Source organism: Lentzea sp. CC55, from assembly GCF_021056325.1.
Taxonomy (GTDB): Bacteria; Actinomycetota; Actinomycetes; order Mycobacteriales; family Pseudonocardiaceae; genus Lentzea; species Lentzea jiangxiensis.
Genome location: NZ_JAJCXE010000056.1, coordinates 343327 through 454797, shown reverse-complemented (window position 1 = coordinate 454797; position 111471 = coordinate 343327). Strand labels below are relative to the sequence as shown.

Sequence of the window (111471 nt, the reverse complement as noted above, 5' to 3'; positions counted from 1 at the left end):
GTCACGCCGAGAGCGATCAGCACGATGGCGCCGATGAACGCGATGGGCAGCAGGATCCTGACGGTGCCGCGGGTCAGGTCGACCCAGAAGTTGCCGAGCCGGTCCGTCTGGTGCCGCACGAATCCGCGGACCAGCGCGACGGCGACGGCCAGGCCGACCGCCGCGGACACGAAGTTCTGCACGGTCAGGCCGATCATCTGGACCGCGTGGCCCATCACGACCTCCGGCACGTACGACTGCCAGTTGGTGTTGGCCACGAAGCTGATCGCCGTGTTGAACGCCGTGCCGGGACCGACGTTGCCCCGGTCGAAGTCGAACGGCAGCAACGACTGCAGCCGCTGGACCACGTAGAGGAACACGATGCCGGCGAACGAGAAGCCGAGCACGCCGTACGCGTAGGTGCTCCACTTCTGCTCGGCGTCGGGGTTGATCCGCGCGAACCGGTAGACGGCTCGTTCGAGTGCCAAGTGGCCTTTCGCGGTGTAGACGCGGGCCATGTGGTCGCCGAGGGGCCGGTACGCGACCGCGAGGGCCGCGAAGAGGATGCCGACCTGCAGGAGGCCGGCGACGAGAGGTGACATCAGAACTTCTCCGGCCTGACGAGTGCGACGACCAGGTAGACGAGCAGCACGAGCGCGATCACGCCGCCGGCGGCGTTCGCGACGAGTCCGGTGCTCACAACCTCTCCAGTCCACGCACAGTCAGGCCCAGCACGACGAAACTCCCGATCAGCAGCAACGCGTAGGCCAGGTCGGCCATGACGCCGCTCCCTTCAACGACTTGGTGTTCTTGAGGACGCTCGGCAGCGTGCATGACGAAATGCCTGATCAGGGGGTGCCTGACAACGTCCTTACGGGGGCGGGCCCGGCCTTTACGCGTTCTTGAGGCCGGAGAGACGCCGGTCTCATCCGTCAGGGCCCATCGCGGTCACGATGTGTGAAGCCGGCCTGGTAGCGGACGGCGACGTGGGCAAGACGGCGTTCTGGCCGGGAAGGGGGCCACGAGGGGTCCGGGCGGACGTCGCCGGAGGGCTTCTCCCTCGACAGCTCCCACCACGAGCGGTCCCTCTCGTGGGCCACCCGGGACCCCGAGTCGTTGCCGAACGTGATAACGCCTGGTCAGTTCCGGACGACTTACCGACCACAGCGTCCGATCGGCGTAACGAGGAGGTCGCCATGGCGACCACGTTCTGGGCTTGGGTCGTGTCCGCGCTCGTCATCGTGCTGCTCGCGGTGGTGGTCCCCCGCAGTCTCGGCGCGCAGAACGTGCTCCGGGACGGCCGCGGCCGCTACAGCCTGTCGCGCCTGCAGGTGATGATGTGGACGGTCGTGCTGCTGTCGCTGGTCAGCGGGATGGCGTTCGGGCGGTTCGCGGCCGGGCAGGTCGACGTGGCCGGGTTCCAGATCCCCGAGCAGGTCCTCGTGCTGCTCGGCATCTCGCTCGGCTCCGGCGTCGTCGCGGGCGCCATCAAGGTCGTGAAGAGCAGCAGCAGGCCGGACTCGGTCGCGGCCCACCCGATGGGCCACGAGACCGGGCGGTTCTGGGAGATGCTGACCGTCGAGGAGGGCGGGTCGGCGGGCAGGTCGGTCGACCTCGCGAAGTTCCAGAACCTCGTCATCACGGTCCTGCTGGTGCTGACGTACGTGGCGCAGGCCGTCGCGGCGCTCAGGGCCGTCGACAACCCGGCGGGCATCGCCGGGCTGCCCGCGTTCTCCAGCGCGTTCCTCGTGCTGCTCGCCGTGAGCCACGCCGCCTACCTGCTGGGCAAGATCCCGTCGCCCGCCGGGACCCCCGAGGGCGGCACGATGGCCGCGCGGCTCGCCTCCGCTCCGAGGGAGGCGGACATGGCGAACGCCGTTCCCGGCGTGCGGCCCGCGCCATCGGCGTGAACCCGGCCGCGCGGCTGGTCACCGCACGGACGTGCAGGTGCTGGCCCAAGGACTCCGCGACGCGGTGGGCGGCCTCCGGCGTGCGCCTGTCGTGCAGGTCGACGTGGCTCGCGCCGTCGACTCCGTGGATCTCCTCGGGACCGTTCGCTTTCGGACAGGTCTCCGCGGTCATCCACGCGGCGATCCGTCCGACGCCGCTCCGCGTCAGCGCCTCCGCCGAGCGCGGGTGCTCATCGAGGCGTCGCGGGCGGACTCAGCGGACGTCCTTTGTGGACCTTGACGTTTTCACACGACACGAACGTCGTGCGCCGGAAGGCCGTTCCACCACCGTGCGTAGCGGCGGTACACCTGCGGTTCCCTGTCCCCGAGGAGTTTCTTCAGCGCCGCCGCCTCTTCGGCGAGGCCGGTCCAGTCGTCGTCGCTGAGCGCGTGGAACGAGGTCGCTTCGATTCCGCCGTCCTCGGTGGGACGCCAGACGCCGGCGACCCGGCCGTCGACGAGGAGAGTGGGCAGGGTGTCGCCGTTGTTGCGGATGACCACTTTCCGGTAGGGCTCCGGGATCATCCGGGTCCGGTCGGCGTAGGCGAGCAGCGTGCTGTCCCACATCGCCATCAGCCTGGGCGGCGCCGGGGTGTCCTCGTCCGGGACCGTCCGGTCGGGAACGTCGTAATGGCCACCGGACTCGGTGAGGTCGAGCAGTGCCAGCGCTTCGCGGATCGTCGTGCGGGGCAGCATGGTGAACTGGTTCATGTCGGGCACGGTCGCCGGTCCGAAGCCGGTGAGGTAGCGGCGCAGCATCTCGGCCACGCACTCCAGCCGTTCCCGCGCCTGCGTCGTCACGGACCGGTAGGCGGGTCGCAAGCCGAACGACCACGGTCCGCCCGTCGGCGCGTGGACGAGGCCCCCGTAGGTCCGCAGCGCCCACCAGACGCCCGGTTCGCCGACGTCGCCGGCGTGGGAGTGCAGCAGTTCCTCGATCTCGGCCTTCTGCCGCGGGGTCCTCGCGAACTCCAGCAGGTGCCCGAGCAGCGCGTCGGTCTGCTCGACCGTGATGTCCATGCCCTTGAAGCGCTTGTCGTACAGCCGGGAGGCGCGCAACGCGGGCAGCATCGCGTGGTGGAACACCTCGTGGTCGGCGGCGGTGACGGCGTGCAGGGTGATCCGCATCAGCGACGCCTTGCGGACCGCCCCGTTCGTGAACGCCTCGTCCAGGCCCGCCGGGTCGAAGTCCTCGACCCGGTTCCACAGCGCGAGGTACGGCGACGCGGGTTCCTGCGCCTGGATCGCCACGACCCGGTCCACGGCCGTCAGCACGTCCACGGGTTCACGCCTGAGCAGCATCTGCCGGTCGAGGGTGGCGCGGTTGAGCTGACGGGCCGTGTAGGTCATGACCGCCAATCCTGGCTCACCGGAGCTTCGAGGGCCACCAGATCCGGCCACCGATGTCCACCGACAGCGCCGGCACGAGCAACGACCGCACCAGCAGCGTGTCCAGCAGCACGCCGAACGCCACGATGAACGCGATCTGCGTCAGGAACAGGATCGGCAGCACGGCCAGCGCCGCGAACGTCGCCGCGAGCACCACACCGGCCGATGTGATCACGCCACCGGTGAGGCTGAGGCCCCTGATCGTGCCCTCGACCGTGCCGAGCCGCCGGGTCTCCTCGCGGACTCGGGTCATCAGGAAGATGTTGTAGTCGATGCCCAGCGCCACCAGGAACACGAACCCGAACAGCGGCACCACCGGGTCCGAGCCCGGGAAGCCGAGGACGTGGTTGAACACCAGCGCCGACACGCCCATGGTCGCCGCGAACGACAGCACCACCGTCGCGATCAGCAGCAACGGCGCCAGCAAGGACCGGAGCAGCACGGCGAGGATCAGGAAGATCACCACGAGCACGATGGGGATGATCAGCGTCCGGTCGTGCTCGGACGTCGTCCTGGTGTCGAGCAGCGTCGCCGTCGGCCCGCCGACCTTCGCCTCGCCCGTCCCGTGCACGGCGTCGCGGATCCGTTGCACGGTCGCGACCGCCGCGTCGGAGTCGGGCGCGTCCGCGAGCGTGGCCTGGATGCTGACGAGCCCGTCGGCGGTTCCGGCCGGCCGGACCTCGGCGACACCGTCCACCTCGGACTTCCGCAGGACCTCGGCGGCCTCCGCCTCCCGCGCGATGATGATCGTCGGCGACCCGGTGCCGCCGGGGAAGTGCCGCGACAGCACCTCCTGGCCCGCGACGGACTCGACCTCGGTGAGGAACACGTCGGACTGCGCCGTGCCGGACGCCTTGAGCTGCGGCAGGAACGCCGCGCCGACGAGCAGCACGAGCGTCGAGACGACCCAGATCGCCCGGGGCTTGCCGCGCACGAAGTTCGCCGTGCGCCCCCAGAGCCCGCCCGTCTCGGGGTGCTCGGAGCCGAACTTCGGCGCGAACGGCCAGAAGGCGGCCCGTCCGAGCAACGCCAGCACGGCGGGCAGGAACGTCATGGTCGTGATCAGCGCGGCACCGATGCCGATGGCCGCCACCGGTCCGAGGCCCTTGTTCGAGTCGAGGTCGCTGAACAGCAGGCACAGCACGCCGAGGATGACGGTGCCGGCGGACGCGGCGATGGGCTCGATCGTGCCGCGCCAGGCCGCCTTGATGGCGGCGACCCTGTCCTCGCTGTCGCGCAGCTCCTCGCGGAACCTCGACACGAGCAACAGGGCGTAGTCCGTCGCGGCGCCGACCACCAGGATCGACAGGATGCCCTGGCTCTGGCCGTTCAGCGCCAGCACGTCGTTCTTGGCGAGCAGGTAGACCACGAAACTGGCCAGCCCCAGCGCGAACACCGCCGACACCAGCACCACGACCGGCAGGATGGGACTGCGGTAGACGACCAGCAGGATCAGCGCGACCACCGCGGCCGCGACGACCAGCAGCAACCCGTCGATCCCGCCGAAGGCCTCCACGAGGTCCGCGACCTGCGCCGCCGGCCCGGTGACCAGCACCGTCAGCCCCTCGGGCGCACCTCGCGCGCCGTCGCGGAGCTGGGAGACCGAGTCCTTGACGTCCTTGGCCGGATCGAGCAGCACCACGAGCTGCGCGGCCTCGTCGTCGTCGGGCGCCGGGATCACCGGCGACGCCGGGAAGCCCTTGGCCTGCTCGGCGAGGTACTTCCTGTCGTCCTCGGTCAGTCCGCCGGAGCGTTCCACCACGACGATCGCCGGGATGGCCTCCTCGCGCTGGAACTTCTTCTGCAGCTCGGCGACCTGGGTGGACTCGGCGGAGTTGGGCAGGAACGCACTGCTGTCGTTCTCGGCCACCTCCGACAACTTGCCCGCGTACGGGCCGGTGAAGCCGCCCAGGGCCAGCCAGACCACGAGCAGGACGCCGGCGAGGACTCGCATCAGATGTTCCTTCGATCGTCGAACGTTTCGATGGTCGAAACAGTAAGCTGTCCCCGTGAGCGATGCAACCGACTACGACCTGAGCATGATGTTGCGCACGCTGGTGATGGAGTCGAACCGGTTCCTCGAGATCTTCAGCGCCGCTCACGAGTTGCATCCCACCGACATGACAGCGCTGAACCTCATCATGACCACTCCGATGACACCCGGCACGCTGGCGAGGGCGCTGAACCTCAGCGCCTCGGCCACGACGTCCGTCCTCGACCGCCTGGAAAGGGCGGGCCACGTCGTCCGCGACCGCGATCCCGGCGACCGCCGCCGCGTCGAACTGCGGGTGCTCGACACGGCGACGGCGCTGGCGGCCACGTTCTTCCAGCCGCTGGCGCGGGAGTACGCGTCGGCCTGGGCGGGGATGAGCCCGGACGAGCGGGGGGTGGTGGCGAAGTTCCTCGCCTCGACGATCGAGGCGACCTCGCGGGTGCGGGAAGAGGTCAGCGGGACGGGCTGAGCCGCGGCTTCGACCCGCGCTCCCGGCGTTCCGCGGCCGGCTCCCGCACGGGAGGGCGTCCACCACGAGGACACTTTCGCTCCAGCCAGCGGCGGGTGACCGGACCGACGCCGGCCCGGTCACCCTCGACGTCCTGTGCCCCGGCTACCGCTGACCCGGCAGCCGCCGCCCGCACACCAGCAGCAACAGGTTCTGCGCCTCGTCCCTGACCGGCCGCCCCTGTCCGAACGCCCACTCCAGGTCCGTGGCCTCCAGCCGCTTGTCCCGCAGGTCCGCGCCGAAGTACTCGACGTGGGCGGGTTTCATGCCGTCGAGGACCATCCGCAACCGCTCGTGGGGCACCTTGCGGTCCAGGCCGAGCGCCACCGTGATGTCCAGTCCGTGGATCACGTCGTGCGACAGCGCGCCCACCGCGCCTCCGCCGGGCGGCGTCCACGGGTGGTCGACGTTGGCCTTCAGCGTTCGCAGCAGGTCGCCGGTGGACAGTGCCGCCGCGTCCTGGCGGGCCATGCGGTCGGAGGCGTGGTTGAAGCGGCCCGCCGACTTGAGCAGCTCCCACAGCACGCGCCTGCCCGGCGAGCGGTACGGCAGCGTCGTGTGGGCGACGACGTGCTTGACGGTCCAGCCCTCGCAGAGGCTGGGGGCGTTCCACTGGTCCTCGGTCAGGCCGCTGAGGAGTTCGGCCTGTTCACGTCGTTCGGCCGCCACCTCGGCCCGGATGTCCTGCGTCATGGTCGTGTGTACGGATCGTCCGGCCCGGACTCATCGGTCCGCGTAGGGTCGGTGCGTGATCGACGCGCTGGAGCCGTTCCGGATCGAGCTGACCGGCTACTGCTACCGCATGCTCGGCTCGGGCTTCGAGGCCGAGGACGCCGTGCAGGAAACACTCGTGCGCGCATGGAAGGCGTACGACAGCTACGACCCGTCACGCGCGTCGCTGCGCACGTGGCTCTACCGCATCGCCACGAACATCTGCATCGACATGCAACGGTCGGCTCAGCGGCGTGCTCTGGCCGTCGACCTCGGGCCGTCGGGCGGGGAGATCGGCGCTCCCCTGCCCGAACGCCTCTTCGTGCAGCCGGTGCCGGACGCGGTGGTGCTGCCCGAGGACCTGGCGATCCGCCGCGAGACCGTGCGGCTGGCCTTCGTGGCGGCCCTGCAGCACCTGCCGGCCCGGCAGCGCGCGGTGCTGATCCTGCGTGACGTGCTGGCCTGGCAGGCCGCCGAGGTCGCCGCCCTGCTGGACATCTCCGTCGCCGCGGTCAACAGCGCGTTGCAGCGGGCTCGGGCGTCCCTGCGCGACGTCGACCCCGGAGAGCCGCTGGACCCGGCGGATCCTGTGCAGAAGTCGCTGCTCAGCCGGTACTGCGAGGCGTTCGAGCGGCACGACGTGCGGACGTTGGTCGCGTTGCTGCACGAGGACGCCACGATGTCGATGCCGCCGTTCAGCTGGTGGCTGCGCGGGCGTGAGGCGATCTCCCTGGCGTTGAGCGATCCGAACGCCTCGTGCGACGGCGCTTGGCTGGTGCCCGTCGAAGCGAACGGGTCGCCCGCCTACTGGCAGATGCGGCCGGGGATGGAGCAGCCGTTCGGGCTGGTGTTCCTCGACGTGCGGGGCGGGCTGGTGACGGCGACGACGACGTACCTGAACGTCGGCGAGTTGCTGCCGTTGTTCGGCGCACCGATGAGTTCCGGACGGCCGTCCCGTACCACCGTGGACGACTAGGAGGCGTTAATGGGAATCCAGCCCATCATCATCACCCCGGACCTGCCGGCCGTGCAGGCGTTCTACGAGCAGGTCTTCGGCGCGACCGAGGTCTTCCGGTACCCGGAGCAGGGCGAGGTGTTCTACAAGGCCCTGCGGATCGACGAGTCCGAGCTCGGCCTCGTCGCGGAGGACGCCGATCTCTCGGCGACGCCGCGGATCGCGCTGGACATCGCCGTGACCGACGTGGACGCGGTGCTGCCGCTGGTCGAACCCGCGGGCGGGCGGGTGCGGGGACCGGCGAACGACATGCCGTGGGGCCGCCGGGTCGCGCACGTGTTCGACCCCGACGGAAACCCCGTGAACCTCACGCAGCAGCTCTAGAGTGGCCGGATGATCCGGATCGTGCCGTCGGACGAGGTGCCCTGGGAGGACGTCGACGCGGTCTTCGACGGGTCCGAGCCCTCGAAGTGCCGGTGCCGGCGGCACGAGGTCAAGGCCGGCCGGGTCGCGGTGCCGCTACGCGGAGCCGCCCGACACGTGGGGTGAGACCGTCTGGCTCCTCGACCGGCGCCCCGTGCGGGGACGGGGACGGCACCACGCCCGGTGTGGCTCGTCCGACGTGTCGAGGCGCCGACGGAGGCGTGAACGAAGTCCATGGTGGACAGTTCGTGTCTCCGCGCCGCCGCTATCGGTCGATTCCGCGCCGGAGCCGGTGTCGCTCCCCCGGTTCGAGGAGGTCCAGTACGCGCTGCCGGTCCGGAGCACCCGCCGCCCGCGCGCGGCGCGTCCGGCCGAGCCGCCACCCCGCGACCGCCCAGCACCCGCCCCACAGCAGGAAGAACGGCGACCACAGCACCAAGTCCCATCGTGCCAGCATGCGGGCCAGCTCGGCGTGCTCGGCCGGTGGCCGGCGAAGGCCGGTCAGCGTCAGGGTGTCACCGACGATCCCCCAGCCGGCGAAGCCGATCGACCGCGTGATCATGAAGACGGCCAGGGTCCAGCAGATCAGCCGCAGCAGGCGCGGCACCGGCCCGCCGCGGACGGTGGCCAGCGCGACCACGACACCGACGACCGCCGCGCCGGCCAGCACCCAATGGCTGGCCACGAAGAAGGGGTCGCGGGCCAGCAGCCGTTCGCGCAGGTGGGGTGGCAACGGATCCTTGTCCGCCAAAGCGTTGGCGCCCAACGCTTGTGCCAGCTTCATCGAGCCGTAGGCAGCCGCGCACGCCGCCGCGCCGTACCCGGCCCATCGCCCGCGGTCAGGCCGCGACACGGTTCGTCGCCTTCACGTAGGACCGCAGCATCTCCACGCACAGCGCGCCCACCGCGAGCCCCAGGAGGCCGTGGTACCACCGCCAGCCCACCCCCAGCCCGATGAACCCGTCCAGCACCATGATCCCGGCGCCACCCAGGACGGCCAGCGCCATTCCGGTCAGCACCACCAGCATCAGCGGCCGCGGCACCGTGCGCAGCCCCCACTCCGTCACGGTGGCGAGGGCGATCACCGCACCCACCAGGCCCGACGCGGTCGCGAACCACTGGGCGAGCGCGGGATCGAGCAAGTAGGCCTCGGTCTCGGCCTCCGACACGGGTGGGCCACCGGGAAAACCGAGCCGGGACTGCGCGGCGAACACCGCCTTGCCCGCGGCGTAGCCGAGGAACAGCACCGCCAGGGTGTACGCCGGCCAGCGACGCCTGGGACGGGAATCGATCATGGCCTCACGATAGTTTCCCCATCATGAGCACCACGCGGCTTCGGGCGGGTGCCTTCTCAGCTGAGCGGGAGATCATCCGCAGTCCGCTCGCGCGATGCCGTCGCGGTGAACGCTCGGACCAAGCGGGAGACCCGCGCGGGAGCGCTGTTCGGCACAAGCCACCGAAGAGCCGCGCGCCGAGAGAGCCAGTCCAGCGGTCCGTAGCGGGGGCTGCGCAGCCACCGCGCGCTGAGCGCGAGCAGGACCGCGTGGCTGCCGATGACGTCCCGGCGACCGCGCCGCAAGACAGCCGGCCCACCGGACCGACCCGTGTGCGGGGCGAAGACGATGCCCGGGACGACCGAGTGCGGGACGCAGTTCGGCAGCGCGACACGATCCGCCGGGGCGATCGGCCGCGAGGGAACCGAGTCGCCCCAGGACCTGGGAGGCCATCGCTACGCCATCCACCGGATCCCTGGGGCGGGTTTCCCGGTTCCGCCGGCTGGCACGCCGCTGCGAACGCGAAGCCACCCACTTCCTCGGATTCGCCAGCCGGCTTGCGCGGTGATCTGCCACCGCCGCGGCATCGAGCTGGGTTCCCCCACCCACAACGACGCCGGATGAGATGTGGTCAGACAGCCCCGGCCAGATCACGGCGCTCCGGTCGCGCGGCCGGGCGGATCCGGCCCCAGGGCTTGAACACCGACAGGAAGTAGGCGAACAGCAGCAACGTCGGCGCCACCACGACCGGGTGCGCCAGGCCGGACGGCAGCACCGCGGACGGGTCGCCCGCCAGCATCCGCTCGCCGATCCGCGCCGCCTCCGCCACGCCCGGCCGCAGCGCGAAGGCGATCAGCAGCGACATGCCGACGTTCAGGAACAGCTTGAGAGCGACCCACCAGTACCGCACGAGCCCGTACTTGCTGCCCAGACCGAGGACGACGCCGGAGGTCATGCACACGGCGCTGGCCCCGAACATCGGCCAGATCGCGAAGAGGTCCACGGCCCCGACGGCGATGCCCGCCACCGCGGTGTCCTCAGTGGACAGCGCGACGACGACGAGGATCCCGAACGCGAGGTCGATGCCGAGCCACGCCGCCGCCGACAGGACGTGCACGAGCAGCACCGCCTTGCGGGCCCGGCCACTGAGCTTGCGGGGGGAAGTCATCGCGGTGCGCTCCTTCTCTCGTGGTGTCGCGTCCTACTCTCGCCACCACGAGCGTCCGCATCATCCGCTCACGCAAGGATCCCGCGTACGTCAGTCTGCGTACGGGCCTCAGCCGCCCGGCGTCACGATCCCGCGCTCGTAGGCGAACACGACGGCGTGGGTGCGGTCGCGCAGGCCCAGCTTGGTCAGCACGCGCGAGACGTGCGTCTTCACCGTGGTCTCCCCCAGGAACAGCGTGGCGGCGATCTCCGCGTTCGACGCGCCCTTGGCGAGCTCCACCAGCACCTCGAACTCGCGGTCGGTGAGCTCCGGCGGACGGGTGCGCTCCCGCGCGGAGGTGCTGAAGCGCGCGATGACCCGGCGCGTCACCTCGGGCGACAGGAGGGCGTCGCCGCGGGCGACGACGCGGACGGACTCCACCAGGTCCTCGGGTGAGGCGTTCTTGAGCAGGAAGCCGCTCGCGCCCGCCTGCAGCGCCTCGAAGAGGTAGTCCTCGCGGTCGAACGTCGTCAGGATGACCACGCGGGTGCCGTCCCCCGCGGAAAGGATCCGGCGGGTGGCCTCCAGGCCGTCCATGCGCGGCATCTGGACGTCCATCAGCACGACGTCCGGCTTCAGCTCCGCGACCAGTTCGACGGCCTGGGCGCCGTCACCCGCCTCGCCGACCACCTCGATGCCGGGCTCGGTGCCGAGGATGACCCGGAAGCCGGCTCGGACCAGGTCCTGGTCGTCGGCCAGCACGACTCGCAAGCTCACGCCTTCTCCTCCGAAACCGTCGGCAGCGACGCACGGACCAGATAGCCGGCGTCGCGCCGTGGTCCTGCTTCCAGCGAACCGCCGTGCACCGCCAGACGTTCGCGCATGCCGACGAGCCCGAAGCCTGATCCGGACGGGGCGGAACGGCCGCGCCCGTCGTCGGTGATCTCGACCTCCAGGGCGCTGTCGAGGAACCGCATCCGGACGTCGACGTGCTGGGCGTCGGCGTGCTTCACCACGTTCGTCAGTGCTTCCTGCACGACCCGATACGCCGACAAGGCGACACCGGGCGGCACGTCCCGAGGTGTTCCGTAGATCCCGTGCGAGACGTCGAGGCCGGTTGCGCGGGCGTTCTCGAACAGCTCCGGCAGGTCGTCGAGTCCCGGAGCGGCCTTCAGGTCGGATTCGGCGTCGGCGCGCAGAACGCCCAACAGGCCGCGCAGCTCGCTGATCGCGGTCCGGGCGGTCTGTTCGACGGTCTGCAGCGCGTCGCGGGCCAGGGCCGGGTCGGAGTCCAGGACGCGGCGGGCGGCGCCCGCCTGGATGCCCATCACGGACACGTGGTGCGCCACGACGTCGTGGAGGTCGCGGGCGATGCGCATGCGTTCGGCCGCGATGGCGCCCTGGGTGTTCCGCTCCTGCGAACGCCGCAGCTCCTCCTGCTGGAACTCCAGCTGGGCCAGGCGACGGGCTCCCAGCCACGCCATCTCGCCGACGACGTAGGCGAACAGGAAGAAGAAGACGTTGAACTCGAGTCCGTAGAGGACGGACGCGAGCACGGGGTCGATCGGCCCCGCCGCGTTCTCGAAGTCGCCCCTCGGCCCGAGCAGCGCGCGGACGAGGTTGAACCCCAGCCACAGGAACATCGAGACGATGACGCCGATGCGCGACCACCGCGCCACGACGCGGTTCCCCTCCCACGCGCCGACGGTGAAGATCGCGAGGAAGAGGATCGCGGACGGCACCAGGTTGTCGCCGACGCGGTTCATCTGCGCCGCGATGAAGATCACGGACACCACGACCATCACCGCGAGCGGGTACCGGCGGCGCACCACCAGCGGTACGGACAGCGCGACCATCCACACGAGCTGCACGGCGAGGCTTGGCGGGTTCCTGAACGTGAAGGCGCCCATGCTGTTGACCAGCGTCGTGACCTCGATCGCGCACAGCAGCACGATCACGGCGATGCCGATGTCACGCCGTCGTTGCGCGGGCGTCGGTCCGGGCCGCCGCCACTCGTTCCAGTCGGGCTCTTCCACGGGCTCAACGTACCTGCCGCCGGAGCCCGTTGATCTACGCTCTGCGGATGGACCTCAGTGTGACGGTGCTCGGCTGCGCGACGCCCTACCCGAGCGTGGACAACCCCTGCTCCGGCTACCTCGTGTCGCACGGCGGCACGCGCCTGTGGGTGGACGCGGGCACCGGCACGCTCGGCCCGCTGCAACGGCACACGCGCCTGCAGGACCTCGACGCGATCTGGATCTCGCACCTGCACGCCGACCACAGCGCGGACCTGCTCACCGCCTACTACGCCCTGTTGTTCGCGGACGTCGAGCGCGACCCGGTGCCGCTGTACGGGCCGCCCGGCATCGCGGACCGCCTCGCCGCGTTCCTCACCAACGGGCCGGAGCGCAGCCCGGTCGAGTCGGCGTTCTCGATCACCGAACTGCACGACGGCCACCAGGTCACCGTCGGCTCAGCCACCCTCACGACGGCCGCCGTCGAGCACGGCATCCCGGCGTTCGGCCTGCGCGTCGAGGCGGGCGGCAGGTCGCTCACCTACTCCGGCGACACCGCGCGCTGTGCGAGCCTCGTCGAACTGGCGCGCGGCACCGACGTGCTGCTGTGTGAGAGCGAAAGCGCGGAACAGACCGCGGACATGGCCCACCACACGCCGGAACACGCGGGTCAGACGGCATCCGAAGCCGGTGCGGGCCGCTTGGTCGTCACGCACGTGGGCCGCTTCCTGACCCCGCGGGAAGCGGTCACCCGTGCCTCGTCGCGGTACTCGGGCGAGGTGGTCTACGCCGAGCCCGGCACGACGTTCACAGCTGGTTGATGCGGACCAGGTTGCCGGCCGGGTCGCGGAACGAGCAGTCCCGCACGCCCCACGGCTGGTCCTCGGGCTCCTGCAGCACCTCGCCGGCACCGGACGACTCGACCCACGCCCGCGCGCGGTCGAACGTGCCCTGCAGGTCCTTCGAGGCGAGCGAGATGGCCGTGTAGACGCCCTTGGCCATGAGGACGGCGATCGTGCGGCGCTCCTCGTCGCTCACGCCGGGGTCGGCGGCGGGCGGGTGCAGGACGATGCCGGTCTCGGGCTGGCCGGGCGGACCGACGGTGATCCAGCGCATGGTGCCCTGGCCGACGTCCTGGCGGACCTCGAAGCCGAGGGCGTCGCGGAAGAAGCCGAGGGACTTCTCGGGGTCGTCTGCCGGCAGGAACGCCGAGGCGATGATGACTGACATGGCGGTCAACCTATTCCGCGGGCCCGGCGGCCGCTTCTCGATTCCTGATCGGACGCATCACGGCCTTGGCCAGGCAGTTCGGGATGCCCTGGCCGTCGGTCGCGGCGACCTTGCGGTACTGGCTGGGTGACATGCCCACGAGTTCGGAGAACCTCGTGCTGAACGTGCCGAGCGAGGTGCAGCCGACCTCGAAGCAGACGTCGGTGACGGACATGTCGCCGCGGCGCAGCAACGTCATGGCGCGCTCGATGCGGCGGGTCATGAGGTAGCTGTACGGCGACTCGCCGAACGCGGCGCGGAACGCGCGCGAGAGGTGGCCCGCCGACAGGTGGACGCCGCGCGCGAGCGCCGCCACGTCGAGCGGCTGGCGGTACTCGCGGTCGATCCTGTCGCGGACCTTGCGGAGCAGGACCAACTCCTGCAGGCGCGGGTCTGGGGCGGTCACGTTCGACAGCCTAAGGCCCGCGCCTGACAGGTCGCTGACGTTCAGGGGCTAGCAGGCGCCCTGGTCGCGCCAGACGCCCCACTCACCGGTGGTGCCGGGCTCCTCGCCCTGCGTCCACCACTGGGCCCGCCACTTGCGGCCCTTGTGCGACACCTCGTTGCCCCCGTTGTAGACCTTCGCCCTGTCCCACGCCGGCAGCGAGCAGACCGGCGGGTTCGTGGTCGTGGTGGTGGTCGTGGTCGTCGTCGTGGTGGACGTGGTCGTGGAGGTCGGCGGGGTACCGCCACCGATGCGCGGGTAGTCCGCCGAGATCGCGTACGACTGGCCGCCGAACGTGAACACGAAGTTCGACGGCGTCGAGATCGGCAGCTGGTAGCTGACGGTCAGCTCGATCGACGCGCCCGGCGCGAGCGACTGCCACGACGGCAGCGCGAGCTCCACCTTCTGGAAGTCGCCCTTCAGGCCGCCGACGTTCGGCCCGGTGTGTCCCTTCGAGACGACCTTCAGCCCGAAGCCGGACTGGTCGGCCATGCTGCCGGGGGCGCTGGTGCCGTAGTCGAACGAGATCTTCGTGCCGCCGGGGATCGTGACGTTCGACCGGTTGGTGAACTTGATCTTCGGCGTGATCGGGTAGTTGTTGTCGCCCAGCGCGTAGCCGTGGATGTCGACGTCCACGGCCAGCGACTGCGTCTGCTGCGTGGTGGCCTTCAGCGCGCCGTAGGGCGCGGCGCCGTTCAGGCCGGTGTTGATGGTCGACAGCAGGGTGTCACCGATGAAGTACTCGTTCTTGGCGGAGTCGAACCGGTAGTCACCGGCGAGCTCCCAGATCATGATGCCGCCGAGACCCTTGTCCCGCACGTACTTCGCCTTCTCCGCGATCGACTGCTCGGTCTCGGTGGAGAGGAACACCTTCTTGTCGTTGTTCCACAGCCACGGCGACTTCAGCGTCGAGTCGTAGTACGGCGTGTAGGTGCCGGTGAGGCGGTCGGTCGGGTCGTTGACCGGGTCGAGACCGTACTGCGGACCGTACGAGCCGGCGATCTTGGCTTCGAGGTTCTTGGTGTGCCACAACGGGTTCACGCCGGACGGGACCTCGGCGCCACCGGCGGTGACGTCGTGCCAGATGTTGTCGATGCCGGACGCGCCGTTGCCGCACGGCGTGGTCGAGCCGACCGCGGACCCGGTGCCGGGCGGGCACTGCGACTGGTTCGGCAACGCCGCCTTGCCCCACAACCCGTTCGTGCCACCGGTGACGCCCTGCCAGCCGCGCGAGTAGAACGGCACACCGATGTTGATGCGTCCGGCCTGCATGGCGCCGCGGTAGTAGTGGTACGCCCAGTCGGTGTTGAGGTACCCCATGCCCTCGTACTGCGGGGCCGTGTAGACGCCACCGGCCGAGAGCTCGCCGTCCTTGCCGTCGTCGTAGAGAGCGGCGTTCGGGCCGACGAAGTGGTTCCACGAGCCGTGCAGGTCGTAGCTCATGACGTTGAGGTAGTCGAGGTACTTGACGACCTGGTACGCCTCCTGGCCGCGCAGCAGCCAGCCGGAGGCGGGCACGGCGGCGGTCAGCAGGTAGTGCTTGCCGTCGGCGGCACCGGCGCGGTCGAGCTTCTCGCGCAGGGTCTTCATGATCGCCTGGTAGCCGGCCCACAGCGTGCCGCGGTTGGCGTTGGAGATCCAGAAGTCGTCGGGGTTGCCGGCGTGGTTGTTCGACGTCGCGTACTCGTAGTCGATGTCAGCGCCGTTGAAGCCGTACTGGCGCAGGAAGGCCACGACGCTGTCCGCGAACGTGTCTATCGCCGCCTGGTTCTGGCCGAGCTTGTAGAAACCGCCCGAAGCGTTGCGGGTGCCGTCGGCGTTGAAGAAACCGCCGGTCTCCGCCCAGCCGCCGACCGAGATCAGCGTCTTGACGTCCGGGTGCTGCTTCTTGAACTTCGTCAGCTGGTTGAAGTGCCCCTTGTAGGGCAGCGACGGGTCCATCTCCGAGCCCGCGACGCCCGGCCACTCCATGCCGATCGACGAGTTGGCCGGGCTGTTCGCGCCGACCGAGATCTTGTTCTGCGCGTCGATGTGCGCGAAGGCGTAGTTGAGGTGCGTGACCTTGTTCCAGGGGATGTCCTTCGCGAGGTACCCCGGCTGACCGTTCTTGCCGGTGCGCCAGCTCGTGAAGTACCCGATGACCCTCCGGGACTTGTCCCCCATGGTCTCGCGCCCGGCGGTGTCGTAGACCGTGCAGTACGGCGACTCGACACCCGGCGTCTTGTACAGCCCGTCCGGCCGGCAGTCCTCGTGGGCTGCGGCTGCGGTCGGCGCGGTGGTCACAGCTATCACGGTCCCGGCTAGCAGGGCTAGCACCGGAACCACTCTGGCGAGCAGTCGCAAGGGAAAGGACCTCCTGGCTAGGGCGGCGGCCACTGCCGGAACCGTAAAATGGTCCAGACCTTTAGGTCAATACTCGATCACTGACATTCCGTGTCAGTGAATCGGTTTAGCGTCCGATTCCATGAGCGAGAACGATTTCGACTTCCTCCACGGCCGGTGGCACGTGGCCAACCGCAAGATCGCCGACATCCCGGGCCGCGGCACCGAGTGGGTCGAGTTCGCCGCGACGGCCGAGGCGAGACCGCTGCTCGGCGGCGCCGCGATCATCGACAGCTTCTTCGCCGGCGACTGGGAGGGCATGACGCTGCGCCAGCACGACCCAGCTCGCGACGTGTGGCGCGTCTGGTGGGCTTCCACCCGTGCCCCCGGCCGGTTGGACCCGCCGCTGGAGGGGCGGTTCGCCGGGGAGCACGGGGTGTTCTTCGGGGACGACGTCGTCGGCGGGCATCCGGTGAGGCTGCGGTTCGACTGGACGGCGGGGTCGGAGCCCGTTTGGCAGCAGGCGTTCTCGTACGACGGCGGGGAGACCTGGGAGACGAACTGGGTCATGCGGTTCACGCGCGCTTGGTGAAAGCGCTCCTCGGCTGCCCGGTCAGCCGATCTGCGTCAACGCGAGGCCGCCCGCCATCAGCACGGCGCACGCCAGGCCGTGCACGACGGGGTTGCGCACCAGCAGCGCCACGAACTCCCGCAGGAACGCGCTCGGCACGAAGTACCAGGCCGTGGGCGCGCCGATGACCTGCAGCCGCAGGCCCTGGTTGCGGGAGAGCACGGCGGTGCGGAACACGTGGTAGTTGTTCGTGACCGCGACGACCCTGCCGTTGAGACCCCGCTCGGCGAGCAACGCCTTGCTGTAGCGGAGGTTCTCCTCGGTCGTGGTCGCCCGGTCCTCCAGCACCACGTCGCCCGCGGGCACCTCGCGCTCGAGCAGGTACTCGCGCATGGCGAAAGCCTCGGACACGTCCTCGTCCGCGCCCCGCCCGCCCGACACGACGATCAAGGGCGACCGCCCCGCCTCGCGGTCGCGCCGGTACAGCCGCAACGCGCGGTCGAGCCGGTTCGCGAGCAGGGGCGGCACCCGGGATCCGACCAGGCCGGCGCCGAGGACGACGATGCCGTCGAAGCCGTGGCGGCGGCCCGTCCGGCCGTAGATCACGGAGTACAGCAGCAGGCTCACGAACAGGAACGCGATGTACGCCGACACCAGGAACAAGCCGATGGCGGAGCCGCGGATCCAGTCGTTGGGCTGGGAGATCCCCCAGAAGAAGTAGAGCATCTCGCCGATCAGGGCGAGGCCCGCGAGCAACGACAGCAGGTTGCCCAGCGAACGGCCCTCGCGGCGCAGCATCACGACGCCGTTGGCCAGCAACGCGAGCGGGAGCAGCAACAGGCCGAGGACCGCCAGGACGAAGCCGAGCAGCAACGGCAGGCTCACCGCCGGGTTGTCCTGCCCGGCACCCGCGAGCCACAGCAGCAGCATCAGCAGCGCGATGCCGAGCCAGACCGCGTTGCTCAGGCGTCGGCGGTCGCGCGCCACCCCGACTAGGAAGAACGAGGCGGGGATGAGGAAGAGCAGGCCGGCGAGCACCGGCCAAGGATAGTGCCGGTGATCACTCGTCGCTCTCGGGTGCCGGAACGGGCTTCGGACGCGGCCTCAAGCGGACCGCGCCCGAAGTCAGGTCGAGCGGACCGGCCTCCTCGTAGTCCTCACCCGTGCCCGCGTCCGTCGCCTCGCTGCGGAGCTTGCGGCCGGGGAACAACTCACCCAACTGTCCCATGTCCGCGAGGTTACTCTCAGAACAGGGCGATGAGCAGCAGGATCAGGGCGATCGCGATGACGACCATGATCCACGTGCTGCCGGCCGGCCTGCGGTAGTGGCTGCGGACCGTGGTCGTGCGGAACCAGCTGTACGGGGCGCTGCGGCGGTGCCGGCGAACCCAGGGCATCTCGTCCTCCTGACAAGTCGCTGTTGGTGCGGGGATACCCCGCCGCCGAGCCGTTCCAGTACTCCAGCCAGCCCAATCTCCGCCATCTCGCGATCACCGGTGGCGTTGCCGTGCAGGACTTCGTGCCACGGCCCCAGCTGATGCCAGGTCAACGCCCGCTCGCGCAGCTCCGCGGTCACGCCGTAGGTCTCGGCGAACGCGGCCGCGAACTCGGGCGGCGTGCAGTGCAGCGCCCACGCCAGGTCGATCGCCGCGTCACCGATGTGCAGGTCACCGAAGTCGATCACGCCCGTCAGCACGCCGTCGCGGCCCAGCACGTGCTCGGGCCCCAGGTCGCCGTGCACGACCGTGTCCGCGGGCAGGTCGTCGAGCTTCGCCAGCAGCTCCTCGCCGCCGGGCACGTCGACCTCGGCGCGGAACCGCTCCACGGGCAGCGGCCTCGGGCCGGCACCCCGCCGCACGGCCTCGGCGACGGGCGCCGCGTGCAGCGCCCGCAGGAACTCCCCGAGCTGCCTGCCCTGCACGGCGCCGGGCGACGCCACCTCCCCGCCCGGCACCAGCTCGTGGCGCACCACCACCGGGTCCTCCGACACGACCACCGGAACCGGGACGGGCAACGGCAGCAGGGACGCGAGCCACGGCATCACGACCGTCTCGCGCAGGAGCTGCGGCCCGATCTCCGTGCGGCGCGGCCGCCGCTCCACCCACCGCCCGCCGACCAGGACGGCGGTGCTGTCCCAGCCCTCACCGAGGTACGTCATGCGCCCAGTGTCACCACCAGCGCCCGCGCGTCCGAACCGACTTTCCCGACGCGCCGCTCGGCGGGGCACGCAACCTCTCCCCCGGTGTCCCGGCCACCCGCTCGATCACGGGGGCGGCCGGTCCGGCGTGGAGCGTGCAGAATCTGCGGGTGGCCGCCACCGTCTCCTCCAAGCTGCTGTCACTGCTCGGCACGTTCGACGCCGGCCACCGCCGCCAGACCCTGAGCGGCATCGCGCGGCGCAGCGGGTTGCCGGTCAGCACCACGCACCGGTTGCTGGCCGAGCTCGCCGAGTGGGGCGCGGTGCGGCGACTGGAGTCCGGTGAGTACGTCATCGGGCGGCGGATCTGGCGGCTCGGGCTCCTCGCGGCCGGCGAGGTCGACCTGAGCCGGGTCGCGGAGCCGTTCCTGCACGACCTCCACGCGGCGACGCGGGCCGTGGTGCACCTGGCCGTGCGGGAGGGCACCGAGGTGCTCTACCTCGACCGGGTGTCGGGGCACGCGTCGGTGCCGATCGTGAGCTCGACCGGCAGCCGGTTGCCGCTGCACTCGACCGGGGTCGGCAAGGTGCTGCTCGCGCACGCGCCCGCGGAGGTGCAGGACGAGGTGCTGGAGCACGGGCTGACGCGCCTCACGGCCTACACGGTCACGGAGCCCGCTCGGATGCGGGCGCAGCTGCACCGCATCCGGCGGGACGGGTACGCGCAGACGTTCGAGGAGATGACGCTCGGGGCGTGCAGCGTGGCGGTGCCGGTCGAGGTGCAGGGGCACGTCGTCGCGGCGCTCGGGATCGTGGTGCCGGACCTGCGCAACGTCCGGGTGCGGCTGGTCGCGGCCCTGCAGGTGGCGGCGCGGGGCATCGCGCGGACGTTGGAGCCGAGTTTCCACCCACCGGAAGCCGGGCTTGGATGACCCACCGCCTGCCGCTTGAATCTCCGGTCGTGGCACGCGAAGAGCACCAGCTCCTGATCGGCGGCGACAGCGTTCCGGCGTTGGACGGTCGCACCACCGACGACCTCAACCCCTTCACCGGCGAGGTCCACGCCGTGGTCGCCGCCGCCTCACCGGCCGACGTCACGCGGGCCGTCGACGCGGCCGAGAAGGCCTCCGCGGAGTGGGCGGCCACCACGCCGTCCACGCGCCGCGCGGTCCTGCTGAAGGCCGCGGACCTGCTGGAGGCGAGGACGCCCGAGATCGTCGCGCTGATGGCCGCCGAGGTCGGCGGTGTCGGCGGGTGGGCGGGGTTCAACGTGGCGCTCGCCGCCGACGTCCTGCGCGAGGCGGCCGCGGCGGTCACCCAGCCCGTCGGCGAGGTGCTGACGACGGAGACGCCCGGTCAGCTGTCGCTGGCGGTCCGGGAACCGCTGGGCGTGGTGGCGGCGTTCGCGCCGTGGAACGCGCCGGTCATCCTCAGCACGCGGGCCGTCGCCGCACCGATCGCCGCCGGGAACACCGTGGTGCTCAAGCCGAGCGAGGACGCGCCGATCGCCGCCGGGCTGCTGATCGCCGGCGTGCTGCACGAGGCCGGGCTGCCGGCGGGCGTGCTCAACGTCGTGACGAACGCGCCCGCCGACGCGGCCGCCGTCGCCGAGGCCCTGATCACCGACCCGCGGGTGCGGGCCGTGAACTTCACCGGGTCCACGGAGGTGGGCCGGATCGTCGGAACGCTTGCGGCACAACACCTCAAGCCCGCCGTGCTGGAGCTCGGCGGCAAGAACTCGCTGCTGGTGCTCGACGACGCCGACCTCGGCCACGCCGTGGACGCGGCGACGTTCGGCGCCTTCCACAACGCGGGCCAGATCTGCATGTCGACCGACCGCGTCCTGGTGCACCGGTCGGTGGCCGAGGAGTTCACCGCGAAGCTCGCCGCCAAGGTGGGGTCGCTCCCGCACGGCGATCCCGCCGACCCCGGCACGGTCATCGGCCCGGTGATCAACCCGCGGTCCGCCGAGCGCGTCGCCGCCCTGGTCGCCGACGCGGTCGAGAAGGGTGCTCGCGTCCGCACCGGTGGTGGCGGTGGCGCGACCGTGCTGGACGAGGTGACACCGCAGATGCGCATCTTCCGGGAGGAGATCTTCGGACCGGCCGTCGTCGTCGTTCCGGTCGACGGCGACGACGAGGCCGTGGCCATCGCGAACGACACCGAGCACGGGCTGACAGCGGGCATCATCACCGAGGACTCACGGCGCGGACTCTCTCTCGCGCGGCGCATCCGCACCGGGATCGTGCACGTCGGCAACCAGACCGTGGCCGACGAGCCGCAGGCGCCGTTCGGTGGCGTGAAGGCCAGCGGCTACGGCAGGTTCGGCGGCCGGTGGGGCGTCGAGGCGTTCTCGGCGACGCGCTGGGTGACCGTGGCGAGCGAGCACGGCCACTTCCCGTTCTAGACCGGAGCCCCCGAGGACGGCGGTCGTGCCCGCCAGGTCGTGGGCGCGCGGCGGGGAGGGGCGGGGCACCAGGCCGGTGATCGCGACGGCCACGCCGGGATGGGAGCTGTGCACAGCAGAGCGGCCCCCGACCACGGAGGTCGGGGGCCGCTCCCACACCCGGTCAGTGACCGGCGGCCATCTCCGCCGCCAGCCGGTCGTCACCGCTTGTCTCCTTGAGCGGCTTCTCCTTGATGAACAGCACCGCCAGCAGCGCCAGCACCGCGAACGGCACGCCCACCAGGAAGATCTCCGCCGTCGCCGTCGCGTAGATCTCGGCGATCACGGCCTTGACCTCGGGCGGCAGGACCGAGAGGTCCGGCACCGCGTGGGCGGACGCCTCGGCGCCGGGGATCGCGCCGAACTTCTCCTCGGTCAGCGACGAGACCTTGTTGGCGAGCACGGCGCCCAGCGCCGAGACGCCGATCGCGCCGCCCAGCGAGCGGAAGAACGTGAGGGTCGACGTGGTGGCGCCCAGGTCGCGGGCCGGGACGTCGTTCTGGGCGGCCAGGACGAGGTTCTGCATCAGCATGCCGACGCCGACGCCGAGCACGAACATGTGCACGGACACCATGAACACCGACGTCTTGGCGGTGATCGTGGACAGCAGCAGCATTCCGCCGACCATGACCACGGCACCGGAGACCAGGAAGGCCTTCCACCTGCCGAACTTCGTGATCAGCTGACCGGCCACCGTGGACGAGATCAGCAGGCCGAAGATCAGCGGCAGGCCCAGCAGCCCCGCCTGCGTCGGAGTCTTGCCGAGCGAGAGCTGGAAGTACTGCGAGAGGAACACCGTGCCACCGAACATCGCGACGCCGACGAGGGCGCTGGCGACGGTGGTCAGCGAGACGGTGCGGTTGCGGAAGATCGACAGCGGCACGATCGGGTCGTGGGCGGTGGCCTCGACGCGCACGGCGGCGACGAGCAGCAGCACGCCGAGCGAGACCAGACCGGCGGTCCAGCCGGACGCCCACTCGAACTTCTGGCCGGCGAGCGAGGACCAGATCAGCAGCGTCGAGACGCCGGACACGATCAGGAACGCGCCCAGGTAGTCGATCTTCGTCTCCTCCTTGCGCACGACCGGCAGGTTCAGGGTGCGCTGGAGCATGTAGATCGCGGCGAGGGTGAACGGGATGCCGATGAAGAAGCACCAGCGCCAGCCGAGCCACGAGGTGTCGACCAGCAGGCCGCCGATCAGCGGGCCCGCGACGGTGCCGACGCCGAACACCGCGCCGAACATGCCGGAGTACTTGCCGAGCTCGCGCGGCGGGATCATCGCGGCCATCACGATGGTCGCGAGCGCCGTGACGCCACCGGCGCCGAGGCCCTGCACGACGCGGCTGATGATGAGCATCTCGACGTTCTGCGAGAAGCCCGCGATCAGCGAGCCGACGACGAACAGGCTGAGCGACGCCTGGATCAGCAGCTTGCGGCTGTAGAGGTCGGCGAGCTTGCCCCACAGCGGCACGGTCGCGGTCATCGCGAGCAGCTCGGCCGTCACGATCCACGCGAAGATCGACTGCGAGCCCTTGAGCTCGGCGACGATGCGCGGCAGCGCGTTCGACACGATGGTGCTGGCGAGGATCGAGACGAACATGCCCATCATCAGGCCCCACATGGCCTGGACGACCTCGCGTCTGCCGTGCACTGATGTCACTTCTGCGTCGGTGGTCATGAGGTTCCCCCTTCGTGGTGGTGCGGCGGTACGTGAGCCAGTCCGGCGCCGAACAGGTCGAGGGCCTCGCCGACGACGTCACCGAGCGCGAGGCTGTCGTCCGCGGCCCAGCGGGTCACGGCGCAGCGGAACGCGGCGCTGCCGGCGGAGACCAGCAGGCGCGGGTACAGGTGCGACTCGGGCAGCCCCGCTCGCGCCGCCACCGCGTTCGCGAGCAACTGCTCGGACTCCGCACTGCTCGCGAACGCCCTGACCAGCAGGTCCGGCCGCTGCATCACGACGTCCTTGCGCAGCAGCCACAGGTCGCGGGCGTTGTTCAGCTCGTCGGTGATCTCCGCGAGGACCGAGCGCCGGTACGCGTCGAACGGCGTCACGTCGCCGGGGAAGGCGAGGATGCGCTCGGCCATGCGCGGGCCCACCTCGGGGTCCGCGCCGATGAGCGCCTCGTCCTTGCTCGCGAAGTAGTTGAAGAACGTGCGCACCGAGACGTCGGCCTCGGCGGCGATCTCCTCCACGGTCACGTTGTCGTAGCCCCGCTCGGCGGCGAGCCGCACGGTCGCGCGCTCGAGCGCGGTGCGCGTCTGGCGCTTCTTGCGGTCGCGCAGGCTCTCCCCCGACTGGTTCACGGGGTCAGCGTACGGATCTTTTTGCAGTCACTGCAAGTTTGCAGTGTGTGAACTAGGACTCGCCTCGACGGCTACGACCAGGGAGTGTCCGGCCGCTCCTGGAGCACGCCGTCGAGGAAGAGGTCGACCTTCTCACTGAAGAAGCAGGCCGTTCCAGCGATTTTCTGGCTCTCGGGCAGCGGCTCCCGGTAGATCCACACGAGGTCCTCGTGCAGCACGCCGTTCACGAACACCGACCAGTAGGAGGCCGTTCCCTTGTACGGGCACCGCGTCCGCGTGCCCGACGGCCTCAGCAGATCGAACCGAACGTCGCTCAACGGCAGGTAGTAGCGCGGCGGGAGGCTCGTCTCGAACAGGATCCGCGGCTGCCCCGACGCCGCCAGCGTCACGCCGTCCAGCGCCACCCGCACGTGCCGCGAGCTGCTCAGGACGTCGACCCGCTTGTACGGGTCGCGCGGGTGGACGTAGATCGGCTCGTCCTCCTCGAGCCACTCGTCCATCGCCGCGAACTCGAACCGGACGAGGTCCCGCAGCTCCGGCGAGTCCGGACGGGTCAGCGCGGCGCCTTCGGCCGTGCCACCCCGCGTGACGACGTCGTGGACCACACCGTCGCCCCTGGTCTGCCCCGTCGGCTTCAGCTCGACGCGCACCGAGGACAGGGGCAGGTAGTAGGCCGGGTGGTGCGGGACCTCCCAGACCAGCCGCGGCTCGGTCGTGTCCGCGACCAGCTCGCCACCGAAGTACGCGCGGACCCGCTTCGCGGACCGTTCCACTCGCATGTCGCCCATGCCTCATGGCAGCACGGGACGCGCCACCGTGCTAGGCGTTGCCGTCGAACAGGCTCGTCACCGAGCCGTCCTCGAAGACCTCCTGGATCACCCGCGCGATCAACGGCGCGATGCTGAGCACCGTCAGCCCCGGGAAGCGCTTGTCGTGCGGGATCGGCAACGTGTCGGTGAGGATCACCTCGCGCACCTTGCTCTCCGTGAGCCGCTCGTACGCCTCGCCGGACAGCACGCCGTGCGTGGCGACGAGGACGACGTCCTTCGCGCCCTGCTCCAGCAACTGGCGCGCGGCCGTCGTGCTCGTCATCGCCGTGTCGATCATGTCGTCGACCACGACGCACGTGCGGCCCTCCACGTCGCCGACGACTCGGTTGGCCATGACCTCGTTGGGGCGCAACGGGTCACGCGTCTTGTGGATGAACGCGATCGGGCAGCCTCCGAGCAGGTCCGCCCACTTCTCGGCGAGCCTCGTGCGTCCGGCGTCCGGGGAGACGATCGTGAGGTCCTCGCCCCGGTAGCGGGCGCCGACGTGGTCGCAGAGCAGCCACATCGCGTGCAGGTGGTCGACCGGGCCGTCGAAGAAGCCCTGGGCCTGCGCGGTGTGCAGGTCGACCGTCACGATCCGGTCCGCACCCGCCGTCTTGAACATGTCCGCGACGAGCCGCGCCGAGATGGGCTCGCGACCGGCGTACTTGCGGTCCTGGCGCGCGTACGGGTACGACGGCACGACCGCGGTGATGCGCTTGGCCGAGGCCCGCTTGAGCGCGTCGACCATCAGCAGCTGTTCCACCAGCCAGTCGTTGACGGGCGCGCTGTGGCTCTGCATGACGAACGCGTCCGCGCCGCGCACGCTCTCCTCGAAGCGGACGAAGATCTCGCCGTTCGCGAAGTCGTAGGCCGCCTGCGGGGTGATGGCCACGCCCAGGCCCTTGGCGACGGCCTCCGCGAGCTCCGGGTGCGCCCTGCCCGTGAGCAGGATGAGCTGCCGCTTGGCGACGCCGGGCTTGCCGCTGACCATGAGCACGCTCCACGTTCGTCCACCGTTGCACCCGATCGTTCAGCATCGTCGCGAAATCGCGCAAACACCGTGTCCGTCCGATGAGATTCCACGTTGCCGAGCACTTCGGGTTAACCCCATCGAGGGCACCCACAGGGGTCTCATAGCAGGTCCGGGCCCCCACGCTGGGTAGAGATCGGGGCGGCCGCATTCACCTCTTGAGGTACGTCTCGTGTGATTCCTCGATCGGTGTGCTCGAGGGGTCGTTGACCATCCCTACGCTCCTCGCATGCCGGAAACCCAGGACGCACCTGGCACACCACCGCAGGCGCCCCCCGCGAACCCGGTCGTGATGGGCACGCCCATCCACGACCAGATCGCCGATCACCTGGGAGTTCGCCAAAAGCATCGACGGCCGGACTGAGGGCCGTTATGAACGCCGCATGCGTCTCTTCGTGCTCGGCGCCGTGGCGGCGCTCGTGGTCCCGCTCGTCCCGGTGGCTCACGCCGCTTCCCCGCCGCTCGCCTGGGGTGCGTGCGCGCCCGAACGGCCCGGTTTCGAGTGCGCCGTCCTCGACGTGCCGCTCGACCACGACGACCCGGACGGCCAGAAGACCTCGGTCGCGCTGACCAGGAAGCCGGCGACGGACCGGGCGCACCGCGTCGGGTCGCTGGTGTTCAACCCCGGCGGTCCCGGCGCGTCGGGGATCGACTACGCCTGGGCGTGGGGCGAGCGCATGTCGGCCGGAGTGCGGGGGCGGTTCGACGTCGTCGGGTTCGACCCGCGCGGCGTCGGCCGGTCGAACCCGTTGCGCTGCTTCGCCTCCGAACAGGACCGTGCCGAGTTCCTGGCGCGTGGCCCGATCTTCCCCTACGAACGGGCGCAGGAGCGGCCGTTCTTCGACCGCTACCGCTCGCTCGCGTCCCGCTGCGACCAGCCGATCGCCCGGCACATGAGCACCGCCGACGTCGTGCGCGACCTCGACCTGCTGCGCCAGGCCCTCGGTGACCGCGAGCTGACCTACTTCGGCACCTCGTACGGCTCGTACATCGGCACGACCTACGCGAACATGTTCCCCCGCAACATCCGCGCGCTCGCGATCGACGGCGTGCTCGACCCCGTGCTCTGGTCGGGCGGCCGGCAGATCTCCTCGGACCGCAGGGCCACCGCCGAGGTGCTCGACGAGTTCTTCCGGCTCTGCGACGAGGCCGCGTGCGCGTTCGGCCCGGACTCGAAGAAGCGGTGGCAGGCCCTGCTCGCCTCGGTGCGCGCCCGGCCGATCGTGCTGGACGGGCAGACGTGGACCTACGACCGGGTGGTCGAGCAGGCGCTGTTCGCCGGGTTCGCCTCGGAGGCGTGGACGGACGTCGCGGCGGTGCTGGACCAGCTGTCGGACGCGGCTGCCTCATCGCTGCCCAGGGCGTCCCAGGCGCCTGAGCCGTACGACAACTTCTTCGACGCCAACCTCGGCACCATGTGCGCGGACACCGAGTACCCGCGCACGTTCGAGGCGTACCGGGCGATCTCCCGCTACGCCGAGGCCGGGTCGGAGTTCGGCCCGTACTGGTGGTGGAGCACCAGCGCGTGCGCGGACTGGCCCACGAGTCCCGACCGCTACACCGGACCGTGGCGCGCCCGCACGTCGGCGCCGGTCCTGGTGGTCGGCACCCGCTTCGACGGCTCCACCGACCTGCGCGGCGCCCGGGCCGTCGCGCGGCTGCTGCCGAACAGCCGGTTGCTGGAGTACGCGGGCTGGGGCCACATCGCCTACCGGCGCAGCCGGTGCGCGGCCGACCACCTCCACGAGTACCTGCTCTCCGGTGCGCTGCCCGCCGCCGGGACCGTGTGCCCCGCCAACCCCAACCCGTTCCTCGGCACGGGGTCCGAACACGACTTCCGGCGGTCGACGGCACCGGCGGGGAGCCGGTAGGAAGGGCACTTCCGCGGACAAGAGGGGAGCTTGTCGATGCGTTCCACCGTCCTGGCCGCCGCGGCCGCGCTCATGATCACCGGCGCGCCCGCGGTGCAGGCCACACCGGATCCCGCCGTCCCGAAGATCGCGTGGACGGCCTGCGGACCCGAACACCCCGGCTTCGAGTGCGCCTCCGTCGAGGTGCCGCTCGACCACGACGACCCGCGCGGCGCCACCACCTCGGTGGCCCTGGCGCGCAAGCCCGCGACCGACGGCGCCCGCCGGATCGGGTCGCTGTTCCTCAACCCCGGCGGTCCCGGCGGGTCCGGCGTGAACTTCGCGCTCGGTGCCGGCGACACGCTGTCGGCCAACCTGCAGGGCCGGTTCGACATCGTCGGGTTCGACCCGCGCGGCATCGGCAGGTCCGACCCGCTGCACTGCTTCGCGAGCGAGGAGGACCTCGGGAAGTTCTTCGAGGGCGTCCCCGGCTTCCCGTACCGGGCGGAGCAGGAGCGGCCGTTCTTCGACCGGTACCGCTCGCTCGGCCCCGAGTGCCGCGACGACCAGGAGATCGCGCGGCACATGAGCACCGCCGACGTGGCACGGGACATGGACCTGCTGCGCCGCGCCGTCGATGACGCCAAGATCAGCTACTTGGGGTTCTCGTACGGCTCGTTCCTGGGCGCCACCTACGCGAACCTGTTCCCGCGCAACATCCGCGCGCTCGTGATCGACGGTGTGCTGAACCCCGAGCTGTGGTCGAGCGGCCGCCAGGTCGAGTCGGACCGGATCGCCACGAAGGAGGAGTTCCGCGAGTTCCTGCGCAACTGCGACGAGGCGCGGTGCGTCTTCGGTCCGCAGTCGGAGAAGCGCTGGGACGCGTTGCTGGCCTCGGTGCGCGCCAAGCCGATCGAGCTCGGCGGCCAGGTGTTCACCTACGACGCGGTGATCAACGCCGCGATCGGCGCCATGTACTCGCCGAGCGACTGGCCGGACGCCGCCGCGTTCTTCGACCAGCTCTCGGACGCCTCGCTCGGCCTGTCGGTCACCGCGGAACCGGACTACCCGAACGGTTTCGACTCCTACAACGGCAACGTGTGCGCGGACATCGGGTTCCCGCGCTCGTTCGGCGCCTACCGGGCGATTTCCCGTTACGCCGCAGCGGGTTCGGAGTTCGGGCCGGCGTGGTGGTGGGGCAACGCGGCGTGCGCGAACTGGCCCACCAACCCGGACCGCTACACCGGGCCTTGGCGGACCCGCACGTCCGCGCCGGTCCTCGTGGTGGGCAACCACTTCGACGGCATCACGGACTTCCGCGGCGCGCAGGCGGCGAACCGCCAGCTCGCCGGAAGCCGTTTGCTGGCTTACGCGGGCTGGGGACACACGGCGTACGGGGTCAGCAAGTGCGCCACCGACCACACGAACGCCTACCTGCTGAACGGGACGTTGCCGTCGGCCGGAACCGTCTGCCCGGCGAACCCGAACCCGTTCCTGCCCTCGGTCACGTCCGCCGAGCCGCTGTTCAAGCCCACGCGGAGGTAGAGGGGATCCGGTGCGCCCGCGTCGCCGCGACGCGGGCGCGTCACCTCCGCGCCGAGTCCCGGTTCAGTTCCTGGGCCAGCTCCACCGCCGCCCGCGCGGGATCGCCCGCGAACCGGCTGCCGAACGCGTCGTGCACCCGCCATCCGGCGTGGCCGAGCGCGCGCCACCGGGCCAGGTGGGCCGCGGCGCCCTCGGGGTGCGGGCGCGTCTCGACCGCGACGGCGTCGTCCTTCTCCCCCACCACGAGGTCCACCCGCCACCGCCCCACCGGGTAGCCGGTCCGCACGGTCAGCCCGGCGGTCCTCAGCTCCCTGGCGAGGCTCGCGGTCCAGTCGTCGCCGGGCTCGGTCCCGGCGGTCTCGGTCGGCGCGATGTCCGCGTGCCGCAGGTACTCGCCGACCAGGCCGGGCGGTTCGGGCGCCGAGGTGATCACGTGCACCTTGCGGCGCGCGCGGGTCGTGAGGACGGCGAGCAGGTTGCGGTCGTTCACGAACCGCCAGCCGCCCGGCGTCCCGTCGGCGGCCAGGCTGATCACGACCTCGTCGAACTCGCTGCCCTGCACGCCGTGCACGGTGCCGACGCGCACACCACCGGTCGTGATCTCGTCGAGCGACAGCTCCCGCAGCAACGCGGCTTCCAGCGCGTCGGCCTGGGCGCGGAACGGCGTCACGACGCCGATCGACCGCACCCCCGCCGCGACCCGTTTGCGGACGCGGGCCAGGACGGCGTCCACCTCGGTGGGGTTGACGCCCTTCGCCGTGCGTTCACCGAGGACGCGTTCGGTGTCGATGCAGTCGACGTCGGCGATGGACGGGTGCGTGGTCAGCAGCGCGATCCTGCCGTCGTAGAACCTCGCCGCCGCGAACCCGATGAGGTGCGGCGCGCAGCGGTGGTGCTCGTCGAGCCAGTGCACGCCCGCGGTCGCCGCGCCCGCGTCGAACAGGCTCACCTTCGGCACGTCGAGCCGGTCGCGCAGGTCCTGCGTGCCCTCGGCGTCCACGGCCGCCCGCACGGCCTGGTCGCTCACGAACGACACGTGCCGCAGCTGCCGGGGATCGCCGCCGATGACCGCGGACCGGCCGCGCAGCAGCGCCGGAGCGGCGAGCGGCTGGTCGACGTGGCTCGCCTCGTCGATCACCACCAGGTCGAACATGCCCGGCACCGGCGGCAGGATGTCCTCGACGTCGGAGAGCGTGCCGACCCACAGCGGCAGTGCCGCCACCAGGTCCGCGCTGTCGATCCCGGCGAGGCCGCGGCGCCGGGCCGCCCGCCCCGACCGCAGCGCCTTCGCCAGCGCCGCGACAGCCCGGCGCGCGCCGTGTCCCCTGCGGCTCACGGAGAACTCCCCGAGCCACTCGGCGGTGGCCGTGCGGCTCAGCGCGTCCTGCTCGGCCAGCAACGGCCGGAGCTCACCGAACGCCGTGCCGCCACCGGCGCCGATCCGGACGGCCGCCGCGGTCTGCTCGGCCGCGTCGACCGCCGCGGACAGGTCCTCCGGCGACGCGTCTCCCGCCCCCGCCAGCCGCCGCGCCTTCCTCAGCGCCCAGCCGGTGCGCGGTCCACTGAGGAATCCTGTGCGCGGACGCAGAAGTCCGCGCAGCACGGCGAAGTCCACGCCGGCTTCGAACGCGGCGGGCGCCACGGACCGATGTGCCGGCATCAGCGCCTGGTGCTTCTTCGCCAGCGCCGCCAGCTCCTCGTCCGCGAGCGCACCGCCGACCGCGCGTTCGACCCGGGCGACCGCCGCGGCCGCCGCGCGCCGGGCACCGTCGAGCTCGGCGAGGCGTCCGGGGTCGCTCTCGGCGGTCAGCCCGTCGCTGAGCTCGCGCGCCATCTCCTGCCGCAGCTCGGAGTCGCCGAACAGCACCGGCACCGGGCCGCCCGCCCGGCGCAGCGCGGCCCCGAGCACGTCGGCGGCGTTGCGCGTGCGGCTGGCGAGGAGCACGGACCTGCCCGCCGCCACGGCGTCGAGCGCCAGCGCGGCGAGGGTGTGGGTCTTGCCGGCACCGGGAGGCCCGCCGACGACCGTGATCCGGGCGCGCCGGGCGTGCTCGACGGCGCGCATCTGGCTGTGCGACAGGGGCAACGCCGAACTGATCGGCTCGTCGTGGTCCGCCGTCGTGACACCGGCGCCGTAGAGCGCCGCGAACGCCGTGTCGTCGATGCCGCGCTTGACCGACCAGTCGTAGAGCGCCGTGCCCTGCTCGGTCTTCACGACCGGCTCGCCCGCGTGCAGCCCGGCACCCATCGCGACGACGAGTTCGTTGCCGGAGATCAGCTTCTTGGGGTCGTCGTGCACGACCGGCACGTTCTCGAAGCCGGCCAGGCGCAGCGTCTCCGCGATCCACTCCCCGGTCGGCGCGAGCGCGGCCTCCCGCTCCGCGCTCTTCGCCCAGTCGTCGATCAGTGGGAACACCCCGGCGTCACCGGCGACGTGGTAGGCGTAGCCCAGCCCGATGCCGTGGTGCAGCCGCACCGGCCGGGACACGAGCGGCAGGCAGACCCGCCGCCGCTGCTCGCCGATCTCCGCGGGCCCCGCGAGGAACGCCCAGCCCAGCCGCAGCAACCGGTCCTCCTGGTGCAGCGCGTCGAACGCCGCCAGGTGCGCGACCTCCTGCCTCGACCGCTTCGGCGCGGTCCACGGCACCGGCGTCCAGTGCGGGCCCTCCTGCACGAGCGTGATCGCCCGCCACGACGGCTCGTGGTCGCCCAGCCACAGCAGGCCGGCCGCCTTGCTGAGGTCGAGCTGGAGCTTCCGCGGCTGCTCGGCGGCACTCAGGCGGGCCAGGGTGCGCAGGACGGCGGGCACGTTCACGCCGACATCCTCGCACCCGGACCGGTAGCTTCACGGGTCGTGGAGGATCTTCCGGCGGGACTGCCCGAGCACGAGCTGCGCGACGGACTCGCCCGGTACGGCATCACCGGCAAACCCGTCCACGCCCCCGTCGGCTTCGGCGACCACCACTGGACGGTCTACGACCGGTGGTTCACCTCGGTCTCCGACCTGACGACCAAGCCGCTGTCGCGGCTGCGGCGGGCGATGGACACCGCGGCGGCCCTGGGCGAGCAGCTGCCGTTCGTGGTGGCACCGGTGCGATCGGACGACGGCGACACCGTGGTCCTGCTCAACGACCGGTACGCGCTGAGCGTTTTCCCCTACCGGGCGGGCAAAGCGGGGAACTTCGGCGATCCCGTCCACGAGGGTGTCGCCGAGCTGCTGACCGCGCTGCACCGCTGCGAGCCGCCGGAGAGCACGCCGGTCGCGCCGGTCGAGGTACCGGGCACGGTCGCGCTGGCGGCGTTGCTCGACGAGCCCGGCGAGTGGTTCTCGCAGCAGGCGCGGGAGGTGTTCGTGGCGCACGCCGACATCCTCCGCGCCGCACTGGCCGAACTGGACCGGCTCGCCGCGGAGCTGCCCGGCGAGCGGGTGGTCACGCACGGGGAACCCCACGCGGGCAACGTGATCCGGACTCCCGCGGGGCTGTGCCTGGTCGACTGGGACACCGTCGGACTGGCGCCGCCGGAACGCGACCTCTGGTTCCTCGGCGGGGGAACCGGCTTTTACGCGCTGCGCTGGGCCGTGGACGACATCGCGGGCTTTGCGGCGGAGCTCCGCGCCCCGCACGAGAAGTCACGGGACGCGGAGCTCGCGTTGCACTACTTCACCGAGACGCTGCGAAGCCTCTAGAGCGTCAGCGTCCAGGTGTCGATGCTGCCGACGTCGGCGGTGGCGGCGTCGCGGACCCGGAGCGTCCAGGTGCCGTTGCGCGTCTCCGACGACAGGTTGACCGCGTAGGTCTGGTCGATGTTGTCGGCGCTGCCACCCGCGCGGTTGTGCAGGTTGTAGACCGAACCGTCCGGCGCGACCAGGTCGACGACGAGGTCACCCCTGTAGGTGTGCTTGATGTGCACCTCGACCGAGCTGCTCGCCGACGCCGTGCCGGTGCAGCCGCTGAACACGACCGTCGACGTCACCGTGGTGTTGTCGCGGATCGCGACATCGGTGCCGTTGGTCTGCGGGGCGCAGGTGGCCGAGCCGACCGTCCACGTGAACGACGTGCTGCCCGAGCCGCCCGCCGACGCGGTGGCCGTGACGGTCACGTTGTAGGTGCCCGCGACGGTCGCGGTGCCCGAGACCACACCGGACGACGACCCGATCGACAGGCCGGTCGGCAGACCGGTCGCCGACCACGTGTACGGCGCGGTGCCGCCGGACGCGGACAGGGTGAGGTTCGCCGTGCCGCCGAGCGCGGTGCTCTGGTTGCCCGGGTTGGTCACGGAGACGCCGGGAACGCCGCCGGTGCCGGTGCGCAGCAGGCGGTTCGCCGAGTTCGCGCCGGGGTTGGTGACCTTGTTCGGGGTGGCCTGGGCGATGATCGCCGCCTGCACCTCCGCCGGGGTCTTGGCCGGGTTGTCCGCGAGGTACAGCGCCGCCGCGCCCGCCACGTGCGGGGACGCCATCGACGTGCCGCTCATCGTGGCCGAACCGGTGTTGTTGCTGTAGGACGCGGAGACGATGTCCTGACCGGGCGCGAACAGGTCGCTGCAGGTGCCGTAGGAGGAGAACGACGCGCGGGCGTCGGTGCGGGCCGTCGCCATGACGTTGATCGTCTCGGTGACCCGCTGCGGCGAGTACTTGCAGGAGTCGTCGTTGAAGTTGCCCGCCGCCACGACGTACGTGATGCCACGGGCGATCGACGCGCGCACGGCGTCGTCGAGCACGCGGCTCGGCTCGTTCGCCACACCGGTGTAGAGGCTCATGTTCGCGACGGCCGGCAGGACGGCGTTCGCGGTGACCCAGTCGACGCCCGCCGCCTCGGTCGAGACGGAGCCGCCACCGGAGCAGTTGAGCACGCGGACGGCCTTGAGCTTGACCTGCTTCGCCACGCCGTAGGTCGAACCGCCGACGGTGCCCGCGACGTGCGTGCCGTGCCCCTGGCAGTCCTTGCCGTTGCGGCCGTCGGTGAACGCGTCGAACCCGAACGTCGCCCGGCCGCCGAAGTCGGCGTGGTCGTAGTTGATGCCCGTGTCGATCACGTACGCGGTCACGTTGGAGGCACCGGTGCTGTAGCTGTACCTGCTGTCGAGCGGCAGGTCCGCCTGGTCGACGCGGTCCAGGCCCCACGACGGCGGGTTCAGCTGGTCCGCGAGCACCCGCACGGTCCGGTCCTGCTCCACGTAGGCCACCGACGGGTCCGCGGCGAGGCGCTTGGCCTGCTGCTTCGACATCGTGGCCGAGAAGCCCTTGAACGCGGCCTTGTAGGTGAAGCCCTTCTTGCCGCCGTAACGCGCTGCCAGGTCGTCGGCGCGCCCGCTGACCTCCGAGCTCGCGACGGCGTTGTCCTTGAGCACCACGATGTAGCTGTCCTGGACCGCGTTCGGCGCGCTTTCCGCGACGATCGGTCCCTCCGGCTGTGCGGCGACGGCCTGGGGGAGCGCCAGCACGGTGCCGGCGACGGCGATAGCCGCCACCCCGAGCGTGCGCAGGGTGCGTTGTCTCATCACTGCTCCTCATTCGCAGGGAACCGCGTGTGAACGCGGGCCGGCCCTCGACGGCCCAAGATGCGTTCACACGCGGTTGCGAAACAGCGTTAGTCCGTTGTCGGACGTGATGAGTCTTTAGTTGTGGCAAGCCCGGGAACAAGCGACTTTCGTCGTGTTGTCAGCCGGCCAGTGCGAAAAGGTCGTCCCGGTCGCCCGACTGCTTGAGCTGGGCGAGCGACTGCTTCTCGAGCTGGCGGATGCGCTCACGGGTGAGGCCGAGCTCCTCGGCGACCTCCTGCAGGGTGCGGGCACGCCCGTCCTCCAGGCCGTAGCGCAGGCGCATGATCCGGCCCTGCCGTTCGGGGAGGACGTCCAACAGGGACCGCACGCCCTCGGTGAACTCCTGCTGCTCCACCAGGTCCGGCGCCGACACCCCGTCGGTGTCCTGGATCAGGTCGCCCAGCACCGAGTCGCCCTCGCCGCCGACCGGCGTCTCCAGCGACACGCACGTGCGGGCCGCGTCGCGCATGTCCTGCACGCGCTGCGGCGAGCACTTGGCCTCGGCGGCGATCTCCTCGACCGTCGCCTCGCGGCCGAGCGACGCGGACAGCTTCTGACCGATCTTCTTGAGCTTGTTGACCTCTTCGACCACGTGCACCGGCAGGCGGACGGTGCGGGTCTGCTCGGCGAGACCGCGCTCGATCGCCTGGCGGATCCACCACATGGCGTAGGTCGAGAACTTGTATCCCTTGGCGTAGTCGAACTTCTCGACCGCGCGGATCAGGCCGAGGTTGCCCTCCTGGACCACGTCGCCGAACGGCAGGCCGCGGAACGAGTGCTTCTTCGCTACCGACACGACCAGGCGCAGGTTCGCGCGGATCATGTGGTCCTTGGCGCGCTCGCCCTCGGCCACGACGCGGCGCAGCAGGCGCGGTTCACGATTTCCGGTGTCCCCGCTCTCCAGGAGCTGGGCCGCGTAGACGCCGGCCTCGATGCGCCGGGACAGCTCGACCTCTTCCGAGGCTGTGAGCAGCGGCGTGCGGCCGACATCGCGCAGGTACTGGCCGACCGAGTCGCCGTCCTGCTGCCCGGATGCGCGGTTCTTCAGATTCGCAGGCATGACAAATCCCCCCGTTTCCGTTGGCAGGAGTGGCAGCCGAAGTGGCTCCACTGGTGTGTAACGGTTCAGAGGCCCGTCTCATTCCGCGGTTTCCGCTGTGACCTCTCCCTCATCTCGCTTCCGGTGCTTCAACCGCACCTGGGTGATCGCGTGGTGTTCGACCTCCAGCACCTCGATCGACCAGCCGGACACCTCCACCACGTCACCCGGTTCTTCGGGGATGCGGCCGAGGAGCACCAGCACGAGGCCCGCGACCGTCGAATAGGGGCCCGCGGGCGGGTCCCGCAGCTCGACGCCGACGTCCACCAGGTCGTGGACCGGGAACGTGCCCAGCAGCTCGATCGACCCGTCGGGTTCGGCCTTCACCGCCACCACGTCGGAGTCGGTCTCGTCGTAGATCTCACCGACGATCTCCTCCAGCAGGTCCTCCAGCGTCACGATGCCGTCGACGGCGCCGTGTTCGTCGACCACGAGCGCCATTTGCTCGTGCTCGGCCTTCATGCGCCGCAACGCGTCCGTGACGCGTACCGAGTCCGGGAGCACCATCGGCGCCCTCGCCACGTCCGCGAGGGCCACCTCGTCGTCGAGCAGGTCGCGCAGGTTGGCCACGCCGACCACGTCGTCCAGGTGACCGTCCTTGGTCACCGGTGCCCGTGAATGTCCGGACTTCGCCAAGATTTCCCGCGCCACCGCCGTGTCCAAACCTGCGTCGAGAACGGTCACCTGCCTTCGGGGCACGAGGACCTCGCGCAGGCGCCGCTCGTGGATCTCCAGCGCACCGGTCATGATCGTGCGCTGTTCGGGGTTCAAATGTTGTTGCACCTCAACGAGATCGCGCAGTTCCTCCGCCGACATCTGCTCCTCGTCGCGGTTCGGGTCACCGCCGAAGACCCGCACCACCAGATCGGTCGACCTGCTCAGCAGCCACACCGCCGGCCGCGAGATCGTCGAGAGCAGGTCGAGCACGCGCGCGACGATCTTCGCCCAGCGGACCGCGTACTGCATCGCGAGGCGCTTGGGCGCCAGCTCCCCGAAGACCAGCGTGACGAACGTGAGCACGACGGTCACGAGCGCGATCGCGACCCCGTTGGCGGCACCTCCCAGGAAGCTCAGCAGCGGCACCACCGGCGCCGCGAGCGAGACCGCCGCCGTGGCCGATGCCAGGAAGCCCGACAGGGTGATGCCGATCTGCACGGTCGCGAAGTACCGGTTCGGGTCCCGTGCCAGTTTGACCAGCCTGCGGTGCCCCTCCCTCTCCAGGGAGCGCAGCTGGCCCTCCCGCAGCGACACGAACGCCATCTCGCTGCCCGCGAAGGCGGCGTTGAGCAGCACCAGCAGCGCGACCAGCGCGAGGTCCAAGCCATACCCGTCCACACGTTTGGGGTAGCACGCACAGTGGTATTTCGCACTCTGACGGCCATCTTGAGCAGCCAGGAGGCCTCAGCCGAACGAGGTGGGATGGATATGGACACCCCAGAGGTGCTGAGCGCCTCCGCGAGGACCGTGCACACCCTGCCGGAGGGAACGCCCGACCTCGCCGCCGTGCGCGCGTGGGTGGGGGCGCTCTTGCGGGACCTGCCGGAAGACACCCGGCTCGACGTCCTGCTGGTGTGCACTGAACTGGCCAGCAACGCCTATGAACACGCGCAGGGACCTCGGGTCGTGCGTGTGCAACGCCACACTGACTTCGTGCGGGTCGAGGTCGACGACCACACACCCGCCGAACTGCCTCAGCTCGGCCAGTCCAGGCTCGGCGACTCGCGGGGACGCGGGTTGATCCTGATCGCCCAGATCTCCCGGTGCTGGGGCACCCGCGAGTTCACCGGCGGGAAGACCATCTGGGCCGAGATCGACGCATAGATCACCTGTGCGTTTCGCACAGGCAGGTCATGACATCGCACGGATGGGGCTTGTCCCCGATCTTCCCGATGCTCGGCGCATGACAACAACGGTTTCTCCCGCGGTTCGGCCGCTGGTGCGCCACGGAGCCGAGATGCTCGTGGCGATGCTCGTCGGGATGGCCCTGCTCGGGCCGCTGTGGACGCCGGAGAGCGTCGAGCTCGCCGCCCTGTGGATGGCGGTGGCGATGTCGGCGCCGATGGCGTTGTGGATGTCGTACCGGGGTCACGGCCGGATCGCCGAGATGTGCGCGGCGATGTTCGTGCCGTACCTGGCGGTGCTCGTGCCGTACTGGTTCGGGCTGCTCGACGGTCACGCCGTCGAGGTGGGCGGGCATCTGCTGATGCTGCCCGCGATGGCGTTCGTGCTGGTCAGGCACCGGCACGACGCGCACGGAACGCCCAGCGCGAACCCGGTGGTCAAGGCACTCGGCTCGCGCTGGCCCACCGTGGTCGCGCTCGCGGTGACGTTCGACTTCTGGCAGTCGCCGCTCGTGCCTCCCGTGTGGACGCTGCTGCTGTGCCAGGCCGTGTACCTGTTCTGGGGCCGGCGGGCGCCGGGCGTGCAGCTCGGGGTGTTCGCCCTCTACGCGGTGCTCGCCGCCGCGGTGGTCCTGGTGTCGCCCCCGGCCGGGGTCCTGCTGATCGCGCTCGCCTGGGGCGCGCACGCCGTCTGGGACCTCGTCCACCACGTGCGCAACGCGGTCGTGCCGCGCTGGTGGTCGGAGTTCTGCGGCGTGTTCGACCTGGTCATCGCGGTCACGATCCTGATGGTGTGGTTCTAGTCTGATGGCGATGACCGATCTTCCGCACACCGCTCTGCGCGGCACCCTGCACCTGCTGTGGGTGGCGTCGCTCGCCGTGCCGCTGGTCGCGGTGCTGCGCGAGCCGTCCGCGACGCGCTGGCTCGGCGTGCTGGGTCTTCTGGTGCTGGCCGTCGCGTACGCGGTGACGCTGCGCGGCGGTCCGCTGCGGGTGCTCGTGGCCGCGACCCTCGCGACGATCCCGCTGGTCGCGCCGGTCGGCTCCGACGAGCTGCACACCTGGGCGTGGATCGGCGGCGCGGCGGCCGGCTTCGCGCCTCTGCTGCTGACCGGTCCCTGGCGGTGGCTCGCCGCGGTCGGCTCCGTCGTGCTGGCCGGGGTCATCGGCTTCTTCGTCAGCCGCGACCACACGGCGTACCAGATGATCGCGGCCTCCGTCGGCGCGACGATCATCGCGATGGGCGGCCTGCCGATGTGGTTCGCCGGACTGCTCGGCGAGGCCCGCGCCGGTCGCGAGGCGCAGGCCGAGCTCGCCGTGAGCGAGGAACGCCTGCGGTTCGCCCGCGACGTGCACGACCTGCTGGGCCACCGCCTGACCGTGATCGCCCTGAAGTCCGAACTGGCCGGCCGCCTGGCCGCGACCGACCCCGAGCGCTCGGCCGCGGAGGCGTTCGAGGCGCAACGACTGGCGTCCACGGCCCTGGAGGAGGTGCGTGACGCCGTGCACGGCTATCGCGCCGTGAACCTGCCGGAGCAGTTGGAGGCAGTGCGCGACGTCCTGACGGAGGCGGGCATCCGCTGCACGGTCGCGGACGCCGACGTGCACGGCGAGCCGGCCACGCAACTCGCGCTGGCGTTGCGCGAGGCGTGCACCAACGTGCTGCGCCACAGCCACGCCACGTGGTGCATGATCGACGTCGCTGTGGCCGACGAGGAGGTGCGGATGACCGTGACGAACGACGGCACCGAGAAGCCTTCTCTGGAGGGCAACGGCCTGCGCGGCATCCGCGAACGCCTCGCCGCCGTGGGCGGCCGGGTGTCCGCCGAGAAGTCCGGCGACGTCTTCACGCTGCAGGTCGTGGTACCCGCGTGATCAGGGTGCTGCTGGCCGACGACGAGGAGCTGATCCGCGACGCCCTCGCGGCCCTGCTCGACCTGGAACCGGACCTCGAGGTGGTGGCCCGCGCCGGTGACGGCAGGGCCGCTGTCGAGGCCGCGCGGGCCCACCGGCCGGACGTGGCCGTGGTGGACCTGCAGATGCCCTTCCTGGACGGCCTGGAGGTCACCGAGGAGCTGGGGCGGGTGCTGCCCTCGTGCGCGGTCGTCATCCTCACCGGCCGCGGCCGGCCACCGCACCTGCAGCAGGCCCTGCACGCCGGCGCTCGCGGCTTCCTGCCCAAGGGATCCCCCGGCGGCACGCTCGCCGACGTGATCCGCCGCGTGCACTCGGGCGGGCGCTGGGTGGACCCGGCGCTGGCCGCCGACGCGCTGGCCGCCCCGCCCTGCCCGCTGACGCAACGGGAGCTGGAGGTGCTGCGGCTCAGCGAGTTCGGGACGCCGGTGGCGCAAATCGCCTCCCGCACCTCGCTGTCCGCCGGGACCGTGCGCAACCACCTGTCGGCCGCGGTGGCGAAGCTCGGCGTGGCCAACCGGTCCGAGGCCTTCCAGCGGGCCGTCGAGCACGGGTGGCTCTAGCTCCAATCCCCCGGCTCCGTGTCCGATGTGGACCGCGGCTCACGCCTCGGAGGCGAGCACGTCGAACGCGTGCTTGCGGTGCACCGCGAACAACTCCAGCGCCGCTTCGACGTTCCGCGCCCGCAACGCCGCCACCAGCATGTCGTGCTCCAGCCGCACGTGGTCGAGGTAGTCGGCCGTGCTCGAGTTGATGCGCATGATCAGGAACAGGAACACCTGCGAGCGGATCCCGTACCAGGCCTCCAGCAGCCGCGAGTGCTTGGCCGCCACGTACACGGCGTCGTGGAACTGGATGTCGCAGCGCACCATCCCGTAGGGGTCCTCGGCCCGCTCCATCGCCTTCGCCGCCATGGCGATCGCGACGAGGGCCGAGTCGCTGGCGTGCTCGACCACGCGGCGCACGGCCAACTCCTCCAAGGCACCGCGCAAGCTGTTCAGCTCGGCCACGTCCTCGTCCGACAACACCGTCACCGTGGCGCCCCGGTGCCACTCGCTGCGCACGATCCCCTCGCGCTCGAGCAACTGCAGCGCGTCCCGCACGGGACCCCGGCTGACCTGCAGCGCCTTCGACAACTCGACCTCGCGCAACGGGTCACCGGGCCGGAACATGCCGGTGAAGATCGTCGACCGGATCGTGTCCGCGACCTCGTTGCCCAGGCCCCGGCGACGGGCGGGCGCGAGGGTGAGCGGCTTGTCGTCCTTACCCATGTCCGAATGTTAACAACCGCACAATCCCACCGATTGTAGGAATGTTAACATTCCTACATGCCGAACATCCCCCGCTTCCACCTCGCCATGCCCGTCGACGACCTCGCCGCCGCCCGCCGCTTCTACGGCGAGACGCTCGGCTTGGAGCAGGGCCGCAGCTCCGACACATGGGTCGACTGGAACCTGCACGGCCACCAGTTCGTCACCCACCTCGCGCCGAAGACCGAGCGCGTCAGCAACCCCGTCGACGGCCACGACGTGCCGGTCCCCCACTTCGGGCTGGTGCTGGAGGTCGACGAGTTCCAGGCACTCGCCGCGCGGCTCACCGAGGCCGGCACGAAGTTCGTCATCGAGCCGTACGTGCGGTTCAAGGGCGAAGCCGGTGAGCAGTGGACGATGTTCCTGCTGGACCCGGCGGGCAACGCGCTGGAGTTCAAGGCTTTCGCGGACGACTCGCAGGTGTTCGCGGTCTGAGATCGACTCAAGACCGCGAGCGAGCCGGTGCCGGTTCACAGCAGAGGCAAGCGGCTCCTGATTCCCGTCTCCCGAGTAAAGAGACCGCAATAATCTTGCACGATGCGCAAGTTTGAGTAGCGTGGAGGTGACGCCGAGCCACGACCCGGTCACATCGGGTCAGACAGGGAGAGGCCATGACCACGGCCGAGCGGCAGCGCAACGCGGCACAGCTCCTCCGCCCGCAGTTGCCCGCCGAACTCACCGACAAGCGCGCAGGGTGCCCGTTCGACCCGGCCACGGGGCTGACCGAGCTGAGCGGGCGCGGCGGGATCCACCGCGTCGAGCACAACGGGGACTCCGTCTGGCTCGTGACCGGGCACGACGAGGCGCGGGCCGTGCTGGCCGCGCCGCAGATGAGTTCGGACCGGATCAACAGCCCTCGCGCGAAGGCCCTGATCTCGCCCGAGCTGCACGCCGAGATGTTCCCGCCGGAGCGGCGGGCCGGGTCGTTCATCTTCATGGACGCGCCCGAGCACACACGCTTCCGGCGGCTGCTGACCGGGCAGTTCACCGTGCGCCGGATGCGCGACCTCACGCCGCGGGTGCACGAGATCGTCACCGGCTGTCTCGACGCGATGGTCGAGAAGGGGCCGCCGGCCGATCTGGTGCACGACTTCGCGCTGCCCGTGCCGTCACTGGTGATCTGCGAGCTGCTGGGCGTCGACTACGGCGACCGCGACGAGTTCCAGCGCCGCACGTCGAAGCTGCTCAGCCTGACCACGACCGTCGACGAGCAGATCGAGAACGCGACCGAGATGCGCCGGTTCATGCGCGAGCTCGTCGAGGAGAAGCAGCGCGACCCCGGTGACGACCTGCTGTCGGGGCTCGTGCGCGACACCGACCTCACCACGGACGAGCTCGTCGGCATCGCGAACCTGCTGCTGATCGCGGGCCACGAGACGACGGCGAACATGCTGGCGCTCGGCACGTTCGCGTTGCTGGAGCACCCCGCGGAGCTCGAGAAGCTGCGCGCGGACCCCGGGCTGGTCGAGAACGCGGTCGAGGAGCTGCTGCGCTACCTGTCGATCATCAGCGCGGGCGTCTCACGCCACGCCAGGGAGGACGTCGAGATCGGCGGCGTCACCGTCCGGGCCGGGGAGACGGTCGTGGTGTCGGTGCCCGCGGTCAACCGCGACGAGCGCCAGTACGACGACCCGCACGCGCTCCTGCTCGACCGGCCGCGCGGGCACCACGTGGCGTTCGGGCACGGCATCCACCAGTGCCTCGGCCAGCAGCTCGCGCGCGTCGAGATGGCGGTGGGCTTCACCGAGCTGCTGCGCAGGCTGCCGTCGCTGCAGCTCGCCGTGCCGGCTCACGAGGTGCCGTTGCGCACCGACATGTCGATCTACGGCGTGCACAGGCTGCCGGTCACCTGGTGAACCCGGTGCCGAGCTGGTCGATCATCCGGCCGACCAGCTCGGCCGCCGTGTAGCGCTCCGAAGCCTGGGGCGTGTCGAGCCACCACTGCACCACGGCGCGCATCGACGCGAGGATCGTCGACGCCGTCACGGCCGGATAGGGGTCCACGGACGGATCGACGCCGCAGCGCTCGGCGATCGCCGCCGTGAGGGCCTGTTCGCGGGCCGAGTAGGCGGCGAACACGTGCGGCAGCAGCGACGGGTGGCGGCGCAGCTCGCGCAGCTGGCGGAGCCGTTCGAGGTCGACGTGCTGCGGGTAGATCGAGTGCAGCGCCTCCCGCAGCGCGACCAGCACCGGTTCGCCGGACGGGCGTGCGGCGAACTCCTCGACGAACGCGAGCGCGGTGGCCGTGTCGCCGGCGACGACCGCTTCCTCCTTGGAGGAGAAGTAGTTGAAGAACGTCCGCAGCGACACCCCGGCCGCCCGCGCGATCTGGTCCACCGTCACCCGGTCGAGGCCGTGCCGCACGCACAGGCTCCAGGCCGCGTCCCCCAGCGCCTCCCTGGTGGCGGCCTTCTTGCGTTCCCGCAGCCCCGTCATGGCGCAAAGAGTAGAACGTGCCGAAAATTGGTGTAGACCTTGTCACCCGAGTGAGCACCTCACTACGGTCCGTGGGATCGCTCTCACAGACCCACGGAGGACCGGGTGCGCTTACTCGGAGTCGTCGTCCTGACCGGTGCCCTGCTCACCGCCGGCCAGGCACAAGCCGCTCCCGCCCCAGCGGTTCCGCACCGAGCCGCTCCCCCCGCGGCCGCTCCGCACCGGGCGGCGTCCGCGCCGACCGTCACGCTGATCACCGGTGACCAGGTCCTCACCGGACAGCGGGCTGTCAGGCCGGCGCCGGGCCGTGAGCGGGTCGTGTTCACGACCTACACAGCGCAGGGCCACGAGTACGTGGTGCCGCGGGACGCCATTCCGCTGATCGCGAGCGGACGCCTCGACGAACGGCTCTTCGACGTCACCGAGCTCGCCACGTACGGCGGCGCGCTGCCCGTGATCGTCACCTACCCCGACGGCGCCCCGCGCACCCTGAGCACCGGGCTGCAGCTGCCGAGCATCAACGGCGTCGCGTTCGACGCGGCCCGGACACCCCTTGTCGGAATGTCAACATTCCTGCAAGAGGGGTCGCGGTCGGAGCCGGGAGCACTGGAACGGGCCGGCCGAGCGCTGGGCGGCATCGAGAAGGTCTGGCTCGACGCCCGGCGCCAGGCCACCCTGGACCGCAGCGTCGCCCAGATCAACGCCCCCGCCGCCTACGCCGCGGGCCTCACCGGCACGGGCACCACGGTCGCCGTCCTCGACACCGGCGTCGACCACACCCACCCCGACCTCGCGGACCGCGAGGTCGGCGAGCGGAACTTCACCAGCTCACCGGACAACGGCGACCACCACGGCCACGGCACGCACGTGGCGTCGATCATCGCGGGCACCGGCGCGAAGAGCGGCGGCAAGTACCACGGGGTGGCGCCCGGTGCGCGCATCCTCGACGTGAAGGTGCTGGGCGACAACGGTTCCGGCCAGGACAGCGGCATCATCGCCGGCATGGAGTGGGCGGTCGAGCAGGGTGCCCAGGTCGTCAACATGAGCCTCGGCGGCTTCGACACCCCCGCCGTCGAACCACTCGAGGAAGCCGTCAACCGCCTCAGCGCCGAGAAGGGCACGCTGTTCGTCGTCGCGGCGGGCAACAGCGGCCCGGACGCGAAGACCGTCGGCTCTCCCGGCACCGCCGACGCGGCCCTGACCGTCGGCGCGGTCGACGACCGGGACCGCGTCGCCGAGTTCTCGAGCCGCGGCCCGACGCAGGCGGGCACGCTCAAGCCCGACCTCACCGCGCCGGGCGTCGGCATCGTCGCCGCCCTGCACTCGGACGGCAGGATCGGCGCGCCGGTCGCCGACGGCTACACCTCGCTCGACGGCACCTCGATGGCGACGCCGCACGTGGCGGGCGCGGCGGCTCTCCTGCGCCAGCAGCACCCCGGACTGGACGGGGTCGCGCTCAAGGCGCGGCTGACCGGCGGCACCACGCCTACCGCGGAGCTGACGCCGTTCGAGCAGGGCTCCGGGCGCGTCGACGTCGCCAAGCTGGTCGAGCAGAACGTGACGTCGAGCCCGACCGGCATCAGCTTCGGCTCGCACCAGTGGCCGCACACCGGCGAACCCGTGCTGTCGAAGGAGATCACGTACTCGAACGCGGGCTCCGAGCCCGTCACGCTCGACCTCACCACCGAGACGACCGGCGCGCTGTTCAGCGTCTCCCCCGCCACGCTCACGGTCCCGGCGGGCGGCACCGCGAAGGCCACGGTCACCGCGGACCTCGCGAGGCAACCGGCCGGTGGCGTGTTCGGCGGCGCGGTCGTGGCGAGCGGGGTGCGGACGGCCGTCGTCGCCGACCTGGAGGTCGAGAGCTACGACGTCGTGGTGGCCGGCGTCGAACGCTCCGGCGCCCCGGCGTCGTCGACCTTCGCGTTCCTCGTCAACGTCGACACCGGCGCCCGCGTGTGGCCGAACAGCGCGACAGGGGTGGCACGCCTGGCCAAGGGCCGCTACGTCCTGTCCGGCAGCGTTCTGTCGTCGGGCAGCGACTACACGCACGACGCCATCAACTACCCGAACCTCACCGTCACCGGCGCGACGACGATCACGCTCGACGCCCGGCAGGCCAGGCCGATCAAGGTGACGCTCCCGGTCGCCGCGCAGCTGTCGTTGCTGCAGACCGGTTTCGAACGGGTCGTCAACGGCACGAGCTACACCATCGGCGACTTCTCGGTGGGCGGCGCGATCGACCACCTCGGCGTCGCGAGCCTCGGCCCCGACTCGGACGAGGTCACCGGCAAGATCGCGACGTTCTGGACCGCGGGCACCGACTTCTACGGACTCGCCTGGTACCGCAAGGGATCCGCGCCCAACGGGCTGACGAAGACGGTCGCGAAGAAGGACCTCGCGTCCGTCAGGGTCGACATGCCACCGCTCGGGCCCGGCCAGACCGCGAGCATCGGCCACACCTCCTCGCCGGAGGGCCGCGCCGACTGGACCTACGGCTCACTCGACAACTTCACGCCCGGCCCGCGCACCGAGTACTACGGCGGCGAGGGCGGGGACTGGTCGCGGCGGTTCACCCTGTTCGACGAGACCGGCCACATCGGCGGTCTCGTCACACCGCTGCGGCACTACCGGCCGGGCAGGTCGTACGTGGAACCCTTCCACCGCGCGGTGTTCGGCCCGGCGCTGCCACCGACGCGGGGCGTGCCGCACTCGTTCCGCACCGGCGACTTCGTCCGGATCACCGTGCCGCTGTACGGCGACAGCGCGGGCAACGAGGGCTACAGCCCCGTGTCCGAGGCGAAGACCACGGTGTACCGCGACGGCGTCAAGGCCGCCGAGACGGCCGAGGCGGGCTGGGCGGCGCTCGACGTCGAACCGGGCTCCGCGCACTACCGCGTGGAGACGTCCGCGACCCGCGACACCGCTTTGAGCACCAAGGTGTCCGGCGTCTGGACGTTCCGCAGCGACACCACCGCGAAGCAGACCGCGCTGCCGTTGTCGGTCATCCGCTTCACGCCGCAGCTGGACGACGAGGGCTGCGGGAAGGCGGGCCAGATGCTGTCGGTGCCGCTGTCCACGCAGTCCCAGGTGGACTCGGTGCGCATCACGTCCGTCGAGGTCTCCTACGACGGTGGGACGACGTGGCGCCGCACGCAGATGACGGCCGGGCGCGTGCTGCTCGCCCACCCGAGGGACGCGAAGTCGGTGTCGTTGCGCGCCAAGGCGTCCGGCGGCGGCCAGACCGTCGAACAGACGATCATCGACGCGTATCTGCTCCGCTGACGAACGCGCCCGCGTGCTCGCGAGCCCACGAGGCGAACGAGCGCGCGGGCCTTCCCAGCACGTCCTCGACGTCGCTCACCACCGTGTACCCCACCGCGGGCATGTCCCGCTTCCACCCGAGCAGGAGGTCGACGACCTCGGCGGGCCGCCCGGCCGCGAGCATCCCGGCCCGTGCCTCCTCCTCGGACTGCTCGACGTACCTGATCTCCCTGCCGGTGGCGGCGGCGATCGCGGCCACCTGCTCCGGCACGGACAGCGCTTCCGGCCCGGTCAACGTGTAGGTGCGGCCGCCGTGCCCACCCCTCACGAGCACGGCGGCCGCCACCGCGCCGATGTCGCCCTCGTGCACGAGCGCGCTCCGCGCGTACGCGAACGGCTCCCGCACCTCCCCCGTGGCGCGCACCGACTCGGCCCAGACCAGGGCGTTCGACATGAAGTCCACGGGCCGCAACACGGTCCACTCGAGCGAACTGGCCGTGACCGCCTCCTCCAGCGGACTCCGGGACCCGCTCCACAGCACCGTGACCCGCCCGACCCCGGCCTTCTCGGCTCGCTCGACCAGCTCCGGGCCCGTGAGCAGGTCCGCGTAGTCGTCGCCCGCGTTGGTCAGCAGGTGCGCACCGGTGACCCCGTCGAACGGGATCGTCTCCGGTCTGGTCAGGTCTCCCTCGACAACCTCGACCCCGGCCGGGAGCCGTGCGGCGGCCGCGTTCCTGGTGACCGCGCGGACCTCCCGGCCCAGCGCGAGGAGTTCGTCCACGACCCGGCGCCCGGCGTTCCCGGTCGCTCCCGTCACGAGAATCGTCATGGACCCGACCGTAAAACCTGCAGCTAACTGGAGATCAAGCGACAACGAGGCCGGGCTTCGCCACTTGCGCAAGGCTTACGCAACCCGAGCAAGCGCTGAGCAAACCGCCGCAAGCGCACCCCTCAAGATCGAATCAATTTTCGAGGGCGATTCGGGCCCGAACCTCCCACAACGCCCTGAGTCCAGCCGCTGGTGATCGACCTCGCGCACGCTGCAACACCGCTCACCCGCGGAAAGCAGCACCCGTCTTTCCTGTTCAGAGCCTTTGTCGCAAATTTGCGCAATCACGTCGAGATATTGCGGTAATCTGCTGGTCACTTCTACGGTGAGGCGCGCCACACCCCCTCGCGTCCCCACCGAGAAGGGCCAAGCACGCCATGTCACCGACGACACGCGCTCGCTCCCTGCTAGCCCCGCTGGTAGCAACGATCACCGTCGCGGCCACCCTGATGATCTCCCCCGCGGCACAGGCGGCACCGGTCAGCCTGGACCTCAGCAAGCAGACCCGCATCGACCGCGTCACGCTCTCCTCGCCGAAGAACGGCACCGAGACGTTCGCCGTGCAGACGAGCCTCGACGGCAGGGGCTGGTCGACGCTGGTCGCCGAACAACCGCACACCTTCCGCGACGGCAGGGTGACCTTCCAGGTCGATCCCACTCTCGTGCGGCACGTCCGGGCCACGAAGACGACGGCGAAGCTGGAGGTCCGCGAAGCCGCCGCCGGCGCGCGGCTCGCCGCCACCTTCACCGCGAGCAGCAGCACCCAGGACTACGCCGCCGCCAACGTCGGGGACGGCAACCAGGGCACCTACTGGGAGAGCGCGAACAACGCCTTCCCGCAGTGGATCCAGGCCGACCTGGGTTCCGCGGTCAAGGCGGACCGGGTCGTGCTGAAACTCCCGGCGGCGAACTGGGGAGCCCGCACCCAGACCTTCGCCGTGCAGGGCGGCACGGACGGGACGAACTTCACGGACCTGGTGGCGAGCAGGGGCCACGAGTTCACGCCGGCCTCGAACAACACGGTCGCGATCGAGTTCACCGCGGCCACCACGCGGTACGTCCGGCTGCGGATCACCGGCAACACCGGCTGGCCCGCCGGGCAGCTGAGCGAGTTCGAGGTCCACGGCCCGACCGGCGGTGACGCACAGGCCCCGACGGCCCCGGCGAACCTCGCCCTCACCCAGCCGCAGGCCGGGCAGATCCGGCTGACCTGGAACGCCAGCACGGACAACGTCGGCGTCACCGGCTACGACGTCCACGCCAACGGCATCCTGCGCACGACCGTCACCGGCACGACCTACACCGACACCCAGCCCGACGGCCTGCGCGTGACCTACCACGTGGTCGCGAAGGACGCGGCCGGGAACCAGTCCCCCGCCAGCGGTTCCGTGACGCGCGAGGGCGCCACGGGCACGAACCTGGCGCAGGGCAAGCCCGTCACGGCGAACAACAACGTGCACGGCTTCGTCGCCGCCAACGCCAACGACGGCAACGTGCAGACCTACTGGGAGTCCGGCGGGTTCCCCGGCACGCTGACCGTCCACCTGGGATCGAACGCGGACGTCGGCTCCGTCGCGATCAAGCTCAACCCCGACTCGGCGTGGGGTGCGCGCACGCAGCACGTCGAGGTCCTCGGCCGCGAGCAGAACGCCACCGGCTTCACGAGCCTCGTCGCCGGCCGCGACCACCGCTTCGACCCGGCGACCGGCAACAGCACCACCATCATCGGCGGCGGCCGGGTCGCCGACGTCCAGCTGCGGTTCACGTCCAACACCGGCGCTCCCGGCGCCCAGGTGGCGGAGGTCCTGGTGTTCGGCACCCCTGCCCCGAACCCCGACCTCACCGTCACCGCCACGTCGTTCACGCCGGCGAGCCCCGTCGAGACCGACCGGATCACGCTGAACGCCACCGTCCGCAACGCGGGAACGGCGGCAAGCGGCGCCACCGACGTGACGTTCTTCCTCGGCAGCACCGCCGTCGGCACCGCTCAGGTCGGCGCGCTCGCCGCCGGCGCGCAGGCGGACGTCGGCACCACCATCGCCGCACGTCCGGAAGGCTCCTACGAGTACACCGCCAAGGTCGACGAGACCAGGAAGGTGGCGGAGCAGAACGAGAACGACAACGCCCGCGTCCACCCCGACCGGCTCGTCGTGACGGCGGTCCCGAGCTCCGACCTGGTGGCCGTGCCGTCCTGGTCGCCGAGCAACCCGGCCCACGGCCAGAACACCACGTTCAGCGTCGCCCTGAAGAACCAGGGCACCATCGCGTCCACGGCTGGTGCCCACGGCATCACGGTCACGATCGTCGACAGCAGCGGCCAGACCGTCCGCACGCTGACGGGCAGCCACAACGGCACGATCGACGCGGGTGCCACCACCGCCGCGGTCGACCTCGGCACGTGGCCTGCCGCCAACGGCCGGTACACCGTCCGCACGGTGATCGCGAACGACGGCAACGAGGTCCCGGCCAAGCAGGGCAACAACACCGGCGAGCAGTCGTTGTTCATCGGCCGCGGGGCGAGCGTCCCGTGGCAGCACGTCGAGGCCGAGGACGCCACCGTCGGCGGTGGTGCGCAGGTGCTCGGCCCGAACCGCACGATCGGCGACCTCGCCGGTGAGGCGTCCGGCCGCCGTGCCGTCACGCTGAACTCCACCGGCCAGTCGGTCGAGTTCACGACGTCCGGCCCCACCAACACGCTCGTCACCCGCTTCTCCATCCCGGACAGCTCCGGTGGCGGCGGCATCACCTCGACCCTCAACGTCTACGTCGACGGCCGGTTCCACAAGGCGATCGACCTGACGTCGAAGTACATGTGGCTCTACGGCAACGAGGCCGAGCCGGGCAACTCGCCGGGAGCGGGCGGGCCGCGCCACCTCTACGACGAGGCGAACCTGATGCTCGACCGGACTTTCCCGGCGGGCACGAAGGTCAAGCTGCAGAAGGACGCCGCCAACACCACGAACTACGCGATCGACTTCGTGAACTTCGAACAGGTGACGGCCGCCGGGAACCCCGACGCCGCGCGCTACGCCGTGCCCGCCGGGTTCAGCCACCAGGAAGTGCAGAACGCGCTCGACCGCGTCCGGATGGACACCACGGGGAACCTCGTCGGCGTCTACCTGCCCGCGGGCACGTACCAGACGGCGCAGAAGTTCCAGGTCTACGGCAAGGCGGTCCGCGTGGTCGGCGCCGGTCCCTGGTTCACCCGGTTCCAGGCCCCGCCGACGCAGGAGAACACCGACATCGGCTTCTCCGCGCAGTCGTCCGCGAGCGGCTCGGCGTTCAGCGGGTTCGCCGTCTTCGGCAACTACACCGCGCGCATCAACGGGCCGGGCAAGGTGTTCGACGTCGCCGGAGTGCGGAACACGACCATCGAGAACATCTGGGTCGAGCACATGATGTGCCTGTTCTGGGGCAACAACGTCGACAACAACGTCATCAGGGACAGCCGCATCCGCGACATGTACGCGGACGGCCTGAACATGACCAACGGCTCGTCGGGCAACCGGATCGCGAACATCGAGGCCCGCTCGACCGGTGACGACGCGTTCGCGCTGTTCGCCGCGACCGACAACGGCGGAACCGGTCAGCAGGACAACGTCTTCGAGAACCTGTCCGTGCTCACCCCGTGGCGCGCCGCCGGTCTCGCGGTCTACGGCGGCAAGCTCAACACGTTCCGCAACATCTACGTGGCGGACACGCTCACCTACTCCGCCGTGACGATCAGCTCGCTCGACTTCGGCTACCCGATGGAGGACTTCGGGCCCGAGCCGACCACGTTCAGCGGCCTCACCCTGGTGCGCTCCGGCGGGCACTTCTGGGGCGCGCAGACGTTCGGCGCGATCTGGATGTTCTCCGCTTCCAAGAAGTACACGGGGATCCGGGTGAACGACGTCGAGATCATCGACCCGACCTACAGCGGGATCATGTTCCAGACCAAGTACAACGGCGCGGCCGAGAACGTCTTCCAGGACACGGTGCTGTCCGGCGTGAGCATCTCGGGTGCGCGCAAGAGCGGCGACGCGTTCGACGCCAAGTCCGGTTTCGGCCTGTGGGCCAACGAGATGCCGGAACCGAACCAGGGACCCGCCGTCGGCGAGGTCACCTTCACCGGCCTGAGGTTCCGCGACAACTTCCAGGACATCAGGAACACGACGTCCACCTTCAAGATCAACATCAACTGATACCCCTGCCGCGAAGGAAGACCACATGAAATCCACGCTCATGAAGCGTGCGGTGAGTGCTGCGGTCGTCAGCGCTCTCGCACTGTTCGGACTGACACCCGCGGCAGGAGCAGCGGTCGCCCGGCTGTCCGCGACCCTGACCGCGAGCAGCACCAACGGCCCGTACGGCGCCGGCAACGCCGGTGACGGCAACCAGGGCAGCTACTGGGAGAGCACGAACGGCGTGTTCCCGCAGTGGCTCCAGGCAGACCTCGGTTCGTCCAGGAGCGTTAGCAAGGTCGTGCTGCGCCTGCCCTCGAACTGGGAGCAGCGCTCGCAAACGCTTGCCGTGCAAGGGAGTGCGAACGGCTCGCAGTTCAGCGACCTCGTCGGTTCCGGCGCACGGGTCTTCTCCCCCGGCTCCGGCAACACGGTGACGCTGGACTTCCCCGCCACGAGCACCCGGTACGTGCGCGTCACGATCACCGCGAACTCCGGCTGGTCCGCGGGCCAGCTCAGCGAGTTCGAGGTGCACGGCGAGTCCGGACCGGTCGACCCGCCGCCCCCTGGCGACAACCTCGCGGCCGGCAAGCCCGTCGACGAGTCAGGGCACGTGCACAACTTCGTGCCGGGCAACGCCGTCGACGGCAACACCGGCACGTACTGGGAGTCGAACGGTCTCCCCGGTCACCTGACCGCGAAGCTGGGTTCGAACGCCGACATCACCTCGGTGGTCGTCAAGCTCAACCCCGACTCCGCGTGGGGCGCCCGCACGCAGAACTTCGAGGTGCTCGGCAGGGAAGCGAGCGCTTCCGCGTTCGCGACCCTGAAGGCGCGCGCCGACTACCGGTTCGACCCGGCCACCGGCAACACCATCACCGTCCCGGTGACCGGTCGCGCGTCCGACGTGCGGCTGCACTTCTACTCGAACACCGGCGCGCCCGGCGGCCAGGTCGCCGAGTTCCAGGTCTTCGGCTCCGCCGCACCGGCTCCCGACCTGACCGTCACGAACCTGACGTGGACGCCGGCCAGTCCGTCCGAGGCCGACGCGATCAGGCTGACCGCGACCGTGCGCAACGGCGGCACCGTGGCGTCCGGCGCGACGACGCTGAACGCCACGCTCGGCGGCACCGTCGCGGGCACCGCGTCCGTCGGCGCACTCGCTGCCGGGGCCACGGCCACCGTCACCGTCGACGCGGGTCGTCGCGGTGCCGGGTCCTACGCGGCCGCGGCCACCGTGGACCCGGCCAACCAGGTCGCGGAGACCAACGAGGGCAACAACACCTTCACCTCCGGCTCTCCCCTGGTCGTCGGCCAGGCTCCGGGACCGGACCTGCAGATCACCGGCGTCACGCCGAACCCGTCGTCCCCGGCGGCCGGCCAGCAGGTGACGTTCGCCGTGTCGGTCAACAACCGCGGCACGTCCGCGGCGGGTGCCTCGTTGACCCGTGTGTCCGTCGGCGGAAGCACCCTGAACGCCAACACCTCCGCGATCAACGCCGGTCAGACCGTGACGGTCAACGTCGGCACCTGGACCGCCACCAACGGCGGCGCCACGGCCACGGCGACCGCCGACGCCACCAACGTTGTGGCGGAGACCAACGAGAACAACAACACCGCGACCCAGTCCGTCGTGGTCGGGCGCGGCGCGTCCGTTCCGTTCACGAGCTACGAGGCCGAAGCGGGCCGGCACAACGGCACGCTGCTCCAGGCCGACGCGAAGCGCACGTTCGGGCACACCAACTTCGGCTCCGAGTCCTCGGGCCGCAAGTCGGTACGGCTCGACGCGCAGGGCCAGTTCGTGGAGATCACCTCGACGGTCAGCACCAACTCGATCGTCGTGCGCAACTCCATCCCGGACGCCGCCGCGGGCGGCGGCCAGGAAGCGACGATCAGCCTGTACGCGAACGACCAGTTCGTGCAGAAGCTGACCCTGTCGTCGCGGCACAGCTGGCTCTACGGCACGACCGACGACCCCGAGGGCCTCACGAACCGCCCCGGCGGCGACGCCCGCAGGCTGTTCGACGAGTCCCAGGCGCTGCTCGCGAACTCCTACCCCGCGGGGACGAGGTTCAAGCTGCAGCGCGACTCCGGGGACACCGCGCAGTTCTACGTGATCGACCTGGTCGACCTGGAGCAGGTGGCACCCGCGGCGCAAAAGCCCGCCGAGTGCGTCTCGATCACGCAGTACGGTGCCACGGCGAACGACCAGACCGACGACACGGACGCGTTGCAGCGCGCCGTGACGGCCGACCAGAACGGGGAGATCCCCTGCGTCTGGATCCCGGAGGGCCGCTTCCGCCAGGAGAAGAAGATCCTCACCGTGTTCAACAGCGGCGGCGACAACCAGGTCGGCATCCGCAACGTCACGATCCGCGGCGCCGGCATGTGGCGCTCGCAGCTGTTCTCGTTGATCCAGCCGCAGGACGCGGACACGATCAACCACCCGCACGAGGGCAACTTCGGGTTCGACGTCGACGACAACACGCAGATCTCCGACATCGCGATCTTCGGCTCCGGCCGGATCCGCGGCGGTGACGGGGGCGCCGAGGGCGGCGTCGGCCTCAACGGCCGGTTCGGCAAGAACACCAAGGTCACCAACGTGTGGATCGAGCACGCCAACGTCGGTGTCTGGGTCGGCCGCGACTACGCCAACCTGCCCGACCGCTGGAACCCCGGCGACGGCCTGCTGTTCAGCGGAATGCGCATCCGCGACACCTACGCCGACGGCATCAACTTCACCAACGGCACCCGCAACTCCACGGTGTTCAACTCGTCGTTCCGCACCACGGGCGACGACGCGCTGGCCGTGTGGGCGTCGAAGTACGTGAAGGACCAGAACGCCGATGTCGGCAGCGGCAACGCCTTCCTCAACAACACGATCGCGCTCCCCTGGCGCGCCAACGGGATCGCCATCTACGGCGGGTCGGACAACCGCGCCGAGAACAACATCATCTCCGACACGGCGAACTACCCGGGCATCATGCTGGCGACCGACCACGACCCGCTGCCGTTCGGCGGGACGACGCTGCTCGCCAACAACGCCCTGCACCGCACGGGTGGCGCGTTCTGGGGTGAGGCGCAGGAGTTCGGCGCCATCACGCTGTTCTCCCAGAACCTGCCGATCCCCGGCGTCGTCATCCGCGACACCGAGATCCTCGACTCGACCTACGACGGGATCCAGTTCAAGGGCGGCGGCAGCGGCATGCCGGACGTGCGGATCACCAACGTGCGCATCGACAGGTCCGCCAACGGCTCGGGCATCCTCGCGATGGCCCAGGCCCGCGGGTCGGCGCGCCTGACGAACGTGACGATCACGAACTCGCGGGACGGCGACATCACCGTCGAGCCGGGTTCGCAGTTCGTCATCGGCTAGCTCACTTTTGACGCCACCTCCGGCCGGGTATGCCCCTGGCCGGAGGTGGTTTCCCATGTCCACGGTCGTGGTCGGCTTCGACGGTTCCGATCTGGCGCGGCGCGCGGTGCTCTGGGGTGCCGAGGAAGCTTCGCGGCGCGGTGCGGCGTTGCAGGTGGTTCAGGCTGTGCGGGCTCCTCTGCCGGAGCCGGTGTTCACGCCGATGACCATCCCAGTGCCGGAGTTCGTCTCCGAGGAGACGATGTCGAAGGCCGCCGAGGACCACCTCGCCGAGTTGGCCACCGAGGTGCGGCGGAACTGGCCGGGGCTCGACGTCTCCACGCACGTCCGCCTCGGCCGTCCGGTCGACGTCCTCGCCGACGAACCCGGTGAGCTGCTCGTGCTCGGGTCCTCCGGCCGCACCGGCATCCGCGAGATGTTCCTCGGGTCCACCGCCCTCGAACTGGTGTCGGCGTGCGGGCGTCCGGTGGTCGTGACCCGTTCCGGCCCGCTGGAGGGCCGCGTGGTCGTCGGCGTCGACGGCTCCGAGACCTCGGCGGGCGCCCTCGCGTTCGCTTTCGACTTCGCCTCCCGCCACGGCCGCGAGGTGCTGGCGATCCACGCTTTCAACGACGCGGGCTGGGCCGAGCTGCCCGAGCCGGACGTCGGTCACGTCCGCGCCGACCTCGCCCGGCTCCTCGACGAACGGCTCGCACCCCACGCCGCGCGGTGGCCCGGCGTGCACGTGGCGCGCGAGGTCGCGTTCGACGCTCCCGCCCGCGCGTTGCTGCGCGCGGCCGAGGGCGCGGCGCTCGTCGCGGTGGGCAGCCACGGCCGTGGCGCGGTGAGCCGTGCGATCCTGGGGTCGGTCAGCCACGCTGTGCTGCACCACGCGCCGTGCGCGGTCGCGGTGGTCCATCGGAGGTGACGTGAGATGCGCGGGTTGGCTGCTGTGCTGCTGTGCCTGGTGCTTGCTTCGTGCGGTGCCACCGAACAGGCTCCCCCGCGGAGTCCCGCGTCGAGCACGTCCGACACACCCACGAGCACGCCGAGCGCCCCCGCACCGCTGCCTCCGTCGTCGGTGGCGCCCACGCAGGCCCCGCCGCCGCTGCCCACGCCGTCGCGGGCGCTCGACCCGACCCTGAAGACGGTGCGGGGCACGGTGTCCGCCGGCGTCGAGCCGGGCTGCACGCTCCTCAGCACACCCGGCGAGCAGTACCTGCTGCTCGGCGCGGATCCCGCGATCGCGGTGAACGGCGCCGTCGTCGAGGTGTCCGGCAGGCCCGATCCCGGCGCTGTGACGACGTGCCAGCAGGGCACCCCGTTCGCCGTCACCCGCGTCTCGCGGATCTGACTCCACCCGAACGGAGCACGCCGGGCTAGGCCTTCCGGCGGATGATGGGCGGGTGGAGCCGGACGAACGGCTCGAGCTGGTGTTCTCGGAGTCGCTGCGGGCCCTGAGCTACCAGCAGGGCGCGCTCGACAACCTGCGCTCCCGCGTCACCCTCCTGACCGCGGGAGCCGCTCTCGTGAGTTCCTCGTTCGTCGGCACCGCCCTGCAGAGCCCGCGCTGGGGCGCGGCCACGGTCGTCGCGGTCACCGCGATGACCGGCGTCCTCGCGCTGGCACTGGTGATCTGCGCACCGGTCTGGCGGTGGACGTTCCTGTCGAGCGCGTCCCGCCTGCTCGGCGCGGTCGACCTCGGGCACGACCTCGACTCGATGCGGCGGCACCTCGCGGCCGACTTCGAGCGGTGGCTCGACGCCAACGAGAAGAAGCTCCGCAAGCTGCAGTGGTGCTTCGTGGCCGGGCTCGTGCTCCTGCTGGTCGAGGTGTCGGCGTGGTGCGTGCAGCTGGCGCAGTTGAAGGGGTGGTCGTGATGGCTCAGGAGCCCGGGGAGACCGCCACCGGTGGCGAGGCGGCGAAGCCGTGGCCTCCGGTGGACCGCAGTATGATCAACTACGGGGTGCCCGCGCCGGCCCAGGCACCGGCGGCGGCCCAGGCACCGGCGGCGGCCGTGCCGATCCCGGCGCCCCTGCCGCCCAAGCCACCGCCTCCGCAGTCCATGCCGCCCAAGCCACCGCAGTCCGTGCCGTTCCCGGCGCAGGGTCCGCCCGCGGGAGCCGGCCCGTTCCCGACGGGACCGATCCCGGTGCCCACCGACTGGCCGCCCGTCGCCGGCGTGCCGGTCCGGGCGACGATCCAGCTCCCGCCCGTCGTCCACGTGCCGGCGGCGATCCAGCTCCCCGCCACGATCCAGGTCATGGCGACCATCCAGCTCTCGGCCGCGCCGCCCTCGTCCGCACGCCGCACCCCGCTCGTGCTCGCCCTGGCCGGGCTGGTGCTCCTCGCCGCGACCGCGGCGGTGCTCGTCCAGCTGTTCCTCTGAACGCCGTCCGGCCCCGCTCCACCGGGGAGCGGGGCCGCGGAACGCCTGCGGCGCCTACTTCTTCAGCGCCTCGCGCAGGAAGGCGACGGCCTGGTTGATCGCGGCCTCGGCGGCGTGCGTGCCGCGCAGGGCGTTCAGCATCACGAAGTCGTGGATCGCGCCCGCGTACCGGACGGCGGTGACGGGCACGCCCGCCTCGCGCAGCTTGTCGGCGTAGGCCTCGCCCTCGTCGCGCAGGACGTCGGCCTCGGCGGTGATCACGAGCGCCTGCGGCAGACCGGCGAGCTGGTCGCGCGTGGCGCGCAGCGGGGAGGCGGTGATCTCGGCGCGCTCGAGCGGGTTCGTCGTGTACTGGTCCCAGAACCACTGCATGCCGTCGCGGCGCAGGAAGTAGCCCTCGGCGAACTGCAGGTACGAGTCGGTGTCGAAGGACGCGTCGGTCACCGGGTAGAAGAGCACCTGGGCCACCAGGTCGACGTCACCGCGTTCCTTGGCCTGCAACGTCAGCGCGGCCGCCATGTTGCCGCCGACCGAGTCGCCGGCGACCGCCACGCGGGTCGCGTCGAGGCCGTAGGAGGCGCCGGAGTCCTGGATCCACCGCGCGGTCGCGTAGTTCTGGTTGATCGCGACCGGGTAGCGGGCCTCGGGCGAGAGCGAGTAGTCCGGGAAGACGACCGCGGCACCGGCACCGGCGGCGAGCTCGCGGACCAGGCGGTCGTGGGTGCGGGCGTTGCCGAAGACCCAGCCCGCGCCGTGGATGTAGAGGATGACCGGCAGGTCACCGGTGGTGCCGGCGGGCTTGACGACGCGGACCCTGAAGCCGTCGAGCTCGACCCACTGCTCGTCGACCTCGGGCGCCGCGATCTCGCCCGACTGGACCTCGTCGACGGTCTTGCGGCCCTCGGCCGGGTCGAGCTCGAAGAGGAACGGCCGCTGGGCGGTGGCGGCGGCGAACTCGGCGGCGGCGGGTTCGAGAACTGGGCGCTTCATGGCTTCCTCCTGGCGTTCCGGGGTGATGCCATAAAGCTAGTGCACGATTAAATCGTGCACAATGTAATCAGGACCTCATCGGCACCGGGAACAACGACGGCCCCCGCCCGCGAGAGGGCAGGGGCCGTCCGGGAAGAGCCTCAGCCGACGGTGAAGCCCGCCGTGGCGCCGGTGAAGCCGGTGATCCTGCCGGTCCACCCGGACTTCTCGTCACCGTGGTGCACGATCCGGTACGTGCCGGCCGGGGTGTCCGCCGGGATCTGCCAGGTGATCGTCGCGTTCGAGAAGGCGATGCCGACCCGTTCCCACCGGTAGCGCGTCGACCAGTCACCGTCGTCGGCGACGCGCACCCACCGGCCGTCCACCTGCTGCTGCACCTCCAGGAAGGTGTGGTTGCGGTGCAGGTTGTTCTTCGGGTGCCCGGTGACGAACACCGACGTGACGGTCTCACCGCGCCGGTACGAGGCCTTCGGCGCGGTCAGCACGTCGCCGTACCTCTTGTCGGCGGGCTTGTCGTCGAGCACGACACCGGTCTGCAGGTTGATCTCGGTGAACGGCGGCTTGCCCGGGTTCGGTCCGGCGGGCAGGGCGGTGCCGGCCCTCATCGAGGCCGCGAGTTTCGCGAACTCCTGCTGGTACGCGGGCGTGGTGTTGCGGCCGAACAACGTCGAGCCGCCCTCGTACTGCTGCGAGTCGTACTCCTCCGGGGTGGTGACGTACTGGCTGTAGTCGTTGGCGTAGCCCTGGATCAGCACGTTGCGCACCGGCACACCGGCTTCGGCGGCCACCGCCCTGCGGATGCGCAGACCCGCGGTGATCGTGACCTCACCGGGCACGGCGACGAGGTGCAACTGCCCGATGCGGACGATCTGCAGCGGCACGACGTCCGGGGTGGCGCCGATCAAACCCGTCGGCACCAGCGAGGCCTTGGGGAACTGGCAGTCCCGCAGCCACTGCGGGACCTCCATCTGCAACGGCTCGAAGAGCTTCTTCCACGGCGACTGCATGCCCTCGGAGAAGCCGGGGATCGCCGGGCCGTCCTCGACGCTGCCCGCGATCGTGGACGCGCCGACGACGCCGGAGCAGGTGGTGCCGGGCTGGCCGGTGTCGGTGTAGCGGCCCTCGACCCGCACGGCCGACATGTCCACGAACCGCATCCGGTGGTCGACACCACCGGTCACCGCGGCTTGCGGTCCGTTGTAGACCTCCTGGGCCTTGCGGTTCTGGCGCTCACCGATGATCCGGGCGTTCTCGAACTCGTTCTCGGTCGGGCCGGAGCCGGGCTTGAGGTTGAGGTTCGGCGACATGTCACCGGCGTTGGTGTTCGGGAACGCCGCCACGAAGCCCGCGGCGTCGTCCAGGTACCGCACGCCTTCGTCGTCGTGCTCCCACTGGTACGCCGCGTAACCCTTGTTGTCCGGGCTGATCAGGGTGTTGGCGTTGGTGATCGACGTGTTGTGCGTGGCGAACCAGCTGATCGCGCCGACGTCGTCACCGGACTGCCGGAACTTGAGCACGGTCAGCTGCGGGTCGATGCCGCGCGGGAAGAAGCCCTTGTCCGGGTTGCGGTCGAACGCCACGCGCGACCGGTTGACCGACGCGTCGGTGAGCTCTCCGAAGCCGAGGCTGATCGAGCCGGGCTTCACGTCCTCGTGCGCCTCGACGACCGACTCGGTGATGCCGTCCACGACCGCCGCGAGAGCCTGCGGCTGCAGGCCGAGGATCGAGAGGTTGTAGGCGAGGTTGTGCGACTGGCCGCCGGGACCGCTGTGCGTGTGCGTGGCGGACAGCAGCAGGTTCTCGCGGGTGTAGGTGGTGCCGTACCTGGCCTGGAGCTTGGCGAGCACGCCCTCCTGGACCGCGCGGAAGATCATCGCGAGGTCGGCGTTGACGTACGCGACGCGCTTGTTCGTCGCCCGGTCGACCACGACGTAGGCCCGCGACCGCAGCCGCTGGTGGATGCCCGTCGTCTTCTGGTCGAACTTGGAGTAGCCCATCATGCCGTTCTCGGCGGCCGGGCCGGTGACGTCGGAGATGCCGCGGCCCACCAGGTACGGCTCGGGTTCCGCCCACGCGAACGGGCCGCTGACCAGCGCCGCACCGACGAGTGCGACGACCACCGTCAAGACTTTCGTCCGCATGACCACCCCGCCGAAGTGAATTGGATTCACATTTCAGGACCGACGGTAGGTGATCCAGACCACTTCGAGCAAGTCACCGCGAGTGCGTTGGCGGTGACGACGAGCAGGATCCCGGCCCAGTGGTGCACCTCGAGGGTCTCCCCCAGGACCACCAGACCGGCGAGGGCCGCCAGCACCGGGTGCACGCTCATCGCCAGTCCGAACAACCTCGCGGGCACCTTCCGCAGCGCGATCAGGTCGACGGCGTACGGCACGACGCTGCAGAACACGCCGGCGCCGATGGCGTACAGCACCGAGAGCCCGGTCAGCTTCCCGTGCACCACCAGCAGGACGACCACCGGGACGTACAGCGCCGCCGACATCGCGGTCGCCACCGCGGGCGCCTGCAGCCCCGGCAACCGCGCGCCGACCAGGCGGTTGAGCAGGATGTAGGACGCCCAGCACCCCGCCGCGAGCAGGCCGAGCCCGACGCCGAGGTAGTCGCTGCTCGGGCCGGGCAGCACCAGCACGTACACGCCGGCTGCCGCGATCAGCACGAACAGGAAGTCGCGGCGCGTGCGCGATCCGGCCAGGGCGACGCCGAGCGGCCCGAGCACCTCCAGCGTGACGGCGAGACCGAGGCCGATGCGGTCGATCGCCACGTACAGGCTCAGGTTCATCGTCGCGAACACCAGGCCGAGCGCGATCGTCGGCCACCACTGCGCCCTGGTGAAGTTCCGGACGTCCGGGCGGGCCACCGGGAGCAGCACTGCGGCCGCCACGAACTGGCGCACCGCCACCACCCCGGCCGGGCCGATGGCGGCGAACGCGTGGGCGCCCACCGCGGCCCCGAGCTGGTTGCTGGCCGCGCTCGCGGTCATCGTCGCGAACCCCCTGAAGTTCTTCATGCCGTCCAGCCTGCGGATCGAAGACCGATACGGGAAATGCATGAGCCGTGCGACCTATACGCTGGACGCATGGATCTGCGGCACGTCCGGGCGTTCGTGGCGGTGGCCGACGCGGGCACGTTCACCGACGCCGCACGGGAACTCGGCCTCACGCAGGCGTCGGTGTCGCGGTCGGTCGCCGCTCTGGAGGCGTCGCTGGGCGTGCGGCTGCTGCAGCGGACCACGCGGCACGTCGCCCTGACCGCGGTCGGCGCGAAGGTCCTCGCGGGCGCCCGCCGGGTGCTGGACGAGGTCGCGCACCTGCACCGGATCGCGTCCCGGTCGCTGACGGAGCTGCGGATCGGCTACGCCTGGGCGGCACTCGGCAAGCACACCCGGCGCGTGCAGAAGGCCTGGGCCGCCGAGCACCCCGGGCTGCCGCTGGTGTTCGTCCAGTCGAACTCGCCGACCGCGGGGCTCGCGGAAGGCACCGCCGACGTCGCCGTGGTGCGCAAGGCCCTCGACGACCCGCGGTTCGAGACGGCGCTGCTCGGCACCGAACGGCGCTACGGCGTGGTCGCGACGGACAACCCGTTGGCGCGCAAGCGTTCGCTCACGCTGGCGGACCTCGCCCGGTACTCGCTGGCCGTGGACGACCGCACCGGCACGACCACCCTGGACCTGTGGCAGCCGGGCGGGGCACCGGCCGTCGTGCGCAACACCGGCGGCGTCGACGAGTGGCTGACGCTGATCGCGGCGGGGCAGGCGGTCGGCATGACGTCCGAGGCGACGGCGAGCCTCAACCCGCGACCGGGCGTGGCCTACCGGGCCGTGGTGGACGCGCCCCCGATCGCGGTGTGGCTGGCGTGGTGGAAGGACCAGCCGCCGCAGCACCTCACCGATCTGATCACGCTGGCGTGCGACGCCTATCGCGGGTGAGAAAACGCCTCCGGCACAGGCGGGTGAGTGGACAGCCGCCCGTCACCCCCGTGGTGGACGACGTCGCGCACAACCGCACGCGCTGGCCGGTCACCGTCCGAACGTCTCGTGCACGACGGCGATCAGCGCCCTGGCCGCGGCGGTCGGGGCGCGGTCCGCCGGCCGCGCGAGTCCGATGGGCCAGCGCAGGTCGGCGCCCGTCACCTCCAGGGTGGCCACGCCGGGAGCGTCGCCGAGGACGTAGCTCGGCAGCAGCGCGATGCCGAGGCCGTTGCGGACGTAGTCGACGCCGGTGAAGATGTCCGACATCTCCAGCGTGACCCGGCGGGGCACGGCGTTGAGCGCGAACGCCCGGTCGGCGACGGCCCGGTTGCCGTACCCCAGCGGTGAGTCGATGAAGTCCATCCCGGCCAGCTCGGCGATGGACACCTCCGACCGGGCGGCGAGCGGGTGGTCGTGCGGCACGACCAGGCCCATCACCGAGTGGGCGAGCTCGTCGAGGACGATGCCGGGCGGCACCTCGCCCGGCAGCGACGCGAACGCGAGGTCGAGCCGGCGGTCCAGCAGCTGCTCGACGAGCCCCTGCGACCCCGACGTGGCCGCCCGCGTGCGCACCAGCACGCCGGGGTGGCGGCGGTGGAACTCACCGAGCAGCCCGGGCAGGTCGATCAGGGTCATCGCGGTGAGCGTGCCGACCCGGACGGTGCCGGTGATCGCGCCCTCCACCTGCGCGACGGCGTCCCTCGCCTCGGCCGCGGCGTCCAGGACGGCCTGCGCCTTCGGCAGCAGCGCCTCCCCCGCGCCGGTCAGCAGCACGCGCTTGGAGTTGCGGTCGAGCAGCGTGGCGCCGAGCTCGCGTTCGAGGGTCTTGATCGCCGCCGAGACGGCGGACTGGACGACGTGCACGCGTGCGGCGGCGCGCGTGAAGTTGCCTTCCTCGGCGACCGCGACGAAGTACTCCAGCTGACGGAGGTCCACGCGAACAACTATCTCAGAAAGTGATGATCGCGAGCTTCAACTTTCGTTAGACGTGATGGATCTACGCGCGCAGTGTGATGGCATGTCCGTGCTCTTCGATTCACCGGTCACCACGCCCCCGCCTGTCCGCGCGCACGGCCGAGGCTTCTGGACCGTCGCCGCGACGTTCCTGATCGCCATGGCCTACTCGACCGTTCCGGCACCGCTGTTCCCGCTCTACGTCGCCCGCGAGGGGTTCTCGACGTTCGCCATCACAGTCGTGTTCGCCGCTTTCGCCGTCGGCGTCGTGGTGAGCCTCGTGCTCGCGGGCCACATCTCGGACTGGGCGGGCCGCAAGACGGTCCTCCTGCCCGCGCTGGGCCTGGAGGTCGTGTCCGCCCTGCTGTTCCTGACCAGCACCTCGCTCCCGGTCCTGATCGTCGCGCGCGTGGTCAACGGCCTGGGCGTGGGCATGATCGCCGCGACCGCCACCGCCTACCTCCACGACCTGCACACCCGTCACCGCCCGGACGCCTCCCCGCGCCGCTTCGAAGTCGTCTCGACCGCGGCGAACATCGGCGGCCTCGGCGTCGGCGCCCTGGTGGCGGGCGTTCTCGCGCAGTACGTCTCGTCACCCCTGCGCACGCCGTACGCGGTGCTGGCCGTCCTGCTCGTCGTGGCCGTCGTCGCGGTGGCCCTGACGCCGGAAACCGTGGAGCGGCGCAAGGTCCCCTACCGTCCCCAGCGGATCAGCGCCGACCACGGCGACCGCCGGGCGTACGTCGTCGCCGCTCTCGGCGCGTTCGCCTCGTTCGCGGTGTTCGGTGTCTTCACGTCGGTCTCGCCGGGGTTCGTGGCGGGCGAACTGCACCACCCGTCACGTCTGCTCGCGGGACTCGTGGTGTTCATCGTGTTCGGCGGCGCCGCTCTGGCCCAGACGGCCACCGGCGGGCTGTCCGCCGCTGCGCGCCGGGCGTGGGGCCTCGGCGGGCAGGCGATCGGCGTGCTGCTCGTGGTCGCCGGGATGTGCGCGACGAGCTTCCCGCTGTTCGTGGTCGGCGGTGCGGTGGCAGGGATCGGCGCCGGGGTGCAGTTCAAGGCGTCGATCGGCGCGGTGTCGTCGGCGGCGGCGCCGGAGAAGCGCGGGGAGGCCTTGGCGGGGCTGTTCCTCATCGCCTACCTCGGGCTGAGCGTGCCGTCGCTGTCGATCGGGCTGGCGACGCGGTTCCTCGCCCCGACGGCGGTGATGACGTGGTTCGCCGGCGTCCTGCTGGTGCTGCTGGGCGGGGTGGCGGCGCTCAGTCGACGATCGCGGTGACGTCCGGCAAGGCGCGCCCGGCTCGCACCGAGCCGCGACCCGGCGCCGATCGGCACGGGCCGGGGTAACGGCGGCGGGCTCCGCGCAGATTCATGCAGGCATGAGGTTCTTGATCACACCCGTGCTCCTCGCCGTCCTGGTGGCGGGCTGCACGCCGGAGGTCACCGGGTCCGGCTCCGCCGCGGACCCCACGTCGTCCACGGCCACCGGGACGACCGCTCCGAAGACGACCGCTCAGGAGACGACGACGCGGGAGACGACGACCAAGGCCGCCGCCAACCCGCTGCCCGGTGTGCAGCCGGACCAGTACGAGGGCCTGCCGTCGCAGTTCTGCGACCGGCCGTTCACCGGCGCGCTCGGCAAGCCGATGCTGGCCGTCGTGGTGGAGACGCCGCAGGGGAGGCTGAACTGCGACCAGGCCGGGGCGGTGCTGTTCGACTACTACGCCGAACGCTCCGACCCCAAGACCGGGCTGCCGCCGGTCGAGATCGGGCCGATGTCGTGCAACCAGGTCGCCGAGGGGCTCATGCCCCAGGTCGTGTGCTCCGACGCGGAGAACCTCATCTACTCGATGTGGCCGCAGACGTGACGGGAGCGGGGTGGGCGATCGCGTCGCCACCCCGCTCCCTTGCGGGGATCAGTCCGTGCCGAACTCCATGGCCGCCGCGTCGAGCAACTCGTCGGCCTCGGAGACCTCACCGCGCGAGGCGATGGCCTCCGCGCCGCCGTCCGGCACCTCGCCGATCAGCTGGGTCGGCTCGGGCTGCGCCGAGATGAGCGCCGACTGCCGGGTGCCCACCATGCCGAGGCCCGCGAACAGCTCCAGCTTGGCGCGCGAGTCCGCGATGTCGAGGTTGCGCATGGTCAGCTGGCCGATGCGGTCGACCGGGCCGAACGCCGAGTCCTCGGTGCGTTCCATCGACAGCTTGTCCGGGTGGTAGCTGAACGCCGGGCCGGACGTGTCGAGGATCGAGTAGTCGTCGCCCCGGCGCAGCCGCAGCGTGACCTCGCCGGTGACCGCGGAGCCGACCCAGCGCTGCAGCGACTCGCGCAGCATCAGCGACTGCGGGTCGAGCCAGCGGCCCTCGTACAGCAGGCGGCCGAGCTTGCGGCCCTCGTTGTGGTACGCCGCGACGGTGTCCTCGTTGTGGATCGCGTTCACGAGGCGGTCGTAGGCGATGTAGAGCAACGCCATGCCGGGCGCCTCGTAGATGCCGCGGCTCTTCGCCTCGATGATGCGGTTCTCGATCTGGTCGGACATGCCGAGACCGTGGCGGCCGCCGATGGCGTTCGCCTCCAGCACGAGGTCGACGGCGTCGCCGAACTCCTTGCCGTTGATCGTGACCGGACGGCCCTGGTCGAAGCCGATGGTGACGTCCTCGGTCGCGATCTCGACCGACGGGTCCCAGAACTTGACGCCCATGATCGGCTCGACGATCTCGATGCCCTCGTTGAGCAGCTCGAGCGACTTGGCCTCGTGCGTGGCGCCCCAGATGTTCGCGTCCGTCGAGTACGCCTTCTCGACGCTCGACCGGTAGGGCAGGCCGCGCTCGAGCAGCCACTCGGACATCTCCTTGCGGCCGCCGAGCTCGGTCACGAAGGCCGCGTCGAGCCACGGCTTGTAGATCCGCAGCGACGGGTTCGCGAGCAGGCCGTAGCGGTAGAACCGCTCGATGTCGTTGCCCTTGTAGGTGGAGCCGTCGCCCCAGATCTGCACGTCGTCGTCGAGCATGGCGCGCACGAGCATCGTGCCCGTGACCGCGCGCCCGAGCGGCGTCGTGTTGAAGTAGGCACGGCCGCCGGAGCGGATGTGGAACGCGCCGCAGGCCAGGGCCGCGAGGCCCTCCTCGACCAGCGCCGAGCGGCAGTCGACGAGGCGGGCGATCTCGGCACCGTACGTGCCGGCGCGACCGGGCACGGTGTCGATCTCGGGCTCGTCGTACTGCCCGATGTCCGCGGTGTACGTGCAGGGCACAGCGCCCTTCTCACGCATCCACGCGACCGCGACGGAAGTGTCGAGACCACCGGAGAAGGCGATGCCGACGCGTTCGCCGGCCGGAAGTGAAGTGAGCACCTTGGACACGTTGAGAATTATGCACGACGATGTATGAGCATGCACTACCGGGGTCTCTGTTAGTTGCGCCTCAAGTAGTGGGCGGCGATGTCGTCGCTGGTCGTGAGCCACACGTCGGGTGCGGCGGCGAGCTGCGCGAGCACTCGGTCCTCATCCCTGGAGGAAGTCCACCGGCGTTCGATCGGGAAGAGCACACCACTCGGCTCGAGCAACCACGAGAAAGGGGCGCGTCCTCCGGCACGGATCCCGGCCGTCGCCGACCCGACCGGGTTCCGCCGTCCCGTGCCGCGTCATCAGGACAGGGGCATCGCCGCTGCCAGGTGAACGTTGGTGGACCGGCCCCGTCACCGCGGCGGAAAAGCGCACGTGACCGATTCCGCGCCGGGGTGTGAAATTCCCGGACGGCAAAGATTCGGCGAACCACCTAGACGTGAACGCTGTTCATGTACCACCTTCTGCCTCGCAAGCCTCTCCGCTCCCCTGCCCACCGGAGGCTCCTGTTGAGGAAGAAGATCCTGCCCGCGCTCGCCGGCGCCCTGCTGATCACCGCCCTGTTCCCCGGCGTCGCGCTGGCGGACCCGCCCCGCGCCATCCCCGCCAACTTCGAGGCGGCGGACGGCAAGTGGCAGCCGGCGTTCGACTACGACGGCGACGGGTGCTACCCCACCCCGGCGATCTCGCCGACCGGTGACATCGCACCCGGCCTGAAGAACTCGGGCGCGCTGAACGGCAACTGCCACGACCAGTCCGACCTGGACAACACCAACTCCTACAGCCGCTCCAAGTGCAACAACGGCTGGTGCGCCTACCTGTACGACCTGTACTTCGAAAAGGACCAGGCCGTGCCGCTGTGGGACTGCTGCGGCCACCGCCACGACATCGAGCACGTGGTCGTCTGGGTGCAGAACGACGTGGCCCAGTACGTCTCGACGTCGGAGCACGGCAAGTACAAGGTGCACCCGCGTGCGAACGTGCAGTGGGAAGGCACCCACCCGAAGATCATCTACCACAAGGACGGCGCCAGCACGCACTGCTTCCGCCTCGCGGGCGCGGGTGAGGTGGCGGAGAACCACTACGGCGTCTACCAGTACCCCGACCTGGTCAGCTGGGACCGCTTCCCGGCCGGCGTGCGCGACAAGCTCGTGAGCGCGAACTTCGGCAGCGCGTCCCTCGCGATCAAGGACGGCGCGTTCAACCACAACCTGGGCATCGCGAAGCCCGCCGGGATCCCGTTCGACCCGAACGCCTGACGCGCTACTTCGCGACGCGGTCGAGCCACTCGGCCAGGAGGGCCCGTTCTGCCGGGGACAACACCGGGGGCGGGTCCTCCTCCAGCGCCACCCTCAGCGCGATCGCCCTGCTCGGGATGTCCTTCGGCTCGTCCGGTGGGGCATCCGCGGTGATCGCCCTGATGACGTTCTCGCGCGTGAATCCGATCAGCCCCGGGTCGCGGTCCTCCTCGGGCGTGGCGATCAGCGCCAGCACCACGCCCAGGCCCGCGGCGTGCACGAACTGCGCCGCCTGCTCGACGGGCACCGTCAACCTGCCCGCCGCCGCGATGCGGCTGATGATCCCGCGGAGCATCGCGTCCGCCGCCAGCCGCGCCTCCCGCTTGCGCGGTTCGCCGTACATCAGCAGGTAGAACGCGGGCCGCGCCAGGCCGAACCCGATGTGCAGGTCCCAGCCCCGGCGCAGGTCGCCGACCGGGTCCTCCGTCGCCCCCATCGCCTGCTTGGACGAGAGGTAGCCGGCGAACCCGTGCGCCGCGACGGCGTCGAGCAGCCCGTCCTTGTCCCCGAAGAGCCGGTACAGCGTCGGCGCCTGCACACCGGCGGCCGCGGCGACCGCGCGCGTGCTGACCGCCTCCTTGCCGCCCTCGACCAGCAGGTCGGCCGCGGCCCGCACCAGACGCTCCCTAGTGTCCACGTATCGACGATAACACAGCATCGGTAGCGCTGATTCGGTATCAGTGCTACGTTCGATGCAGTATCGATGGAAACAGCAGATGGGAGCGTTGCCATGACTCGCGTTGCGATCGTCACCGGAGGATCGAGGGGCATCGGACGTGCCGCCGCCGAACGTCTAGCCACCGGCGGAACCGCCGTCGTCGTGTACGCCGGCAACAAGACCGCGGCCGACGAGGCCGTCGAGCAGATCAGGGCGAACGGCGGCCAGGCGGTCGCCGCGCAGGCCGACGTGGGCGACGAGACCGCCGTCGCCGCCGCGTTCGACCTGGCCGAGGAGACCTTCGGCGGCGTGGACGTCGTCGTGAACTCCGCCGGCATCATGCCGTTGGGCACCGTCGCGGACATGGACCTCGACACCTTCGACCGCATCATGCGCACCAACGCGCGTGGCACGTTCATCGTGTCGCAGCAGGCCGCCCGCCGCGTGCGTGACGGCGGCGCGATCATCACCATCTCGTCCTCGGTGGTGGGCCTGCGGTTCCCGCAGTACGGCGCCTACGCGATGTCGAAGGGCGGCGTCGAGGCGCTGACGCTGGTCCTCGCCCGCGAGCTGCGCGGCCGTGACATCACCGTCAACACCGTCGCCCCCGGTCCCACGGCCACCGAGCTGTTCCTGAACGGCAAGGACCAGGCGACCGTCGACACCCTCGCGAAGCAGGCGCCGCTGGAGCGCCTCGGCGAGGCCGGCGACATCGCCGAGGTCATCTCCTTCCTGGCCGGTCCCGCTCGGTGGATCAACGGCCAGACCATCCGTGCGAACGGGGGCATCATCTGATGGGCGAGGTCGTCGTCGTCACGGGAGCGTCCAGCGGCTTCGGCGCCCTGGCGGTCCGCAGGCTCGGCCTCGCGGGCCACACGGTCTACGCGGGCATGCGCGAGACCACCGGCCGCAACGCCCGAGCCGTCGAGGAGCTCGCCGCGTTCGCCGCGGAGAACGACACCGCGGTGCACGCCGTCGAGCTCGACGTGCAGTCGCAGGAGTCCGCGGACGCCGCGATCGCGACGATCATCGCCGAGCAGGGCCACCTCGACGTCGTGGTGCACAACGCGGGCCACATGGCCACCGGTCCCGCCGAGGCGTTCACGCCGGAGCAGTACGCGGCCCTGTACGACGTGAACGTCCTGGGCACGCAACGCGTGAACCGCGCGGCGCTGCCCCACCTGCGGGCGCGGCGGTCGGGCCACGTCGTCTGGGTCGGCTCCAGCTCCACCCGCGGCGGCACTCCCCCGTACCTGGCGCCGTACTTCGCGGCCAAGGCGGCGATGGACGCGGTCGCCGTCTCCTACCGCGCCGAGCTGCTGCGGTTCGGCATCGAGACCACGATCGTCGTGCCGGGCGCCTTCACCCGCGGCACCCACCACTTCGCGCACAGCGGCACCGCCGCCGACACCTCGCGCGCCGCGGAGTACGAGGAGCTCTACCCCGGCCTGGTGGACCAGGTCGGCGCACGGCTCGCCGAACTGGAGCCCTCGTGGGCGGACGCCGGGGCCGTGGCGGACGCGATCGTGTCCGTGGTGGACAGCGCCTCCCCGCCGTTCCGCGTGCACGTCGACCCCTCGTCCGACGGCGCCGAGGTCGTGAACGCGGTCGCGGACCGGGTGCGCGGCGAGTTCCTGCGCCGCGTGGACCTGGCTGACCTGGTCTAACGCCTGCCCAGGAGCGCGGACGCGGTGACGAACCGGTAGCCGCGCTCCTTCAGCCCCGTGATGATCGGCTTCAGCGCCTGCCGGGTCTGCTCCCGCGCCGGGTACATGGGGTGCAGCAGGACGATCGAACCCGGCCGGGTCTCCCGCAGGGTCCGCTCCGCGATCTGCCCGGCGGTGTGCACGCCCTCGGAGTCCGGCTCGACGTCCCACATGACCGTCGTGCGGCCGTGCTGCTGGAGGTAGTGCGGCAACGCGAACAGCTTTTTGCCGTTGGGCGGCCGGAAGTGGATGTCACCGCTGTAGCCGGTCCTGCGGATCCGGGCGTCGGTGTCCTCGACCTCCCTCGCCACCGTGCCGGGCAGGACGCCGACCATCCGCCGGTGGTGGTAGGTGTGGTTGCCGATCTCGTGCCCCGCCCGCGCGATCTTCCCGCCCAGGTCCGGGTGCTTGTCGAGGTCGCGGCCGACGAGGAAGAAGGTGGCGTGGACGTCCTCCGCCTCCAGGACGTCGAGGACCTGCTGGGTGCCGGCGGGGTCGGGGCCGTCGTCGAAGGTGAGGGCGACGAGCTTCTCGCCGGTCTCGACGCGGTGGACCAGGTCACCGAAGAACTGGAAGGTGCGGGCGCTGCTGACGTTCCACAGGGAAGCCGCGGCGACCAGCACCACGGCGAGGCTCACGGCGATGATGATCGTCGGTTTGCGGCGCGACCACGTCATGCGCCCACTATGGCCAACTCCGCCCCTCCGACCCGCAGCACCCCGTCGTCCAGCGGCACCGTGCGGATCCCTCCCTTGCCGCGCAACGCCTTGAAGGCACCGGGCGCGATCACCCGGTCCATCCAGGCGCAGGGGTGCGCGGGCCGGTGCACCTCGAACCGCACCGGCCCGTCCCCGCTGTCGAGGCTGAACACGGTGCCGCGCGGCAACGCGTCCACGTCGAACCCGCGCACCACGACGTTCCGGCGCGCCACCAACGGGTCCACGGGCCACGCGGCGAGCGGCTCGGCCGCGATCAGGGTGACGGCGGCGTTGCGGTGCGCGGGGTGGCCGAAGTACCGGTCACCCACGACGCCGAGCCGGGCGCGGACCTCGACGAGGTCGCGCGAGACCGGCCCGGGATCGGGACGAGGGCCGTCCGACGGACGGCCCTCGTAGGCGTGCACGGGTGAGACGTGCAGCGCGACGATCTCGATCAACGCTCGCCGAGCTGCCACTCCGGCCGCACGTAGTGGCACGTGTAGCCGTTCGGGAAGCGCTCCAGGTAGTCCTGGTGCTCGGGCTCGGCCTCCCAGAAGTCCGACTCCTGGGTGACCTCGGTGACGACCTTGCCCGGCCACTTGCCGGAGGCGTCGACCGCGGCGATGACCTCCTCCGCGATCTCCTTCTGGGCGTCGTCGGTGTAGAAGATCGCCGAGCGGTAGCTGGCGCCGATGTCGTTGCCCTGGCGGTCGCGGGTCGACGGGTCGTGGATCTGGAAGAAGAACTCCAGGACCTGCCGGTAGCTCAGCTGCTCGGGGTCGAACACGACCTCGATGGCCTCGGCGTGGTTGCCGTGGCTGCGGTACGTGGCGTTCGGCGTGCTGGGGTCGCCGGTGTAGCCGACTCGGGTGGAGACGACGCCGGGGTGGCGGCGGAACAGGTCCTGCATGCCCCAGAAACAGCCGCCCGCGAGAACAGCCTTCTCCGTCACGGTGGTACTCCTCTGCTCGGTGTTCACTCAGGAGAACGTTCGGTCTCGGCTGGTTCATCCCCGCTGGGTTGTGACGTGTCCATTACGGACCTCGAATCGATGACCTCGCCCAGGTAGCGGATGACGACCGCCACCGCCGCCGCGACCGGCACGGAGAAGAACGCGCCCGCGATGCCGTAGAGGCTGGTACCGGCCGTGACGACGAGCAGCACGACCGCCGCGTGCAGGCGCAGGCTGCGCGACTGCAGGATGGGCTGCAGCACGTTGCCCTCGACCTGCTGCACCACGATGACGATCACCAGCATGATGAGCGCCGTGGTCAGCCCGTTGCTGACGAGCGCGACCAGCACGGCCAGCGCTCCGGCGATGAACGCGCCCACGATCGGCACGAACCCGCCGAGGAACGTCAGCGCCGCCAGCGGGATCGCGAGCGGCACCCCCAAGATGACCAGCCCGAGCCCGATGAAGATGGCGTCGATCAGCGACACGACCGCCTGGCTGCGGATGAAGCTGCCGAGCGTCACCCAGATCCGCTCCAGCACCGTCGTGACGTGACCGCCGGCCCGCTCGCCGATGACACCGCGCAGCCACGGCGTGAAGCGCATGCCGTCCTTGACGAAGAAGAACGCCAGCAGCAGCGCCACCACACCGGTGACCAGCCCGGACGTCACCGCGCCCGCCCCGGTCAGCAGCCCGCCCGCGATCGACCCGATGCTCGACTTGATCTGGTCGACGCCCTGGGCGATCAACCGGTCCAGGTCACTGCCCCGCAGGTTGAACGGCGGCCCGCCCACCCAGTCCTGCAGCTGCGTGATGGCCTTCTGCGCGCTCTGGGCGATCTCCGGCACCCCGGACGCGATCGACGACGAGATGGCCGCGATGACGCCGCCGAGCACCCCGAGCCCGAGGAGCAGCACGATCGTCGCCGCCAGCGCCGAGTTGAGCCCCTTGGACATCAGCCACCGGGCCGGTGGCCACAGCACCGTCGTGATCAGCAGGGCGATCAGCACGGGCATGACGACCACCCAGAGCTTCCCGACCAGCCAGAGCACCATCCAGAGGCCGAGCACGGCCAGCGCCGTCCGCAGACTCCACCGCGCGAGCCAGCTCACGCCGTGCCCGATGGCCTCACCCTTGTCCGCCCACCTGCGTTCCCCTGTCACGCGCACAGTCTCTCGTTACCCGCGCGCGGGGGATCGCAGACATGCCGTTTCGTTGCCTCGGCCTCCGCGGTGCCGGGCGGCGGGCGGTTCGGGGACCTCGAAGCGGAGCTCGACGGCATCAGCGGCGAGGTCCTCACGGAGACGCTCCGGGATCTCGCCCGGGACGGGCGGGTCCCGCGGCACGTGTCCGCCGAGGTACTGGTGAACCGCGAGGCCTACGACGCGCGCTGACGCACCTCGACGTCCGGCACGACCGAACCGCGGATGAGGGAGCGCACCACGGGGAGGCCGGAGAGGCGGAAAGCCCAGTCGCGCACCGAGATCCGCCACTCCGATGACGGCGCCATCCAGCCGATGAAGCGCCTCCCGAACTCCTGGGTGTGCTCCACGGCGGGCTTCATGCGGGCCTGGTAGCGCGAGAACGCGCCGTCGAAGCCGGAGGAGAGTTCCTCCGCCAGAACGGACGCGCCGGCCATCGCCAACGAGGCGCCGTGGCCCGCGAACAACGAGACGGCCCCGCACGCGTCGCCGACGAGGACGACCTTGCCGCGGTGCCAGACAGGCATGTCCACCTGGGACACCGTGTCGTAGTAGACGTCGTCCGGCACGACGGAGAGCAACGACGGCGTGACCCAGCCCAGGTCTCCGAACCGCGAGCGCAACGCCGCCACCGGGTCGGCGGGCAGAGCGGCGGACGGGGAGCGGAACAGCATCAGGGCGGCCGTCGACCCGTCCCGCACGGCGTAGCAGCCGACCATGCGGTGCGGGACGGTCAGCATCTGGTACCGGTAGCCGATCCGCTCGCTCAGCGAAGGGTCCCGGACCGAGAACGCCGCCGCGTGGTGTCCCAGGTAGCGCACGGGCGAAGGCCCGAAGACGAGTTCCCGGACCCGCGAGTGCACGCCGTCGGCGCCCACGACTAGGCTGAACGAGGCGCACGACCCGTCCGAGAACGTCACCTGCCCGTCGTCGACGGAAGAAACCGTTGTGCCGTAACGGATCGGCGACCGCAGGTCGTCGCGGACCACCGACGCGAGATCACCGCGCAACAGGCTGATCACGCCGGTCGCGACCGCCTCGTAGGCGGACGCCGAGATCTCGCCGCGCCGCCGGCCGGACGCGTCGACGCTCGTCACCGACGAGATCGGCGCGCGCCGCTCCTCCAGCGCCGGCAGCAGGCCCATGCGCCGCGCCACCTCGTGGCCGGGACCGAAGAAATCGATCATGTAGCCGCCCGTGCGGAACGACGGCGCCCGCTCGACCACCAGGACGTCCCAGCCCGCGCGTTCCAGCCACCACGCGGACGTGAGCCCGGCGATTCCCGCTCCGACCACCAGCGCCCGTTGGGCGTTCGACTTAGGCATATGCCCAATTTAGCAGCACGGACGCTTCCCGCAGGTGAACTCGCGAACACAAGCCGGTCGACGAACTCACTGCGTTCGCCGAGGCCGGGACGAGCCGGTCAGCTCTCGACGAGACGCCGGAACGGGCCCGCGACCGCGCGGAAGTCGACCGAGGAGTCCAGCGCGCGGTGCAGCACCAACCCGTCGATGGCCGCGGCCAACAACAAAGCCACCTCGTCGGCGTCACGAACACCAGCCGCCCGCAGCCAGTCCGCGACCCGCCCCCGGAAGTCCGCGACCAGCGCCGACAGGCCGGACCGCAGCTCGGGCAACCGGTGCGCCGCCAGGAACGCCTCGGCCAGCAGCAACGACTCCGGGTCGGCGCCGGTGAAGCGGGTCAGGTCCTCGAAGATCCGCTCGACACCCTCGGCCGGCTCCACCTCGCGCAGCGCGTCCGCGGACTCCTCCAGCACCTTCGCGGCGAACCGCAGCGCGGCCGTCGACAGCAGCTCCTGCACCGACGCGAAGTGGTAGTGCACGAGCGCGGGGTTGACGCCCGCCCGTTCCGCGACCAGCCGCGTGGTCACCGCGCCCCAGCCGACCTCGCCCACGAGCCGGGCGGAGGCGTCGATCAGTTGTTCACGGGTGCGGCGACCTCGGTCGGCTGAGTTGGGCACACCCCAAACCTAACGGCGTGGTTCAGGACATCGGTGGCGGATCCCGCCGATCGTGGGACGCGCCGCCCACGTCCCCGCCGTCAGCTCTCGGCCCGCTTCGCGACCGCGTCGAGCACCTCACCCCAGCCACCCGTGTTGTCCCGGTGGGCCTTCGCGCGGAGCTCGGGCGAGCCCGCGAGCGAGGCGAACCCGCTCTCGACGACCTTCAGCCGGGTCGTGGAGCCCTCGGGCGTGAGGGTGAACTCGACCAGCGTCGTGTTGTCCTCGCGCAGGTCCTGCCCCTCGAACGCGCTCGCCCACCGGTAGGACACGTAGGTCCGCGGCGTGACGGTCTCCACCCGCACCGGGTAGTCGCCGTACCGCTCGTTCCTGCACAACGTCGTCTCGCCCTCGACCGCCGTGCCCGACGGCTCGGAGGCCACCCAGAACCCCGGTTCGGTCACCAGCCGCCAGACCCGCTCCAGCGGCGCTTCGATCAGGGTCTCGCGTTCGATCCGGTCCACGCTCACGACAACTCCCAGGTCCGCGAATAAGTGCAACCTCAGAGTTGCACATCCCTCCGCTGATGTGCAACCCCAAGGTTGCGGATTATCGGGCGCCCAGCGAGCTGACGACCTTGGTGGTCACGGCGGACGAACTGCGGACGGTGCCCTTCTCCAGGCCACCCCGGTCCTGCGGCAGGTCCACGGCGACGGTCTCCCGGCGGCCGATGTAGTCCCCGTTGTCCGGATCGATGATCATCTCGGTGAAGTCGTCGAAGTGCTTCAGGCCGAGCGCGACGCCCTCCTTGCCATCGAGGTTCGCCCTCTTCTCGGTCACGACCAGTCCCGGCAGGAGGGCGAGGGCGCGGAAGATCGTCGCGCGCACCGACGCCGGGTACTCCCCCGAGCCGAGGGCTTCGCCGGCCTCCACCAGCGCGCCCGCGTCGCCGGTCCCGCCGGCTTTCCTCAACTCGTCCAGCAACGCCGCCGGGTCCTCCGGCAACGCCGCGACGAACTCGGGCGTCGGGTTGCCGAACGAGCCCGCGGTGCAGCGGTCCGGCTGCCCCGCGGCGAAGTAGGGGTACTTGCCGCACCTGCCGCGGAACTCCTGGCCGTCCTCGAACGACGTGCCCGCCCGCGGCCGCCCCTGGCCCTCGTGGCCCTCCAGCCACCGCACCGAGTTGATCTCGTTCCGGAACAGCCACTCGTCGCGCCGGTCGGCGGGCACCCACTCCTCCTGCGTCAGGTCGGTGTAGGTCGCCTCGCCGGGACCGGCCCCGGTGGTGATCCCCTCGTACCTGCTGCGCACGTAGCGGAACTGGCCGGGACCGACGGGGCGTTCGACCACGCGGGAGGCGAGGTCGGCGGCCCTGGTCAGCTCCTCGGCGGCCGTCGCGGAGCTCCCGCCGGTGAGGTCGGCGGTGGAGGCCGCCAGGCCCGCGCCGGTCAGCACGGTGACGGCGGCCGCGGCGGCGAGCCAGCGGGTGCGGCGGCGCGGCCTCCCGGCCGCGCGGTCCGCCAGAGCGGCCGCCAGCGCGTCCCTGCCCGCCGCCACGTCGAACCGGACGGGTTCGTCACCGGCACGGGCCAGGGCGGCGTCGAGCACGCGGTCGAAGGTCTCGGACTTGGTGGGCTCAGACATCGCTTTCCTCACTGGAGTCGTGGTCGGTGGCGGCGAGACGGGTGCGCAGCCGGGCGCGGCCGCGGTGCAGCCTGGTGCGGACGGTGGCCACCGGGACGTCGAGCGCCACGGCGATCTCGGCCGGCGTGAAGTCCGCCCAGGCGTGCAGCAGCAACACCTCGCGTTCCTCGATCCGCAGTTCGGCGAGCCACGCGGTCAGCGGACCGGCGAGCACCTCGGCGTCCGCCGCCGCGCTCGCCCGGTCACCGATGTCGGCCTCGTCGGTGCGGGCGGCGTGCTCCTTGCTCCACGCCCGCAGCTTGCGCTCCTCGGCCCGCACGTGGCCGCGCAGAAGGTTCGTCGCCACGCCGTAGAGCCACGCGCGCACGGCATCGGCCTCGTAGACCTGCCCGGCCCGCTGGTCCCACAGCACGAGGAACGCCTCGGAGACCACGTCCTGCGCGGTGTCGGCACCGACCCGCCTGGCCACGTAGCGGTGCAGCCGCTCGGCCGTCGTCTCGTACAGCGCCAGCAGTGCGGCCTCGTCCAGCACCGCGGGCGGCCTCGTCTCGGGTTTCAGCGCCACCGGCGCCACGTCGCTTCGCACATCCCCACCTGGCCGCAGGGCCCAGGAGCGTTTCCGGCGTGTGCTCACCGCCACATGGTGGGGCAGCTGATCGAACCCCGCCGGGGCCGCGGCGTTCGCGGACCGGCAGCCGCCCGATCGTGTCGCCCCGCTCGATCACTACGATCGCCCGATGACCGCCTACGACGATCTTGAGCTCGACACGACGGTGCTGCCGGAGCGCCAGCAGAAGATCCTGGTCGCCATCCGCGACTGGGTCGTCGAGCACGGCTACTCCCCCAGCACCCGCGAGATCGGCGAGGCGGTCGGGCTGAAGTCGTCGTCCAGCGTGTCGAAGCACCTGGCGGCGTTGGAGGACAAGGGTTTCCTCAAGCGCGGCCGTTCCGTGACGCGGCCGATGGACGTGCGCGTGTTCCTCAGCGGGGCGCCGGTCGTGCCGGGGCGGGGAGCGGGTGACTCGATCTCGGTGCCGGTCGTCGGCGACATCGCCGCCGGTGCCCCGATCTCCGCCGTCGAGCACGTGGACGAGGTGCTGCACCTGCCGCGCGGACTGGTCGGGCGCGGCAGCAACGTGTTCGCGCTGCGGGTGCGCGGTGACTCGATGATCGACGCGGCGATCTGCGACGGCGACACCGTGGTGGTGCGCCAGACGCACGAGGCCTACAACGGGCAGATCGTCGCCGCGATGATCGAGGAGGAGGCGACGGTCAAGGTGTACCAGCGCCGCGGCGGTCACGTGTACCTCGAGCCGCGCAACGCGGCCTACCCCGTGATCGACGGCGACAGGGCCGTGGTCCTCGGCGTCGTCGTCTCGGTGCTCCGCAGCGTCTGACCACTGTGGACCGTCAGAGGACGCCCCAGTCGCGCGAGCACAGGTGGTCCACGACGGCGTCGACGGCCGGGGTCGTCTCTCCGCGGGTGACGACGTAGAGGGTGTTGAGCGGCGGCACCTCCGGGTGGTGCAGCTGCTCGACCGAACCGGCGGCCAGCGCGGGTTCGGCGAGGTAGCGCGGCAGGGCGGAGACCCCGGCACCGGCGATCACCGCCGCCAGCACCCCGCGCAGGTCCGGCACCGTCATCGCGGCCGTGGCGCGCGGGCGCCTGCCGAACTCGCTGCGCCAGTAGCGGCGGATGATCGGCAGCTCGTCGGAGTAGGCGACGAGCGGCAGGTGCTCGAGGGCGCGCGCCGGGTCCCGCGCGAGCAGGTCCGGGTCCACGGTCCTGGCCAGCAGCGGCGGGCCGACCAGCAGGAACTCCTCGTCGGTGAGCGGGGTCGCGGTGAACCCGGCCGGCGGCCGCACCGAGGACAGCACGACGTCGAGCTGCCCGGCCCGCAGCGCGCCGAGCAGGTCCCCCGCCAGGCCGAACACGACGTCGAACCGGAGTCCGCGCCGGGTCAGCGGGGCGAGCGCGGGCAGGCCCCGGACGGTCAGGAACTCCGCCGCTCCCCCGATCCGCACGGTGCCGTCGAGCGCCGGTTCGGGATCCAGCGCCGCCCTGAGCTGGTCGACGTGCTGCCCCACCCGCCGCGCGAGCTCGTCCGCGCGGGGCGTGGGCGTGACGCCACGGCTTCCCCGGACGAACAACGTCTGGCCCAGGTGCTTCTCCAGCCTGGCGAGCTGGCCGCTCACGGCGGGCTGGGTGAGCCCGCGCCGGGCGGCCGCGGCGGTGAGGGAGCCGCTGCGGTGGATCTCCAGGAACGTCGCGAGCAGGTCGAGGTCCGTCAAGCCATCAGCCATAAGGCAGCTTATAGCTCCGTCAGCGGGTTCTGCGGATCTGTGATGTCCTGGACGCATGAAGAAGCTACTGATGGTCGTGTCCGCCGCCGACTCCCTCACGCTGGCGGACGGCACGAGCCACCCCACGGGGTTCTGGGCCGAGGAGGTCGTCGAGTCGGTGCGCGTGCTGCGCGAGGCGGGCGTCGAGGTCACCCTCGCGACGCCGGGTGGTGCCGTGCCGACGGTGGACAAGGCGAGCCTCGACGGCACGTTCGACGAGGCCGTCGCCTCGCTGGAGGACCTGCGCGCCCCGGCGTCGCTGTCGTCGGTGCGGGCCGCCGACTTCGACGCGGTGTACCTGCCGGGTGGCCACGGCCCGATGGCGGACCTGGCGTCCGACGCGACGCTCGGCGGCCTGCTCGCGGAGTTCCACGACGGCGGCAAGCTCGTCGCGGCGCTGTGCCACGGACCGGCCGGGCTGCTGAGCGCGGTCCGCGAGGACGGCACGTTCGTCTTCGCCGGCAAGGAGATGGCGGTGTTCAGCGACGAGGAGGAGCGCCAGGGCGGCCTGGACGTCCCCTACTCGGTCGCCGGACGGCTGGCGGAACTGGGCGCGCGGGTGCGCACGGGTGAGCCGTGGTCGAGCACGGTGGTCGTGGACGGCAAGCTCGTGACGGGCCAGAACCCGCAGTCCACCGTGGCCACCGCGCAGCGGGTCGCCTCCCTGCTCGCCTAACGCAGCGCTGCCGCGATCCGCCGCAGCAGAGCGGGTTCGTCGGCCTTGGTGACCGGCAGCTCGGACGGCGCGTTCTCCCAGTCGACGTCGCCGAGGCGCGCCACCGACTCCGGCCCGAACCCGTCCGTGCCGTGCCCCCACTCCGGCCGGATCAGCTCCCGCACCACCGCGGTGTCGACGGTGGTGTGGCCGGCGAGGAGCGCGGCGTCGTAGAGGTCCTTGGCCTGCGGCCACATGTCGGTCGCGAGCCACTGCACCTTCCACGCGAGCGACAGCTCCCTGCTCGCCGCGAGCAGGGTGGTGCCGGCGATGCGCACGGGCTCCGGCGCGATCGGCAGGTCCTCCTCGAACACGAGGTCGACCTGCACCGCGCCGTCCGGCAGCCCCCCGGCCTCGAACGGGAAGACGACGCGCAGGCCGGGGACGCGCTCGTAGGTCCAGATGGACTCGACGACCGATGGCCCCACCGCGGCCCTGAGGTCGTCGACGAGCTCGCCGGCCCGCGGGCTCCCGAACCTGATGTCCCGGGGCGTCACCACGAAGTCGAGATCACCCGGTTCCCGTGCGGCGGCGCCGAACCACTCGCGCATCAGCACGCTGCCGCGCAGCACGAGGTTCGCCGACCACCGGGAGGTCCCGACGATGCGCAGGACCTCCGCCATCGCCCGGCGGCGTGCGGCGAGCCACCGCGCGCCGTCCGAGGGGTCGGCGAACTTCGGGTCGCCGCCGCGGAAGGCGTTGCTGAAGTGCTTCAACGCCGGGTCGAACACGGCGCGCTGACGGATCTGCTGCCCCGGTTTCACCGCGAGGGGCCGGTACGTCGAGGGGAACCCCTCCTGACCGGCGGGTGCGCGCCGCACCCTCTCGTCGCGGTCGCGGTGCCAGTTGCCCGGCCCGCCGATCCAGCCGTCGTCGATGTGCAACGCGTCGTCGTCGACCACGTACTCCTCCTCCACCTCCACCACCTCGAAGGCGTGGAGGGCCGCGAGGAGTGCGTCCAGCCGGCGCTTGGCGGTGACGCGCCCGACGCCGAAGCACCGCTGCGTGACGAACCGTTCCTCGGACCCGTCCGCTCGCGTCCGCCGCGCGTTCCGCGAGATGTGGGCCTCGTGCGGTGCGGCAGCCCGGTACAGCTCCGTGTACCAGTCGCCCTCCGGCAGTCGCAGCTTCACGTGGTGCTCGAAGTACAGGGCGGCGTCGGCCTCCTCGTCGGTCTGCGGCACGCCCTCGTTCCACGGCGCCGCTTCGACCTTCACCCGCACCACGAACAGGTCCGCCTCGTGCATCCGCGCACGCCACTGCCCGGCGACCGCGCGCACCTCGTCGATGGTGCCCCGGGCGCCGATGGTCAGCATCGGCTGCGACCACACCTTGCCCCCGTGCAGCTCGATGTGGCTGAACTTGACCTGGTGCGCCCGCGCGAACGCCGCCAGTTCCTCGACCTGCCACTCCGAGCCCGTCAGGTGCAGCTCGAACTCCCCCGCGTGCACGTCCGTCCCCCTTGCCTCACAACGTCGTCCGCGCCACCGCGAGCACGGCCGGCCTCAGCGGACCCGGCCCGCAGGACCCGACGCCCACGATCGCGGCACCGTAGTCGACCGGCGGCCGCGTCGCGATCGGATATGCGGCCGCGAGCAGCCAGGAGAACCGGGCCGCAGCCGAAGCCGGCGTCCCCACGGCCGGCGACATGTGATCGGGGTATCGGGAATGGATCGGGCGCCCAGGTGTTAAGGTAGATGCAAACGCATTAATCACGAAGGACGAAGGAGGCGGGGACCGTGCAGTTCGGAATCTTCTCGGTGAGCGACATCACCAGGGACCCGGTGAGCGGCGAGACCCCCAGCGAGGCCGAGCGCATCGACGCGATCGTGCAGATCGCGGAGAAGGCCGAGGAGGTCGGTCTCGACGTGTTCGCCATCGGCGAGCACCACAACCCGCCCTTCTTCTCGTCCGCGCCCACGACGTTGCTGAGCCACATCGCGGCGAAGACCCGCAAGCTGATCGTCAGCACCGCGACGACGCTGATCACCACCAACGACCCGGTGCGCATCGCGGAGGAGTACGCGATGCTGCAGCACCTGGCGAAGGGCCGCATGGACCTGATGCTGGGCCGCGGCAACACCGCGCCGGTCTACCCGTGGTTCGGCCAGGACATCCGGCAGAGCCTGCCGCTCGCGCTCGAGAACTACAACCTGCTGCACCGGTTGTGGCGCGAGGACGTCGTGGACTGGGAGGGCAAGTTCCGCACCCCGTTGCAGGGCTTCACCTCCACGCCGCGTCCGCTCGACGACCTGCCGCCGTTCGTGTGGCACGGGTCGATCCGCACGCCGGAGATCGCGGAGCAGGCCGCCTACTACGGCGACGGCTTCTTCGCGAACAACATCTTCTGGCCGAAAGAGCACTACATGCGGCTGATCAAGTTCTACCGCCAGCGGTACGCGCACTACGGCCACGGCACGGAGAAGCAGGCCATCGTCGGCCTCGGCGGCCAGGCGTACATCGCCAAGAGGTCGCAGGACGCGCTCACCGAGTTCCGCCCGTACTTCAACGAGGCCCCCGTCTACGGCCACGGGCCGCGGATGGAGGACTTCATGGAGCAGACGCCGCTGTCGGTCGGCAGCCCGCAGGAGGTCATCGACAAGACGCTGACCTTCCGCGAGCACTTCGGCGACTACCAGCGCCAGATGTTCCTGATGGACCACGCGGGCCTGCCGCTCAAGACCGTGCTGAACCAGCTCGACCTGCTCGGCGAGGAGGTCGTCCCGGTGCTGCGCAAGGAGATGGAGTCGCGCCAGGACCCGGAGACCGCCAAGCCGCCGACGCACGCAGGTCGCCTGAAGGAGAAGTACGGCGACAAGCCCGCGCGTCAGCCGAGGCCGAACGCCAACCGGGGTGACAACGTCACGGGTGGCTCGCCGTACCAGGACGAACGGTGACCCGTGCCAACGAGGCGTGGGAGTCGCTGATGCGGGCGTACGCCGTGTTGATGAAGCAGTTCAACGCGGAGGACGTCTGGGGCGAGCTGACCATGCGGGAGTACGACGTGCTGTACCAGCTGTCCAAGTGCGGCAGTCCACTCAGGATGAGTGAGCTGAACCGGCACGTGCTGCTGAGCCAGCCGGCCCTGTCCCGCATGGTCGACCGCCTGGTCGAGCGGGGTCTGGTGCGGCGCTGCCCCGACCCCGGCGACCGCCGGGGTGTGCGCCTGTCGCTCACCCCGGCCGGCCGGGACACCCAGCGGGCGATCGGCCGGCCGCACGCACGCAGCGTCACGCGCGCCCTGAGCGTGCTGACGCCGGAAGAACTCGACCAGCTCGCCGCCATCACCGGCAAGCTCAGCCAGAACGAGGAGCAATGAGCCAGAACTTCCAGCTGGTGGTCGTCTCCGCGGGTACCAGCGACCCGTCGTCCACCCGCCTGCTCGCCGACCGCGTCGCCGGGCGGGTCACCGCCCTCGCCGGCAAGCGCGGGCAGACCGTCACCACGAGCGTCGTCGAGCTGCGCGAGTTCGCCTCCGAGATCGCGAACGCCCTGGTGTCGAACCACGTCGGGCCGAAGCTGCAGAAGGCGGTCTCCGCCTTGCAGCACGCGGACGGCGTCGTCGCGAGCACGCCGGTCTACAAGGCGGGCGCCAGCGGGTTGTTCACCTCGTTCTTCCAGCTCCTCGACAACGACCTGCTGATCGCGAAGCCGGTCGTGCTCGCCGCGACCGCCGGCACCGCCCGGCACGCGCTCGTGGTCGACGACCAGATGCGCGGCCTGTTCGCCTACCTGCGGACCGTCGTCGTGCCGACGTCGCTCTTCGCCTCGACCGAGGACTGGCAGGACAACGGGCTGAACAAGCGCATCGACCGCGCGGCCCTCGAACTCGTGGCGCTCATGGCCGCCGGGTTCGAGAAGACCGTGCGCGAGGAGTCCTGGGGCAGCTACCAGCACGAGTTCGGCAGCGCGGGCGGCACCGAGCTGACGATCGACCTCGACTCCGACCTGATGAGGCTCGCCGCCGGCGGAGCGGCGAACTAGAAGTCCGCACCACGCGGCCGCGAACGCCCTCCACCGGATCGAGGACCCAGGCGATCTCACGCCGGGCGAGTTGCTGGACCGCCTCGCCCGCTGAGCTCCTCCCCGGTGGGGCCGCACGTCGCCGTGAGGGGACGTGCGGCCCCACCCGCGGCTACCTGGCCTGGTAGGGCTCGACGTCCTCGGCCTCGGCGACCTGCCGGACCTCGACCGACATCTCCTCGACGCCCGCGAAGCAGGTGATGTACTCCTCGGCGACGGCCGTGGCCTCCGCGAGGTCCTTCGCGGCGATCAGCAGGAAGCCGCCGACGACCTCCTTGGCCTCGGCGAACGGCCCGTCCGTCGCCTTGACCGCCGCACCGCGCCTGCGCACGACCGCCCCGCTCCTGTGCACCCCCTCGGCGCCGAGCAGGACGCCGTTCGCGCCGAGCTTCCCGACGAACGCGTTCATCCGCTCGACGAGCTCGCTGTTCGGCTCCCAGGAGGCCGGGTCGTCCTCCAGGACTCGGTGCGTGAGCATGAACCGCATGGTCTCTCCTCGATGTCGACTGGCGGCGACGCCCGCCGCCACCCCTGCGTCGATCGACGTCACGGAGCTTTCGACATCTCCGCGCGGAACTCCTTCAGCGCCTGCCCGACACGAGGTGCCCGGCGGTGCGCAGAGCCAGCGCGGCCATCGTGAGCGACGGGTTCGACGTGCCGAGCGAAGGCATGCTCCCGCACCCGACCGCGTACAGGTTCGGGTGGTCCCAGCAGCGCTGCCACTCGTCCACGACGGAGTCGCGCGGTGACGTGCCCATCACGTGCGTACCGCCGCTGTGCCCGGCGCCCCAGTAGCGGAGCGGCTCGCCGTCGTGTTCGAAGTAGTGCCCGTCGTCCGGTTCGTACGCCGTGAAGTCCTCCGCGCCCAGCATCTCGAACAGCTGCTCCGACACCCTCTTCGCGGCGAGCAGGCCGTCCTTGACGTAGTCCGACAGTGCGTAGTGGACGGACGGGCGCGGGTTGCCCAGGGCGTCGCGCTCGTCCGCGAGGGTGACGCGGTTGGCGGGGTCCGCCTCCTGCTCGACCTCGATCTGCAGCGTGAACTGCCTGCCGACCCGCTCCGCGACCGCCTTCCTCAGCTCGGTCCCGCGCAGACCGGCGGCGACGAGCTCGGCGGTGTCCGAGCCGGGGCTGCCCGCCGACCACCCCCAGCCCCAGTTGCCGATCTCGATGCGGAACGGCGCCCGTGCGCGGCGCTCGGGGCCCGACCGGAAGGTCTCGATGCCGGTCGTCGAGCCCGGGCCGCGGAACGGGCCGATCGGGTGGGGCATCAGCCCCCACGTCAGCAGCACCGGGTGCCCCATGAGGTTGCGACCGACCTGACCGCTGCTGTTCGCGAGCCCGGACATGAGCAGCAGCTTGGCGTTCTCGACGGCGTGCGCGGCGAGGACCACGACGTCCGCTTGCACCGTGTGCCGCGTGTGCCTGCCTGAGGTGTCGTCCTCGTAGCGCTGGTAGGCGACCTCGGTGATGCGGCCGGCCTCGTCGGCGCGCAGGCGGTTCACCACGCAGCGGGTGCGCAGCTCGACGGTGGCGGACCACCGCTTCTGCGTGCGGTGCGGTGTGTACTTGGCGCCCTCCGGGCAAACCGGCACGCAGCTCGCGAAACCGGCGCAGAGCCGTCCGTCCGGACGGTAGCCGTCGACCGGGACACCGTTGCGCGCCTGAGGTGTGCCGACGACCAAGAGCTCGTGGCCGTCGATCCGCCGTCCGTCCACAACGGACGCCACGGCGTGGTCGAGAAACGTGCGGGGCAGCGCGTGCATCGGGTAGCGGTAGCCGTCGGCGACGGGAACGTGCTGCCGCTGCTCGTCCGCGTCGGCCGCGACGCCGATCTCCCACTCCGCCGCGCGGTAGTGCGGTTCCAGGTCCGCGTAGGACAGCGGCCAGTTGCGGCCCCGGCCGAGGTCGCCGGTGCGGAAGTCGTCGGGACGCATCCGGGGTGTGATGCCGGTCCAGACGGTGCCCGTGCCACCGTTCATGCGCAGGTAGGGGCTCGCGAGCGAGTGCGGACCGGTGGTGACCAGGTAGTCGCTGGACGGGGCGGCGGCGGTCGTGCGGTAGGGCGTGAGCGGCGACTTGACGAGCGCCGTGCGGAAGCGGCTGACCGCGTCGTCGTTCGGTTCCGCGCCCGCCTCCAGGACGAGCACGCGGAACCCGTTGTCCCCCAGCACCTTGGCGACGAGCGAGCCGGCGAACCCCGCGCCGACGACCACGGCCCTCACCGGGCGCTTCTTCGCGGTCTGTGCTCCCAGCTGCCGAAACCGGGCCCCGCCGTGCCCGGCGGCGCGACCCCGAGGGCCTTCCACGCCAGGCCTTCGGCGTAGGCGCGCTCGGCCGGGACCGCCCCGCGCCAGACCCCGGTGTACCAGAGCTGGATGACCTCGGCCTCGGACGCGCCGTCGGCCAGCGCGCGGTACTGCTCGACCAGTCCGGTCGACCTCAGCTCCTCCACCGAGAACCCGGTCAGCTCGGCGGACAACTCCACGAAGGCGTCCATCCGGCCATCCTCAGCGGGGGAACTCCCGTGCGCCAGACGATCCGGGCCGGGCTCACCCGCGTGGCGCAACCCGCATCTCGCCGAGCTCCGACCAGTCGTCCTGCTCGACGACCTGGCTCACGATGCGCGGTGTCTCGGCGAGGTACCGCGGCAGTTCCTCCTGGGCGGTCCTGAAGTGCTCCGACCGCACGTGCGCGCCACCGGCGTCACCGTCGCGGAACGCCTCGACCAGCACGTACTCGTTCGGGTCGTCGAGGCTGCGCGACCAGTCGAACCACAGGCAGCCGGGCTCGGCGCGGGTGGCCTCGGTGAAGCTCCTGCTGAGATCCGGCCAGGCCTCGGCGTGCTCCGGCAGAACGCGGAACCTGGCGGTGATGAAGATCAAGACGGCCTCCTCGAGCTGGTCCACCCGAGCCTAGACCGCCTGCGGATCGACGACCTGTCCGCGCCGAACGCCCCGGCACCCACCCGTGTTCCTCCTCCTGCGAGGTCCGCGGACCTGCGCGATCATCCCCACCGTGCCCGAGATGATCGACACCCGCCGGCGGAACCTGGTCGTCGCGGCCGTGCTGCTCGCCATGCTGCTGGCCGCGCTCGACCAGACGATCGTGTCCACCGCGCTGCCCACGATGGTGGCCGATCTCGGCGGCGGCGCGCACCTGTCGTGGGTGGTGACGTCGTACCTGCTCGCCGAGACGGTCATGACGGTGCTGATCGGCAAGTTCGGCGACCTCTACGGGCGCAAGAAGACGTTCCTCGTCAGCGTCGCGCTGTTCCTCGTCGGGTCGTTCTTCGCGGGCTGGTCGGGGTCGATGGGCACGCTCATCGCGTTCCGCGCGGTCCAGGGGCTCGGCGCCGGCGGGCTGATGGTGACCTCGATGGCGATCATCGCCGACGTGGTGCCGCTCAAGGACCGCGGCAGGTTCCAGGGGTTCGCGGGCGCGGTGTTCGGCATCGCGACGGTGGCCGGGCCGTTGCTCGGCGGGCTGTTCGTCGACCACCTGAGCTGGCGGTGGGCGTTCTACGTCAACATCCCGCTCGGCGTCGCCGTCGTGGCGGTCGCGATCGCCGCGCTGCCCGCGACCAGGACCGCGGGCAGGCCGAGGATCGACTACGCGGGCATCGCGCTGATCGCCCTCGCGGCGACCGGGCTGACGCTGGTCACGAGCTGGGGCGGCACCGAGTACCCGTGGACGTCGCCGACGATCCTGTGGATGGCGGCCGGGTCGGTGGTGCTGCTGGTCGCGTTCGTGTTCGTCGAGCAGCGCGCGGCCGAGCCGATGCTGCCGATGAGGTTGTTCCGCAGCAGGGTGTTCACGGTGTCGGGAGTCCTGAGCTTCGTCGTCGGCTTCGCGATGCTCGGCGGCATCACCTACCTGCCGATCTACCTGCAGTACGTGCGCGGCGAGTCGGCCACGGCGTCCGGGCTGTGGATGCTGCCGCTGATCGCCGGCCTGATGGCGACGGCGCTGCTGACCGGCAGCACGATCAGCCGCACGGGCAGGTACCGGGTCTTCCCGCTCCTCGGCTCGGCCGGGCTCACGATCGGGTTGTTCCTGCTGTCCCTGCTGGACGCGTCGACCAGCTACTGGGTGATGGGCGCGTTCATGGTGGTGCTCGGCGCGGGCATCGGCCTGGTGATGCAGGTGCCCGTGATCGTCGTGCAGAGCACCACGAACTACACCGACCTCGGCGTCGCCACGTCCGGCATCAGCTTCCTGCGCACGATGGGCAGCTCGTTCGGCGTCGCGATCTTCGGCACGATCTACGCGAACCAGCTGCCGCACCACCTCGTGGTCCCGCCGGGCGTCGACCCGCGCGCCATCGCCGGCCCGGCGGCGGTGCACGCCCTGCCGGACGCCGTGAAGGCGCCGATCGTCGCCGGGTACGCCGAGACCGTGCACACGATGTTCCTCCTCGCCGCCCCGATCGGGCTCGTCGCGCTGGCGGTCGCGTTCTTCCTGCCGCAGGTGCAGCTGCGCGACACCTCCCGCGCCGCCGCGTCGGGCAACAGCGGGGTGGGCGAGAGCTTCGCCGCACCGCCGTCGAACTCCTACGACGAGCTGCGCAAGCTGGTCTCCGCGGTGGTCGCGAAGTCCGAGGACGATCCCGGCCCGGCCGTGCTGCGGCGGTCCGGCGTCGGCCTGCCGCTGGAACAGGCGTGGCTGCTCGGCCGCGTCTACAAGGCGTCGGCGGACGACGGGGTGGCCGCACTCGCCGAGATCGCCGAGATGACCGGGGTGCCCGGCGGCATCTTCGAACCGACCGCGCGGGCGCTCGTGCGGTCCGGGCACCTGGCGTTCGGCGACGACGGCTACCGCTTCACCGACCTGGGCTCCGACGTGTTCACCCGGCTCGTCCAGGCGTGGCGGTGCTGGCTGCTCGACCAGCTGCGCGACTGGGACGAGCCGGACCACCGCGACTTCGCGCGGGCGCTCGACTCGTTCACCGACGAGCTGGTGGAGAGCGGCCGCCGGCTGAGCCGCGTCTAGGCCCGCTGCCGGGTACGTCCACTGTGGCCGTCAGGCCCTCCGCGGCCGAGGTTCGTCGTCGGCCTCGTGCAGCGGCTCGACCTCACGGGTCTTCGTCAGCCCCGGCCCTCCACCGTCGGCGCAACCGAAGACCACCCGGGCGGACCGGGGCGTCCGCGTTCCTCCACATGCGACCCTGAAACCGTGAGCACCACCCGCATGTTCGAGCGCCCCGAGGTGACGGGCCGCAACGCGACCGAGCACGCGGCCCGGTCCCGGCCGCCCACGCCCGCTTCAACGAACTCATCGCCGCCGAGACCTGCACGCCGGAAGTCGAGGAAGAGCTCGAGGAACACCTGGCGACCCTGCGGCTGCCGCGAGGTGACAGGAGCCGGTACGCGGTCCTGCGACGCATCCGCGGCCGTTTCCTCGCGCGCCACCGCACCGGCGAAACCTCAGCGGTGGCAAGCGGTCGCGAGCCCTGGGTCGGCTGGGCCGAGCTCACCACCGAACCGATCAGCGAGCTCGCCACCCGCCACACCGCGCAGGTGATGCGCGATGTCGGCGCCCACGTCCTCGGTGTGGTCGAGGCCGAGTCGCGGGAGCTGCCGCACATGTTCTCCGCCTCGATGCTCAAGAGCGTCGGCTGGACCCCGTACGAGGAGGTCCACCTGATCGACGGCAACGACGAACGCGGCATCAACGTCGGCCTGCTGACGCGCGACGCCCACCAGGTCATCACGATCCGCACGCACGTGTACGCGCGGGACAACTCGGGCGTGGTCTTCTCCCGCGACTGCGCCGAGCACCACGTCCGCACGCCCGCGGGCCCCGACGTCGTCGTGCTGGTGAACCACCTGCAGTCCAAGGGGTACGGCGACCCGATCGGCGCCCGCCGCCGCTTCCGCCAGGCCGTTCGCATCGCCCGCATCGTGAACCGCCTGCGCGACGAGGGCCACGAGCACATCGCCGTCGCCGGCGACCTCGACGACACCGCGGACAGCGAGGCGCTGCGCCCCCTCTTCCAGCGCACGGGCCTGCGCGACATCAGCGAGCACGACGACTTCGACCGGGACCACCGCCGCGGCACGTACCGGGGCGTGAACGAACGCGGCAAGATCGACCACGTCCTGCTCACCCCTCCCCTGTTCGCGAAAGCGGTGGGCGGCGGCGTGTCCCGCAAGGGCGTGCGGCGCGACCCGCGGACGCGAAACCGTTGGGAGGTCTACGAAACCTGACCGTCGAGGTGCACGCCGCGAGCGACCACGCCGCCATCTGCGCCGACATCGACTGGACCGCTAGACGACCTCGACCGTCACCTCGACGACGTCCCCGGGACTGATGTCGTTCTTCTTGCGCACGGCCGCCTTGATCGGCAGCACGTAGCACCCCGACCGCTTGTCCGGGAACACCGACGTGGACCAGGTGCTGGCGCCGACGCCCACCCGCACCTTGACCGAGCCGAACCCGGCGCCCGGCGTGGCGATGTCGCGGATCTGGTCCGAGACGTCCTCGGGCAGCGTCACGAACGTCCAGGTGTCCATGCGGCGGGCGTCCCAGAGCCACAGCTCCGCGTCGAAGACGAACATCCGGCGATTCTCGCAGCCGCGTTCACAACGTCCACCCCGTTGTCACCGTCAGTCGCCACACCAGCGGGCATCACTCACCCGTTATGGTGACGAACGCCACCGACCACTTCGGTCGGTTTACCTACCGAATCGGTCGGTGAACGCCGTAAAGTCGGAACCATGCCACGACAGCCCAGGACCGGGGTCGACGAGAGGATCCTCGACGCCGCCGCCGCGCTCTTCGCGCGGCACGGCTTCGAGCAGACCTCGGTGAAGGCCCTCGCCGACGCCGTCGGCCTGTCCAAGGCCGGCCTGCTGCACCACTTCCCCAGCAAAGAAGCTCTCTTCGAAGCGGCGTGGGAGCAGAGCCGCGTGATCTGCCGGCACGTCCTCGAGCTGGTCTCGGACCTGCCGGCGGGACCCGCTCGCGAGCGCCGGTCGGTCGAGTTGCTGACCGACTACGCGCTCGACTGGCCGGGCATGGTCTCGCTGCTGTTCCGGTCGATGACGGCGCCCGGCGAGGACCCCCAGCAGGCGCAGGACGAGCTGCTCCTCAACGAGATGTTCGTCATCGACCCGACCACCGAACTGCCGCGCGCCATCCGGATCGTCGGCGCGCTCAGCGCCATGGCGGTGCTCACCCTCCTGGCCAACCAGGAGGGTGACAAGACGCTGTGGCGCCCCTTGATCCTCGCTACCTGTTATGACGCACTCGGGCACCGGGAGGCCTGACCACCATGGCGAAACTGCTCTACGGACTGGGTAGGGGTGTGCACCGGCACCGCCTTCCGGTCGTCCTGATCTGGCTCCTCGTGCTGGTCGGCTCCGGGGTGGGGGCCTTCACGCTCGGCGGCGAGACGTCCAACTCGATGTCCATCCCGGGCCAGGAGTCGACGACCGCGCTCGAGCGGATCCAGGAGAAGTTCGGCACGGGCGAGAGCGCGTCGGCGCGGGTCGTCCTGCAGGCCCCCGCCGGGCAGAAGCTGCCGCAGCACGTCAAGACGATCACCGACCTGGTGGCGGACGAGTCCGCGCTGCAGGGCGTGCGGTCGGCGACGAACCCGCTCGACCCGGCCGCGCCGAGCGTCAACAAGGACCTCGACGTCGGCTACAGCACCGTCACCTACGACGTGAAGCCCGGTGAGGTCACCGACGCGCAGCGCGCGGACCTGCTCAAGGCCGTCGACAAGGCCCGCGCGGCCGGGTTGACCGTCGAGGTCGGCGGCACCGCGATGCAGGAGACGCCGCACGTCGGAGGCCCGGCCGAGGCCATCGGTGTCGTGCTGGCGCTCGTCGTGCTGGCGCTGACCTACGGCTCGCTCGTGACCGCGGGCATGAACCTGCTGAGCGCCGGCATCGGCGTCGGCATCGGCACGCTCGGCATCACGATCGCGACCGGGTTCATGGACCTGCAGTCGACCACGCCGATCCTCGCCTCGATGCTGGGCCTCGCGGTCGGCATCGACTACGCGTTGTTCATCATCAACCGCTTCCGCCAGGAGCTGCGCCGCGGCTCGGACGTCGGCCACGCCGTCGCGACCGCGGTGGGCACCGCCGGTTCGGCCGTCGTCACCGCCGGTCTGACCGTCGTGATCGCGCTGGTGGGCCTCGCGATCGCGGGCATCCCGTTCCTCACGCAGATGGGCGTCTCGGCCGCGGCCACGATCGTCGTCGCCGTGCTGATCGCCATCACGCTGGTCCCCGCGGTGCTGAGCCTGCTCGGCCGCCGCGTGCTGACCCGCAAGGAGCGCGGCGCCGAGAGTGCCGAGCCCAAGGACCGCGGCGTCATCACCGGCTGGGCCGGTGCGATCACCCGCAACCGCCTCGTCGCGCTGCTGCTCTCGGTCGTGGCGCTCGGCATCGTCTCGATCCCGGTGGCGTCCATGGACACCACCCTGATCCAGAAGGCGCCGGCCGGCTCCACGCAGGAGCGCGCCGACCAGATCCTCGCGAAGGGCTTCGGCGAGGGCTTCAACGGCCCGATCATCGTCCTGGTCGAGGGTGACGGCGCCGCCGCCATCGCCGGCAAGGCGGCCGAGCCGATCTCGAAGCTGTCCGACGTCGCTCTCGTGACTCCCCCGCAGCCGAGCCAGGACGGCGGGTCCGCGATGGTCACGGTCATCCCGAAGTCCGGCCCGGACAGCACGGAGACCGAGCGGCTCGTCGCCGACCTGCGCGCCGAACTGTCCGACCTCGACGGCGGCAAGGCCTACGTCACCGGCGCCACCGCGGTGAGCGTCGACGTGGCCACGTCCCTGGACCGCGCGCTGCCGATCTACCTCGCGGTCGTCGTGGGCCTCGCGCTCGTGCTGCTGGTCCTCGTGTTCCGCTCGCTGCTGGTGCCGGTCGTCGGTGTGCTCGGCTTCCTGCTCACCATCGGCTCCTCGCTCGGCGCGACGGTCGCGGTGTTCCAGTGGGGCTGGCTCGCCGACGCGGTCAACCTCGACGGCACGGGCCCGCTGATCAGCCTCACGCCGATCCTGGTGATCGGCATCCTGTTCGGGCTCGCCATGGACTACCAGATCTTCCTGGTGTCCCGGATGCACGAGGCGCACCACCGCGGCGCCAAGCCGATCGAGGCCATCACCACGGGCTTCCGCCAGGCGGCCCCGGTGGTCGTGGCCGCGGCGCTGATCATGTTCTCGGTGTTCGCGGGCTTCGTCCCGGCGGGCGAGCCGACCGTGAAGTCGATCGCCTTCGCCCTGGCGGTGGGCATCTTCGTGGACGCGTTCGTGGTCCGCATGGTGCTCGTGCCGGCCGCGCTGGCCCTCATCGGTGAGCGCGCCTGGTGGCTGCCGAAGTGGCTGCGCTGGTTGCCGGAGCTCGACGTGGAGGGCACGGCGCTCGACGAGATCGAGAAGGAGGACCGGCAGGAGCCGGTCACCGTCTAGCCGAACCGGTGCGAAGAGATCCGCCCCCACCCCGTGTCCACGGGATGGGGGCGGATCTCTTCGTTTGTCAGGCCACGTGTCCGGTGCGGGTCATGGAGACGGGCGAGCGGCTTGTGGAGAACTGGCGCCTCACCCACCGGGCCACCGTCCGCGGTGGCGGCTCCACCGCTCCGGCGAGCTGGGCCACCACGACCAGTTCGGCACCGTTCTCGACGGCGATCGCCCACCCGTGTCCCTCGGTCCACAGCAGGGCGACGTCACTGCCGGGGTGGTCGGGGAGGCTGCCGTCCACGGCGATGTACACGCGCAGGGGCTTCTCCCGGTCGATGCAGGAGGACTCGCCGCTCAGTCCGAGTTCCCGCGTGACCCTCAGCGCGTAGTCGAGCACTTGCGCCATCACGTCGCCACCACCCTCCGCTCACCGGGGCAACAGCGCCGACTGTTTGACGCAGAGCGCGGTTACCCCGGTGGGAGGCGTGCAAACGTCAATCGTTCTTCACGTATGTCCCGTGCAGCTCCACGGGCTTGGAGTTGCGCCGTGCGCGCATGCGCAGGTTCAGGAACTCCACGAACACCGAGAACGCGATCGGCCCGTACACGTACCCCTTCGGGATGTGCTGGTCGAAGCCCTCGGCGATGAGGCTGCCGCCGATCAGCAGCAGGAACGACAGGGCGAGCATCTTGACCGTCGGGTGGCGGTTCACGAACTCCGAGATGGCCTTGGCGGAGAACAGCATCACCACCATCGCGACGACGACGGCCGCGATCATGATGCCGAGCTCGTCGACCATGCCGACCGCGGTGATGACCGAGTCGAGCGAGAAGACGATGTCGAGCACCAGGATCTGGGCGATCACACCGGCGAAGGAGACGACCTTGCGCTCCTTCGCGTGGTCGGCGCCCTCGAGCTGCTCGTGGATCTCGAAGGTCGCCTTGCCGAGCAGGAACAGCCCGCCCAGCAGCAGGATCAGGTCACGTCCCGATATCTCCTGGCCCCAGACCGTGAACAGCGGGGCCGTCAGGCCGATCACCCACGCCAGCGACGCGAGCAGCGCCAGGCGCGTCACCAGGGCCAGCGAGAGGCCCACGACCTGGGCCTTGCGCCGCTGCTCCTCCGGCAGGCGCCCGGCCAGGATCGAGATGAAGATGACGTTGTCGATGCCCAGGACGATTTCGAGCAGCAGCAGCGTCGCGAAGGCGACCCACAGCTCCGGGCTCGTCATCCACTCCATCAACGGGTCCTTTCGGGTCTTGGTCGGCGACCGCGTGGACGGCAGGGACCCGAGCCGTCTGCGGTCAGCTGCCGCAGACGGCCGCGGCAGACCGCCGTGCAGGTGAACTCCTGCGCGGCGAAAAATCCCGTGGCCACCGTGAGAACCACGATGGGAGCAAGCCGGATGCGATCAGGAAGGAGCACCCGCGCACGCATTGCAGCCGTCCGCACCGGCTCCTTCAGGCATACTTCGACAGTAACACGTAGGACTGTACGGTTGACTGAGGGAGGTGACCGCTTTGTCCGAATCGTTGCTGAAGATCGGAGAGCTCGCCGCCCGCGCCGGCGTGAGCATCCGCACGGTCGACTACTACACGACGCTGGGCCTGATCAGCCCCGCTCAGCGGACCGCGAGCAACTACCGCCTCTACCGCGCCGACGACGTGGACCGCATCCACCTCGTCCAGCGCCTGGAGGTCCACGGGCTACCCCTGGAGGACATCGCCCGCGCGTTCGCCGCCGGCCCCGCCGACACGGCGGCGGTGCTCGGGCAGATCGACACGGACCTGCGCACGCTCCAGGAGGCGGCCGACGCGGCGTCCCCGGAGATGCACGGCCTGCTGGCGGTGATCGCGAACCGCGTGCACTCGCTGATCACCATCGCGCTGCAGCTCCCGCCCGACCTGCCGATGTAGCCGCGCGCCGATCAGGCGCGGTCGTGCAGCGTGACGTGGTAGCCGTCGGGGTCGGCGAAGGTGAACGTCCGGCCGAAGGGGCCGTCGACCGGTGCCGAGACGATGGCGTGGCCGTCGGCGGCCAGGGCGTCGTGGATGTCCTGGACGTCCGTGGCGTGCAGCCAGATCGCGGCGCCGATCCCGGGCCGGGAGGCCGAGGCGAGGTCCGTGCCGGGGACGACGTCGCGCAGGGCGAACGCGATCGGCTTCGTCTCGAAGACCACCGCGTGCGGAGGTCCTGCCGGGGAGCGGACCAGACCCAGGTAGTGCTCGTAGAACGCCCGCGAGGCGTCGAGGTCGCGCGCCTGCAGCGAGACGAAGTCGGGACCGGTGACGGGCATGGTGTCTCCTCCACGTGTGTGTCAGTTTTCTGACACCGGAGAAGCTATGTCAGAATCCTGACATGAGTCAAGACGACGCCGGTGTCGACCTGGACACGTCGCTCGGGTACCTGCTGAAGGAGGCGTCGAGCGTCCTGCGGGCGGAGATGGAGAAGGTGCTGCGGCCGCTCGGGATGACCGTGACGCACTACTCCTGCCTCGAACTGCTGGCCCAGCGGCCGGGCCTGTCGAACTCCGAGCTGGCGCGGCGCGCGTTCGTGACGCGGCAGTCGATGAACGTGCTGCTGCAGGCCCTGGAGCGGGACGGAGACGTGACCAGGCCCGCGGAGGCGCCCGTCGGCAAGGTCCTCCCCACCCGGCTCACGCCCCGCGGCCGGCGGAAGCTCGACAAGGCGTCCGCGGCGGTCCGGGCCGTCGAGGTGCGGATGCTGTCCGGGATGGCGGAAGCCGAGCGGTCGGCGGCGTTCCGGGCGCTGCGGAGCATGGTCCACTCGCTGCGCGACGGTGGTGCCTGAGCCCTTCCTCCCCCGTTATGGTCGGGAGGGACCGCGAGGAGGCGCAGTGGGACTTCGCAGCGAGCACTGGTACGCCGGGGACGACCGCAACGCCTACATCCACCGCGCCTGGATGCGCCGCGGCACCCCGGACGACGCGTTCCGCCGCCCGCAGATCGCGATCGCCAACACCGCCTCCGACCTCACCCCGTGCAACGCGCACCTGGACGAGGTCGCGAAATCCGTCTCCCACGGCGTGTACGAGGCCGGCGGCATCCCGCTCGACCTGCCCGTGGTGTCGCTCGGCGAGACCAACGTGCGCCCCACCGCGATGCTGTGGCGCAACATGGCCGCGATGGCCGCCGAGGAGATGCTGCGCGCCAACCCGGTCGACGGCGTGGTGCTGCTCGGCGGGTGCGACAAGACGATCCCGGCGTTGCTGATGGCCGCCGCGTCCGTCGACCTCCCGGCGGTCGTCGTTCCCGGCGGGCCGATGCTGACCGGCACGTTCCGCGGCATCCCGCTCGGGTGCGGCACGGACGTCTGGCGGCTGTCCGAGGAGGTGCGCGCGGGCACGCTGTCGCAGGAGCAGTTCGCGCGCTCGGAGTCGGCGATGATCCGCAGCCGCGGCCACTGCAACACGATGGGCACGGCGTCGACGATGGCGCTGGTCGCGGAGGCGCTGGGCACCGTCGTTCCCGGTGTCGCGGGCACCCCGGCGGCGGACAGCAGGCTCCTCGAGGCCTCGCACGCCACCGGACGCCTCGTCGTCGACCTGGTCGAGCAGGACCGCAGGCCCAGCACGTTCCTCACGAAGGCCGGCTTCCACAACGCGATCGTGACGCTGGCCGCGATCGGCGGGTCCACGAACGCCGTCGTGCACCTGCTCGCCATCGCCGGGCGCCTCGGGATCGACCTCACGCTCGACGACTTCGACCGCGTCGGCTCGGGCGTGCCGCTCCTCGTGGACCTCCAGCCGGCGGGCCGGTTCCTGATGGAGGACTTCCACCGCGCGGGCGGGCTCCCGGCCGTGCTGCGGGAGGTGCGCGACCTGCTCGATCCCACGGCGCTCACGGTCACGGGCCGGCCGCTCGTCGAGCACCTCGGCGACGCGCCGATCTGGGACCCCCGGGTGATCAGGAGCCGCGCGGAGCCGATCATCGCCGAGGGCGGGATCGCGGTGCTGAGAGGCAACTTGGCGCCATCAGGAGCTCTGATCAAACCGGCGGCCGCGTCGGCGCACCTGCTGCGGCACCGCGGCAGGGCCGTGGTGTTCGACAGCATCGAGGACTTCCACGCCCGCGTCGACGACCCGGACCTCGACGTGGACGCGGACTCCGTGCTGGTGATGCGGGGCTGCGGCCCGCGCGGCTACCCGGGCATGCCCGAGGTGTCGAACATGCCGCTGCCGAAGAAGCTGCTGGAGCAGGGCGTGCGGGACATGGTGCGGATCTGCGACGGGCGCATGAGCGGCACGGCCTACGGCACGGTCGTCCTGCACGTGGCACCGGAGGCGGCGGCGGGCGGGCCGCTCGGCCTGGTCCGGACGGGGGACGTCATCGTGCTCGACGTGGCGAACCGGCGGATCGACGTGGAGGCGCCGGACTTCGCGCGCCGCACCCCGAGCGAGGCGATGGTCAGGGCGTTCGCGTCACCGAAGCGCGGCTGGGAACGCCTGTACGTCGACCACGTCCTGGGCGCCGACACCGGAGCCGACCTCGACTTCCTGGTCGGCTCCAGTGGCAGCGACGTCGCTCGCGAGTCGCATTAGTGCGAGTGCTCGTGCTCCTCGACGTGTCCGGCGTCGTGCACGTGCGTGTGTGAGTGCGTCTCGCCGCCGTGCGTGTGGGTGTGCTCGTGTTCGACGTGCTCGTGCGTGTGCGCCCCGTGGGGATGCGAGTGAGTCGTGTCACCGTGGCTGTGCTCGTGGCTGTGCACTCCGTTGGTCATGACTCGATGCTGGCATGAGTCGCCCTTGAGCGCACTGGTGCCCGATCTTGCCTATTGCAACTCCCTTGCTGTTAGCTGCACCAGGCAACACGGCCACCTGGGGAGGAACTGGATGCGGCGCGCGGCTCTGCTGGCCCTCGTTCTGCTGGCGGGGTGCACGTCACCCGACGGCACCACCACCGCACCGGCGACGTCGATCGTCATCGGCGCGGGCAGCGAACCCGAAAACCTCAACCCCGTGCTCGGCTACGCCCCGGACGGCGCCGCGAAGATCTTCGACGGCCTCGTCGCGCGCGACGCCTCGCTGGCGCTGAAGCCCGCGCTGGCCGCGGAGCTCCCGAAGGCGTCGGCGGACGGCCTGACGTGGACGGCGAAGCTCCGCAAGGACGTCACGTTCTCCGACGGCACGCCCGTGACCGCGCAGGACGTCGTGTTCACCTACAAGTCCGTGCTGGACAAGAAGGTGAACTCCACGATCGCCACGCGCTTCGACGCGCTGACCGACGTGGTGGCGACCGACGACAGCACGGTCGAGTTCACGCTGTCGTACGCCTACGCGCCGTTCGCCCAGCAGCTCACGCTCGGCATCGTGCCCGCCGCGAAGCTCTCCGGCACCGACATCAACAGCGCGCCGTTCAACACCGCCCCGGTCGGCAGCGGCCCGTACACCGTCGCCGAGTGGCGCAAGGGCGACCGGATGGTGTTGAAGGCCAACGAGAAGTACTGGGGCGGCGCACCGGCGGTCAAGACCGTCACCGTCGTCTTCGTGGCCGACGACAACGCCCGCGCGACCCGCATGGCCGCCGGCGAGTTCGACGGCACGGTGCTGCCCCCGAAGCTCGCGCAGACCTACCGCGACCGGTCCGGGTACAAGGTCGTGCGGAACCCGTCGGCGGACTACCGCGGCCTCGGCATCCCGTCCGAGCTGCCGTTCACCTCCTCCCCGCAGGTCCGGCGGGCGATCAACCTCGGCATCAACCGCCAGGCCATGATCGACGCGGTGCTGGCGGGCTCCGGCAAGCCCGCGTCCACGCCGATCTCCCCGTACCTGACCGACTGGTACGACGAGGGTTCCGCGTTCCCGTACGACGTGGCGGAGGCGGAGAAGCTGCTCGACGAGGCGGGCTGGCGCAAGGGCGCGGACGGCAAGCGCGCCAAGGACGGACAGCCCGCGAAGCTGCCCGTGCTCTACCCCGCCGCGGACGTGCTGCGCAAGGAGCTGGCGCTCGCCACGGCGTCCGACATCGCGAAGCTCGGCATCGACGCGCCCGTCGAGGCGACGACGTTCGACGTCATGCTGCAACGGCGCAAGGAAGCGGCGTCGGTGTGGGGCGGCGGTGACCCGTACGACCCGGACACGGCCGCGTACACGTTGCTGCACAGCAAGTACGCGGGCCAGGACGGCTACGTCAACATGACGCTGTACCGCAACCCCGCTGTGGACACCGCCCTGGACACCGCCCGCCGCAGCCTCGACCCCGCGGCCCGCGCGAAGGCCTACGACGAGTTCCAGAAGGCCTACTCCGCCGACCCGGCCTGGGCGTTCCTGGTGTTCCTCGACCACACGTACGTCATCCGCGACCGGTGGAACGGCCAGGAGACCCAGGTCGAGCCGCACGACCACGGCCTCGTGCACGCGGTGTGGTGGAACCTCGAGCGCTGGACGCCGAAGTCGTGACCCGGTCCATCGGCCGGCTGGCACTGCGGCGGCTGGCCTTCGCGGTCCCCGTGCTGCTCGTGGTCAGCTTCGCGCTGTTCGTGCTGGCGAAGGCCTCCCCCTTCGACCCGGTCGAGCGCTACTTCGGCGTGCGGATCATCGGCGCCTCGCCCGAGCGCGTGGCCCAGCTGCGGGAGAACTGGGGCGTCGACGAACCGGTCGTCGCGCAGTACTGGGCCTGGCTGCGGCACGCCGTCGCGGGCGACCTCGGCGACTCGCTGTCGTTGCAGCAGCCCGTGTCCGAGGTCATCGGCGACCGTCTCGGGTGGACGGTGCTGCTCGTGTCGGCCGGCTTCGCGCTGGCCCTGCTGCTCGGGCTGCTGCTGGGCACGTTCGCGGCGTGGCGGCAGGGCTCGTGGCTCGACCGGCTGATCACGGGCGGCTGCTACGCCCTGGAGGCGGCGCCGGTGTTCTGGGTGGGGCTCGCGGTGCTGTACGTGTTCGCGCTGCAGTTGCGGTGGTTGCCAGGAGGTGGCGTGACGACCGGGTCCGAACCGGTGTCCGTCGGCGGGGTCGCGGTCCACATGGTGCTGCCGGTGGCGGTGCTGGCGATCTCGCAGGCGCCGTGGTTCGTGCTGTTCGTGCGGCAGAACCTCCTCGAGTCGTTCACGCAGGACCACGTGATCGGTGCTCGCGCTCGCGGCCTCCCGGACCACCTGGTGGTGTCGGGGCACGCGCTGCGCACCTCGCTGCTGCCGTTCCTGACGCTGCTCGGCGCGCGGCTGCCCGAGCTGATCACGGGGGCGTTGCTGGTGGAGACGGTGTTCTCGTGGCCCGGCATCGCGCGGGCGACCGTCGAGGCGGCGCTGAACGTCGACTTCGCGCTGCTGGGCGCGCTGACCGTGATGGCGACGGGCGTGGTGCTGCTGGGCAACCTGCTGGCCGACGTCCTGTACTCGCTCGCCGACCCGAGGGTGGCGCTCGATGGCTGACCTGACCTGGCGTCCCGCCCCGCGCAGCCGCCTGACCGCCGCGAGCCCGCCGCGCTCCCCGAAGTGGCGGCTGCTGCCGTCGGCGGTGACCCTCGTGCTCGTCGCGCTGACCGTCCTGGTCGTCCCGCTGGTCGTGGAGCTCAACGAGCAGTACGTCGACCTCGCGGTCGCCAACCGGCCGCCGTCCGCCGCGCACCTGTTCGGCACCGACGAGCTCGGCCGCGACGTGCTGCTGCGTTGCGTGTACGCGCTGAGGGTCTCGCTGACGGTCGGGCTGGTGGCCGCGGTGATCTCCGCGGTCGTCGGCACGGCGGTCGGCGCGCTCGCCGGCGCCGTCGGCGGCTGGTTCGACCGGGTCCTGATGCGCGTGGTCGACGCGATCGCCTCGGTGCCGCACCTGCTGCTGGGCATCGTGATCGTCGCGGTCCTGCGGCCGAGCCTCACCGCCGTGGTCATCTCGATCGCCCTGACGCACTGGCTGACCGCGGCGAGGATCGTGCGTTCGGAGGTGCTGTCGCTGCGGTCCCGGCCGTTCATCGACGCGGCGGTCGTCGGCGGAGCCTCGCGGCTGCAGGTGCTCACGCGGCACCTGCTGCCGAACGTGGCACCGCAGGTCCTGCTCGCGACGACGCTGATGGTGCCGCACGCGGTGTGGCACGAGACGGCGCTGTCGTTCCTCGGCCTCGGCCTGCCGCCGCACGCGGCCAGCATCGGCAACATGATCAACGACGCCCAGCGGTCGCTGCTGACCGGCGGCTGGTGGATGTCGCTCGCGCCCGGACTGCTGCTGATCATCACGACGCTCGCGGTGTCCGGGGCGAGCGGCGTGTGGCGGGACCGGCTGAACCCCAAGCGGCGCACGGAGCTGACGTGGTGAACCTGGAGATCGACCGGGTGTCGGTGCGGTTCGCGCTCAAGGGCGCGACCGTAGAGGCCGTGAACGACGTGTCGCTGCGGATCAGGCCCGGCGAGTGCGTGGCGCTGGTCGGGGAGAGCGGCTGCGGCAAGACGGTGCTGGCGTCGGCGCTGCTCGGGTTCCTGCCCGGCAACGCCGAGACCAGCGGCAGCGCGCGGCTCGGTGACGTGGACCTGCTCGCGGCCGGCGACCGCGAGCTCGCGACCACGATCCGCGGCCGGCGGATCGGGCTGATCCCGCAGAGCCCCGCGAGCCACCTCACGCCCGTCCGCACGGCCCGCTCGCAGCTCGAGGAAGCCGCCCGCGTCCTCGGCGGCGACGCGCGCAAGGCCGCCGAACGCGCCGGTCTGCTGCCCGAGCACCTCGACCGCTACCCGCACGAGCTGTCCGGTGGCATGGCGCAGCGCGTGGCGAACGCCTTGGCGCTCGTGGGCAACCCGCCGCTGCTGATCGCCGACGAACCGACCACCGGGCTCGACCGCGACCTCGTCGACGGGCTGCTCGGCGAGTTCCGCAGGCTCGTCGACGAGGGGCATTCCGTCCTGCTGATCACGCACGACCTCGCCGCGGCGCACAGGGTCGCCGACCGGATCGCGGTGATGTACGCGGGCCGGATCGTCGAGGTCGGCCCGGCCCACGCGGTGCTGGACAACTCCCGGCACCCCTACGCCCGCGGGCTCGCCAACGCGTTGCCCGAGCGGGACTTCCTGCCCGTTCCCGGCCAGCCGCCCCTGCTCACCGACCTGCCGGCGGGCTGCGCGTTCGCCCCGCGCTGCGGGCAGGCCGCCGCCGTCTGCGAGGACCGCCCCGTGCTCACCGACGACCCGCACGCCGTCGCGTGCCACCGCCCGTGCTGACCGGCACCGGCATCACCGCCGGCTACCGCGACCCGGTGGTCACCGACGTCAGCCTGACCGTCCAGCCGGGACGGACGACCGGTCTCGCCGGCCCGAGCGGTTCGGGCAAGTCCACTGTGGCGCGAGTGCTCGCGTTGCTGCACAAGCCCTTCTCGGGCACCGTGGAGATCGACGGCGAAACGGTCACCGGCTTCCGGTTCAAGGCGACCCAGCGCACGAAGATCGGCGTGCTGTTCCAGCAGCCCCGGCTCTCGGTCGACCCGCGCTTCACCCTGCGCCAGGCGATCGCGGAGCCGTTGCGGGGCGGGGACGTCACCGAGCTCGCCGACCTGGTCATGCTCACCGGCGACCTGCTGGACCGCCGCCCGCACGAGGTCAGCGACGGCCAGCTGCAGCGCGCCTGCCTGGCCCGCGCGCTGGCGCTGAGGCCGCGCTACCTGATCTGCGACGAGATGACGACGATGCTGGACGCCTCCACGACGGCCGCGCTGGTCGGCGTGATCCGCGCCTACCAGCGGGAGTCGGGCGCCGGGGTGCTGGCGATCTCGCACGACGCCACGTTGCTCGCGCGGTGGGCGGACGAGACGGTCAGGCTTTCAGCACCGCTTCCACGATGACGTTGTCGCGGTAGCTGCCGGCGACCCGGTCGAACTCCCCGCCGCACGTCACGAGCCGCAGTTCGGACAACGGCGTCGGCCCGTAGACCACGGCCGTCGGGAACGCCGTCTTCTGCGTCGAGTAGGAGTTGTGCACGACGAACGTCAGCTTGCTGCCGTCCTCGCGTTCGACCAGCACCTCGGCACCGGGCCTGAGCTCGGGCAGCCGGAAGAACACGCCCGGCCCGGTCTTCGAGTCGATGTGGCCGGAGATCACCGCGGGCCCGGCGTCCCCCGGCGCGACGCCCTTGGCGTACCACCCGGCCCTGTCCGCGCGCGTCGGCGGCTCCAGCGCCCCGGAGGAGTCGACGTCCAGCGCTTCGAGGGACGTCTCGACTCCGATCGACGGGATCCGGACCGTGACGGGCTCCGGCACCTCGTCCCCGCCGGGGCCTTTGACCACGTAGATCAGCGTGACCAGCACCGCCGCCCCCATGAGGAGCTTGCCCCTGGCCATCAGCCGAACCGGAACAGCCTGTCGCGCGCCGAGTGCATCGCGATGCCCACGATGAGCGCGATGACCAGCGCCGTCACCCAGTCCCAGCCACCCGCCATGCCGCCGAAGCCGGTCTCCTGGCCGCCGCCGGGCACGACCTCCGCGCCCTTGGCGTCCGTGCGCAGCTCGATGCGCCGGGCGCTGACCAGCAACGAGTAGACGGCGCCGCTCTCCAGCGTCGCCTCCAGCCTCGTCGAGTCCTTGCCGCGCGGGAGCACCTGCAGGGCGTCCGAGCCGGGCAGCATCACGACGTAGCCGGTGGTCGAGGTCGGCTGCACGCCCCGGTGCACGAACACGCTGCCGCGCAGGAGGTCCATCTCGGCGTCGCCCGCGTTGATCACGCGCAGCCGTGCCTGCCCGTTCGGCGGCAGGCTGACGTCGTCCTCCAGCACCTTCATCGACGACGCGATGTCGACGACCGTGTACGCCTTGCCCGCCCCGGCCCGCACGAGCACCGACCGCAGCACCGGGCTGCCGGGATCGGAGCCGGCCGCGCGGAACTCGACGACGTGCTCGCCCGGTTCGACCCGGCGGTAGTCGTAGAGGTCGGCGTAGTCGAGGGTGCCGAGCTCGACGCCGTCGAGTGAGGCGTCGACGCGGGCCTGGTCCATCGAGAAGTGCCCGAGCCGCAGGTACGTTCCCGCGGCGGCGTGCGCGGGCGTGGCGGAGAGCAGCAACAACAGCACTACGGCGAGCACTCGCACGCGGACCCCTCCCCTCATCGGACGCCGACAACGATAACGCGACTGATCAGCGTCCGGTGAGGTCCGGCCGTCCGCCGGGGTGCGTCACGGTGGCCCCGGACGCCTCCACGGCCAGCCGGGCCGCGTCCTCGGGACCGTCTCCCCGCGTGAGCGCGAACGTCAGCGCCGCCACGAACGCGTCGCCGCCGCCGGTCGTGTCGACGACCTCGACGTCGCCCAGGGGCACCACCAGCTCTCCTCCGTCCCAGACGAACACGTTGCCCACGTCGTCCACGGCGAACGCGACGAGCTCCTTGGGCATCAGCTCGCGAGCCGCGCTCACCGCGTCGTCCGCCGTCCTGATCGTCCGGCCGGTGAGCAGCTCGGCCTCCCGGTGGTCGGCGCGCACGACGTCGGCGGACTCCAGCAGTCCGGCCCGCAGCCGTTCGGGCGCGCCGTCGAGCACGACGCGGCCCCGCGCCGCCCGCGCGGCCTTCAGCGCGACCTCGGGCGGTTGCTGCAGCTGCACGACCACGGCGGCCGCGCCCTCGACCAGGTCGACCGGCAGGTCTTCCTCGCGCAGCAGCAGGGCGTCCGGGAGGTGCTCCAGGTAGCGCCAGCCGTCCGCCACGACGTCGACGATCAGCCCGGTCTCCTGGTCCGGCCGGCGCACCACCGCTCCGGTCGCGATCCCGTCCGCGGCGGCCCGCGCGATCAGCCGCTCGCCGACGTCGTCGTCACCGACCACGCCCACGAGCGCGACCGGCGCGCCCAGCTGCGCCAGGCCGACGGCGATGTTGGCGCCCTTGCCGCCGAGCATCTCCCGGCGCTCCCGCACGGGCGCGGTGCCCCCGGCGTCCGGCACCTCGTCGACGACGAGGACCAGGTCCCGCGCGATCTGTCCCACCACGACGACTTCGTCCACGGTGCAGGACTACCCGGCCGGGCACCGATCAACTCCGCGAGAACCGATCGGTGACGTCCTCGCCGCCGGGCAGCACGGCGAAGAGGTCGACCGGCGTCCGCGGCGACACCACCTCGCCGCGGTGCTCGCGCTTGAGCCGGTCCCTCGCGACGGCGACCTGCTCGCCCGGCGCGGCCAGCACGAGAACCGGCACGGCGCCCTGCGAGACGTGCGCGCCCACCCTGTCCGCGCTGCCGCGCCCGAACTTCAGCACCTTGCCGTACCGCACGAGGTAGAGCAGTGTCGCCTCCCCTCGCACACGCTTGAGCTGCTGCACTTCGCCCGTCTCGTCGTTGCGGCCCCACGTGCCGTGCGACTTGGTGAGCCAGCGGAAGCCCGTCCACGGCAGCCCGTGCACGTCGGTCGCGAGCACGGTCCAGCCGGGCCGGGCGTACCTGGCGAGCCGGACCTTGACCGTCGTCGCGGCGATGAGCTCCGAGTTCTCCCGCCAGGTGCCGTCGAGCTCCAGCCGGTGCGCGATCTCCTGCACCGCCGGGTCCGGCACCGACCTGTCGTCCAGGCACACCAGGCACCGCGTGCGCGCCCCGGTACCGCAGGACCGCGCGACACCGCACCAGCCGCACTGCTGGATCTGCACGGGCGCGCCACCCGGCCTGTCGTGCAGCACCTTCATCTGGTCCGCCACGACCCGCAGGCACGGCGCGCACAAGGCACACCACGCGACCTCGGTGACCTCTTTGCGCGGCAACCTGGTCATGCAGTTGATGCACTGCTTCACTTGCCCTCCCCTTGCGGGAAAGCCTATTCCAGCGCCCTTCTCAGGCGCGAGGAGACCAGGGCGTGACGGGGGTCGGTGACGGGCAGCGACATCCGCAGGCGTTCGAGCACCTCGGCGTCCTCCCCGCTGTCCGCGAACGCCAGCAGCGCGTCGAGGTCGCCTCGCTCCAGCACGCCCTTGCGCACCGCGGCGGCCAGGTCGGTCCGTTCCTCGCGGACCACCGGGGCGTCCGAGCGCGGCAGCAGGTCACCGCTGTAGTGCCGGGTCGCCCTGCCCGCGTCGCCGGACCGCAGTGCCGTCCGCACGTCCAGGAAGTCGCCGCGCACCACCGCGTCGAGCCGGTACGGCCTCGTCAGCAGGACACCACCGAGCTGCGCGCGCAGCCTGTGCAGCTCCGCGCGGACCGTGGTCGGGTTCCCGCGCTCGCCGTAGAGCGACAACGCGAGCTGCTCGGCCGTCAGCCCCTTGGGGTGCAGGGCGAGGGCGGTCAGCACCTCGGCGTTGCGCAGCGTGAGCGCGAGCGGCCTGCCGTCGAGGTCGGCGTGCAGCCCGCCGAGGAACCGCAGCGTCAGCACGTGCCGGCGCGGGGCGAACTGCCGCAGGTGGTGCGTGGCGAGCTGGGCGGCCGCGGACACGAGCTGCGCGACGGCCGGGTGCATGGTCTCGAGCGGCCCGCTGATGTCGACGACGCCGAGCAGGACGCCGGTGTGCGGGTCGTGGATCGGGCTCGCGGCGCACGTCCAGCCGTGGTAGGTGCGCACGAGGTGTTCGCGCGAGTGCACGGTGACCGGACGGCCGGTCGCGAGAGCGGTGCCCATCGCGTTCGTGCCGATGACGTCCTCGCTCCAGCGCGAGCCCTCGGTGAGGTGGACGCGGTCCGCCCGGTGGCGGATCCGGTTGTCGCCCTCGCACCACAGGATGTGCCCGCGCGCGTCGGTGACGATCATGATCATGTCGTCCAGCGACAGGGTTCCGCGCAGCAGCGGGACGGTGTGCGCGAGCGGGTGCGCGCCCCGCAGGTCCTCGATCTCGTCGGGCGCGTAGACGACCGGCGCCTCGTGCCGGTCCGGGTCGACGCGCGCGGCGAGGGACCGCCGCCACGACTCGAAGATCACCGGGCGGGCGTCCCCCAGCTCAGCTGGGTGCATCAGTCAAGGATGCAGGTCACGTCGCCGCACCTGCAAGCATCTCGTTGCTCCGATCGGATGCAACGCGGGTGAAACGTTGCCGGTTCTACGTTCGCCGCCTGTTCGCAACGACGCGGGAGGAACGCCCATGGCGAAGTACGCGGCTCCGGGACAACCGGACAGCGTGGTCACGTACCGCGACCGGTACGACCACTTCATCGGAGGCGAGTACGTGCCGCCCGCCAAGGGCGAGTACTTCGCCAACCCCACCCCGGTCACCGGTGAGGAGTTCACCGAGATCGCCCGGGGCACCGCCGAGGACGTCGAGCTCGCGCTCGACGCGGCCCACGGCGCCGCCCGCGCGTGGGGCAAGACCTCACCAGCCGAGCGCGCGAACGTCCTCATCAGGATCGCCGACCGCATCGAGGAGAACCTCGAGAAGCTCGCGGTCGCCGAGACGTGGGAGAACGGCAAGCCGGTCCGCGAGACGCTGGCCGCGGACCTGCCGCTCGCGGTGGACCACTTCCGCTACTTCGCGGGCGTGATCCGCGCCCAGGAGGGCGGCATCTCGCAGATCGACGAGGACCTGGTCGCCTACCACTTCCAGGAGCCGCTGGGCGTCGTCGGGCAGATCATCCCGTGGAACTTCCCGCTGCTCATGGCGACGTGGAAGCTCGCCCCCGCCCTGGCTGCGGGCAACGCGGTGGTGCTCAAGCCGGCCGAGCAGACGCCGGCGTCGATCCACGTGCTGATGGAGCTGATCGCCGACCTGATCCCGCCGGGCGTGCTCAACGTCGTCAACGGCTTCGGCGTCGAGGCGGGCAAGCCGCTCGCGTCCTCGCGCCGCGTGGCGAAGGTGGCGTTCACCGGCGAGACGACCACCGGCCGGCTGATCATGCAGTACGCCAGCGAGAACATCATCCCGGTCACGCTGGAGCTCGGCGGCAAGTCGCCGAACGTGTTCTTCAACGACGTGGCCGCGCAACGGGACGCCTTCTACGACAAGGCTCTCGAGGGCTTCACGATGTTCGCGCTGAACCAGGGCGAGGTCTGCACGTGCCCGTCGCGGGCGCTGATCCAGAGCGACATCTACGACCAGTTCCTCGGTGACGCCGTCGAGCGCACCAAGGCCGTCAAGCAGGGCAACCCCCTCGACACCGAGACGATGATCGGCGCGCAGGCGTCCAACGACCAGTTGGAGAAGATCCTGTCGTACATCGACATCGGCAGGCAGGAGGGCGCCCGCGTGCTGACCGGCGGCGAGCGCGCCGACCTCGGCGGCGAGCTGTCCGGCGGCTACTACGTGACGCCGACGGTGTTCGAGGGCGACAACAAGATGCGGATCTTCCAGGAGGAGATCTTCGGCCCGGTCGTCTCCGTCGCGCGGTTCTCCGACTACGACGACGCCATGAAGATCGCCAACGACACGCTCTACGGCTTGGGCGCCGGCGTGTGGTCGCGCGACGGCTCGGTGGCCTACCGCGCCGGCCGCGACATCCAGGCGGGCCGCGTGTGGGTGAACAACTACCACACCTACCCGGCGCACGCGGCGTTCGGCGGCTACAAGCAGTCCGGCATCGGCCGCGAGAACCACCGCGTGATGCTCGACCACTACCAGCAGACCAAGAACCTGCTCGTCAGCTACTCGCAGAACGCCCAGGGCTTCTTCTGATGCCCCGCGTGGCCCTGACCCCGGAGGCGGCGGCTCTCCTGCGCCGCCTCCGGGCTGACCACGGCGAGCTGATGTTCCACCAGTCCGGCGGGTGCTGCGACGGCTCCGCCCCGATGTGCTACCCGCTCGGGGAGTTCCGCACCGGCTCGTCGGACGTGCACCTCGGCGACCTCGACGTGGACCCCGACCCGCCCGCGGAGGCCTTCACGGTTCCCGTCTGGATGTCCGCGGCGCAGTTCGAGCATTGGAGCCACACGCACCTGACGATCGACGTCGTGAAGGGTCGTGGGAGCGGTTTCTCCCTGGAGGCACCACTGGGAGTGCGCTTCTTGGTGCGTTCCCGTTTGCTCTCGGACGAGGAGCTCTAACATGCGCGCATGACCGTCCAATGCGGATGCTGCGGAGCCGAGATCCCGTCCACCGACCGCATCGACTACCGGCTGAACCGTCCGGAGCAACTGATCGGCGTACCCGGCGGGCAGCTGGGCGCGCCGACGGGCGGACTGCTCGTCGGACCGGACGGTGACTCCTACCTCCGTTGTCTGCTCCCGGTTCGGCTGACCGGCGGAACGGAGCTCATGTTCGGGGCGTGGACGCAGATCAGCAAAGTCGACGCGATGTACGCGCACGCCGTGTGGGACAACGACGAGCAGTACGCGAACCTGCGCGTCGCCGGCAGGTTCGCGAACGTCATCAAGCCGTGGGACGTCTTCGGCGTGCCGGTCGAGGCGGCCGTGCTCAACACCGACGAGCTCCCCTACTTCACCTCGCACCCGTTGCTGGAGCGGGAATGGGACCGCGACGAGGTGCTGTGCCGCATCCGGCACCCGCTGCCCGTTCCCGTGCGCGAGACGCTCGGCGAGGTCTGGTCCGTCGAACGCTCCGAGGGCATGCGGTGCGCGGTCGAGGGTCGCACGGTCAGGTTCACGAGCCCCGGCCGCCGCGTGGCGCTCGACGTCTACGCCGACCTCACCGGTGGCAGCGTCAGCGACTTCCTCGGCGCGGTCCTCGACGGCTACCCCGCCACCGCCGAGCACTCCGTCTCCCACGACGGCCCCGAGCTGCGGCACGCGTTCTGGCTCAGCGAGGTCATCGACGGCCACGAGGAACAGGTCTTCCACGGGCACGTCGTCCGTCCCGGCACGATGATTTCCGTGCGCTGCGTGTACCGCTACCCGGCAGACAGCGCGTGGGCACAGCACGTGCTCAACAGCGTGCGGTACATCGGATGACGGCCTGCGCGTGCTGCGGCGCGGAGGTCGACGAGTCGGGCGCCCTGGACCTGGACCTCGGCCTGCCCGCCGGCGCGGCGGGAGCCGAACGTCTCGCGGACGGCAACGTGCTGCTGGGCGAGCAGGCGTACGTCCGCTGCGCGCTCCCCGTCGAGCTGACCGGTGACCTGGAACTGTGGTTCGACGCGTGGATGCGGGTCACCGCCGCGGCCGCCCGGCGCGCCGCCGAGGCGTGGGGCGACCCGTCGCTGCGGCTGACGGGCACGTTCGCGCACGACATCAAGCCGTGGAACGACCTGCACGGCGCCGAGGTCGTCGCGGAGGTCGTCGAGCCCGGCACGCCGCCCGAGCTCGTCGAGCACCCGTTGCTCGGCACGACCTGGGACCGCGACCGGGTGCTCAGCGCCTTCCCGGTCGCCCTGCCGATCTCGATTCAGCAGGAGGTGCGCGGCCCGTGGAGCGTCGAGCGCACCGCCGGCCTGGCACCGCACCTGCTCCCGGACGGCCTGCGGTTCGCCGCACCCGGCCGCGCGGTGTTCGTCGACACCCGCAAGCTGCAGGGCATGCCCGCCGACCGGTTCCTCGGGATGGCTCTGGAGAACGCGCCGGACGTGCCCGCCGACCAGCAGTTCCTGGTGCGGGACGGCGTCGAGCTGCGGCACGCGCTGTGGCTCACCGCGCAGCGGCACGAGTTCTACGGCCACGTCGCGCGGTTCGGCGAACTGCTGCTCGTGACGTGCCTGTACGACGACCCGGCTGACCACGCCTGGGCCCGGCACGTGCTGAACAGCGTCCGCTACGAGCCCTGACCGAACGTCAGCCTCATGTCGTCCACCGCGACGCTCACCAGCGGCGTGCGTCCGGTCAGGTAGCCCAGCGGCCCGCCGGCCGGCACCAGCCACGCGGCCTTGGCCAAGCGGTAGCGGCCGGACATGACGGCTCGGGCGCGCACGTCCCTGCCGTCGAGGTGCTGGGCGATCGGACCCGCGAACCGCCACCTGCCCGGCAGCGGCAGAAGGCCCTTGACCGCGACCGCCGCGATCGACGAGCCCGCGCCGAAACGGGCGAGCTGCTTCGGGATGGCCCACAGCTCCCGGCCGCCCTGCCGCGACGCCTCGCTGTCGACCCAGATCTGCGGCACGGACACGGCCACCGTCCCGCGGTCCAGGACCGGCACCGCGACGAGCAGCTCTTCGTAGGTGAGCACGCTACCCGGTTCGTACGACACGAACGCGACGGCGACGAAGGCGCTGCCCGCCAGGGTGATGGGTCTCGCGCCGCGCGGCAGGTGCTCCCGCGGCACCTCGTCGCGCGGTACGCGGAACACGGAGATCACAGCGGATCCCCTCATGTGCCAGGGCTCAGGTGGGTACCGCACGCCCCTGATCGTAACGTCAGGGAAGTCCCAAGTTCGGACGAGTGAGCTGGACCACTCGCCGCCGCGGGCTGACGATTCCCGCCATGAACGTCCTGCCGGCATTCGCACTCACCGCGAGTCTCACGTCGCCGGTGCACCTGCCCCCGACCGCACCGTGCCCGGAGAACGTCCCCGCCGGCACCACCTGCTACGAGGGCCGGGACGCCAACGGCGCGTACTACACGGTCGCCGTGCCGAAGAAGTGGAA

The 111471-nt window shown here is 71.1% G+C and carries 117 protein-coding genes (2 of these 117 cut by a window edge); 54 read left to right on the top strand and 63 right to left on the bottom strand.

Annotated features, from left to right (window positions below):
* The 3 genes in view from kdpA to L6E10_RS37055 are tightly spaced (each overlapping or abutting the next) and all read right to left on the bottom strand, a layout consistent with a single transcriptional unit that may run on beyond the window.
* Positions 1–581, bottom strand: the start of a protein-coding gene (gene kdpA, locus L6E10_RS37065) for a potassium-transporting ATPase subunit KdpA (RefSeq protein ID WP_236224833.1). Its footprint begins 1042 nt before the window's first position; only the first 581 of its 1623 coding nucleotides appear in the window; it begins with the start codon at positions 579–581; its stop codon lies beyond the left edge, outside the window.
* The gene (gene kdpF / locus L6E10_RS37060) at positions 581–679 is read right to left on the bottom strand and encodes a K(+)-transporting ATPase subunit F (RefSeq protein WP_236224832.1); all 99 of its coding nucleotides are present in this window, start codon (positions 677–679) and stop codon (positions 581–583) included. The genes kdpA and kdpF overlap by 1 nt, the downstream gene beginning before the upstream one ends.
* The gene (locus L6E10_RS37055; RefSeq protein WP_236224831.1) at positions 676–813 is read right to left on the bottom strand and encodes a hypothetical protein; all 138 of its coding nucleotides are present in this window, start codon (positions 811–813) and stop codon (positions 676–678) included. Before L6E10_RS37055 ends, kdpF begins: the two co-directional genes overlap by 4 nt.
* 362 nt (positions 814–1175) lie before the next feature.
* Between L6E10_RS37055 and L6E10_RS37050 the strand changes: the two genes are divergently transcribed.
* Positions 1176–1889, top strand: coding sequence for a hypothetical protein (locus tag L6E10_RS37050; RefSeq protein ID WP_236224830.1), 714 nt, complete (start codon positions 1176–1178; stop codon positions 1887–1889).
* A 285-nt stretch (positions 1890–2174) separates the two neighbouring features.
* On the opposite strand, the gene L6E10_RS37045 is transcribed toward L6E10_RS37050, so the two are convergent.
* Together L6E10_RS37045 and L6E10_RS37040 are read right to left on the bottom strand one after the other, a co-directional pair.
* Entirely contained in the window at positions 2175–3278 is a 1104-nt protein-coding gene (locus L6E10_RS37045; protein ID WP_236224829.1) for a winged helix DNA-binding domain-containing protein, read from the bottom strand.
* Between the two features lie 16 nt (positions 3279–3294).
* Positions 3295–5271 carry an MMPL family transporter gene (locus L6E10_RS37040; protein WP_236224828.1) on the bottom strand — a complete coding sequence of 659 codons (1977 nt, stop codon included), beginning with the start codon at positions 5269–5271 and terminating at the stop codon, positions 3295–3297.
* Between the two features lie 55 nt (positions 5272–5326).
* Between L6E10_RS37040 and L6E10_RS37035 the strand changes: the two genes are divergently transcribed.
* A complete protein-coding gene (locus L6E10_RS37035; protein ID WP_236224827.1) occupies positions 5327–5779 on the top strand; it encodes a MarR family winged helix-turn-helix transcriptional regulator in 453 nt (150 codons plus the stop codon).
* A 144-nt stretch (positions 5780–5923) separates the two neighbouring features.
* On the opposite strand, the gene L6E10_RS37030 is transcribed toward L6E10_RS37035, so the two are convergent.
* Entirely contained in the window at positions 5924–6511 is a 588-nt protein-coding gene (locus L6E10_RS37030) for a maleylpyruvate isomerase family mycothiol-dependent enzyme (RefSeq protein WP_236224826.1), read from the bottom strand.
* 55 nt (positions 6512–6566) lie between these two features.
* On the opposite strand from L6E10_RS37030, the gene L6E10_RS37025 reads away from it, so the two are divergent.
* Genes L6E10_RS37025 through L6E10_RS37015 form a run of 3 tightly spaced genes read left to right on the top strand, consistent with a single transcriptional unit; the run spans position 6567 to position 8033 of the window.
* Positions 6567–7505 (top strand): RNA polymerase subunit sigma-70, encoded by a 939-nt coding sequence (locus tag L6E10_RS37025; protein WP_236224825.1) that lies wholly within the window; start codon positions 6567–6569, stop codon positions 7503–7505.
* A 9-nt stretch (positions 7506–7514) separates the two neighbouring features.
* Entirely contained in the window at positions 7515–7868 is a 354-nt protein-coding gene (locus tag L6E10_RS37020) for a VOC family protein (RefSeq protein WP_236224824.1), read from the top strand.
* Positions 7869–7877: 9 nt separating this feature from the next.
* Positions 7878–8033, top strand: a complete 156-nt coding sequence (locus L6E10_RS37015) for a hypothetical protein (protein WP_236224823.1) — start codon at positions 7878–7880, stop codon at positions 8031–8033.
* A 139-nt stretch (positions 8034–8172) separates the two neighbouring features.
* On the opposite strand, the gene L6E10_RS37010 is transcribed toward L6E10_RS37015, so the two are convergent.
* The 6 genes from L6E10_RS37010 to L6E10_RS36990 form a co-directional block, all read right to left on the bottom strand.
* Complete coding sequence (locus L6E10_RS37010; protein WP_236224822.1) at positions 8173–8760, bottom strand: DUF3995 domain-containing protein; 588 nt, start codon at positions 8758–8760, stop codon at positions 8173–8175.
* Positions 8747–9202 (bottom strand): hypothetical protein, encoded by a 456-nt coding sequence (locus L6E10_RS37005; RefSeq protein ID WP_236224821.1) that lies wholly within the window; start codon positions 9200–9202, stop codon positions 8747–8749. The genes L6E10_RS37010 and L6E10_RS37005 overlap by 14 nt, the downstream gene beginning before the upstream one ends.
* Positions 9203–9258: 56 nt before the next feature.
* A complete protein-coding gene (locus tag L6E10_RS41335) occupies positions 9259–9591 on the bottom strand; it encodes a DUF418 domain-containing protein (protein ID WP_374237603.1) in 333 nt (110 codons plus the stop codon).
* A 221-nt stretch (positions 9592–9812) separates the two neighbouring features.
* A complete protein-coding gene (locus tag L6E10_RS37000) occupies positions 9813–10349 on the bottom strand; it encodes a hypothetical protein (RefSeq protein WP_236224820.1) in 537 nt (178 codons plus the stop codon).
* A 108-nt stretch (positions 10350–10457) separates the two neighbouring features.
* Positions 10458–11105, bottom strand: a complete 648-nt coding sequence (locus L6E10_RS36995; RefSeq protein ID WP_236224819.1) for a response regulator transcription factor — start codon at positions 11103–11105, stop codon at positions 10458–10460.
* Positions 11102–12364, bottom strand: coding sequence for a sensor histidine kinase (locus tag L6E10_RS36990; RefSeq protein WP_236224818.1), 1263 nt, complete (start codon positions 12362–12364; stop codon positions 11102–11104). The genes L6E10_RS36995 and L6E10_RS36990 overlap by 4 nt, the downstream gene beginning before the upstream one ends.
* A 47-nt stretch (positions 12365–12411) precedes the next feature.
* Between L6E10_RS36990 and L6E10_RS36985 the strand changes: the two genes are divergently transcribed.
* Positions 12412–13164 (top strand): MBL fold metallo-hydrolase, encoded by a 753-nt coding sequence (locus tag L6E10_RS36985; protein WP_236224817.1) that lies wholly within the window; start codon positions 12412–12414, stop codon positions 13162–13164.
* Here L6E10_RS36985 and L6E10_RS36980 read toward each other — a convergent pair.
* Genes L6E10_RS36980 through L6E10_RS36970 form a run of 3 tightly spaced genes read right to left on the bottom strand, consistent with a single transcriptional unit; the run spans position 13151 to position 16340 of the window.
* Positions 13151–13573 carry a VOC family protein gene (locus L6E10_RS36980; protein ID WP_090099058.1) on the bottom strand — a complete coding sequence of 141 codons (423 nt, stop codon included), beginning with the start codon at positions 13571–13573 and terminating at the stop codon, positions 13151–13153. The genes L6E10_RS36985 and L6E10_RS36980 overlap by 14 nt on opposite strands.
* Before the next feature lie 10 nt (positions 13574–13583).
* Positions 13584–14018, bottom strand: coding sequence for a helix-turn-helix transcriptional regulator (locus L6E10_RS36975; protein ID WP_236224816.1), 435 nt, complete (start codon positions 14016–14018; stop codon positions 13584–13586).
* A gap of 48 nt (positions 14019–14066) precedes the next feature.
* Complete coding sequence (locus tag L6E10_RS36970; protein ID WP_374237599.1) at positions 14067–16340, bottom strand: glycosyl hydrolase family 18 protein; 2274 nt, start codon at positions 16338–16340, stop codon at positions 14067–14069.
* Positions 16341–16521: 181 nt separating this feature from the next.
* Between L6E10_RS36970 and L6E10_RS36965 the strand changes: the two genes are divergently transcribed.
* Positions 16522–16971, top strand: coding sequence for a hypothetical protein (locus L6E10_RS36965; RefSeq protein ID WP_236224815.1), 450 nt, complete (start codon positions 16522–16524; stop codon positions 16969–16971).
* 21 nt (positions 16972–16992) lie between these two features.
* Here the strand turns inward: L6E10_RS36965 and L6E10_RS36960 are convergent, their stop codons facing one another.
* The 3 genes from L6E10_RS36960 to L6E10_RS36950 are packed head-to-tail and all read right to left on the bottom strand — an operon-like array spanning position 16993 to position 19108.
* Complete coding sequence (locus L6E10_RS36960; protein WP_236224814.1) at positions 16993–17988, bottom strand: YdcF family protein; 996 nt, start codon at positions 17986–17988, stop codon at positions 16993–16995.
* Positions 17989–18010: 22 nt separating this feature from the next.
* Complete coding sequence (locus tag L6E10_RS36955; protein ID WP_236224813.1) at positions 18011–18178, bottom strand: hypothetical protein; 168 nt, start codon at positions 18176–18178, stop codon at positions 18011–18013.
* A gap of 42 nt (positions 18179–18220) precedes the next feature.
* Positions 18221–19108, bottom strand: coding sequence for a phosphotransferase (locus L6E10_RS36950; protein WP_236224812.1), 888 nt, complete (start codon positions 19106–19108; stop codon positions 18221–18223).
* A 149-nt stretch (positions 19109–19257) separates the two neighbouring features.
* On the opposite strand from L6E10_RS36950, the gene L6E10_RS36945 reads away from it, so the two are divergent.
* On the top strand, positions 19258–20019 hold the full coding sequence (locus L6E10_RS36945; protein WP_236224811.1) for an IclR family transcriptional regulator: 762 nt from the start codon (positions 19258–19260) through the stop codon (positions 20017–20019).
* A 29-nt stretch (positions 20020–20048) separates the two neighbouring features.
* On the top strand, positions 20049–21494 hold the full coding sequence (locus L6E10_RS36940) for an aldehyde dehydrogenase family protein (RefSeq protein WP_236224810.1): 1446 nt from the start codon (positions 20049–20051) through the stop codon (positions 21492–21494).
* Positions 21495–21657: 163 nt separating this feature from the next.
* Here the strand turns inward: L6E10_RS36940 and L6E10_RS36935 are convergent, their stop codons facing one another.
* The 4 genes from L6E10_RS36935 to L6E10_RS36920 all read right to left on the bottom strand — a co-directional run bounded on the left by L6E10_RS36935 (position 21658) and on the right by L6E10_RS36920 (position 25640).
* The gene (locus tag L6E10_RS36935; protein WP_236224809.1) at positions 21658–23211 is read right to left on the bottom strand and encodes an MDR family MFS transporter; all 1554 of its coding nucleotides are present in this window, start codon (positions 23209–23211) and stop codon (positions 21658–21660) included.
* A complete protein-coding gene (locus L6E10_RS36930) occupies positions 23208–23837 on the bottom strand; it encodes a TetR/AcrR family transcriptional regulator (protein WP_236224808.1) in 630 nt (209 codons plus the stop codon). Before L6E10_RS36930 ends, L6E10_RS36935 begins: the two co-directional genes overlap by 4 nt.
* 71 nt (positions 23838–23908) lie before the next feature.
* Positions 23909–24616, bottom strand: coding sequence for a DUF427 domain-containing protein (locus L6E10_RS36925; RefSeq protein ID WP_236224807.1), 708 nt, complete (start codon positions 24614–24616; stop codon positions 23909–23911).
* A 40-nt stretch (positions 24617–24656) separates the two neighbouring features.
* Positions 24657–25640, bottom strand: coding sequence for a ribose-phosphate diphosphokinase (locus L6E10_RS36920; protein WP_236224806.1), 984 nt, complete (start codon positions 25638–25640; stop codon positions 24657–24659).
* Positions 25641–26062: 422 nt separating this feature from the next.
* On the opposite strand from L6E10_RS36920, the gene L6E10_RS36915 reads away from it, so the two are divergent.
* Positions 26063–27550 (top strand): alpha/beta hydrolase, encoded by a 1488-nt coding sequence (locus tag L6E10_RS36915; protein WP_236224805.1) that lies wholly within the window; start codon positions 26063–26065, stop codon positions 27548–27550.
* Positions 27551–27586: 36 nt separating this feature from the next.
* Positions 27587–29074 carry an alpha/beta hydrolase gene (locus L6E10_RS36910; protein ID WP_236224804.1) on the top strand — a complete coding sequence of 496 codons (1488 nt, stop codon included), beginning with the start codon at positions 27587–27589 and terminating at the stop codon, positions 29072–29074.
* Positions 29075–29114: 40 nt separating this feature from the next.
* On the opposite strand, the gene L6E10_RS36905 is transcribed toward L6E10_RS36910, so the two are convergent.
* Positions 29115–31889: an AAA domain-containing protein gene (locus L6E10_RS36905; protein ID WP_236224803.1), complete on the bottom strand. Its 2775-nt coding sequence runs from the start codon at positions 31887–31889 to the stop codon at positions 29115–29117.
* 39 nt (positions 31890–31928) lie between these two features.
* On the opposite strand from L6E10_RS36905, the gene L6E10_RS36900 reads away from it, so the two are divergent.
* Positions 31929–32762, top strand: coding sequence for an aminoglycoside phosphotransferase family protein (locus L6E10_RS36900; RefSeq protein ID WP_236224802.1), 834 nt, complete (start codon positions 31929–31931; stop codon positions 32760–32762).
* On the opposite strand, the gene L6E10_RS36895 is transcribed toward L6E10_RS36900, so the two are convergent.
* The 3 genes from L6E10_RS36895 to L6E10_RS36885 all read right to left on the bottom strand — a co-directional run bounded on the left by L6E10_RS36895 (position 32759) and on the right by L6E10_RS36885 (position 37052).
* Positions 32759–34576, bottom strand: coding sequence for a S8 family serine peptidase (locus L6E10_RS36895; RefSeq protein ID WP_236224801.1), 1818 nt, complete (start codon positions 34574–34576; stop codon positions 32759–32761). The two genes, L6E10_RS36900 and L6E10_RS36895, sit on opposite strands and share 4 nt — an antisense overlap.
* Before the next feature lie 160 nt (positions 34577–34736).
* On the bottom strand, positions 34737–35678 hold the full coding sequence (locus L6E10_RS36890; RefSeq protein ID WP_236224800.1) for an RNA polymerase sigma factor RpoD/SigA: 942 nt from the start codon (positions 35676–35678) through the stop codon (positions 34737–34739).
* Between the two features lie 78 nt (positions 35679–35756).
* Entirely contained in the window at positions 35757–37052 is a 1296-nt protein-coding gene (locus L6E10_RS36885) for a hemolysin family protein (RefSeq protein WP_236224799.1), read from the bottom strand.
* A 90-nt stretch (positions 37053–37142) separates the two neighbouring features.
* Here L6E10_RS36885 and L6E10_RS36880 point away from each other — a divergent pair, with 90 nt between their 5' ends.
* The 4 genes from L6E10_RS36880 to L6E10_RS36865 all read left to right on the top strand — a co-directional run bounded on the left by L6E10_RS36880 (position 37143) and on the right by L6E10_RS36865 (position 40035).
* Positions 37143–37538 (top strand): ATP-binding protein, encoded by a 396-nt coding sequence (locus L6E10_RS36880; RefSeq protein ID WP_236224798.1) that lies wholly within the window; start codon positions 37143–37145, stop codon positions 37536–37538.
* 79 nt (positions 37539–37617) lie between these two features.
* The gene (locus L6E10_RS36875) at positions 37618–38361 is read left to right on the top strand and encodes a hypothetical protein (RefSeq protein WP_236224797.1); all 744 of its coding nucleotides are present in this window, start codon (positions 37618–37620) and stop codon (positions 38359–38361) included.
* A gap of 10 nt (positions 38362–38371) precedes the next feature.
* A complete protein-coding gene (locus L6E10_RS36870) occupies positions 38372–39433 on the top strand; it encodes a sensor histidine kinase (protein ID WP_236224796.1) in 1062 nt (353 codons plus the stop codon).
* Positions 39430–40035 carry a response regulator transcription factor gene (locus L6E10_RS36865; protein WP_236224795.1) on the top strand — a complete coding sequence of 202 codons (606 nt, stop codon included), beginning with the start codon at positions 39430–39432 and terminating at the stop codon, positions 40033–40035. The genes L6E10_RS36870 and L6E10_RS36865 overlap by 4 nt, the downstream gene beginning before the upstream one ends.
* Before the next feature lie 39 nt (positions 40036–40074).
* Here L6E10_RS36865 and L6E10_RS36860 read toward each other — a convergent pair whose 3' ends face one another.
* Positions 40075–40743 carry a GntR family transcriptional regulator gene (locus L6E10_RS36860; protein ID WP_236224794.1) on the bottom strand — a complete coding sequence of 223 codons (669 nt, stop codon included), beginning with the start codon at positions 40741–40743 and terminating at the stop codon, positions 40075–40077.
* Between the two features lie 57 nt (positions 40744–40800).
* Here L6E10_RS36860 and L6E10_RS36855 point away from each other — a divergent pair, with 57 nt between their 5' ends.
* Together L6E10_RS36855 and L6E10_RS36850 are read left to right on the top strand one after the other, a co-directional pair.
* Positions 40801–41217, top strand: coding sequence for a VOC family protein (locus L6E10_RS36855; protein WP_236224793.1), 417 nt, complete (start codon positions 40801–40803; stop codon positions 41215–41217).
* A 176-nt stretch (positions 41218–41393) separates the two neighbouring features.
* Positions 41394–42638 (top strand): cytochrome P450, encoded by a 1245-nt coding sequence (locus L6E10_RS36850; protein WP_236224792.1) that lies wholly within the window; start codon positions 41394–41396, stop codon positions 42636–42638.
* Here L6E10_RS36850 and L6E10_RS36845 read toward each other — a convergent pair.
* Positions 42628–43218 carry a TetR/AcrR family transcriptional regulator gene (locus tag L6E10_RS36845; RefSeq protein WP_236224791.1) on the bottom strand — a complete coding sequence of 197 codons (591 nt, stop codon included), beginning with the start codon at positions 43216–43218 and terminating at the stop codon, positions 42628–42630. The genes L6E10_RS36850 and L6E10_RS36845 overlap by 11 nt on opposite strands.
* Before the next feature lie 105 nt (positions 43219–43323).
* On the opposite strand from L6E10_RS36845, the gene L6E10_RS36840 reads away from it, so the two are divergent.
* Positions 43324–46503, top strand: coding sequence for a S8 family peptidase (locus L6E10_RS36840; protein WP_236224790.1), 3180 nt, complete (start codon positions 43324–43326; stop codon positions 46501–46503).
* Here the strand turns inward: L6E10_RS36840 and L6E10_RS36835 are convergent.
* A complete protein-coding gene (locus L6E10_RS36835; protein WP_236224789.1) occupies positions 46478–47311 on the bottom strand; it encodes an NmrA family NAD(P)-binding protein in 834 nt (277 codons plus the stop codon). The two genes, L6E10_RS36840 and L6E10_RS36835, sit on opposite strands and share 26 nt — an antisense overlap.
* Positions 47312–47688: 377 nt before the next feature.
* On the opposite strand from L6E10_RS36835, the gene L6E10_RS36830 reads away from it, so the two are divergent.
* From L6E10_RS36830 to L6E10_RS36805, 6 genes are read left to right on the top strand one after another with little or no spacing between them, the layout of a single operon-like run.
* Positions 47689–51495 carry a discoidin domain-containing protein gene (locus tag L6E10_RS36830; RefSeq protein WP_236224788.1) on the top strand — a complete coding sequence of 1269 codons (3807 nt, stop codon included), beginning with the start codon at positions 47689–47691 and terminating at the stop codon, positions 51493–51495.
* A gap of 25 nt (positions 51496–51520) precedes the next feature.
* Positions 51521–54850, top strand: a complete 3330-nt coding sequence (locus L6E10_RS36825; RefSeq protein ID WP_236224787.1) for a CARDB domain-containing protein — start codon at positions 51521–51523, stop codon at positions 54848–54850.
* Between the two features lie 55 nt (positions 54851–54905).
* The gene (locus tag L6E10_RS36820; protein WP_236224786.1) at positions 54906–55757 is read left to right on the top strand and encodes a universal stress protein; all 852 of its coding nucleotides are present in this window, start codon (positions 54906–54908) and stop codon (positions 55755–55757) included.
* Between the two features lie 6 nt (positions 55758–55763).
* A complete protein-coding gene (locus tag L6E10_RS36815) occupies positions 55764–56183 on the top strand; it encodes a hypothetical protein (RefSeq protein WP_236224785.1) in 420 nt (139 codons plus the stop codon).
* A 52-nt stretch (positions 56184–56235) separates the two neighbouring features.
* Positions 56236–56709 carry a hypothetical protein gene (locus tag L6E10_RS36810; RefSeq protein WP_236224784.1) on the top strand — a complete coding sequence of 158 codons (474 nt, stop codon included), beginning with the start codon at positions 56236–56238 and terminating at the stop codon, positions 56707–56709.
* Positions 56709–57218 (top strand): hypothetical protein, encoded by a 510-nt coding sequence (locus tag L6E10_RS36805; protein WP_236224783.1) that lies wholly within the window; start codon positions 56709–56711, stop codon positions 57216–57218. The genes L6E10_RS36810 and L6E10_RS36805 overlap by 1 nt, the downstream gene beginning before the upstream one ends.
* A gap of 54 nt (positions 57219–57272) precedes the next feature.
* Here L6E10_RS36805 and L6E10_RS36800 read toward each other — a convergent pair whose 3' ends face one another.
* The 3 genes from L6E10_RS36800 to L6E10_RS36790 all read right to left on the bottom strand — a co-directional run bounded on the left by L6E10_RS36800 (position 57273) and on the right by L6E10_RS36790 (position 61236).
* Positions 57273–58208: an alpha/beta hydrolase gene (locus tag L6E10_RS36800; protein ID WP_236224782.1), complete on the bottom strand. Its 936-nt coding sequence runs from the start codon at positions 58206–58208 to the stop codon at positions 57273–57275.
* A gap of 140 nt (positions 58209–58348) precedes the next feature.
* Positions 58349–60349, bottom strand: coding sequence for a neutral/alkaline ceramidase (locus L6E10_RS36795; protein WP_236224781.1), 2001 nt, complete (start codon positions 60347–60349; stop codon positions 58349–58351).
* Positions 60350–60375: 26 nt separating this feature from the next.
* Complete coding sequence (locus tag L6E10_RS36790) at positions 60376–61236, bottom strand: DMT family transporter (RefSeq protein WP_236224780.1); 861 nt, start codon at positions 61234–61236, stop codon at positions 60376–60378.
* Between the two features lie 69 nt (positions 61237–61305).
* Between L6E10_RS36790 and L6E10_RS36785 the strand changes: the two genes are divergently transcribed.
* Complete coding sequence (locus L6E10_RS36785; RefSeq protein ID WP_236224779.1) at positions 61306–62154, top strand: LysR family transcriptional regulator; 849 nt, start codon at positions 61306–61308, stop codon at positions 62152–62154.
* 90 nt (positions 62155–62244) lie between these two features.
* Here the strand turns inward: L6E10_RS36785 and L6E10_RS36780 are convergent, their stop codons facing one another.
* On the bottom strand, positions 62245–63132 hold the full coding sequence (locus tag L6E10_RS36780) for a LysR family transcriptional regulator (RefSeq protein WP_236224778.1): 888 nt from the start codon (positions 63130–63132) through the stop codon (positions 62245–62247).
* A gap of 82 nt (positions 63133–63214) precedes the next feature.
* Here L6E10_RS36780 and L6E10_RS36775 point away from each other — a divergent pair, with 82 nt between their 5' ends.
* On the top strand, positions 63215–64429 hold the full coding sequence (locus L6E10_RS36775; RefSeq protein WP_236224777.1) for an MFS transporter: 1215 nt from the start codon (positions 63215–63217) through the stop codon (positions 64427–64429).
* Positions 64430–64529: 100 nt separating this feature from the next.
* Entirely contained in the window at positions 64530–65018 is a 489-nt protein-coding gene (locus L6E10_RS36770) for a hypothetical protein (protein ID WP_236224776.1), read from the top strand.
* A gap of 48 nt (positions 65019–65066) precedes the next feature.
* Here L6E10_RS36770 and argG read toward each other — a convergent pair whose 3' ends face one another.
* Positions 65067–66512: an argininosuccinate synthase gene (gene argG / locus L6E10_RS36765; RefSeq protein ID WP_090098991.1), complete on the bottom strand. Its 1446-nt coding sequence runs from the start codon at positions 66510–66512 to the stop codon at positions 65067–65069.
* A gap of 491 nt (positions 66513–67003) precedes the next feature.
* Between argG and L6E10_RS36760 the strand changes: the two genes are divergently transcribed.
* Complete coding sequence (locus tag L6E10_RS36760; protein WP_374237598.1) at positions 67004–67753, top strand: NPP1 family protein; 750 nt, start codon at positions 67004–67006, stop codon at positions 67751–67753.
* A 4-nt stretch (positions 67754–67757) separates the two neighbouring features.
* On the opposite strand, the gene L6E10_RS36755 is transcribed toward L6E10_RS36760, so the two are convergent.
* Positions 67758–68450 (bottom strand): TetR/AcrR family transcriptional regulator, encoded by a 693-nt coding sequence (locus L6E10_RS36755; protein WP_236224775.1) that lies wholly within the window; start codon positions 68448–68450, stop codon positions 67758–67760.
* 72 nt (positions 68451–68522) lie between these two features.
* On the opposite strand from L6E10_RS36755, the gene L6E10_RS36750 reads away from it, so the two are divergent.
* Positions 68523–69245: an SDR family oxidoreductase gene (locus L6E10_RS36750; RefSeq protein WP_236224774.1), complete on the top strand. Its 723-nt coding sequence runs from the start codon at positions 68523–68525 to the stop codon at positions 69243–69245.
* A complete protein-coding gene (locus L6E10_RS36745; RefSeq protein ID WP_236224773.1) occupies positions 69245–70117 on the top strand; it encodes an SDR family NAD(P)-dependent oxidoreductase in 873 nt (290 codons plus the stop codon). The genes L6E10_RS36750 and L6E10_RS36745 overlap by 1 nt, the downstream gene beginning before the upstream one ends.
* Here L6E10_RS36745 and L6E10_RS36740 read toward each other — a convergent pair.
* Genes L6E10_RS36740 through L6E10_RS36725 form a run of 4 tightly spaced genes read right to left on the bottom strand, consistent with a single transcriptional unit; the run spans position 70114 to position 72969 of the window.
* Positions 70114–70833, bottom strand: a complete 720-nt coding sequence (locus tag L6E10_RS36740) for a polysaccharide deacetylase family protein (RefSeq protein WP_236224772.1) — start codon at positions 70831–70833, stop codon at positions 70114–70116. The genes L6E10_RS36745 and L6E10_RS36740 overlap by 4 nt on opposite strands.
* Positions 70830–71330, bottom strand: coding sequence for an MOSC domain-containing protein (locus L6E10_RS36735; RefSeq protein ID WP_236224771.1), 501 nt, complete (start codon positions 71328–71330; stop codon positions 70830–70832). Before L6E10_RS36735 ends, L6E10_RS36740 begins: the two co-directional genes overlap by 4 nt.
* Positions 71309–71806, bottom strand: coding sequence for a peptide-methionine (S)-S-oxide reductase MsrA (gene msrA, locus L6E10_RS36730; RefSeq protein ID WP_236224770.1), 498 nt, complete (start codon positions 71804–71806; stop codon positions 71309–71311). Before msrA ends, L6E10_RS36735 begins: the two co-directional genes overlap by 22 nt.
* Positions 71807–71829: 23 nt before the next feature.
* Positions 71830–72969 carry an AI-2E family transporter gene (locus L6E10_RS36725; RefSeq protein ID WP_236224769.1) on the bottom strand — a complete coding sequence of 380 codons (1140 nt, stop codon included), beginning with the start codon at positions 72967–72969 and terminating at the stop codon, positions 71830–71832.
* Between the two features lie 69 nt (positions 72970–73038).
* Between L6E10_RS36725 and L6E10_RS36720 the strand changes: the two genes are divergently transcribed.
* A complete protein-coding gene (locus L6E10_RS36720; RefSeq protein WP_236224768.1) occupies positions 73039–73200 on the top strand; it encodes a helix-turn-helix domain-containing protein in 162 nt (53 codons plus the stop codon).
* Here L6E10_RS36720 and L6E10_RS36715 read toward each other — a convergent pair.
* The 5 genes from L6E10_RS36715 to L6E10_RS36695 all read right to left on the bottom strand — a co-directional run bounded on the left by L6E10_RS36715 (position 73185) and on the right by L6E10_RS36695 (position 77198).
* The gene (locus L6E10_RS36715) at positions 73185–74333 is read right to left on the bottom strand and encodes an FAD-dependent oxidoreductase (RefSeq protein WP_236224767.1); all 1149 of its coding nucleotides are present in this window, start codon (positions 74331–74333) and stop codon (positions 73185–73187) included. The genes L6E10_RS36720 and L6E10_RS36715 overlap by 16 nt on opposite strands.
* Before the next feature lie 98 nt (positions 74334–74431).
* Positions 74432–74989, bottom strand: a complete 558-nt coding sequence (locus L6E10_RS36710) for a TetR/AcrR family transcriptional regulator (protein ID WP_236224766.1) — start codon at positions 74987–74989, stop codon at positions 74432–74434.
* 80 nt (positions 74990–75069) lie between these two features.
* Complete coding sequence (locus L6E10_RS36705) at positions 75070–75498, bottom strand: SRPBCC domain-containing protein (RefSeq protein WP_236224765.1); 429 nt, start codon at positions 75496–75498, stop codon at positions 75070–75072.
* Between the two features lie 79 nt (positions 75499–75577).
* A complete protein-coding gene (locus L6E10_RS36700) occupies positions 75578–76612 on the bottom strand; it encodes a CU044_5270 family protein (RefSeq protein ID WP_236224764.1) in 1035 nt (344 codons plus the stop codon).
* On the bottom strand, positions 76605–77198 hold the full coding sequence (locus L6E10_RS36695; protein WP_236224763.1) for an RNA polymerase sigma factor: 594 nt from the start codon (positions 77196–77198) through the stop codon (positions 76605–76607). The genes L6E10_RS36700 and L6E10_RS36695 overlap by 8 nt, the downstream gene beginning before the upstream one ends.
* A 151-nt stretch (positions 77199–77349) precedes the next feature.
* On the opposite strand from L6E10_RS36695, the gene lexA reads away from it, so the two are divergent.
* Positions 77350–78009, top strand: coding sequence for a transcriptional repressor LexA (gene lexA, locus L6E10_RS36690; protein WP_236224762.1), 660 nt, complete (start codon positions 77350–77352; stop codon positions 78007–78009).
* Positions 78010–78022: 13 nt separating this feature from the next.
* On the opposite strand, the gene L6E10_RS36685 is transcribed toward lexA, so the two are convergent.
* Complete coding sequence (locus L6E10_RS36685) at positions 78023–78916, bottom strand: LysR family transcriptional regulator (RefSeq protein ID WP_236224761.1); 894 nt, start codon at positions 78914–78916, stop codon at positions 78023–78025.
* 55 nt (positions 78917–78971) lie between these two features.
* Here L6E10_RS36685 and L6E10_RS36680 point away from each other — a divergent pair, with 55 nt between their 5' ends.
* On the top strand, positions 78972–79631 hold the full coding sequence (locus tag L6E10_RS36680; RefSeq protein ID WP_236224760.1) for a type 1 glutamine amidotransferase domain-containing protein: 660 nt from the start codon (positions 78972–78974) through the stop codon (positions 79629–79631).
* On the opposite strand, the gene L6E10_RS41075 is transcribed toward L6E10_RS36680, so the two are convergent.
* Both L6E10_RS41075 and L6E10_RS36670 read right to left on the bottom strand, forming a co-directional pair.
* Positions 79628–81121: a nucleotidyl transferase AbiEii/AbiGii toxin family protein gene (locus L6E10_RS41075; protein ID WP_236224759.1), complete on the bottom strand. Its 1494-nt coding sequence runs from the start codon at positions 81119–81121 to the stop codon at positions 79628–79630. The two genes, L6E10_RS36680 and L6E10_RS41075, sit on opposite strands and share 4 nt — an antisense overlap.
* Before the next feature lie 16 nt (positions 81122–81137).
* A complete protein-coding gene (locus L6E10_RS36670; protein WP_236224758.1) occupies positions 81138–81320 on the bottom strand; it encodes a hypothetical protein in 183 nt (60 codons plus the stop codon).
* Between the two features lie 89 nt (positions 81321–81409).
* On the opposite strand from L6E10_RS36670, the gene L6E10_RS36665 reads away from it, so the two are divergent.
* From L6E10_RS36665 to L6E10_RS36655, 3 genes are read left to right on the top strand one after another with little or no spacing between them, the layout of a single operon-like run.
* Entirely contained in the window at positions 81410–82567 is a 1158-nt protein-coding gene (locus L6E10_RS36665; protein ID WP_236224757.1) for an LLM class flavin-dependent oxidoreductase, read from the top strand.
* The gene (locus L6E10_RS36660; protein ID WP_236224756.1) at positions 82564–82989 is read left to right on the top strand and encodes a MarR family winged helix-turn-helix transcriptional regulator; all 426 of its coding nucleotides are present in this window, start codon (positions 82564–82566) and stop codon (positions 82987–82989) included. Before L6E10_RS36665 ends, L6E10_RS36660 begins: the two co-directional genes overlap by 4 nt.
* On the top strand, positions 82986–83654 hold the full coding sequence (locus L6E10_RS36655; protein WP_236224755.1) for a CE1759 family FMN reductase: 669 nt from the start codon (positions 82986–82988) through the stop codon (positions 83652–83654). Before L6E10_RS36660 ends, L6E10_RS36655 begins: the two co-directional genes overlap by 4 nt.
* 151 nt (positions 83655–83805) lie before the next feature.
* Here L6E10_RS36655 and L6E10_RS36650 read toward each other — a convergent pair whose 3' ends face one another.
* The 4 genes from L6E10_RS36650 to L6E10_RS36635 form a co-directional block, all read right to left on the bottom strand.
* The gene (locus L6E10_RS36650; protein WP_236224754.1) at positions 83806–84180 is read right to left on the bottom strand and encodes a YciI family protein; all 375 of its coding nucleotides are present in this window, start codon (positions 84178–84180) and stop codon (positions 83806–83808) included.
* Positions 84181–84274: 94 nt separating this feature from the next.
* Positions 84275–85918 carry a GMC family oxidoreductase gene (locus tag L6E10_RS36645; RefSeq protein ID WP_236224753.1) on the bottom strand — a complete coding sequence of 548 codons (1644 nt, stop codon included), beginning with the start codon at positions 85916–85918 and terminating at the stop codon, positions 84275–84277.
* A complete protein-coding gene (locus L6E10_RS36640) occupies positions 85915–86193 on the bottom strand; it encodes a hypothetical protein (RefSeq protein WP_236224752.1) in 279 nt (92 codons plus the stop codon). Before L6E10_RS36640 ends, L6E10_RS36645 begins: the two co-directional genes overlap by 4 nt.
* A gap of 52 nt (positions 86194–86245) precedes the next feature.
* Entirely contained in the window at positions 86246–86578 is a 333-nt protein-coding gene (locus L6E10_RS36635; protein WP_236224751.1) for a putative quinol monooxygenase, read from the bottom strand.
* A 142-nt stretch (positions 86579–86720) separates the two neighbouring features.
* Between L6E10_RS36635 and L6E10_RS36630 the strand changes: the two genes are divergently transcribed.
* On the top strand, positions 86721–88685 hold the full coding sequence (locus L6E10_RS36630) for an MDR family MFS transporter (RefSeq protein WP_236224750.1): 1965 nt from the start codon (positions 86721–86723) through the stop codon (positions 88683–88685).
* 95 nt (positions 88686–88780) lie between these two features.
* Here L6E10_RS36630 and L6E10_RS36625 read toward each other — a convergent pair whose 3' ends face one another.
* Positions 88781–89104, bottom strand: a complete 324-nt coding sequence (locus L6E10_RS36625) for a hypothetical protein (protein WP_236224749.1) — start codon at positions 89102–89104, stop codon at positions 88781–88783.
* A gap of 21 nt (positions 89105–89125) precedes the next feature.
* Between L6E10_RS36625 and L6E10_RS36620 the strand changes: the two genes are divergently transcribed.
* Positions 89126–89902: an endonuclease/exonuclease/phosphatase family protein gene (locus tag L6E10_RS36620; protein WP_236224748.1), complete on the top strand. Its 777-nt coding sequence runs from the start codon at positions 89126–89128 to the stop codon at positions 89900–89902.
* Between the two features lie 60 nt (positions 89903–89962).
* On the opposite strand, the gene L6E10_RS36615 is transcribed toward L6E10_RS36620, so the two are convergent.
* Entirely contained in the window at positions 89963–90253 is a 291-nt protein-coding gene (locus L6E10_RS36615) for a DUF1905 domain-containing protein (RefSeq protein WP_236224747.1), read from the bottom strand.
* A 159-nt stretch (positions 90254–90412) separates the two neighbouring features.
* On the opposite strand from L6E10_RS36615, the gene L6E10_RS36610 reads away from it, so the two are divergent.
* Together L6E10_RS36610 and L6E10_RS36605 are read left to right on the top strand one after the other, a co-directional pair.
* Positions 90413–90964, top strand: a complete 552-nt coding sequence (locus L6E10_RS36610) for a TetR/AcrR family transcriptional regulator (protein ID WP_236224746.1) — start codon at positions 90413–90415, stop codon at positions 90962–90964.
* A 5-nt stretch (positions 90965–90969) separates the two neighbouring features.
* Complete coding sequence (locus L6E10_RS36605) at positions 90970–93123, top strand: MMPL family transporter (RefSeq protein WP_236224745.1); 2154 nt, start codon at positions 90970–90972, stop codon at positions 93121–93123.
* 67 nt (positions 93124–93190) lie between these two features.
* Here the strand turns inward: L6E10_RS36605 and L6E10_RS36600 are convergent, their stop codons facing one another.
* Both L6E10_RS36600 and L6E10_RS36595 read right to left on the bottom strand, forming a co-directional pair.
* Positions 93191–93520: a DUF6292 family protein gene (locus tag L6E10_RS36600; protein ID WP_236224744.1), complete on the bottom strand. Its 330-nt coding sequence runs from the start codon at positions 93518–93520 to the stop codon at positions 93191–93193.
* An 88-nt stretch (positions 93521–93608) separates the two neighbouring features.
* Positions 93609–94355, bottom strand: coding sequence for a TerC family protein (locus L6E10_RS36595; RefSeq protein WP_275677288.1), 747 nt, complete (start codon positions 94353–94355; stop codon positions 93609–93611).
* 271 nt (positions 94356–94626) lie between these two features.
* Here L6E10_RS36595 and L6E10_RS36590 point away from each other — a divergent pair, with 271 nt between their 5' ends.
* The gene (locus tag L6E10_RS36590) at positions 94627–95031 is read left to right on the top strand and encodes a MerR family transcriptional regulator (protein WP_236224743.1); all 405 of its coding nucleotides are present in this window, start codon (positions 94627–94629) and stop codon (positions 95029–95031) included.
* A gap of 11 nt (positions 95032–95042) precedes the next feature.
* On the opposite strand, the gene L6E10_RS36585 is transcribed toward L6E10_RS36590, so the two are convergent.
* Entirely contained in the window at positions 95043–95411 is a 369-nt protein-coding gene (locus L6E10_RS36585; protein ID WP_236224742.1) for a VOC family protein, read from the bottom strand.
* Between the two features lie 62 nt (positions 95412–95473).
* On the opposite strand from L6E10_RS36585, the gene L6E10_RS36580 reads away from it, so the two are divergent.
* Both L6E10_RS36580 and L6E10_RS36575 read left to right on the top strand, forming a co-directional pair.
* Positions 95474–95926: a MarR family winged helix-turn-helix transcriptional regulator gene (locus L6E10_RS36580; protein ID WP_236224741.1), complete on the top strand. Its 453-nt coding sequence runs from the start codon at positions 95474–95476 to the stop codon at positions 95924–95926.
* Positions 95927–95972: 46 nt separating this feature from the next.
* Positions 95973–97676: a dihydroxy-acid dehydratase gene (locus tag L6E10_RS36575; protein ID WP_308102954.1), complete on the top strand. Its 1704-nt coding sequence runs from the start codon at positions 95973–95975 to the stop codon at positions 97674–97676.
* Here the strand turns inward: L6E10_RS36575 and L6E10_RS36570 are convergent.
* Positions 97673–97855 carry a zinc transporter Slc39a7 gene (locus tag L6E10_RS36570; protein WP_236224740.1) on the bottom strand — a complete coding sequence of 61 codons (183 nt, stop codon included), beginning with the start codon at positions 97853–97855 and terminating at the stop codon, positions 97673–97675. The genes L6E10_RS36575 and L6E10_RS36570 overlap by 4 nt on opposite strands.
* Positions 97856–97967: 112 nt before the next feature.
* On the opposite strand from L6E10_RS36570, the gene L6E10_RS36565 reads away from it, so the two are divergent.
* Genes L6E10_RS36565 through L6E10_RS36545 form a run of 5 tightly spaced genes read left to right on the top strand, consistent with a single transcriptional unit; the run spans position 97968 to position 102894 of the window.
* A complete protein-coding gene (locus L6E10_RS36565; protein ID WP_236224739.1) occupies positions 97968–99533 on the top strand; it encodes an ABC transporter substrate-binding protein in 1566 nt (521 codons plus the stop codon).
* Positions 99530–100504 (top strand): ABC transporter permease, encoded by a 975-nt coding sequence (locus L6E10_RS36560; protein ID WP_236224738.1) that lies wholly within the window; start codon positions 99530–99532, stop codon positions 100502–100504. The genes L6E10_RS36565 and L6E10_RS36560 overlap by 4 nt, the downstream gene beginning before the upstream one ends.
* Complete coding sequence (locus L6E10_RS36555; RefSeq protein ID WP_236224737.1) at positions 100497–101381, top strand: ABC transporter permease; 885 nt, start codon at positions 100497–100499, stop codon at positions 101379–101381. The genes L6E10_RS36560 and L6E10_RS36555 overlap by 8 nt, the downstream gene beginning before the upstream one ends.
* Positions 101375–102277 (top strand): ABC transporter ATP-binding protein, encoded by a 903-nt coding sequence (locus L6E10_RS36550; protein WP_236224736.1) that lies wholly within the window; start codon positions 101375–101377, stop codon positions 102275–102277. The genes L6E10_RS36555 and L6E10_RS36550 overlap by 7 nt, the downstream gene beginning before the upstream one ends.
* Positions 102271–102894, top strand: a complete 624-nt coding sequence (locus L6E10_RS36545; protein WP_236224735.1) for an ABC transporter ATP-binding protein — start codon at positions 102271–102273, stop codon at positions 102892–102894. The genes L6E10_RS36550 and L6E10_RS36545 overlap by 7 nt, the downstream gene beginning before the upstream one ends.
* Here the strand turns inward: L6E10_RS36545 and L6E10_RS36540 are convergent.
* From L6E10_RS36540 to L6E10_RS36520, 5 genes are read right to left on the bottom strand one after another with little or no spacing between them, the layout of a single operon-like run.
* Positions 102866–103390 carry a class F sortase gene (locus tag L6E10_RS36540; protein ID WP_236224734.1) on the bottom strand — a complete coding sequence of 175 codons (525 nt, stop codon included), beginning with the start codon at positions 103388–103390 and terminating at the stop codon, positions 102866–102868. The genes L6E10_RS36545 and L6E10_RS36540 overlap by 29 nt on opposite strands.
* Entirely contained in the window at positions 103390–104133 is a 744-nt protein-coding gene (locus tag L6E10_RS36535; protein WP_236224733.1) for a DUF4397 domain-containing protein, read from the bottom strand. Before L6E10_RS36535 ends, L6E10_RS36540 begins: the two co-directional genes overlap by 1 nt.
* Positions 104134–104179: 46 nt before the next feature.
* Positions 104180–105037, bottom strand: a complete 858-nt coding sequence (locus L6E10_RS36530; RefSeq protein WP_236224732.1) for a PfkB family carbohydrate kinase — start codon at positions 105035–105037, stop codon at positions 104180–104182.
* A gap of 28 nt (positions 105038–105065) precedes the next feature.
* A complete protein-coding gene (locus tag L6E10_RS36525; protein WP_236224731.1) occupies positions 105066–105815 on the bottom strand; it encodes a hypothetical protein in 750 nt (249 codons plus the stop codon).
* Positions 105816–105838: 23 nt separating this feature from the next.
* The gene (locus tag L6E10_RS36520) at positions 105839–106963 is read right to left on the bottom strand and encodes a GAF domain-containing protein (protein WP_236224730.1); all 1125 of its coding nucleotides are present in this window, start codon (positions 106961–106963) and stop codon (positions 105839–105841) included.
* 127 nt (positions 106964–107090) lie between these two features.
* Here L6E10_RS36520 and L6E10_RS36515 point away from each other — a divergent pair, with 127 nt between their 5' ends.
* From L6E10_RS36515 to L6E10_RS36500, 4 genes are read left to right on the top strand one after another with little or no spacing between them, the layout of a single operon-like run.
* Positions 107091–108614, top strand: a complete 1524-nt coding sequence (locus L6E10_RS36515) for an aldehyde dehydrogenase family protein (RefSeq protein WP_236224729.1) — start codon at positions 107091–107093, stop codon at positions 108612–108614.
* Positions 108614–108982 (top strand): DUF779 domain-containing protein, encoded by a 369-nt coding sequence (locus tag L6E10_RS36510; protein ID WP_236224728.1) that lies wholly within the window; start codon positions 108614–108616, stop codon positions 108980–108982. Before L6E10_RS36515 ends, L6E10_RS36510 begins: the two co-directional genes overlap by 1 nt.
* Positions 108983–108991: 9 nt before the next feature.
* On the top strand, positions 108992–109846 hold the full coding sequence (locus tag L6E10_RS36505; RefSeq protein ID WP_236224727.1) for a hypothetical protein: 855 nt from the start codon (positions 108992–108994) through the stop codon (positions 109844–109846).
* Positions 109843–110655 (top strand): hypothetical protein, encoded by an 813-nt coding sequence (locus L6E10_RS36500; RefSeq protein ID WP_236224726.1) that lies wholly within the window; start codon positions 109843–109845, stop codon positions 110653–110655. Before L6E10_RS36505 ends, L6E10_RS36500 begins: the two co-directional genes overlap by 4 nt.
* Here the strand turns inward: L6E10_RS36500 and L6E10_RS36495 are convergent.
* Positions 110643–111224, bottom strand: a complete 582-nt coding sequence (locus L6E10_RS36495; protein WP_236224725.1) for an acetoacetate decarboxylase family protein — start codon at positions 111222–111224, stop codon at positions 110643–110645. The genes L6E10_RS36500 and L6E10_RS36495 overlap by 13 nt on opposite strands.
* Before the next feature lie 41 nt (positions 111225–111265).
* Between L6E10_RS36495 and L6E10_RS36490 the strand changes: the two genes are divergently transcribed.
* Positions 111266–111471 carry the 5' end (the start) of a S9 family peptidase gene (locus L6E10_RS36490; RefSeq protein WP_236224724.1) on the top strand. The gene runs 1105 nt beyond the window's last position, so the window shows 206 of its 1311 coding nt (coding positions 1–206); it begins with the start codon at positions 111266–111268; the stop codon falls past the right edge of the window.

Excerpts from the sequence above, each read along its gene's own strand:
- L6E10_RS37045 (WP_236224829.1), bottom strand. The coding sequence starts at position 3,278 with ATGACCTACACGGCCCGTCAGCTCAACCGCGCCACCCTCGACCGGCAG.
- L6E10_RS36510 (WP_236224728.1), top strand. The coding sequence starts at position 108,614 with ATGCCCCGCGTGGCCCTGACCCCGGAGGCGGCGGCTCTCCTGCGCCGC.
- L6E10_RS36985 (WP_236224817.1), top strand. The coding sequence starts at position 12,412 with ATGGACCTCAGTGTGACGGTGCTCGGCTGCGCGACGCCCTACCCGAGC.
- L6E10_RS36820 (WP_236224786.1), top strand. The coding sequence starts at position 54,906 with ATGTCCACGGTCGTGGTCGGCTTCGACGGTTCCGATCTGGCGCGGCGC.
- L6E10_RS36610 (WP_236224746.1), top strand. The coding sequence starts at position 90,413 with ATGCCACGACAGCCCAGGACCGGGGTCGACGAGAGGATCCTCGACGCC.
- L6E10_RS36595 (WP_275677288.1), bottom strand. The coding sequence starts at position 94,355 with ATGGAGTGGATGACGAGCCCGGAGCTGTGGGTCGCCTTCGCGACGCTG.
- L6E10_RS36630 (WP_236224750.1), top strand. The coding sequence starts at position 86,721 with ATGATCGACACCCGCCGGCGGAACCTGGTCGTCGCGGCCGTGCTGCTC.
- L6E10_RS36875 (WP_236224797.1), top strand. The coding sequence starts at position 37,618 with ATGACAACAACGGTTTCTCCCGCGGTTCGGCCGCTGGTGCGCCACGGA.
- L6E10_RS36910 (WP_236224804.1), top strand. The coding sequence starts at position 27,587 with ATGCGTTCCACCGTCCTGGCCGCCGCGGCCGCGCTCATGATCACCGGC.
- L6E10_RS36770 (WP_236224776.1), top strand. The coding sequence starts at position 64,530 with ATGAGGTTCTTGATCACACCCGTGCTCCTCGCCGTCCTGGTGGCGGGC.
- L6E10_RS36700 (WP_236224764.1), bottom strand. The coding sequence starts at position 76,612 with ATGTCTGAGCCCACCAAGTCCGAGACCTTCGACCGCGTGCTCGACGCC.
- L6E10_RS37055 (WP_236224831.1), bottom strand. The coding sequence starts at position 813 with ATGCACGCTGCCGAGCGTCCTCAAGAACACCAAGTCGTTGAAGGGAGC.
- L6E10_RS36845 (WP_236224791.1), bottom strand. The coding sequence starts at position 43,218 with ATGACGGGGCTGCGGGAACGCAAGAAGGCCGCCACCAGGGAGGCGCTG.
- L6E10_RS36600 (WP_236224744.1), bottom strand. The coding sequence starts at position 93,520 with ATGGCGCAAGTGCTCGACTACGCGCTGAGGGTCACGCGGGAACTCGGA.
- L6E10_RS37020 (WP_236224824.1), top strand. The coding sequence starts at position 7,515 with ATGGGAATCCAGCCCATCATCATCACCCCGGACCTGCCGGCCGTGCAG.
- L6E10_RS36915 (WP_236224805.1), top strand. The coding sequence starts at position 26,063 with ATGCGTCTCTTCGTGCTCGGCGCCGTGGCGGCGCTCGTGGTCCCGCTC.
- L6E10_RS36585 (WP_236224742.1), bottom strand. The coding sequence starts at position 95,411 with ATGCCCGTCACCGGTCCCGACTTCGTCTCGCTGCAGGCGCGCGACCTC.
- L6E10_RS36795 (WP_236224781.1), bottom strand. The coding sequence starts at position 60,349 with ATGCGGACGAAAGTCTTGACGGTGGTCGTCGCACTCGTCGGTGCGGCG.
- L6E10_RS36830 (WP_236224788.1), top strand. The coding sequence starts at position 47,689 with ATGTCACCGACGACACGCGCTCGCTCCCTGCTAGCCCCGCTGGTAGCA.
- L6E10_RS36670 (WP_236224758.1), bottom strand. The coding sequence starts at position 81,320 with ATGTCGCCGGCCGTGGGGACGCCGGCTTCGGCTGCGGCCCGGTTCTCC.
- L6E10_RS36950 (WP_236224812.1), bottom strand. The coding sequence starts at position 19,108 with ATGACGTACCTCGGTGAGGGCTGGGACAGCACCGCCGTCCTGGTCGGC.
- L6E10_RS37050 (WP_236224830.1), top strand. The coding sequence starts at position 1,176 with ATGGCGACCACGTTCTGGGCTTGGGTCGTGTCCGCGCTCGTCATCGTG.
- L6E10_RS36520 (WP_236224730.1), bottom strand. The coding sequence starts at position 106,963 with ATGCACCCAGCTGAGCTGGGGGACGCCCGCCCGGTGATCTTCGAGTCG.
- L6E10_RS36655 (WP_236224755.1), top strand. The coding sequence starts at position 82,986 with ATGAGCCAGAACTTCCAGCTGGTGGTCGTCTCCGCGGGTACCAGCGAC.
- L6E10_RS36805 (WP_236224783.1), top strand. The coding sequence starts at position 56,709 with ATGGCTCAGGAGCCCGGGGAGACCGCCACCGGTGGCGAGGCGGCGAAG.
- L6E10_RS36745 (WP_236224773.1), top strand. The coding sequence starts at position 69,245 with ATGGGCGAGGTCGTCGTCGTCACGGGAGCGTCCAGCGGCTTCGGCGCC.
- L6E10_RS36935 (WP_236224809.1), bottom strand. The coding sequence starts at position 23,211 with ATGACCACCGACGCAGAAGTGACATCAGTGCACGGCAGACGCGAGGTC.
- L6E10_RS37005 (WP_236224821.1), bottom strand. The coding sequence starts at position 9,202 with ATGATCGATTCCCGTCCCAGGCGTCGCTGGCCGGCGTACACCCTGGCG.
- L6E10_RS36685 (WP_236224761.1), bottom strand. The coding sequence starts at position 78,916 with ATGGCTGATGGCTTGACGGACCTCGACCTGCTCGCGACGTTCCTGGAG.
- L6E10_RS36515 (WP_236224729.1), top strand. The coding sequence starts at position 107,091 with ATGGCGAAGTACGCGGCTCCGGGACAACCGGACAGCGTGGTCACGTAC.
- L6E10_RS36755 (WP_236224775.1), bottom strand. The coding sequence starts at position 68,450 with ATGCTGTGTTATCGTCGATACGTGGACACTAGGGAGCGTCTGGTGCGG.
- L6E10_RS36980 (WP_090099058.1), bottom strand. The coding sequence starts at position 13,573 with ATGTCAGTCATCATCGCCTCGGCGTTCCTGCCGGCAGACGACCCCGAG.
- L6E10_RS36870 (WP_236224796.1), top strand. The coding sequence starts at position 38,372 with ATGACCGATCTTCCGCACACCGCTCTGCGCGGCACCCTGCACCTGCTG.
- L6E10_RS36570 (WP_236224740.1), bottom strand. The coding sequence starts at position 97,855 with ATGACCAACGGAGTGCACAGCCACGAGCACAGCCACGGTGACACGACT.
- L6E10_RS36775 (WP_236224777.1), top strand. The coding sequence starts at position 63,215 with ATGTCCGTGCTCTTCGATTCACCGGTCACCACGCCCCCGCCTGTCCGC.
- L6E10_RS36800 (WP_236224782.1), bottom strand. The coding sequence starts at position 58,208 with ATGAAGCGCCCAGTTCTCGAACCCGCCGCCGCCGAGTTCGCCGCCGCC.
- lexA (WP_236224762.1), top strand. The coding sequence starts at position 77,350 with ATGACCGCCTACGACGATCTTGAGCTCGACACGACGGTGCTGCCGGAG.
- L6E10_RS36500 (WP_236224726.1), top strand. The coding sequence starts at position 109,843 with ATGACGGCCTGCGCGTGCTGCGGCGCGGAGGTCGACGAGTCGGGCGCC.
- L6E10_RS36680 (WP_236224760.1), top strand. The coding sequence starts at position 78,972 with ATGAAGAAGCTACTGATGGTCGTGTCCGCCGCCGACTCCCTCACGCTG.
- L6E10_RS37015 (WP_236224823.1), top strand. The coding sequence starts at position 7,878 with ATGATCCGGATCGTGCCGTCGGACGAGGTGCCCTGGGAGGACGTCGAC.
- L6E10_RS36925 (WP_236224807.1), bottom strand. The coding sequence starts at position 24,616 with ATGCGAGTGGAACGGTCCGCGAAGCGGGTCCGCGCGTACTTCGGTGGC.
- L6E10_RS37040 (WP_236224828.1), bottom strand. The coding sequence starts at position 5,271 with ATGCGAGTCCTCGCCGGCGTCCTGCTCGTGGTCTGGCTGGCCCTGGGC.
- L6E10_RS36890 (WP_236224800.1), bottom strand. The coding sequence starts at position 35,678 with ATGCCTGCGAATCTGAAGAACCGCGCATCCGGGCAGCAGGACGGCGAC.
- L6E10_RS36640 (WP_236224752.1), bottom strand. The coding sequence starts at position 86,193 with ATGGACGCCTTCGTGGAGTTGTCCGCCGAGCTGACCGGGTTCTCGGTG.
- L6E10_RS36540 (WP_236224734.1), bottom strand. The coding sequence starts at position 103,390 with ATGGCCAGGGGCAAGCTCCTCATGGGGGCGGCGGTGCTGGTCACGCTG.
- L6E10_RS36750 (WP_236224774.1), top strand. The coding sequence starts at position 68,523 with ATGACTCGCGTTGCGATCGTCACCGGAGGATCGAGGGGCATCGGACGT.
- L6E10_RS36715 (WP_236224767.1), bottom strand. The coding sequence starts at position 74,333 with ATGCCTAAGTCGAACGCCCAACGGGCGCTGGTGGTCGGAGCGGGAATC.
- L6E10_RS36650 (WP_236224754.1), bottom strand. The coding sequence starts at position 84,180 with ATGCGGTTCATGCTCACGCACCGAGTCCTGGAGGACGACCCGGCCTCC.
- L6E10_RS36880 (WP_236224798.1), top strand. The coding sequence starts at position 37,143 with ATGGACACCCCAGAGGTGCTGAGCGCCTCCGCGAGGACCGTGCACACC.
- L6E10_RS36855 (WP_236224793.1), top strand. The coding sequence starts at position 40,801 with ATGCCGAACATCCCCCGCTTCCACCTCGCCATGCCCGTCGACGACCTC.
- L6E10_RS36505 (WP_236224727.1), top strand. The coding sequence starts at position 108,992 with ATGACCGTCCAATGCGGATGCTGCGGAGCCGAGATCCCGTCCACCGAC.
- L6E10_RS37000 (WP_236224820.1), bottom strand. The coding sequence starts at position 10,349 with ATGACTTCCCCCCGCAAGCTCAGTGGCCGGGCCCGCAAGGCGGTGCTG.
- L6E10_RS36740 (WP_236224772.1), bottom strand. The coding sequence starts at position 70,833 with ATGACGTGGTCGCGCCGCAAACCGACGATCATCATCGCCGTGAGCCTC.
- L6E10_RS36785 (WP_236224779.1), top strand. The coding sequence starts at position 61,306 with ATGGATCTGCGGCACGTCCGGGCGTTCGTGGCGGTGGCCGACGCGGGC.
- L6E10_RS36565 (WP_236224739.1), top strand. The coding sequence starts at position 97,968 with ATGCGGCGCGCGGCTCTGCTGGCCCTCGTTCTGCTGGCGGGGTGCACG.
- L6E10_RS37030 (WP_236224826.1), bottom strand. The coding sequence starts at position 6,511 with ATGACGCAGGACATCCGGGCCGAGGTGGCGGCCGAACGACGTGAACAG.
- L6E10_RS36955 (WP_236224813.1), bottom strand. The coding sequence starts at position 18,178 with ATGGGACAGTTGGGTGAGTTGTTCCCCGGCCGCAAGCTCCGCAGCGAG.
- L6E10_RS36615 (WP_236224747.1), bottom strand. The coding sequence starts at position 90,253 with ATGTTCGTCTTCGACGCGGAGCTGTGGCTCTGGGACGCCCGCCGCATG.
- L6E10_RS36555 (WP_236224737.1), top strand. The coding sequence starts at position 100,497 with ATGGCTGACCTGACCTGGCGTCCCGCCCCGCGCAGCCGCCTGACCGCC.
- L6E10_RS36895 (WP_236224801.1), bottom strand. The coding sequence starts at position 34,576 with ATGAGACAACGCACCCTGCGCACGCTCGGGGTGGCGGCTATCGCCGTC.
- L6E10_RS36580 (WP_236224741.1), top strand. The coding sequence starts at position 95,474 with ATGAGTCAAGACGACGCCGGTGTCGACCTGGACACGTCGCTCGGGTAC.
- L6E10_RS36815 (WP_236224785.1), top strand. The coding sequence starts at position 55,764 with ATGCGCGGGTTGGCTGCTGTGCTGCTGTGCCTGGTGCTTGCTTCGTGC.
- L6E10_RS36790 (WP_236224780.1), bottom strand. The coding sequence starts at position 61,236 with ATGAAGAACTTCAGGGGGTTCGCGACGATGACCGCGAGCGCGGCCAGC.
- L6E10_RS36850 (WP_236224792.1), top strand. The coding sequence starts at position 41,394 with ATGACCACGGCCGAGCGGCAGCGCAACGCGGCACAGCTCCTCCGCCCG.
- L6E10_RS36835 (WP_236224789.1), bottom strand. The coding sequence starts at position 47,311 with ATGACGATTCTCGTGACGGGAGCGACCGGGAACGCCGGGCGCCGGGTC.
- L6E10_RS36860 (WP_236224794.1), bottom strand. The coding sequence starts at position 40,743 with ATGGGTAAGGACGACAAGCCGCTCACCCTCGCGCCCGCCCGTCGCCGG.
- L6E10_RS36965 (WP_236224815.1), top strand. The coding sequence starts at position 16,522 with ATGAGCGAGAACGATTTCGACTTCCTCCACGGCCGGTGGCACGTGGCC.
- L6E10_RS36605 (WP_236224745.1), top strand. The coding sequence starts at position 90,970 with ATGGCGAAACTGCTCTACGGACTGGGTAGGGGTGTGCACCGGCACCGC.
- L6E10_RS36825 (WP_236224787.1), top strand. The coding sequence starts at position 51,521 with ATGAAATCCACGCTCATGAAGCGTGCGGTGAGTGCTGCGGTCGTCAGC.
- L6E10_RS36920 (WP_236224806.1), bottom strand. The coding sequence starts at position 25,640 with ATGGTCAGCGGCAAGCCCGGCGTCGCCAAGCGGCAGCTCATCCTGCTC.